Source organism: Methylobacillus methanolivorans, from assembly GCF_044751345.1.
Classification (GTDB): domain Bacteria; phylum Pseudomonadota; class Gammaproteobacteria; order Burkholderiales; family Methylophilaceae; genus Methylobacillus; species Methylobacillus methanolivorans.
In genome coordinates this window covers 285,907-401,249 of the sequence record NZ_JBIWXY010000002.1, presented here as the reverse complement: position 1 = coordinate 401,249, position 115,343 = coordinate 285,907, and the positions used below count along the sequence as shown (strand labels likewise).

The 115,343-nt window shown below is 53.4% G+C and carries 103 protein-coding genes and 1 riboswitch (2 of these 104 only partly in view); of the genes, 52 read left to right on the top strand and 51 right to left on the bottom strand.

Annotation, left to right across the window (positions count from 1 at the left end; all coding sequences use genetic code 11):
* From ACIKP9_RS11430 to ACIKP9_RS11390, 9 genes are all read right to left on the bottom strand, one after another.
* Positions 1-637: the 5' portion of a porin gene (locus tag ACIKP9_RS11430; RefSeq protein ID WP_400882884.1), read on the bottom strand. The gene continues 536 nt to the left of window position 1, outside the view; 637 of the gene's 1,173 nt are visible here — the first part of the coding sequence; the start codon lies at positions 635-637; its stop codon lies off the left edge, out of view.
* Between the two features lie 253 nt (positions 638-890).
* Entirely contained in the window at positions 891-2,009 is a 1,119-nt protein-coding gene (locus ACIKP9_RS11425) for a deoxyguanosinetriphosphate triphosphohydrolase (protein WP_400882881.1), read from the bottom strand.
* A complete protein-coding gene (gene aroB, locus ACIKP9_RS11420) occupies positions 2,006-3,085 on the bottom strand; it encodes a 3-dehydroquinate synthase (protein WP_400882878.1) in 1,080 nt (359 codons plus the stop codon). Before aroB ends, ACIKP9_RS11425 begins: the two co-directional genes overlap by 4 nt.
* Before the next feature lie 3 nt (positions 3,086-3,088).
* Entirely contained in the window at positions 3,089-3,601 is a 513-nt protein-coding gene (gene aroK, locus ACIKP9_RS11415; protein WP_230348626.1) for a shikimate kinase AroK, read from the bottom strand.
* Between the two features lie 63 nt (positions 3,602-3,664).
* Complete coding sequence (pilQ, locus tag ACIKP9_RS11410; protein WP_400883384.1) at positions 3,665-5,839, bottom strand: type IV pilus secretin PilQ; 2,175 nt, start codon at positions 5,837-5,839, stop codon at positions 3,665-3,667.
* Between the two features lie 11 nt (positions 5,840-5,850).
* Positions 5,851-6,372 (bottom strand): pilus assembly protein PilP, encoded by a 522-nt coding sequence (locus tag ACIKP9_RS11405; RefSeq protein WP_400882874.1) that lies wholly within the window; start codon positions 6,370-6,372, stop codon positions 5,851-5,853.
* A gap of 2 nt (positions 6,373-6,374) precedes the next feature.
* On the bottom strand, positions 6,375-7,010 hold the full coding sequence (pilO, locus tag ACIKP9_RS11400) for a type IV pilus inner membrane component PilO (RefSeq protein WP_400882871.1): 636 nt from the start codon (positions 7,008-7,010) through the stop codon (positions 6,375-6,377).
* On the bottom strand, positions 7,007-7,597 hold the full coding sequence (locus tag ACIKP9_RS11395) for a PilN domain-containing protein (protein ID WP_400882868.1): 591 nt from the start codon (positions 7,595-7,597) through the stop codon (positions 7,007-7,009). The genes pilO and ACIKP9_RS11395 overlap by 4 nt, the downstream gene beginning before the upstream one ends.
* Positions 7,597-8,667 (bottom strand): pilus assembly protein PilM, encoded by a 1,071-nt coding sequence (locus ACIKP9_RS11390; protein WP_400882865.1) that lies wholly within the window; start codon positions 8,665-8,667, stop codon positions 7,597-7,599. The genes ACIKP9_RS11395 and ACIKP9_RS11390 overlap by 1 nt, the downstream gene beginning before the upstream one ends.
* A 164-nt stretch (positions 8,668-8,831) precedes the next feature.
* On the opposite strand from ACIKP9_RS11390, the gene ACIKP9_RS11385 reads away from it, so the two are divergent.
* On the top strand, positions 8,832-11,198 hold the full coding sequence (locus ACIKP9_RS11385) for a penicillin-binding protein 1A (protein ID WP_400882862.1): 2,367 nt from the start codon (positions 8,832-8,834) through the stop codon (positions 11,196-11,198).
* A gap of 85 nt (positions 11,199-11,283) precedes the next feature.
* Entirely contained in the window at positions 11,284-11,922 is a 639-nt protein-coding gene (locus ACIKP9_RS11380; protein ID WP_400882859.1) for a hypothetical protein, read from the top strand.
* Positions 11,923-11,942: 20 nt separating this feature from the next.
* Here ACIKP9_RS11380 and hemB read toward each other — a convergent pair whose 3' ends face one another.
* From hemB to rpe, 8 genes are all read right to left on the bottom strand, one after another.
* Positions 11,943-12,950, bottom strand: a complete 1,008-nt coding sequence (hemB, locus tag ACIKP9_RS11375) for a porphobilinogen synthase (RefSeq protein ID WP_400882856.1) — start codon at positions 12,948-12,950, stop codon at positions 11,943-11,945.
* 9 nt (positions 12,951-12,959) lie between these two features.
* On the bottom strand, positions 12,960-13,748 hold the full coding sequence (gene trpC, locus ACIKP9_RS11370) for an indole-3-glycerol phosphate synthase TrpC (RefSeq protein ID WP_400882854.1): 789 nt from the start codon (positions 13,746-13,748) through the stop codon (positions 12,960-12,962).
* A 52-nt stretch (positions 13,749-13,800) separates the two neighbouring features.
* Positions 13,801-14,253 (bottom strand): DUF3465 domain-containing protein, encoded by a 453-nt coding sequence (locus ACIKP9_RS11365; RefSeq protein WP_400882851.1) that lies wholly within the window; start codon positions 14,251-14,253, stop codon positions 13,801-13,803.
* The gene (gene trpD / locus ACIKP9_RS11360; RefSeq protein ID WP_400882849.1) at positions 14,250-15,275 is read right to left on the bottom strand and encodes an anthranilate phosphoribosyltransferase; all 1,026 of its coding nucleotides are present in this window, start codon (positions 15,273-15,275) and stop codon (positions 14,250-14,252) included. Before trpD ends, ACIKP9_RS11365 begins: the two co-directional genes overlap by 4 nt.
* A complete protein-coding gene (locus ACIKP9_RS11355; protein ID WP_400882845.1) occupies positions 15,275-15,841 on the bottom strand; it encodes an anthranilate synthase component II in 567 nt (188 codons plus the stop codon). The genes trpD and ACIKP9_RS11355 overlap by 1 nt, the downstream gene beginning before the upstream one ends.
* Positions 15,842-15,899: 58 nt before the next feature.
* On the bottom strand, positions 15,900-18,500 hold the full coding sequence (locus ACIKP9_RS11350) for a bifunctional diguanylate cyclase/phosphodiesterase (protein ID WP_400882842.1): 2,601 nt from the start codon (positions 18,498-18,500) through the stop codon (positions 15,900-15,902).
* Positions 18,501-18,502: 2 nt separating this feature from the next.
* The gene (gene trpE / locus ACIKP9_RS11345; protein ID WP_400882839.1) at positions 18,503-19,987 is read right to left on the bottom strand and encodes an anthranilate synthase component I; all 1,485 of its coding nucleotides are present in this window, start codon (positions 19,985-19,987) and stop codon (positions 18,503-18,505) included.
* Positions 19,988-20,124: 137 nt separating this feature from the next.
* Complete coding sequence (gene rpe / locus ACIKP9_RS11340; RefSeq protein WP_400882837.1) at positions 20,125-20,823, bottom strand: ribulose-phosphate 3-epimerase; 699 nt, start codon at positions 20,821-20,823, stop codon at positions 20,125-20,127.
* Positions 20,824-21,121: 298 nt separating this feature from the next.
* Between rpe and hemA the strand changes: the two genes are divergently transcribed.
* Genes hemA through prmC form a run of 4 tightly spaced genes read left to right on the top strand, consistent with a single transcriptional unit; the run spans position 21,122 to position 24,788 of the window.
* A complete protein-coding gene (hemA, locus tag ACIKP9_RS11335; RefSeq protein WP_400882834.1) occupies positions 21,122-22,366 on the top strand; it encodes a glutamyl-tRNA reductase in 1,245 nt (414 codons plus the stop codon).
* A 30-nt stretch (positions 22,367-22,396) separates the two neighbouring features.
* Positions 22,397-23,479 (top strand): peptide chain release factor 1, encoded by a 1,083-nt coding sequence (prfA, locus tag ACIKP9_RS11330; protein WP_400882831.1) that lies wholly within the window; start codon positions 22,397-22,399, stop codon positions 23,477-23,479.
* 5 nt (positions 23,480-23,484) lie between these two features.
* Positions 23,485-23,916, top strand: a complete 432-nt coding sequence (locus ACIKP9_RS11325; protein ID WP_400882829.1) for a DUF2127 domain-containing protein — start codon at positions 23,485-23,487, stop codon at positions 23,914-23,916.
* 11 nt (positions 23,917-23,927) lie between these two features.
* Positions 23,928-24,788: a peptide chain release factor N(5)-glutamine methyltransferase gene (gene prmC / locus ACIKP9_RS11320; protein WP_400882826.1), complete on the top strand. Its 861-nt coding sequence runs from the start codon at positions 23,928-23,930 to the stop codon at positions 24,786-24,788.
* On the opposite strand, the gene ACIKP9_RS11315 is transcribed toward prmC, so the two are convergent.
* Both ACIKP9_RS11315 and ACIKP9_RS11310 read right to left on the bottom strand, forming a co-directional pair.
* Positions 24,785-25,702 carry a DMT family transporter gene (locus ACIKP9_RS11315; RefSeq protein ID WP_400882823.1) on the bottom strand — a complete coding sequence of 306 codons (918 nt, stop codon included), beginning with the start codon at positions 25,700-25,702 and terminating at the stop codon, positions 24,785-24,787. The two genes, prmC and ACIKP9_RS11315, sit on opposite strands and share 4 nt — an antisense overlap.
* Positions 25,703-25,917: 215 nt before the next feature.
* Complete coding sequence (locus tag ACIKP9_RS11310) at positions 25,918-26,493, bottom strand: gamma carbonic anhydrase family protein (RefSeq protein ID WP_400882820.1); 576 nt, start codon at positions 26,491-26,493, stop codon at positions 25,918-25,920.
* A gap of 22 nt (positions 26,494-26,515) precedes the next feature.
* Here ACIKP9_RS11310 and metX point away from each other — a divergent pair, with 22 nt between their 5' ends.
* On the top strand, positions 26,516-27,655 hold the full coding sequence (metX, locus tag ACIKP9_RS11305) for a homoserine O-succinyltransferase MetX (RefSeq protein ID WP_400882817.1): 1,140 nt from the start codon (positions 26,516-26,518) through the stop codon (positions 27,653-27,655).
* Positions 27,652-28,278 carry a methionine biosynthesis protein MetW gene (metW, locus tag ACIKP9_RS11300; protein ID WP_400882814.1) on the top strand — a complete coding sequence of 209 codons (627 nt, stop codon included), beginning with the start codon at positions 27,652-27,654 and terminating at the stop codon, positions 28,276-28,278. The genes metX and metW overlap by 4 nt, the downstream gene beginning before the upstream one ends.
* Positions 28,279-28,300: 22 nt before the next feature.
* On the opposite strand, the gene ACIKP9_RS11295 is transcribed toward metW, so the two are convergent.
* The 3 genes from ACIKP9_RS11295 to ACIKP9_RS11285 are packed head-to-tail and all read right to left on the bottom strand — an operon-like array spanning position 28,301 to position 31,001.
* Positions 28,301-28,966 (bottom strand): sulfite exporter TauE/SafE family protein, encoded by a 666-nt coding sequence (locus ACIKP9_RS11295; protein WP_400882812.1) that lies wholly within the window; start codon positions 28,964-28,966, stop codon positions 28,301-28,303.
* Positions 28,959-30,194: an AmpG family muropeptide MFS transporter gene (locus ACIKP9_RS11290; protein ID WP_400882809.1), complete on the bottom strand. Its 1,236-nt coding sequence runs from the start codon at positions 30,192-30,194 to the stop codon at positions 28,959-28,961. The genes ACIKP9_RS11295 and ACIKP9_RS11290 overlap by 8 nt, the downstream gene beginning before the upstream one ends.
* Before the next feature lie 33 nt (positions 30,195-30,227).
* The gene (locus ACIKP9_RS11285) at positions 30,228-31,001 is read right to left on the bottom strand and encodes an exodeoxyribonuclease III (protein WP_400883381.1); all 774 of its coding nucleotides are present in this window, start codon (positions 30,999-31,001) and stop codon (positions 30,228-30,230) included.
* A 24-nt stretch (positions 31,002-31,025) separates the two neighbouring features.
* On the opposite strand from ACIKP9_RS11285, the gene pyrE reads away from it, so the two are divergent.
* From pyrE to ACIKP9_RS11270, 3 genes are all read left to right on the top strand, one after another.
* Positions 31,026-31,667: an orotate phosphoribosyltransferase gene (pyrE, locus tag ACIKP9_RS11280; RefSeq protein ID WP_400882806.1), complete on the top strand. Its 642-nt coding sequence runs from the start codon at positions 31,026-31,028 to the stop codon at positions 31,665-31,667.
* A 23-nt stretch (positions 31,668-31,690) separates the two neighbouring features.
* Positions 31,691-32,200 (top strand): DNA-deoxyinosine glycosylase, encoded by a 510-nt coding sequence (locus ACIKP9_RS11275; RefSeq protein WP_400882803.1) that lies wholly within the window; start codon positions 31,691-31,693, stop codon positions 32,198-32,200.
* Positions 32,201-32,286: 86 nt separating this feature from the next.
* Positions 32,287-32,925 carry a DUF4124 domain-containing protein gene (locus ACIKP9_RS11270; protein WP_400882800.1) on the top strand — a complete coding sequence of 213 codons (639 nt, stop codon included), beginning with the start codon at positions 32,287-32,289 and terminating at the stop codon, positions 32,923-32,925.
* Between the two features lie 12 nt (positions 32,926-32,937).
* Here the strand turns inward: ACIKP9_RS11270 and gatB are convergent, their stop codons facing one another.
* Genes gatB through gatC form a run of 3 tightly spaced genes read right to left on the bottom strand, consistent with a single transcriptional unit; the run spans position 32,938 to position 36,139 of the window.
* The gene (gatB, locus tag ACIKP9_RS11265; protein WP_400882798.1) at positions 32,938-34,374 is read right to left on the bottom strand and encodes an Asp-tRNA(Asn)/Glu-tRNA(Gln) amidotransferase subunit GatB; all 1,437 of its coding nucleotides are present in this window, start codon (positions 34,372-34,374) and stop codon (positions 32,938-32,940) included.
* Positions 34,374-35,843 (bottom strand): Asp-tRNA(Asn)/Glu-tRNA(Gln) amidotransferase subunit GatA, encoded by a 1,470-nt coding sequence (gatA, locus tag ACIKP9_RS11260; RefSeq protein ID WP_400882795.1) that lies wholly within the window; start codon positions 35,841-35,843, stop codon positions 34,374-34,376. Before gatA ends, gatB begins: the two co-directional genes overlap by 1 nt.
* Before the next feature lie 8 nt (positions 35,844-35,851).
* Positions 35,852-36,139: an Asp-tRNA(Asn)/Glu-tRNA(Gln) amidotransferase subunit GatC gene (gene gatC, locus ACIKP9_RS11255; protein WP_400882792.1), complete on the bottom strand. Its 288-nt coding sequence runs from the start codon at positions 36,137-36,139 to the stop codon at positions 35,852-35,854.
* 120 nt (positions 36,140-36,259) lie between these two features.
* On the opposite strand from gatC, the gene ACIKP9_RS11250 reads away from it, so the two are divergent.
* From ACIKP9_RS11250 to ACIKP9_RS11180, 15 genes are all read left to right on the top strand, one after another.
* Positions 36,260-37,303 (top strand): rod shape-determining protein, encoded by a 1,044-nt coding sequence (locus ACIKP9_RS11250; RefSeq protein WP_230342680.1) that lies wholly within the window; start codon positions 36,260-36,262, stop codon positions 37,301-37,303.
* A 118-nt stretch (positions 37,304-37,421) separates the two neighbouring features.
* Positions 37,422-38,354 carry a rod shape-determining protein MreC gene (mreC, locus tag ACIKP9_RS11245; RefSeq protein WP_400882788.1) on the top strand — a complete coding sequence of 311 codons (933 nt, stop codon included), beginning with the start codon at positions 37,422-37,424 and terminating at the stop codon, positions 38,352-38,354.
* The gene (mreD, locus tag ACIKP9_RS11240) at positions 38,341-38,820 is read left to right on the top strand and encodes a rod shape-determining protein MreD (RefSeq protein WP_400882785.1); all 480 of its coding nucleotides are present in this window, start codon (positions 38,341-38,343) and stop codon (positions 38,818-38,820) included. Before mreC ends, mreD begins: the two co-directional genes overlap by 14 nt.
* An 8-nt stretch (positions 38,821-38,828) precedes the next feature.
* Positions 38,829-40,766 (top strand): penicillin-binding protein 2, encoded by a 1,938-nt coding sequence (gene mrdA / locus ACIKP9_RS11235; RefSeq protein WP_230348593.1) that lies wholly within the window; start codon positions 38,829-38,831, stop codon positions 40,764-40,766.
* Positions 40,756-41,850, top strand: a complete 1,095-nt coding sequence (rodA, locus tag ACIKP9_RS11230) for a rod shape-determining protein RodA (protein ID WP_400882782.1) — start codon at positions 40,756-40,758, stop codon at positions 41,848-41,850. The genes mrdA and rodA overlap by 11 nt, the downstream gene beginning before the upstream one ends.
* Positions 41,851-41,895: 45 nt before the next feature.
* The gene (locus ACIKP9_RS11225) at positions 41,896-42,834 is read left to right on the top strand and encodes a septal ring lytic transglycosylase RlpA family protein (protein ID WP_400882780.1); all 939 of its coding nucleotides are present in this window, start codon (positions 41,896-41,898) and stop codon (positions 42,832-42,834) included.
* A gap of 51 nt (positions 42,835-42,885) precedes the next feature.
* Positions 42,886-44,043 carry a D-alanyl-D-alanine carboxypeptidase family protein gene (locus tag ACIKP9_RS11220; RefSeq protein WP_400882777.1) on the top strand — a complete coding sequence of 386 codons (1,158 nt, stop codon included), beginning with the start codon at positions 42,886-42,888 and terminating at the stop codon, positions 44,041-44,043.
* A gap of 11 nt (positions 44,044-44,054) precedes the next feature.
* A complete protein-coding gene (locus ACIKP9_RS11215) occupies positions 44,055-44,921 on the top strand; it encodes a D-amino acid aminotransferase (protein ID WP_400882774.1) in 867 nt (288 codons plus the stop codon).
* A gap of 4 nt (positions 44,922-44,925) precedes the next feature.
* Positions 44,926-45,219, top strand: a complete 294-nt coding sequence (locus ACIKP9_RS11210; RefSeq protein ID WP_400882771.1) for an HP0495 family protein — start codon at positions 44,926-44,928, stop codon at positions 45,217-45,219.
* 51 nt (positions 45,220-45,270) lie between these two features.
* Positions 45,271-45,912, top strand: a complete 642-nt coding sequence (lipB, locus tag ACIKP9_RS11205; RefSeq protein ID WP_400882769.1) for a lipoyl(octanoyl) transferase LipB — start codon at positions 45,271-45,273, stop codon at positions 45,910-45,912.
* A complete protein-coding gene (gene lipA / locus ACIKP9_RS11200) occupies positions 45,909-46,883 on the top strand; it encodes a lipoyl synthase (protein ID WP_400882766.1) in 975 nt (324 codons plus the stop codon). The genes lipB and lipA overlap by 4 nt, the downstream gene beginning before the upstream one ends.
* 12 nt (positions 46,884-46,895) lie before the next feature.
* Positions 46,896-48,209, top strand: coding sequence for a hemolysin family protein (locus tag ACIKP9_RS11195; RefSeq protein ID WP_400882763.1), 1,314 nt, complete (start codon positions 46,896-46,898; stop codon positions 48,207-48,209).
* A complete protein-coding gene (locus ACIKP9_RS11190; protein ID WP_400882760.1) occupies positions 48,199-49,425 on the top strand; it encodes a UbiH/UbiF/VisC/COQ6 family ubiquinone biosynthesis hydroxylase in 1,227 nt (408 codons plus the stop codon). The genes ACIKP9_RS11195 and ACIKP9_RS11190 overlap by 11 nt, the downstream gene beginning before the upstream one ends.
* Before the next feature lie 112 nt (positions 49,426-49,537).
* Complete coding sequence (locus ACIKP9_RS11185; RefSeq protein WP_400882757.1) at positions 49,538-50,194, top strand: pyridoxamine 5'-phosphate oxidase family protein; 657 nt, start codon at positions 49,538-49,540, stop codon at positions 50,192-50,194.
* Positions 50,195-50,221: 27 nt separating this feature from the next.
* A complete protein-coding gene (locus ACIKP9_RS11180; RefSeq protein WP_400882754.1) occupies positions 50,222-50,800 on the top strand; it encodes an NADPH-dependent FMN reductase in 579 nt (192 codons plus the stop codon).
* Here the strand turns inward: ACIKP9_RS11180 and ACIKP9_RS11175 are convergent.
* On the bottom strand, positions 50,797-51,711 hold the full coding sequence (locus ACIKP9_RS11175) for an SdiA-regulated domain-containing protein (RefSeq protein WP_400882751.1): 915 nt from the start codon (positions 51,709-51,711) through the stop codon (positions 50,797-50,799). The two genes, ACIKP9_RS11180 and ACIKP9_RS11175, sit on opposite strands and share 4 nt — an antisense overlap.
* A gap of 160 nt (positions 51,712-51,871) precedes the next feature.
* On the opposite strand from ACIKP9_RS11175, the gene ACIKP9_RS11170 reads away from it, so the two are divergent.
* Positions 51,872-52,333 (top strand): HIT family protein, encoded by a 462-nt coding sequence (locus tag ACIKP9_RS11170; protein ID WP_400882748.1) that lies wholly within the window; start codon positions 51,872-51,874, stop codon positions 52,331-52,333.
* Between the two features lie 32 nt (positions 52,334-52,365).
* On the opposite strand, the gene ACIKP9_RS11165 is transcribed toward ACIKP9_RS11170, so the two are convergent.
* The 6 genes from ACIKP9_RS11165 to ACIKP9_RS11140 form a co-directional block, all read right to left on the bottom strand.
* Entirely contained in the window at positions 52,366-53,316 is a 951-nt protein-coding gene (locus tag ACIKP9_RS11165; RefSeq protein WP_400882745.1) for an energy transducer TonB, read from the bottom strand.
* Complete coding sequence (gene mpl / locus ACIKP9_RS11160) at positions 53,316-54,698, bottom strand: UDP-N-acetylmuramate:L-alanyl-gamma-D-glutamyl-meso-diaminopimelate ligase (RefSeq protein ID WP_400882742.1); 1,383 nt, start codon at positions 54,696-54,698, stop codon at positions 53,316-53,318. Before mpl ends, ACIKP9_RS11165 begins: the two co-directional genes overlap by 1 nt.
* A 58-nt stretch (positions 54,699-54,756) precedes the next feature.
* Positions 54,757-58,545 carry a methionine synthase gene (gene metH / locus ACIKP9_RS11155; protein ID WP_400882739.1) on the bottom strand — a complete coding sequence of 1,263 codons (3,789 nt, stop codon included), beginning with the start codon at positions 58,543-58,545 and terminating at the stop codon, positions 54,757-54,759.
* 143 nt (positions 58,546-58,688) lie between these two features.
* Positions 58,689-59,735 carry a VIT1/CCC1 transporter family protein gene (locus ACIKP9_RS11150; protein WP_400882736.1) on the bottom strand — a complete coding sequence of 349 codons (1,047 nt, stop codon included), beginning with the start codon at positions 59,733-59,735 and terminating at the stop codon, positions 58,689-58,691.
* Between the two features lie 2 nt (positions 59,736-59,737).
* Complete coding sequence (locus ACIKP9_RS11145; RefSeq protein ID WP_400882733.1) at positions 59,738-61,228, bottom strand: YifB family Mg chelatase-like AAA ATPase; 1,491 nt, start codon at positions 61,226-61,228, stop codon at positions 59,738-59,740.
* Between the two features lie 2 nt (positions 61,229-61,230).
* Entirely contained in the window at positions 61,231-61,473 is a 243-nt protein-coding gene (locus ACIKP9_RS11140) for an accessory factor UbiK family protein (protein ID WP_400882730.1), read from the bottom strand.
* Between the two features lie 253 nt (positions 61,474-61,726).
* On the opposite strand from ACIKP9_RS11140, the gene ACIKP9_RS11135 reads away from it, so the two are divergent.
* The 5 genes from ACIKP9_RS11135 to gshB all read left to right on the top strand — a co-directional run bounded on the left by ACIKP9_RS11135 (position 61,727) and on the right by gshB (position 66,949).
* Entirely contained in the window at positions 61,727-62,518 is a 792-nt protein-coding gene (locus ACIKP9_RS11135) for a TorF family putative porin (protein WP_400882728.1), read from the top strand.
* A 67-nt stretch (positions 62,519-62,585) separates the two neighbouring features.
* Positions 62,586-62,924 carry a P-II family nitrogen regulator gene (gene glnK / locus ACIKP9_RS11130; protein ID WP_400882725.1) on the top strand — a complete coding sequence of 113 codons (339 nt, stop codon included), beginning with the start codon at positions 62,586-62,588 and terminating at the stop codon, positions 62,922-62,924.
* Positions 62,925-62,933: 9 nt separating this feature from the next.
* Positions 62,934-64,322 (top strand): ammonium transporter, encoded by a 1,389-nt coding sequence (locus ACIKP9_RS11125; protein ID WP_400882722.1) that lies wholly within the window; start codon positions 62,934-62,936, stop codon positions 64,320-64,322.
* A gap of 385 nt (positions 64,323-64,707) precedes the next feature.
* A complete protein-coding gene (gene gshA, locus ACIKP9_RS11120) occupies positions 64,708-65,991 on the top strand; it encodes a glutamate--cysteine ligase (RefSeq protein WP_400883378.1) in 1,284 nt (427 codons plus the stop codon).
* A 19-nt stretch (positions 65,992-66,010) separates the two neighbouring features.
* Positions 66,011-66,949: a glutathione synthase gene (gshB, locus tag ACIKP9_RS11115; RefSeq protein ID WP_400883375.1), complete on the top strand. Its 939-nt coding sequence runs from the start codon at positions 66,011-66,013 to the stop codon at positions 66,947-66,949.
* Between the two features lie 53 nt (positions 66,950-67,002).
* On the opposite strand, the gene ACIKP9_RS11110 is transcribed toward gshB, so the two are convergent.
* The 6 genes from ACIKP9_RS11110 to ACIKP9_RS11085 all read right to left on the bottom strand — a co-directional run bounded on the left by ACIKP9_RS11110 (position 67,003) and on the right by ACIKP9_RS11085 (position 73,862).
* Positions 67,003-69,750 (bottom strand): pilus assembly protein, encoded by a 2,748-nt coding sequence (locus tag ACIKP9_RS11110; protein ID WP_400882719.1) that lies wholly within the window; start codon positions 69,748-69,750, stop codon positions 67,003-67,005.
* Between the two features lie 1,058 nt (positions 69,751-70,808).
* Entirely contained in the window at positions 70,809-71,426 is a 618-nt protein-coding gene (locus tag ACIKP9_RS11105; protein WP_400882716.1) for a pilus assembly PilX family protein, read from the bottom strand.
* Positions 71,423-72,454, bottom strand: coding sequence for a PilW family protein (locus ACIKP9_RS11100; protein ID WP_400882713.1), 1,032 nt, complete (start codon positions 72,452-72,454; stop codon positions 71,423-71,425). The genes ACIKP9_RS11105 and ACIKP9_RS11100 overlap by 4 nt, the downstream gene beginning before the upstream one ends.
* Positions 72,451-72,903, bottom strand: coding sequence for a type IV pilus modification PilV family protein (locus ACIKP9_RS11095; RefSeq protein WP_400882710.1), 453 nt, complete (start codon positions 72,901-72,903; stop codon positions 72,451-72,453). The genes ACIKP9_RS11100 and ACIKP9_RS11095 overlap by 4 nt, the downstream gene beginning before the upstream one ends.
* Positions 72,894-73,436, bottom strand: coding sequence for a GspH/FimT family pseudopilin (locus ACIKP9_RS11090; protein ID WP_400882707.1), 543 nt, complete (start codon positions 73,434-73,436; stop codon positions 72,894-72,896). Before ACIKP9_RS11090 ends, ACIKP9_RS11095 begins: the two co-directional genes overlap by 10 nt.
* A complete protein-coding gene (locus ACIKP9_RS11085) occupies positions 73,437-73,862 on the bottom strand; it encodes a type IV pilin protein (RefSeq protein WP_400882704.1) in 426 nt (141 codons plus the stop codon).
* A gap of 227 nt (positions 73,863-74,089) precedes the next feature.
* Between ACIKP9_RS11085 and fae the strand changes: the two genes are divergently transcribed.
* Together fae and ACIKP9_RS11075 are read left to right on the top strand one after the other, a co-directional pair.
* On the top strand, positions 74,090-74,641 hold the full coding sequence (gene fae, locus ACIKP9_RS11080; RefSeq protein ID WP_230348564.1) for a formaldehyde-activating enzyme: 552 nt from the start codon (positions 74,090-74,092) through the stop codon (positions 74,639-74,641).
* A 238-nt stretch (positions 74,642-74,879) separates the two neighbouring features.
* Complete coding sequence (locus tag ACIKP9_RS11075) at positions 74,880-76,106, top strand: PepSY-associated TM helix domain-containing protein (protein ID WP_400882701.1); 1,227 nt, start codon at positions 74,880-74,882, stop codon at positions 76,104-76,106.
* On the opposite strand, the gene mutY is transcribed toward ACIKP9_RS11075, so the two are convergent.
* The 5 genes from mutY to ACIKP9_RS11050 form a co-directional block, all read right to left on the bottom strand.
* Entirely contained in the window at positions 76,088-77,188 is a 1,101-nt protein-coding gene (gene mutY, locus ACIKP9_RS11070; protein ID WP_400883372.1) for an A/G-specific adenine glycosylase, read from the bottom strand. The genes ACIKP9_RS11075 and mutY overlap by 19 nt on opposite strands.
* A gap of 1 nt (position 77,189) precedes the next feature.
* A complete protein-coding gene (locus ACIKP9_RS11065) occupies positions 77,190-79,868 on the bottom strand; it encodes an AsmA family protein (RefSeq protein WP_400882699.1) in 2,679 nt (892 codons plus the stop codon).
* An 85-nt stretch (positions 79,869-79,953) separates the two neighbouring features.
* Positions 79,954-80,763, bottom strand: a complete 810-nt coding sequence (locus ACIKP9_RS11060; protein ID WP_400882696.1) for an undecaprenyl-diphosphate phosphatase — start codon at positions 80,761-80,763, stop codon at positions 79,954-79,956.
* Between the two features lie 98 nt (positions 80,764-80,861).
* The gene (locus ACIKP9_RS11055; protein WP_400882693.1) at positions 80,862-81,254 is read right to left on the bottom strand and encodes a YidB family protein; all 393 of its coding nucleotides are present in this window, start codon (positions 81,252-81,254) and stop codon (positions 80,862-80,864) included.
* 28 nt (positions 81,255-81,282) lie between these two features.
* Positions 81,283-82,431: a pseudouridine synthase gene (locus ACIKP9_RS11050; protein ID WP_400882690.1), complete on the bottom strand. Its 1,149-nt coding sequence runs from the start codon at positions 82,429-82,431 to the stop codon at positions 81,283-81,285.
* A gap of 116 nt (positions 82,432-82,547) precedes the next feature.
* Between ACIKP9_RS11050 and ACIKP9_RS11045 the strand changes: the two genes are divergently transcribed.
* Both ACIKP9_RS11045 and ACIKP9_RS11040 read left to right on the top strand, forming a co-directional pair.
* On the top strand, positions 82,548-82,772 hold the full coding sequence (locus ACIKP9_RS11045; RefSeq protein WP_309565780.1) for an AbrB/MazE/SpoVT family DNA-binding domain-containing protein: 225 nt from the start codon (positions 82,548-82,550) through the stop codon (positions 82,770-82,772).
* Positions 82,769-83,164, top strand: a complete 396-nt coding sequence (locus tag ACIKP9_RS11040; RefSeq protein WP_400882687.1) for a type II toxin-antitoxin system death-on-curing family toxin — start codon at positions 82,769-82,771, stop codon at positions 83,162-83,164. The genes ACIKP9_RS11045 and ACIKP9_RS11040 overlap by 4 nt, the downstream gene beginning before the upstream one ends.
* A gap of 55 nt (positions 83,165-83,219) precedes the next feature.
* Here the strand turns inward: ACIKP9_RS11040 and thiC are convergent, their stop codons facing one another.
* The 3 genes from thiC to ACIKP9_RS11025 form a co-directional block, all read right to left on the bottom strand.
* Positions 83,220-85,106, bottom strand: coding sequence for a phosphomethylpyrimidine synthase ThiC (thiC, locus tag ACIKP9_RS11035; protein ID WP_400883369.1), 1,887 nt, complete (start codon positions 85,104-85,106; stop codon positions 83,220-83,222).
* A gap of 68 nt (positions 85,107-85,174) precedes the next feature.
* Positions 85,175-85,285, bottom strand: a riboswitch (TPP riboswitch).
* 27 nt (positions 85,286-85,312) lie between these two features.
* Positions 85,313-85,792, bottom strand: a complete 480-nt coding sequence (locus tag ACIKP9_RS11030; RefSeq protein ID WP_400882685.1) for a hypothetical protein — start codon at positions 85,790-85,792, stop codon at positions 85,313-85,315.
* Positions 85,792-86,802, bottom strand: a complete 1,011-nt coding sequence (locus tag ACIKP9_RS11025; RefSeq protein ID WP_400882682.1) for a hypothetical protein — start codon at positions 86,800-86,802, stop codon at positions 85,792-85,794. The genes ACIKP9_RS11030 and ACIKP9_RS11025 overlap by 1 nt, the downstream gene beginning before the upstream one ends.
* Before the next feature lie 114 nt (positions 86,803-86,916).
* On the opposite strand from ACIKP9_RS11025, the gene ACIKP9_RS11020 reads away from it, so the two are divergent.
* From ACIKP9_RS11020 to ACIKP9_RS10985, 8 genes are all read left to right on the top strand, one after another.
* Complete coding sequence (locus ACIKP9_RS11020) at positions 86,917-88,590, top strand: sensor histidine kinase (RefSeq protein ID WP_400882679.1); 1,674 nt, start codon at positions 86,917-86,919, stop codon at positions 88,588-88,590.
* Positions 88,591-88,596: 6 nt separating this feature from the next.
* Entirely contained in the window at positions 88,597-89,994 is a 1,398-nt protein-coding gene (locus ACIKP9_RS11015) for a sigma-54-dependent transcriptional regulator (protein WP_400882676.1), read from the top strand.
* Between the two features lie 80 nt (positions 89,995-90,074).
* Complete coding sequence (locus tag ACIKP9_RS11010; protein WP_400883366.1) at positions 90,075-90,731, top strand: protein-L-isoaspartate O-methyltransferase family protein; 657 nt, start codon at positions 90,075-90,077, stop codon at positions 90,729-90,731.
* A 226-nt stretch (positions 90,732-90,957) separates the two neighbouring features.
* Entirely contained in the window at positions 90,958-91,602 is a 645-nt protein-coding gene (locus tag ACIKP9_RS11005) for a TetR/AcrR family transcriptional regulator (RefSeq protein WP_400882673.1), read from the top strand.
* Positions 91,603-91,610: 8 nt separating this feature from the next.
* A complete protein-coding gene (locus ACIKP9_RS11000; protein WP_400882670.1) occupies positions 91,611-92,705 on the top strand; it encodes an efflux RND transporter periplasmic adaptor subunit in 1,095 nt (364 codons plus the stop codon).
* The gene (locus ACIKP9_RS10995; RefSeq protein WP_400882667.1) at positions 92,702-95,890 is read left to right on the top strand and encodes an efflux RND transporter permease subunit; all 3,189 of its coding nucleotides are present in this window, start codon (positions 92,702-92,704) and stop codon (positions 95,888-95,890) included. The genes ACIKP9_RS11000 and ACIKP9_RS10995 overlap by 4 nt, the downstream gene beginning before the upstream one ends.
* Before the next feature lie 14 nt (positions 95,891-95,904).
* Positions 95,905-97,281, top strand: coding sequence for a TolC family outer membrane protein (locus ACIKP9_RS10990; RefSeq protein WP_449816004.1), 1,377 nt, complete (start codon positions 95,905-95,907; stop codon positions 97,279-97,281).
* A gap of 10 nt (positions 97,282-97,291) precedes the next feature.
* The gene (locus tag ACIKP9_RS10985) at positions 97,292-97,849 is read left to right on the top strand and encodes an isochorismatase family protein (RefSeq protein WP_400882661.1); all 558 of its coding nucleotides are present in this window, start codon (positions 97,292-97,294) and stop codon (positions 97,847-97,849) included.
* Here ACIKP9_RS10985 and waaA read toward each other — a convergent pair.
* On the bottom strand, positions 97,832-99,112 hold the full coding sequence (waaA, locus tag ACIKP9_RS10980) for a lipid IV(A) 3-deoxy-D-manno-octulosonic acid transferase (protein ID WP_400882658.1): 1,281 nt from the start codon (positions 99,110-99,112) through the stop codon (positions 97,832-97,834). The genes ACIKP9_RS10985 and waaA overlap by 18 nt on opposite strands.
* A gap of 85 nt (positions 99,113-99,197) precedes the next feature.
* Between waaA and ACIKP9_RS10975 the strand changes: the two genes are divergently transcribed.
* From ACIKP9_RS10975 to ACIKP9_RS10950, 6 genes are all read left to right on the top strand, one after another.
* The gene (locus ACIKP9_RS10975; protein WP_400882655.1) at positions 99,198-101,018 is read left to right on the top strand and encodes a sensor histidine kinase; all 1,821 of its coding nucleotides are present in this window, start codon (positions 99,198-99,200) and stop codon (positions 101,016-101,018) included.
* The gene (locus tag ACIKP9_RS10970; protein ID WP_400882652.1) at positions 101,003-101,704 is read left to right on the top strand and encodes a response regulator transcription factor; all 702 of its coding nucleotides are present in this window, start codon (positions 101,003-101,005) and stop codon (positions 101,702-101,704) included. The genes ACIKP9_RS10975 and ACIKP9_RS10970 overlap by 16 nt, the downstream gene beginning before the upstream one ends.
* Before the next feature lie 111 nt (positions 101,705-101,815).
* Positions 101,816-103,504 (top strand): autotransporter family protein, encoded by a 1,689-nt coding sequence (locus tag ACIKP9_RS10965; protein ID WP_400882650.1) that lies wholly within the window; start codon positions 101,816-101,818, stop codon positions 103,502-103,504.
* Positions 103,505-103,836: 332 nt separating this feature from the next.
* A complete protein-coding gene (locus tag ACIKP9_RS10960) occupies positions 103,837-105,993 on the top strand; it encodes an adenosylcobalamin-dependent ribonucleoside-diphosphate reductase (protein WP_400882647.1) in 2,157 nt (718 codons plus the stop codon).
* A 70-nt stretch (positions 105,994-106,063) separates the two neighbouring features.
* Complete coding sequence (locus ACIKP9_RS10955; protein WP_400882644.1) at positions 106,064-106,777, top strand: TSCPD domain-containing protein; 714 nt, start codon at positions 106,064-106,066, stop codon at positions 106,775-106,777.
* A 34-nt stretch (positions 106,778-106,811) separates the two neighbouring features.
* The gene (locus ACIKP9_RS10950) at positions 106,812-107,399 is read left to right on the top strand and encodes a cysteine hydrolase family protein (protein WP_400882641.1); all 588 of its coding nucleotides are present in this window, start codon (positions 106,812-106,814) and stop codon (positions 107,397-107,399) included.
* A gap of 72 nt (positions 107,400-107,471) precedes the next feature.
* On the opposite strand, the gene ACIKP9_RS10945 is transcribed toward ACIKP9_RS10950, so the two are convergent.
* Positions 107,472-108,320 (bottom strand): SDR family oxidoreductase, encoded by an 849-nt coding sequence (locus tag ACIKP9_RS10945; RefSeq protein WP_400882638.1) that lies wholly within the window; start codon positions 108,318-108,320, stop codon positions 107,472-107,474.
* Positions 108,321-108,408: 88 nt separating this feature from the next.
* Between ACIKP9_RS10945 and ACIKP9_RS10940 the strand changes: the two genes are divergently transcribed.
* A complete protein-coding gene (locus ACIKP9_RS10940) occupies positions 108,409-108,843 on the top strand; it encodes a winged helix-turn-helix transcriptional regulator (protein ID WP_400882635.1) in 435 nt (144 codons plus the stop codon).
* Between the two features lie 123 nt (positions 108,844-108,966).
* A complete protein-coding gene (locus ACIKP9_RS10935) occupies positions 108,967-109,293 on the top strand; it encodes a hypothetical protein (protein ID WP_400882632.1) in 327 nt (108 codons plus the stop codon).
* A gap of 17 nt (positions 109,294-109,310) precedes the next feature.
* On the opposite strand, the gene ACIKP9_RS10930 is transcribed toward ACIKP9_RS10935, so the two are convergent.
* The 3 genes in view from ACIKP9_RS10930 to ACIKP9_RS10920 are tightly spaced (at most 14 nt apart) and all read right to left on the bottom strand, a layout consistent with a single transcriptional unit that may run on beyond the window.
* Positions 109,311-111,503: a heavy metal translocating P-type ATPase gene (locus ACIKP9_RS10930; RefSeq protein WP_400882629.1), complete on the bottom strand. Its 2,193-nt coding sequence runs from the start codon at positions 111,501-111,503 to the stop codon at positions 109,311-109,313.
* Entirely contained in the window at positions 111,493-114,675 is a 3,183-nt protein-coding gene (locus ACIKP9_RS10925; protein WP_400882626.1) for a CusA/CzcA family heavy metal efflux RND transporter, read from the bottom strand. The genes ACIKP9_RS10930 and ACIKP9_RS10925 overlap by 11 nt, the downstream gene beginning before the upstream one ends.
* A 14-nt stretch (positions 114,676-114,689) precedes the next feature.
* Positions 114,690-115,343: the 3' portion of an efflux RND transporter periplasmic adaptor subunit gene (locus ACIKP9_RS10920; RefSeq protein WP_400882623.1), read on the bottom strand. The gene runs 576 nt beyond the window's last position; only the last 654 of its 1,230 coding nucleotides appear in the window; the start codon falls outside the window, past its right edge; its stop codon occupies positions 114,690-114,692.

The following is a 115,343-nucleotide window of genomic DNA, read 5'->3' as shown; positions in this document are numbered from 1 at the left end:
CAGTCTTGTCATCCGCAGTCAAAGCAGCAGTATTACGCAGACCTTCACGTGCAGCTACAGCGAAGCTGAAACCGTTCCAGTTAGGAGATGCATATTGAATTTGACCGATCCAGTCAGCGTAAACATAACCGGAACCGATACGGCCCAGTGTGGAGTTACCTGGGTTACCAGCACCGACACCAACACCCAACAATGTCATGTCAGAGAGGATAGCGTCAGAACCAAACAGGCCTAGGTCACGACCAGCCTTGATAGTACCCCAAGAAGCATCACCAAAAGTCAAATAGGATTGACGAATGTTGATGCTGTTGTAATCGCCAGCATCACTTTGACGAACGCCATCGCTGGAGTTTGTACCAGTGAAGAAAGTGAATTGGAAAGCAATATCCAGATCGTTCTGGCGTGTTTTACCACCAATACCGAGAGCAGATGGCAACAGACCAGTTTGTACTTGGTTGCTAGTTGCATTGTTTGCGAACAAACCACCGCTGTAACGAGTGTTTGTGTAGTAAGCGTTAACGTTACCACCGATATCAATCGTCCAGTCACCTGCTGGGATGATGATACCTGCGTTTGCAGCGGAAGCGCCGAAAGCCAATACTGCGCCAGCAACTGCCAGGCCTAGTTTCTTGTTCATGTATATCTCCTAATGCGTTTAGTTATCCCTTGTGCGGTGTATGTTCATCACTACAAGGGTATTGCACTGACTTCTTGTCTAAGAAGTTATGGGCAGTATGCCAAAGGCCTTTCGAGGCCTGCAAGCAATCTTGTGGTTTTTTTACGCGATTGAAGATTTTGTGTTGTTTATATGCAACAGTTTATGACAAACCCAAACTGCCGAAAAATAAATTATTTCTGGTTTAAATACTTAGCAATCAATGCTAAAGCAATTATTCAGCTATGGAGAAGAGGCGCTGATGCTCGCGGATAGCGTAACGGTCTGTCATGCCGGCAATATAGTCGGCGATCACACGTGGTTGCATATCCGGGTTGGAGGGTCGGTAATCGTCAGGCAGCAAGCCTGGATCATTGATGAACGCATTAAATAGCTCAGCGATGATGCGTTTGGCCTTGGAGGTCATTCGATTAACACGATAGTGCCGATAAAGATTGGTACGCAGGAAGCGCTTAAGCTCAAGTTGCTGCTCATCAATCGCCGGGCTAAAGCTGATCAATGGGGGCAGTGTACGCACGTCTTCGATGGTTTTGGGCGCATGCGCAGCAATGTTCTTGCGACTTTGCTCACACAAATCCGTGACCAATATATGAATCATGCGCCTGACGGTTTCGTGAATCAGTCTACGCCCCGTCAATGCCGGATATTGCCCTTGCACCAAGGAGAATTGCTCAGCAAATAAACGCACCTCAGCTAATTGCTCCATGGTAATGAGGCCTGAACGCAGGCCATCATCAACATCATGATTATTGTAGGCGATTTCGTCTGCCAAGTTGGCCACTTGTGCCTCTAGCGATGGCTGTTGCTTGTTGAGGAAGCGTTCGCCGACATCGCCCAGCAAACGGGCATTGGGTAAGGAACAATGCTTAAGAATACCTTCACGCACTTCAAAGGTGAGGTTGAGGCCATCGAATTCGGCATAGCGTAATTCCAAGTGGTCAACGACACGCAAGGATTGGAGATTGTGCTCAAAGCCGCCGAATTCGCGCATGCATTCATTGAGTTGGTCTTGGCCAGCATGGCCAAACGGCGTGTGACCGAGGTCATGCGCCAGGGCAATGGCCTCAATCAGGTCTTCATGCAGGTGTAGATTACGCGCAATGGCACGTCCTATCTGCGCCACTTCCAAGCTATGCGTCAACCGGGTGCGAAACAGGTCGCCTTCATGGTTGATGAACACCTGGGTTTTGTATTCAAGGCGGCGGAAAGCACCAGAATGGATAATGCGGTCACGATCCCGCTGGAAATGGTTGCGTGTAGCAGGAGCAGGCTCGTCATGCACCCGCCCTTTGGTCAGGGCAGGGTTGGAAGCATACGGTGCCAGCTCGGTCATGCAGGAATAGCCAGGGTTGATTGCAAGAGAGTGGCATCATAATCGCTGGTCACCAGCGATTTACCAATGCCCTGTTGCAACACCAGGCGAATCTGGCCATCAACCACTTTTTTATCCAGCCCCATGAGATCTAGGTAACGATCCACACCCAGTGCTGGTGCATCAATGGGCAGCTTGGCTTCGATAAATATCGCCTTAATACGCTCAACTTCCGCATCGTTCAACCAACCCAAGCGATAAGAAAGATCGGCTGCGAGGATGGTGCCCGCAGCGACAGCTTCGCCATGCAGCCATACGCCGTAGCCCATGGCATTTTCGATCGCATGCCCAAAGGTATGGCCTAGATTGAGCAATGCTCGCTCGCCAGATTCGCGCTCATCCGCAGCAACCACTTCTGCCTTATTCTCACATGAGCGGTAAATGGCATAGCTCATGGCTTCGGTATCCAGCGCGAGTAGCTTTTGCATATTCACTTCTTGCCATGCAAAAAATGGCTCGTCACGAATCAAGCCATACTTGATCACTTCTGCCAAGCCAGCCGAGAGCTCACGCGCTGGCAATGTAGACAGCGTATCAATATCAGCCAGCACGACTTGCGGCTGGTAGAACGCGCCTATCATGTTCTTGCCCAACGGGTGGTTGATACCTGTCTTGCCGCCCACAGAGGAATCTACCTGAGACAATAAAGTCGTCGGGACCTGAATAAACGGTACGCCACGTAGATATGTCGCCGCGGCATAGCCAGCCAAATCACCAATAACGCCGCCACCGAGCGCAATGATCGTGGTACTACGTTCACAGCGGTTCTCGAGCAAGGCATCATAGATCAAGTTAAGTGTGGCGGCATTTTTATAGGCTTCGCCATCTGGCAGTACGATGGGAATCACCTTGACGCCCGCATCACGCAAAGGCTGAGCCAGCTTTTCGAGATAAAGTGGGGCCACGGTCGTATTGGTCACAATCGCCACTTGCTTACGCTTCAAATGTGGCAGGATCAACTCAGGCTGCGTCAGCAGGCCACGGCCAATATGGATAGGATAAGAGCGCTCGCCCAAGTCTACGTGTAATGTTTGCATGGCTTATAAAGATAAAAGTTTCTGTTCGATCTGGTGCACGATAGCATTCACCGGCTGACCACCGGTATCTACAATAATGGAGGCAACTTCCCGGTACAAGGGATCACGCTGAGCAAACAACTGCTCAAGCTTCCTGCGGGGGTTATCGCCTTGCAGCAATGGGCGGTTCTTGTCATTGCGTGTACGTTGCCAAAGCTCATGGACATTCGCACGCAAATAAATCACGGTACCATGCTCCATCAGTTGCTTGCGGTTCTCAGGCAACAACACCGCACCACCACCTGTCGCCAGCACAATATCCTGCATCTGGCTCAGTTCTTCAATCACCGCTGCCTCACGCTTGCGAAAGCCGTCTTCTTTTTCCAGCTCGAAAATGACAGGAATACTGACGCCAGTACGCCGCTCGATCTCATGATCGCTATCGTAAAAGGTTTTGTTCAGGTGCTTGGCGATAATGCGGCCTATGGTGGTTTTGCCCGCCCCCATTAAACCTACAAAGAAAATATTTGCTGCCATAAAAAATGCCCGCCATACGCAAGCGAGCATTTTAAGTGAATCTGGCTTAACTGTCAGATATGGCTAACGCAAAGACAAGCTTTCATCCATGACTTTGGGCGTAATAAAGATCAAGAGCTCGGTCTTATCGCTTTGCTTCACGCGTCTCTTGAAGACATTGCCAATAAAAGGCAGGTCTCCAAAGAATGGCACCTTGTCTACATCGTTACGCTCAGTCTGTTCATAAATACCGCCTAGTACCGCTGTTTCACCGTTGGACACCAACACCTGTGTTTGTACGCGCTGAGTGTCGATGGATGGCACATTATTAAAGACTGTACCCACCTTATCTTTCTTAACTTCCAGATCCATGATGATTTTGTCATCAGGCGTAATCTGCGGCGTGACTTCCAGGCTTAACGAGGCATTCTTGAATTGCACCGCAGTGGCGCCGCTGCTGGTCGCTTGCTGGAAAGGGATTTGCGTTCCTTGCTCAATGATGGCTTTTTGCTGGTTGGCCGTCGTAACACGCGGGCTAGACACAATCTTGCCACGCTGGTCAGTTTCCAGCGCAGAGAGTTCTAGATTCAGCAAGAAGCCTGCTGGCAGTCTAAACAAGCTGAAAGCAAAATTACCGAAGGCATTAGCAACGGGCAGATTTACGTTCAGATCCTGTGCACCATCGGCGCTCACACCCACGCCAACAGTGCCGGGGATGGAGGTCGTCGCCAGAGTGGAGGAACCAACGCGATTAGCAATAGTTTCAGTGATGACGCCAGTGGTTGGATCGACTGTCCGCTGCGTAATGGTGTTACCCAAAGTTCCACTCGAACCATAACGAGTATCACCACTCGCCTGCTGCTTTTGTACACCAAAACGTGCGCCCAAGCTGCGACCAAACTTCTCATCTGCAATCACGAGCCGTGACTCAATCATCACTTGTTTCACAGGAATATCTATCTTATTGATGATGGTCTGGATTTCTTCCAGATGCTTGGGGGTATCCTGCACGAAAACAGTGTTGGTACGCGCATCGACCACTGCACTACCACGCTTAGAAAGAATTTTCTGCTTGCTATCGCTGATGATGTTCTTGAAGTTCTCTGCCTTCTGGTAACGTAAGGTAAATACCTCGGTACGCATGGGCTCGAGCTCCTCAATTTGCTGACTGGCTTCCAGCAAGAGTTTTTCTTTGGCAGCCACCTCATCTGATGGTGCTACCCAGATCACATTACCCGTCTTGCGCTGGGTCAAGCCCTTACTCGACATAATAATGTCTAGCGCTTGATCCCAAGGAACATCCTTAAGGCGCAGGGTCAGGTTGCCTGTCACGGTATCGCTGGTCACAATATTCAGGCCAGTGAAATCTGCGATGACCTGTAAAACCGAGCGCACATCAATATTCTGGAAATTAAGTGAGAGCTTCTCGCCGGCGTAGCCGGGCTTGGAGCCTTGCACCAGCTTATTCGGGTCTTCAACCACAGGGCGAATATCAATAATGAAGCGCTTGTCCGCCTGGTAGGCTGACTGCTCCCACAAGCCCTTGGGTTCAATGATCAAGCGGGAATTGTTACCCTGCTTGATCGCATCCACGTACAACACCGGCGTATTGAAATTGATGACATTGAGGCGACGTTGCAGATTCTGCGGTAATTCGGTGTTGTGAAAATCCACCACGACGGTTTTACCCTGCTGGCGAATATCAATGCCGGCGGAAGCGTCAGAGAGATCAACCACAATGCGGCCTTCACCATTCTTGCCACGCATGAAGTCGATATTATTCAGGGTGTGGAATTTCTCACCTGCTTTAGCCTCGGCGAAGCGAGACACGACATTGGTATTGGCAGTCCCTGCCTCGTTTGCCTGCAAAATAATTGTCGTTTCACGACCTTGTGTCGTCGTGTTGTAGGCCACCATTTTGCCAAGATTCAGTACCATACGAGTACGATCTCGTGCTTGTGCGAGGTGCACTCCTTTAAGTACTCCTTGACTGGCTTGCACACTATTCTTGCCCAAACCATTTCCCACCGCAGGAAAGTCCAGCGCAATACGCGAGGGATTATTCAAGGTAAAACCCGCCGGAGGGTTTGCCAATGGCGATGTTGTTTGCACCTGTATGGCAATGCGCCCACCTGACATTGCCACGAAGTCAATCTTCTCAATTTTGTTGGCAAACTCGGCTTGCTGCTCATCGGCAGCCTGTGCCATCGGCATCAGCAGCATGAATGCCAGGCCAGTGGCCCACTTTATAATATTCATCATGTTCACCCTCAATCCTGCAACTCAATACTGGAGATACGCTCTATCCAGTCACCGCTTAACTCATCTTGTATGATTTCCTTGAGCCTTAAACCGCCCTCGGTAATCTCGGTCACCATGCCAAAATTCTGCCCCATATAGCCCCCCACCTTGATTTGCTGCACTAGGTTATCCGGCGTCAGGATCAGGGCATACTTCAACTTCTCCTTCGACAAGGAGCCAACAAACTTTAGACTTTCCAACGGAAAAGCTTCCAAAGGTTCACGTGGTCGATCCATATTAGGCTGCATGCTGCTGCGAGAGCTGACGATCTTGCGCGCCTTGAATGGATCATTAAGGATGCCATCCGCATTATAGGTTGCAGCAGTATAAGGCTTGACCTCAGGCAAGGGATCAATACGTGCGTGCATGTCATTACCAGCGTCACGAATGAAATGATCAAGATCATCACCCTGACCATCGCCACATGCACTCAACAATACGCAAAAGGCCAGCATGGCAGCACGCTTGTATTCCTCATGCCAAGTACTCATGCTCATTTGCGTGCCTCTTTCTTTTCTGCCTGCTTCTTGCTGGCAATTTCATTGGCATCAAGATAGCGGTAAGTACGAGCTACCGCCTCAATCACCAAGCGCCCATCCTTGCTATCCTTGCCTGCCGTATTGATGACGATGTCGTTCAAGGTCACGATTCGAGGCAGCCTGGCAATATCCCCTGCAAACTCGCCAAGGTCATGATAGGCCCCTGTCACCTTGATCGAGATAGGCATTTCAGCGTAAAAATCGGCGATTACTTCCTGCCCAGGCTTGAATAACTCGAACTCAAGACCACGCTCAAGCCCAGCCTGGTTGATATCGGTCAACAAGCCATCCATCTGTGAGCGATCCGGCAGTTGCTTGACTAATGCGCCAAACGTACGCTCGATATCCACCATCTGCTGTTTATAAGCTTCAAGGTTGATCGCTTGGCGTTTCTTGGCGAGAAAAGTGTCACGCAACTCGTTTTCCTTGGCACGCGCCTGCTCCAACTCCTCCATCGCAGGGCTCCAGAAAAACCAGTAGCCAGCAATGATAATGATCACGAGCAACATACCCAGAAGTACGCCTTTGACAGGCCACGGCAAGCTACCGGCATTTTTCAAGTCAATATTGTTGAAATCCTGCAGGTTCACAGCGCACCGCCTTTCTGCGCCCCTGGTAATTCATCATCTGGCGATGGAGGGGCTTTCAACTGCACATTCACAGTGAAGTTGTTCTGCCTGAGCCCATTGACTGTCGCAGACTTGATTTCTACGAGATTTGGTGACTGTAGCCACTCTGAACCAGAAAGATTGCGCACCAGTGTAGCCACGCGCGCATTGGTATCAGCAACACCTTCCAATGTCACCAAATGGCCTTGCTGCTTCAGTGCTTTCAGGTACATGCCTTCTGGCAGCTGTCGGCTGATTTCATCCAGCATCATCACGGACTGGCTACGATTAACCTGCAAGTTTTCGACGATCTGCTTACGATCCAATACATTGCGTATCTGTGTCTTAAGCTCCTTGATTTCAGCAATTTGCTTATCAAGATTGGCACTGGCAGCCTCAAGCCGCGTATTGCGGTTTACCTGCTCATCCAACTTGCTGCTAAGAATCGTGCTACCTAGGAATACAATTGCCACTCCAGCGGCACCGGCAAATGCCAGCATGAGATTAAACTCGCGTTGGCGCTCAGCACGGCGAATCTGACGGTGGGGGAGGAGGTTAATTCTGACCATTAGTCAAACCTCCGCAAGGCCAAGCCGCAGGCAATCATCAGCGCAGGCGCATCTGCAATGACCTGCTGCTGCTTGAGGCGAGGATTGATCGACATATGATTAAAGGGATTGGCAATGAGTGTGTTAGCCTGGGTTTTTTCCTGCACTAGCACTGCCAGACCTGCTATCGCGGCACAGCCACCTGCAAGCAGAATATGATCGACTTTGTTGTATTGGGTTGAGTTAGTGAAGAATTGCAGGCTACGCATGACCTCTTGTGACAGTGATTGCAGGAAAGGCTGCAATACCTCGCTCTCATAACTTTCCGGCAAGCCACCATTACGCTTGGCAATTTCTGCCTCTTCCGCAGAGACACCAAAGCGGCGCTGGATTTCCAGCGTAAGCTGGTTACCACCAAAAGCCTGTTCGCGGCTATGCACAAGTTGCCCATCATGGAAAACATGCACGTGCGTCATGGTACTGCCTACGTCCACCACCATCACAGTCTGCCCTTTACCGGACTTTGGCAATTCAGTCACGGCTAGCGAATAGGCTGCCTCGGTAGCATAAGACTCCACATCCACAATCAGCACCTTGAGTCCTGCACCTTCTGCCGCTGCTACCCTATCCTCGATTTTTTCCTTGCGGGAAGCAGCAATCAGCACTTCGACCTCTTCGGCCCCACTGGGAGCTGGGCCAAGCACCTGGAAATCGATATTGACTTCATCAAGCGGGAACGGGATATATTGGTTAGCTTCGGCCTCGACCTGGAATTCCATGTCTTCTTCGCGCATGCCACCCTGCATGATGACTTTTTTTGTAATGACAGCCGTCGCCGGCAAAGCCAGCGCCACGCGCTTTTCACGCGATGCCAGCAATTTCCATGCGCGCTTGACCGCATCGGCAACCAGATCAAGCCCGACAATATTGCCATCTACGACCGCTTCTTTAGTCATTGAGGCAATCGCGTAGCCCTGCAGGTGATAAGCTCCCTTGCTCCCCTGTGCCAGCTCGACCATCTTGACTGCACTGGAACTAATATCCACGCCTATCAGAGGTGGTGTTCGCTCTGAGAAAAAGTCGAATTTCAAAAGAAATTCCCTTCCAGTACGGTTAGTTATAATCTTACTTCTAATAATTTACTTTAGATGCTAGCAACAAGCACCTGGGAAGTCAAAACAGATTATTTGATTTTAAAAACGCGGTAATGACACTTATAATAACGGCGTCTGTGACCAATACTGAACCCTAATCAATGCTCCCGAAAAAATGGTGGCAGTTCCTGCTCCTCACCGGCGTCATCCTCGGTTTGGTGACAACTGCACTGGTGGCACTCGCTGCCACATTGATCTACCCCGAACTCCCCTCCCTGGAAGCCCTGACGGATTACAAGCCCAAGGTGCCGATGCGCGTCTATTCCGAGGATGGGCACCTGATAGGCGAATTTGGCGAGGAACGCCGAGCCTTCATCGGCATCAATGAAACGCCCAAGACACTGAAGCAAGCCATCCTGGCAGCAGAAGACGAGCGCTTCTACCAGCATGGTGGCATTGACACCCTTGGTATCCTGCGCGCCGCAGTATCCAATGTCACGTCTGGTAGCTTCAAGGAAGGTGCCAGCACCATCACCATGCAGGTGGCACGCAATTTCTTCCTCTCCAGCGAAAAGACTGCTACGCGAAAACTCAGCGAGGCGCTGCTTTCTATCAAGATCGAGCACAACCTGACCAAGGACCAGATTCTCGAGCTTTACATCAACCAAATTTACCTCGGCCATCGCTCCTATGGCTTTGCCGCTGCATCCCAGGTGTATTACGGCAAGCCGCTTGATCAACTCAGCATTGCGGAGGTTGCCATGCTGGCTGGCCTACCCAAGGCACCCTCCCGTTACAACCCGTTTGCCAACCCCAAACGGGCAGAAGCGCGCCAGCACTATGTGCTGCGTCGCATGAAAGATTTGCACTTCATTGATCAGAAGCAGTACGAAGCCGCATTGAAGGAACCGCATCGCTTCCGTCAATCGCGCAAGATGCGCGACTTGTCTGCCGATTATGTAGCAGAGATCGTACGCCAGGCGATGTATGAGCGTTACAAAGACGACATCTATAGTAGCGGTCTCAAAATCTACACCACGATTCGCAAAGATACGCAGGAAGCCGCCAACCGCGCTATCCTGCAAGGCATTATTGATTATGACCGCCGCCACGGCTATCGCGGCCCAGAGAAGACCGTCTCTCCTGGCAACAACGAACAGGGTAGCGGCAATTGGCTAGACAATGCCTTGGATAACCTGGAAACCTTCCAGGGCATGATCCCTGCCGTCGTGACTAAAGTCACGCCCAAGGCTGTCAGCGCCTACTCCAAGGATGGCAACAACATCGAGATCAGCGGAGATGGCCTGGCATTCGTACAAAAGCAATTAGCCGAGAAGGATGCTACCAAGCGTACGATCAAGCCTGGTGCAGTGATCCGCATCATGCGCCAAGGAGACAAATGGCATATTGTGCAATTGCCACAGGCAGAAGCCGCACTCGTGGCGATGGATCCGGAAACAGGTGCCGTCAAGGCATTGGTAGGTGGTTTTGACTTCAATCGCAACAAGTTCAACCATGTAACACAGGCATGGCGCCAGCCCGGCTCCAGCTTCAAGCCTTTTATTTACTCGGCTTCGCTGGAAAAAGGCTTTACCCCGGCCAGCATGATAGAAGACGAACCTATCTCAGTCTCCGCACGCGAAACCGGCAGTGGCTCAGCCTGGGAACCCAAGAACTATGACCGCAAGTATGAAGGCCCGATGCGCATGCGCACCGCGTTGACCAAGTCCAAGAATATGGTTTCCATCCGCATCCTTGAAGGCATAGGCGTCAATTATGCGCAGGACTACATCACCCGCTTTGGCTTTTCACCCAAGGACCATCCACCCTACTTGGCGATGGCGCTGGGTGCTGGCTCGGTCACCGCATGGCAGATGGCTGGCGCTTACTCGGTCTTTGCCAATGGCGGCTATCGCGTCAAGCCCTACATCATCGACAAAGTGGTCGACAGCCGCGGCAAACTACTGGAGCAATCCAAGCCCTTATTGGCTGGCAAAGGTGCAGCACGCGTGATTGATGGTCGCAATGCCTTCATCATGAATTCCATGCTGCAAGATGTGGTGCGCCTAGGCACTGCTACACGCGCACGCAGCCTGGGCCGCTCAGACTTGGCAGGCAAGACTGGCACGACCAATAACCAGATTGATGCCTGGTTTGCCGGCTACAGCCCCAAGCATGTGGCCATTGCCTGGATGGGCTATGACAAGCCCAAATCGCTGGGCAGCCTGGAAACCGGTGGCAAAGCAGCATTGCCGATCTGGATCGACTATATGAGTTCGGCACTGAAAAATGTGCCTGAAGTGACTCCCGAAGTGCCTGCTGGCGTCAGTGCGATCCGCATTGATCCAGCCACGGGTATGCGTGCCAAAGGCGATAGCGATGGCATGATGGAATATTTCTATCATGAGTTCCCACCGCCGGAGCCTGAAGAATCCATCTTCTCGATTATTCCTGGCTTCCCTGGTCATGGCCCAACGCCCACGGAGAAGCAGGACAATACGCCGCCAAGGCCAGACCAACTGTTTTAAGCAGTATTGCACTCATGCAAGTGCTGGCAAACTTCGATATTGCGTGCACTTGCATGAATCACTTGTGTAGAAGGGCGTTTGCACCATGGCAAAAGATAGCGGCAATCGCCAATCCCAGTTGCGCCAGCTGATTGCACAGCTAGCTGCACGTATGATGGCAGAAGAAGGCATTGCGGATTATGCACATGCCAAGCGCAAAGCCGGACGTCAGCTCGGCATCACCGATTCACAATGCATGCCGACTAATAGCGAGATTGAAGAAGAAATTCGTCTCTATCACGATATCTACAATAGTGATGATCAGCCAGAAGCGCTATTACAGCTACGCAAGGATGCTTTATTGGTGATGCAGTTGCTGGAGCGATTCAACCCGCATCTGACTGGTGCAGTACTAGATGGCACAGCGGGGAAATATGCAGAAACCCACATTCACCTGTTTGCCGATAGCTTGAAGGAAGTGGAGATTTTTCTGCTGAATCAGCAGATTCCGTATATCACGGATGAGAAATCCTATCGTATCAGTGAGCGGCGCAGCATGGACCGCAAGAAAGTACCACTGTTCACGCTGGAAGGCCCGCATGGCCTGATCAAGCTCAGTGTCTTTGAGGTTGACGACATGCGCATGGCAACAAAAAGCCCGGTCAATGGCAACAATGCCAGCCGGGCCAATATAGAAGCACTTACCAAGCTAATCGCACAAAGCGAACAGACGCAGGAGCCCTAAGACACCTTATCGAGAGAGCATCACCCTTCCCTTAGCCAGCGTGCAATATCCATGGCGTAATAGGTCAAGATACCATCGGCACCTGCGCGCTTGAATCCCAGCATCGCTTCAAGCACCACCGCCCGCTCATCCAACCAGCCATTTTGCACCGCAGCCTTGAGCATTGCATATTCACCACTCACGTGATAGGCATAGGTCGGCACGCCAAACTCCTGTTTCACGCGACGCACGATATCAAGATAAGGCATGCCTGGCTTTACCATGACCATATCAGCACCTTCTTCCAAATCCAAAGCTACTTCCCGCAAAGCTTCGTCCGAATTGCCTGGATCCATCTGGTAATTGTATTTGTTACCCTTGCCCAGGTTGGCAGACGAGCCTACCGCATCGCGGAATGGCCCGTAAAATGCAGAGGCATACTTAGCCGAATACGCCAGGATACGGGTATGAATATGCCCGGCCTCCTCCAGCGCATCGCGAACCGCGCCGATGCGGCCATCCATCATGTCCGAGGGTGCCACCACATCGGCACCTGCCTCAGCATGACACAGCGCCTGTTTTACCAAGATGGCCACAGTTTCATCATTGAGTACATAGCCGGTGTCATCAATCACGCCATCTTGCCCATGGGTAGTGTAAGGATCGAGTGCGACATCAGTGATGATGCCCAGCTGAGGATAAGCTGCCTTCAGCGCTCGTACGGTACGCGGCACCAAACCATCAGGATTCCACGCCTCATCCGCAGTCAGGCTTTTGTACTGCTGCTCAATGACAGGGAACAGGGCCAATGCCGGGATGCCCAGAGCCACGCACTCCCCTGCTGCTCGCAGCAGGTGATCCAGGCTTTGGCGCTGCACGCCCGGCATGGAAGCAACTGGCTCTATACGATTGTCGCCTTCGAGCACAAACACGGGATAAATCAGGTCATTTGTTGTGAGCACATGCTCGCGCATCAGACGGCGCGAGAAATCATCACGCCGCATGCGGCGTGGACGAATGGCGAGAAATTGACGTGATGATTCAGTCATACAAATTCCTTATGCAAATACCTGGGCCAGCGCCACACCCGGATCAGGCTGGCGCATAAAGGCCTCACCGACAAGGAAAGTGTGCACCGCATGTTCGCGCATCAAGGCCACATCCTGTGACGTGAAGATACCCGACTCGGTGACGATGATTTTTTCAGCTGGAATACGCGCCAACAGCGACAATGTAGTCTCCAGCGTCACATCGAAAGTACGCAGGTTACGATTATTAATACCGAGCAAAGGCGTCTCCAGCTGCAATGCCTGCTCCAACTCCTCGGCATTATGCACTTCCACCAGCACACTCATGCCAAGCTGGTGAGCGATAGCTTCCAGTGCACGCATCTGCGCCAGATCAAGCGCAGCGGCAATCAGCAGGATGCAATCAGCACCCATGGCACGCGCCTCATACACTTGGTAAGGGTCTATCATGAAGTCCTTGCGCAATACGGGAATATCACAGGCCGCACGCGCCGCCTGGAGATATTTCGCACTCCCTTGGAAGAACTGCTCATCAGTCAATACGGAAAGACAGGCAGCACCATGACTAGCGTAACTGGCGGCAATCTCAGCTGGACGAAAATCTTCGCGGATCACGCCTTTTGATGGACTGGCCTTCTTGATTTCCGCGATCACCGCTGCCTGGCCAGCAGCAATCTTGGCCTGGATAGCACCAATAAAAGAGCGAGGAGCTGGCTGGGCCAAGGCGGCCGCCTCAACCTCGGCCAATGGCTTTTGCTGTTGTGCGGCGTGGATTTCCGCACGCTTCACTTCAAGTATCTTATTGAGTATGTCTGACATTGCCTTGCAATCACTTTCGTTAATCGTAACCATCTTTACACCGACTATTTGATTACTGGTACAACCGTCCCTGGTAGCGCAACCATCCATCGGCATGGCGTCCGCGCGGGTCATGGTGGGTCCAGTGTATGACACCACCCTTGGCATTCCATTCGTATACACCATTGAAATTGACCACTTCACCTGTCTGCAAGCCGTCCAGCCGCGGCGCAAGATCGATATTATGCGCCACCAGCACTGTCATGCCGTTTTCCAGCCCCAGGATAAAGCGTTGATGGCGCGAACCATCGTTATCATCAGGCAACACTTTGCGTACGACGCCACTGGATTGCACCGCCACGCCATGCTCACGCTGGCTAAATGCTTGAGCGATACGCTGGTTGGCTGCGACAGGCGTAGATGTCGACGATACATCAGCAACAGGCGAGACAACTTGCGCTGGCTGGCTAAAATGGAAAAATGTGTAGCCGACAGCAATCGCAGCGACCAGCAACAAACGCATCATACGGCTTGGCTCAATGCCTTGAGTTGTTGCAGTTTATGCATTGCCGCACCGGAATCCAGCGAATGTGCTGCCTGTGCAATGCCAGCTGACAAATCAGCCGCCAGACCGGAAACATAGATCGCGGCACCTGCATTCAATAATACGATATCCCGTGCCGGGCCAGACTGGCCTGCGAAAACACCCAGAATAATCTCGCTGGACTCTTGGGCATTTTCCACATGAATGCTGTTGATGTCATGCAAAGCCATGCCAAACTGGGCAGGGTTAAGCGTGTATTCATGTACTTCGCCATGCTTGAGCTCAGCGACATAGGTATCAGCGGAAAAAGAGATTTCATCCATTTCATCTGCGCTATGCACCACCATCACATGCTCGCTGCCCAACTGCTTCAGCGTATGTGCCAACAGGCTCACCAGGTCACGATGAAACACACCCATCACTTGGCGCTTGGCACCGGCAGGGTTAGTCATCGGCCCCAGCAGATTGAACATGGTACGCACACCAAGCTCACGCCGCACCGGCGCTGCATACTTCATCGCGGCATGGTGATTGGGTGCAAACATGAAACCGATACCAGCCTCATTGACACAACGTGCCACTTGCTCGGAGGTGAGACTAATATTGACGCCCAACGCTTCCAGCACGTCAGCAGAACCACTCTTGGAGGAAGCAGCTCGCCCGCCATGTTTGGCGATACGTGCGCCTGCGCCAGCTGCAACAAAGGCCGACGCCGTCGAGACATTGAACGCCTTGTTGGGCGCACCTCCAGTACCACAGGTATCAATCAGGTGGCTGTCATCTGCCACCTGCACCTTGCTGGAAAGCTCGCGCATCACCTGCGCGGCGGCTGCAATCTCCGTCACAGTCTCACCCTTGACGCGCAAACCGGCAAGGAACCCGGCAATCTGTATCGTGGTGAAAGTGCCGCTCATGATCTGCTGCATGACATCCAGCATTTCATCGTGGGTAAAATCGGTATGGTCAATCAGCCTTTGCAAGGCGATCTTGGGGGTGATGCTCATCAATACGCTTTCAGGAAATTATTCAGCAGCTCATGTCCGTACTGGGTGAGGATAGACTCGGGATGGAATTGCACTCCCTCGATCGGGAGTGTCTTGTGGCGCACTCCCATGATTTCGCCGTCTTCTGTCCACGCGGTAATTTCCAGGCAATCAGGTATAGATTCGCGCTCAATGACCAGCGAATGGTAACGCGTTGCGGTATAGGGGTTAGGCAGGCCCTTGAATACGCCAATATCAGCGTGGTGGATGTCAGAAGTCTTGCCATGCATGAGCTGCTTGGCATGCACGATCTTACCGCCGAAGGCTTGGCCTATGCTTTGATGCCCAAGGCAAACACCCAGAATGGGAATCTTGCCAGCGAACTCATGAATCAATGGCACCGATATTCCCGCCTCGTTTGGCGTACAGGGGCCAGGAGAAATCACGATATGTCTGGGGTTAAGCGCAGCCACCCCGGCGAGATCAATTTCATCGTTGCGATACACCTGGACATCCTGGCCAAGCTCACCAAGATATTGCACAAGGTTGTAGGTAAACGAATCATAGTTATCCAGCATTAACAGCATAATCTGCGTCCTTCTTCATTCCGCTTTGGAGCAAGCCCGCTATTTTGGGCGCAATTCATCATAAAAAAAAGTCCTTGTCCTGCAACAGCGCCTCAAAATCCTCTATTCGCAAGGGCTTGGAGAACAAGAACCCCTGGAAATAGCGACAGCCATAGCTTTGCAGCAACGAAAACTGGGCTTCCGTCTCCACCCCTTCAGCAACCACGCGTAATCCCAAGGTGCTACTCATTGCCAGGATCGCCTGCACAATCGCCGCATCGCTGGCATCCTCGGTAATGTCATGGACAAATGAGCGATCAATCTTGACCTGCGTCAGGGGCAAGCGCTTGAGATAAGCCAGGGAAGAATATCCGGTACCGAAATCATCCATGGAAAAACGCACGCCCAACTCGCGCAAGGCGTTCATCTTGGCAATCGCATCCGCAATATTGTCCAGCACTACGCTCTCTGTTAACTCGAGTTTGAGCAAGCTGGAATCTGCACCGGTCGTTTGCAGTATCTTCCTGACCTCATCGACAAAATCGACATGGCGAAACTGCCGTGCACTCACATTCACCGCCAGTTGCAAGCCATCGAAGCCGGGCTTGCCCTCCCAAGCCTTAAGCTGCTGACAGGCGCTATACAGCACCCAATGGCCTATCGAGACAATCAGGCCACTATCTTCAGCAATCGCGACAAACTCTTTGGGGGACAGCAAGCCATGATCAGGATGTTGCCAGCGCAATAACACCTCGGCACCAAAGACCTTGCGCTCTTCATCCACTTGCACCTGGCAAAATAAGCGCAGCTGCTTTTGCACAATCGCCAGTCGTAGCTGCAACTCCATATCCACTCGCCTCTCCAGCGCAGCCTGCATGGCAGGATCGAAAAAGCGCAGCGTATTTCGCCCGGCGGCTTTAGCTTCGTACATGGCAGTGTCCGAACGCTTGAGCAACTCTTCAATACTGACGAAATTACCATTGAACAAAACAATACCGATACTTGAGGAATTGTGATGTTCAAGATCCCCCAACTGATAAGGATGATTAATTGTTTCCAGGATTTTTTGGGCAACCTGCTTCGTTTGCGCTATCGCCTGTTCAAGCCCCATGCTCAGATCTTCCAGCACAATGACAAACTCATCGCCCCCCAGGCGAGCGACGGTATCTTCGTTACGCACACATTGGCGCAAGCGGCGTGCAACCTCGACTAGCAGCAAATCGCCCACATCGTGCCCACGCGAATCATTCAGCGCCTTGAAGTTATCCAGATCAATGAACAACACAGCCCCATGCTTGCCATGCCTGATACTCGCTGCAATTGCCTGGTGCAAACGGTCTAGCAGCAGCCGGCGATTCGGCAAAGTAGTCAACACATCGTAAAAAGCCAGGTTGCGGATTTCAGTTTCGACCTTGCGACGCTCAGTCAGGTCACGGAAAAAACCCGTCAACAATGGTACGCCTTGCTCCTTAAGGGAAGTAATCGTTAACTCCACTGGAAATTCGGTACCATCAGCGCGTAAAGCGCTCAATTCCAACCTGCGCTCCAACATCGTGCTGACTCCGGAAGCCAGATAGCGCTGATGACCTTGCCTGTGGGCATCACGCATCGCCGGAGGAATCAGGGTATCCACCAACATCTTTCCTAATACATCTTCACGACGATAGCCAAACATGGCCTCGGCCGCATGGTTAAACTCCACCAGCCGCCCCTGCTCATCAATGCTGACAATGCCATCCTGCGCATTCTCAATTACAGCTCTGAACTTTGTCTCACTATTGCGCAGCGCTCTCTCCGCCAGCTCGCGTGAAGACTGCAGGGCAACAATCAGCATCCCCGCCATGGATAGCGTACCCATCAAGACCCACAGCGCCCAGACTGGCTGCGATGTGGACTGTGCCAATGCTGGCAAATCACCCACTCGGGTGGATGCCATCGCAACAATGGACAAAACCAATACCACGATAGACGACCCCATGATACCAGTACGCATTGAGATCAAAATCACGAGAGGCACAACCAGAAAGGCAAACAACATGTATTGATCAGCATCATCTGGCGCAAATTTGAAGATCGCCCATTCGATGGCCACCACGATCACTGCCAAGAAGGCAAAGCGGGTGTGCCGCCGCCAGAAACCAAGGAATTCGTTCCAGGTAATATTGAGCAGCAATGGCAATAGCAACAATATTCCCAATACATTGGCAACCCAGCCAAATAACAAGGAAGAAAGCAGCCTGTCGATACCGAGCAATTGCGCTTGGTACAAGATGGCAACTTCCATCACGCTGAGCACCAGCACGCCTACAACTATGCCGAGCATCATGAGAAAAATGTCACGAATCCTGTCCAGCGTATAGTGAAAGCCGCTGATGCGAAGCATCCAAGCCGTCAAGGCATAAGCCATGGTATACGCGATAGGCAGGGCACCAATCAACAGCGTATTGGCAAGATCAAGACCATGGGCATTGAGCACAAGCGCCAGCTGGGCTGCAAAAATAGCAGGCCAGTAGTGCATGCCCCAACGAAGCAAGGCAGCCACAGCCACTCCTGCAGGCAACCAAACCAGATTGGCCTGAAACACGGAGAATGGCAGCACTTTACCCAGCATGCCCAAGGCAAAATACCCGAATGCCAGAATGATGAGCCGAAACAGAATCCGGCTACTAGCTGCTGCCATGCCTACTCCTTGTTATCTAGCCCTGCCTGTACGATCTCCGCTGCGCGCAATACGGCACGCGCCTTGTTTTGGGTTTCTATCCACTCATTTTCAGGCACTGAGTCTGCCACAATGCCTGCACCAGCCTGTGAATACAACATGCCATCCTTGATTACACCAGTGCGGATAGCAATCGCCAGATCCATATCACCATTGAAACCAAGATACCCCACCGCACCGCCGTAAATACCGCGTTTACTTGGCTCAAGTTCATCAATGATTTCCATGGCACGCACCTTGGGCGCCCCACTCAAGGTACCAGCGGGGAAGGTAGCCTTCAGCACATCAATAGCGTGCAAACCCGGCTTGAGCTTGCCTTCGACATTCGACACGATATGCATCACGTGTGAGTAACGCTCAATCACCATCTTGTCAGTCACGGCCACGCTACCCACTTGCGCCACGCGACCCACATCATTACGCCCCAAATCCATCAATTGCACATGCTCCGCAATCTCCTTGGGGTCAGCCAACAACTCTTCTGCCAGCGCAACATCTTCCTCACGCGTCTTGCCGCGTGGGCGTGTGCCAGCGATCGGGCGTGAAGTGACCGTATCCTCTTCCAATCGCACGAGAATTTCGGGTGAAGCCCCCACCACATGATGATCCCCCATATGGTAATAGAACATATAGGGAGAAGGATTAAGGCTACGCAAGGCGCGATAAAGTGACAATGGTGGGGCGGTAAAAGGCTTGGCCATACGTTGTGACAACACCACCTGCATGATGTCGCCATCAAAAATATATTGCTTGGATTTAGCGACAGCTTCCTTGAAGCTGGCTTCGCCAAACTCCGAGGCGGCATCGGTAGCAGGCATCGCAGGCGCTTGCGGAATCGTCACTGGCTGTCGCAAGCGCTGCACCAAGGCATGCAAGCGCTTGATACCCATGGCATAAGCTTCTGCAACAGTGGGGTCTGCATACACAATGAAATAGAGCTTGCCAGAAAGGTTATCGATCACGGCGATCTCTTCCGAGGCCATGAGCAGGATATCAGGCACACCCAGCGCATCCGGCTTGGCAGTGCCAGCCAAACGACGCTCAATGTAGCGGATGGTGTCGTAGCCAAAATATCCAGCCAAGCCACCAGTAAAGCGTGGCAAGCCCTCATGTGGCGGGATGCGGAACCTGGCCTGATAAGCCTGGACGAAATCCAGCGGATTCACATCGTGCACTTCTTCAACCACCTGATCGTGGTCAAGCACCTTGATCGCTTGCCCTCGCACTTCTATGCGCACATGTGCAGGCAAACCGATGATGGAATAGCGGCCAAAACGCTCGCCCCCCTGCACTGACTCAAGCAAATAGGAGTAAGGCTGGTTAGCCAGTTTCAAGTAGAGGGAAAGCGGTGTATCAAGGTCAGCGAAGGTTTCAATGACCAGGGGAATGCGGTTAAAACCCTGGCTTGCCAGGGTGTTGAATTCCTGTTGACTGATGGTTTGCAGCATAAAAACTCCCGAATCCTGATAATGTTGTTGTCATGAGTAGCGCCCATGTATCTTCATGGGTATTGGTAGCAACTGTTCAGCGCCACCATCGCCAACTATTGCGATCACTCAGGATTCGGTTGTTCATCTGCATTTATTTATACTTTAGCCAACTCAGCACGCAACGCGCTGATCACGGTGTTGTAACGGTTAGGATCGGTATCCTTGCCAGCGCCAAACACGGCAGAACCAGCCACGAATGTATCGGCACCCGCACGGGCAATGTCCGCAATGTTGGCAGGGTTCACGCCACCATCGATTTCCAGCCAGATTTCACGGCCAGTTTTCTCAGTGTAGGCATCGATACGAGCACGCGCTTCACGCAGCTTGTCCAGCGTGCCGGGGATGAACTTCTGACCACCAAAGCCTGGGTTCACGGACATCAACAACACCATGTCGACCTTGTCCATGACATAGTCTAGATAGGACAAAGGAGTAGCCGGATTGAACACCAAGCCGGACTTACAGCCGTTATCACGGATCAAGGACAGGCTGCGATCAATGTGATCGGAAGCTTCGGGGTGGAAAGTAATGATATTGGCACCAGCCTTGGCAAAATCAGGAATGATGCGATCAACAGGCTTCACCATCAGGTGCACATCGATAATGGCATCAGTCACAGGGCGAATCGCCTCACAGACCAAAGGGCCGATCGTCAGGTTAGGAACGTAATGGTTATCCATCACGTCGAAGTGAACAATATCAGCGCCGGAAGTGATGACATCGGTGATTTCCTGGCCCAGCTTGGCAAAGTTGGCGGAAAGGATACTAGGGGCAATTCTGAATGGTTTAGCCATGATTTTTAAGGGTGTATAGCGTAAAAAATATTTATTTTAACCGAAAATGATGTCAACGCACCCAGCATTAGCAACGCTTATTGCAAAATCCATACTGCGATCAGGCTTATACTAGGAGTCATGATGGCTTGAAGCGCTGGCGTGGCAAGTGATTGCTGGCAAATATTTGCTTGCTAACGAACAGCTTAGTTCAACACTACCAAATGAGAGTATGATAGCGGCCTGCCGCGCACAATCCCTCTTAGCTTAATTGCTTGAAATTGTTGCTTAAGTTGCCGCGATACAGGAAAATTGCAGGATGCATTTATTTACCGTCGGCGTGAACCACACGACCGCACCCGTTTCCATACGTGAGAACGTCGCTTTCCAGAACGAGCATCTCGGCGGTGCTCTGCGCGACTTGAATTCTTACGGCATCCGCGAAGCGGCGATCCTGTCGACGTGTAACCGCACAGAACTCTACTGCAATACCGACAACCCGCAAAAAGCCCTGGATTGGCTGGCTAACTACCATCAGCTACAACCCAACGCCATTGCCCCCTATATGTACACCCTGCCGCAGGAAGATGCCGTCAAGCACGCCTTCCGCGTTGCCTCTGGGCTGGACTCCATGGTGCTGGGTGAAGCCCAGATATTAGGCCAGATGAAGCAGGCCGTGCGCATTGCCGAAAATGCCGGCACACTCGGCACACTGCTGCACAAGCTGTTCCAACGCACGTTTTCCGTGGCGAAGGAAGTACGCACCAACACCAATATTGGGGCCAACTCAGTTTCCCTGGCAGCGGCCAGCACACGCTTGGCGCAACGCATTTTTGGCGCATTGAACAATCAGCACGTACTCTTCATCGGTGCGGGTGAAATGATAGAACTATGTGCAGAGCATTTTGCCGCACACCGCCCGCTATCAATCACCGTAGCCAACCGCACGCTGGAGCGCGGCCAAGAACTGGCAGCCAGCATCGGTGGCCAAAGCATGTTATTGGCTGACCTGCCGGATCGCTTGGCGGAATTCGATATTGTCATCACTTCCACTGCCAGCCAGTTACCCATCGTCGGCCTGGGCATGGTGGAACGCGCCATCCGCGCGCGCAAGCACAAACCCATATTCATGGTCGACCTAGCAGTGCCACGCGACATCGAGCCAGAAGCCGGTGAACTGGATGACGTGTTCCTCTACACCGTGGACGACTTGGCGCAAGTAGTGCAGGAAGGCATGGAAAACCGTCAGGAGGCTGCTGCAGAAGCCGAAGCCATCATCGACATGCGCGTGGATAATTTCATGCAATGGCTCAAAACCCGCAGCGCCGTGCCGACCATACGCGCCCTGCGCGAGCAGGCAGAGCGGCATCGCCTGAGCGAACTGGAAAAAGCCCGTAAATTATTAGCCCGTGGCGATGACCCAGGCCAAGTACTGGATGCCTTGAGCAATGCACTCACCAACAAGCTATTGCATGGCCCCAGCCATGCACTCAACAATGTCAGCGGCGAAGACCGTGACCAACTGGAAGCCATGCTGCGTCAGCTTTACCAGATCCACAATTAACCCAACCTGTCGTTTTACACAATTAGCGTAATGAAACCTTCAATGATGAAAAAGCTCGCCACCTTGAGCGAGCGCCTGGACGAACTGAATCGCTTGTTATCCAGCGAGGATGCCACCAATGACATCGACAACTATCGCAAGATCACGCGCGAACATGCCGAGATCACGCCTATCGTCGAGCAATTCCGCGCCTATGAACAAGCCGGGAATGACATCAAGGAAGCACAGGTGATGCTCTCAGACCCTGAGATGAAGGAATTCGCCCAGGAAGAAATCGAGGCCAACAAGCAAAAGCTTGAAGACATCGAGAAAGAGCTACAGAAGCTACTGCTGCCCAAAGACCCCAATGATGAACGCAATATCTTCCTGGAAATCCGCGCCGGTACAGGTGGTGATGAATCTGCACTGTTCGCCGGCGACCTGTTCCGCATGTACTCCCGCTATGCTGAAAGGCAACGCTGGAAGGTGGAAATCGTTTCCGCCAGCGAATCTGAAGTAGGCGGTTACAAGGAAATCATCGCCAAGATCGAGGGCTTTGGCGCTTACTCCCGACTCAAGTTTGAATCCGGCGGCCACCGTGTGCAACGCGTGCCAGAAACCGAAACCCAGGGCCGTATCCACACCTCAGCTTGTACCGTCGCGGTATTGCCGGAAGTGGATGAAGTCAGCGACATCACGATCAACCCGGCGGATATTCGTATCGACACCTTCCGCGCCTCGGGTGCGGGCGGGCAGCACATCAACAAAACCGATTCCGCAGTGCGTATCACCCACTTCCCCACCGGCATCGTGGTGGAATGCCAGGATGGGCGCAGCCAGCACTCCAACAAAGCCCAGGCGATGCAAGTGCTTGCAGCACGCATCAAGGCCAAGCAAGTGGACGAACAGCAAAGCAAGATCGCCAGCGAACGCCGCAGCCTGATTGGCTCCGGCGACCGTAGTGAGCGCATACGCACCTACAATTATCCGCAGGGCCGTATCACTGACCACCGCATCAACCTGACGCTGTACAAGATCGACGCCATCACCGAAGGCGACATGGACGAATTGATCGGCACATTGGCCGCAGAACACCAGGCCGACCTGTTGGCGACATTGGGCGAGGATAACTAAGACCAATGAATGCTAGCCTACGCAGCATCGCCCTGCTGGAAGCCAGCAAGGGCGTTTTGGTATTGGGCGCTTCTCTCGCCTTGTTCCGTTATATCAATGCCGATTGGCAGGCTTATGCAGAAGCCCTGATTCGCCATTTGCACCTGAACCCCGCCAATGAAACACCGCGCATCCTGCTGCATTGGGTGGCTAATATCACCGAGCCACGCTTGATGACGCTGGCATTCGGCGCCATGTTCTATGCGGCCATCCGTCTGCTGGAAGCCTATGGCTTATGGCTGGGCCGACATTGGGCCATCATCCTCGGCATGGCCAGCGCAGGTCTGTACCTGCCATTCGAGATACTGGCACTGCTCAAGCACTTTAGTTGGCTTGGATGTGGTGTCTTTGCCACCAACGTGCTGATCGTCATCATCCTCTGGCGCCATCACCGCTAGGCACTCCAGCCATGGCAAAACTCAAGAACCTCATGGCCTGCGCCGCAAACCGCTTGCAGGAAGCTGGCGGGCTGGAGCTTGCGGAAGTGCGCATTGAAATCCGCGCCCTGATGCAACACTGCCTAGGTGACGTCAATCATGCCTGGCTGATTGCGCATGGCGACGATGTGGTGACAGACGAGTTACGCCTGCTCTTCGAAACCCTCCTGGCGCGCCGCATTCAGGGAGAGCCTATCGCCCACATTCTGGGCAGGCGCGAATTCTATGGCCGGGAATTCCTCGTCACCCATGACACGCTCATCCCACGGCCAGATACCGAAATTCTTGTTGAAACCGCACTTGAGCGCATTCCGGCCGACCAATCATGCAACATTCTTGATCTAGGCACAGGCACAGGTGCCATTGGCATTACCCTGGCACTTGAGCGTCCGCTTGCCAATGTCACCGTGCTGGATTACTCAGAAGCCGCGTTAGCCGTGGCAAAAGAAAATGCGCAACAATTATCCGCACACAATGTCACCGCTTTGCATAGCGACTGGTTTAGCAGCGTGCACAACCAGCGCTTCGACATTATCGTCAGCAATCCACCCTATATCGAAACCGCCGACCCACACCTGCAACAAGGCGACTTGCGCTTTGAGCCTATGAGCGCACTGGCCTCAGGGGCTGACGGCCTGGATGACATCCGCAAAATAGTCGCCAACGCGCCAGACTACCTGCGTGCCAAAGGCTGGCTAATCATCGAGCATGGCTATAACCAAGGTAGCGCCGTGCGCTCAATATTCAGCACACACCGTTTTACCGCTATACACACCGTGCAAGACCTTGCCGGGCACGAGCGTGTCACCTTGGGCCAAGTCACAGCGCCTTAAGCTGCACGCTTGCGCAGGCTGATCATCATCACCCCAACCAGCACCAATACCGACCCCAGGAACTGGATCAGCGACAGCTGCTCACCCAGGAACACATAGGCCAGGTAAATCGTTGCCACCGGGCCCAACGCACCTATCATCGAGGTCTGCATCGACCCTATCCGCTTCATGGCTGCTGCCAGGGCAAATGCAGGCAACACGGTGGAAAACAGCGCCATGCCAACCGTCAACCCATAAACACGCCCAGATTGTTGCAGGGCATTCAACGGATGAGTCAGCAGAAACTGTGCTATGCAGGCCAGACAAGCCACTGTCATGGCATAAGCCGTAAAACGCATGGCGCCGATGCGAGCAATCGTATGCCCTGCACCCACTAAGTAAACTGCATAAGCCAGCGCACTCGCAAACACCAGACTGCCACCGAGAAAAAGGCCATCGCCATTCAGGCTGAAATCATGCACGAACACCAAGACAATACCGGCATAGCTCAACAAGAGCGCCACCATCACCGTTTTGCCGATACGCTGGCGGAATACGATGGCACTGATCAGCACCACCATAGTCGGATACAAGAACAGGATAAGGCGCTCTAGCCCGGCACTGATGTATTGCAACCCGAGAAAATCGAGGAAGCTTGCGAGGTAATAACCGATAAAACCCAGGAGCAGAACTGCAACCCAGTCACGGCTTTGCATCGCTGTTGCTTTTTCCTGCCCGACAAACATGGCGACAATAAAAAATGGCACAGAGAAAGCCATGCGCAAAGCCAGCAAGGTCACAGCATCGACCGGCTCCAGATACGCAAGCTTGACGAAAATCGCCTTGGCAGAAAAACCGATCGCAGAAACAAGCGCAAACAACACGCCCAAGGCCTGCTGACGCGAGGAAAAGAATGGTGCAAGAAACGGGGGCATTTGTATGGGGAACCTGTATTCAATACGCTAACAATACAGGCCTTATCACGTGAAGATAGCAAAACGGGACAAGGCCCGTGCTATCTGATGATCAACAACTTACCGCAATGATCCGATACAACGGGTAGTAGCTATTAGCCACCACAGTCGCAGACTCACGATTAGGTTGAAGTTTGTCATCATGAAGAGACTGTAGGCGATGCTACCGCTATTGTCTAGCGTTGACTGTCAGCCGCTACAAGATATTGCTGCTTGAGACGCATGTAGTGTTGAGCGGAATACATGAAATGGGTGATTTCCTTTTCCGTCAGCGCCCTGATTTTCTTTGCAGGGCTACCAAGGTAAAGAAAGCCGCTTTCCAGCACTTTACCTTCTGGCACCAGGCTGCCCGCCCCGAGCAATACGTGCTTTTGCACCACCACCTTATCCATGACGATGCTGCCCATGCCAATCAGACATTCGTCTTCGAGCGTGCAACCATGCAGAATCACCTTATGGCCTACCGTCACGTTAGCCCCCACGATCAAGGGGGAGCCCTCTGGCTCCCAGCTGGACTTATGGCTCACATGAAGAATGGAGCCATCCTGGATATTGCTGCCCTGGCCGATGCGTATATGATTGACGTCGCCACGAATCACGGTACCAGGCCATACCGAGGCATGATCACCGAGCACAACATCACCAATGATCACGGCAGAAGAATGGAGGTAAACTTCCCGCCCGATTTGCGGCGATATTCCTTGGTAAGCAGCAAGCACAGAACCTGCTTGCGGGGTATGATGGTCTGACATAAGCCATAGTATAATCCCATCCATGCAAGATTCTTTCTCCGTCGGCATCGTCGCGCCGCAAACCGCACATTTCCAGCAACCACTTGTCTTGAAAAGTGGCGAAGCGCTGCCCGCCTTCGACATCATCTACGAGACGTATGGCACGCTGAACAGCAGCAAATCCAATGCTGTGCTGATTTGCCACGCGCTGTCGGGCAACCATCATGCCGCCGGCAAACACAAAGAAGACGACAAGCACTCTGGCTGGTGGGACAACCTCATCGGCCCAGGCAAGCCGCTAGATACCAACAAATTCTTCGTCATCGCCCTCAACAACCTGGGCGGCTGCCACGGCAGTACCGGCCCAGCCAGCATCAACCCTGCAACTGGCAAGCCTTGGGGCTCGCAGTTCCCCATGCTCACGGTGGAAGACTGGGTGAAATCGCAAAGACTGCTGGTTGATTATCTTGGCATCAGCCAATTAGCTGCCGTGGTCGGTGGTAGCTTAGGTGGCATGCAGGCGATGCAATGGACGCTGGATTTCCCTGATCGTGTGCGCCATGCGCTGGTGATTGCCTCGGCACCCAATCTCACGGCACAAAACCTGGCGTTCAATGAGGTTGCTCGCCAGGCCATCATGACCGACCCGGAATTCCATAACGGCGACTATTACGAACACGGCGTCATCCCCAACCGCGGGCTGCGCATTGCCCGCATGCTCGGCCATATCACGTATCTATCCGATGATGCCATGGGCGCAAAATTTGGCCGCAAATTGCGTGATGGCAGCCTGAAATACAGCTTCGAAGTGGAGTTCGAGATGGAGTCCTACTTGCGCTATCAGGGCGACAAATTCGCTACCGCCTTTGATGCCAATAGCTATTTGCGCATGACCAAGGCTCTGGATTACTTCGACCCGGCATTTACACATGGCGGCGACCTGAGCGTTGCCCTATCCAAGGCCAAGGCAGACTTTCTCGTCGTCTCATTTACCAGCGACTGGCGCTTCTCACCTGCCCGCTCACGCGAGATCGTCAAGGCGTTGCTGGATAATGAACTCAGCGTCAGCTATGCGGAAGTCACTGCCGCGCATGGTCACGATGCCTTCCTGATGCCTGATCCACATTACCACCAGATACTGCGCGCCTATCTTGCGAAAATTGATACAGGAGCAAGCGCATGAGCATAGAAATTGTAAAAGAAGCAGAAAATCGACACGATTTTGCGTTAATAGCAAAGTGGATACAACCCAAATCCAAGGTGCTGGACCTAGGCTGCGGTAATGGCTCACTGCTGTCATTTTTACGTGAAAAGCTGGAAGTTAAAGGCTATGGCGTAGACAACGATGACAACAATGTGCTGGCCTGCATCAGTCACGGCGTGAATGTGATCCAGATGGACCTGGAAGCCGGATTGGCAGGCTTTGACTCACTCTCGTTCGATTACGTCATCCTGTCTCAGACACTGCAAGCCATGGTCAATACCGAGGGCGTATTGCGCGAGATGCTGCGCGTGGGCAAGCAGGGCATCATTACCTTCCCCAACTTCGGCTACTGGCGTCATCGCATCCAGCTTATGGCCGGGCACATGCCGGTGTCGGACAATATCCCGCACCAGTGGTACAACACGCCCAACCTGCACCTGTGCACCATTGATGACTTCGAGGCACTGTGCGCCAAGATGAATATCCGCATTACTGACCGCATCGTCATCAACGAAGGCGATACCGTGAATTTCATGCCCAATCTCCTAGGCAGCCTGGCGATTTATCGTTTCGAGCAAGCGGCTTGGCCGGTGAGTTACTAAGCACCTCCCAGTGCTTACACGCTCACCCCCACAGACGCCAAAGCCCAACCACTCCAAACAATAGGACGGTCAGGCCACTAACCCGCCTGATCCACAATTGCTGCAACCATGCCTTGAGCCGCACCGCAGCCATCCCCATGGCAAGCAAGGTGGGCAATGTCCCCAGCCCGAACACCAACATCAGCAACCCGCCCTGCACCGGGCTACCAGTCGCCAGGGCAGCAATTAGCACGCTATAGACCAGCCCACATGGTAACCAGCCCCATATCGCGCCCAACATGCCTGCCTGCGCCACTGTGCGCACTGGTAGCCAGCGCTTGCTGAACGGCTGTAGCTGCCGCCATAACACCACACCAATGCGCTCCAATGCGATGACGCCATGCCAGAGATTGGCAAGATAAAGCCCAAGCATGATCAACATGATATTTGCGAGCACATACAGCACCTTGCCGACAGGCAGGAGATGCTGAAGGAAGAAGCTGCTTGCACCAACAGCACCGGCAATCACGCCCGCCAGGCTGTAGCTAGCAATACGCCCCAGGTTATAGGCGAGCAGCAAACGTAACTGCGGGCGGCTACCAGGCATGCTCATACTCACCGCCCCAACGATACCGCCACACATACCTACGCAATGTCCGCCACCCAGCAGACCCACCAGCAAGGCAGCAAACAGGCTAAGCTCAGGCATGAGGTGTCCAGTGCCTAAAGCGACGAATCATCAGCAAGCCCGGAATAGCCAGCACAGTGCACAACAGGAAGAACATGGTCCAGCCCATTTCACCCGCCATCCACCCTGTCGGCGTGGAAAGAATAACGCGCGGCACGCCCATCAGGCTGGATAGCAAAGCATACTGGGTTGCGGTAAAACGCCTATCCGTCATCGCCCCCATGAAGCCAACGAAAGCCGCTGTACCCAGCCCTCCGGTGAAGTTCTCAACGGCAATCACGCCAGTGAGCATGGGGATGTTATGGCCGACTTGGGCCAACAGGACAAAGCCAAAGGTAGACGCCATTTGCAAAAAACCAAACAGCCACAATGAGCGGTACAAGCCGATGCGCAATATCCAGATACCGCCCAGCGTGCCGCCGATCAAGGTTGCCCAGAAGCCGAATAGCTTGGCAATCGCGCCGATCTCGCTCTTGCTGAACCCCAGATCGAGATAGAACGGCACATTGATTGCAGAGGCCAAGGTATCGCCAAGTTTGTAGAGCAGGATGAAGGCCAAGACAGTGATGGCCTCGGGGCGCTTGAAAAACTCGAGGAACGGCTCTATCACGGCTTCGCGCAAGGTGCGCGGGCTGCCTGCGGCCTCGTGCGGCTCGGGGGAGAACAACGTCACCAGGATACACACAGCCATGAACAAGGCCATTAACTGATACATCTTGGGGAAGGTGAGCAGATCGGCCAGGATCAGGCCACCTCCACCAGCAAGCAACATCCCGACACGGTAGCCATTCACAAACATCGCGGAGCCAAAACCCAGCTCCTGGTCGGATAAACTTTCGCGGCGATAGGCGTCAATGACGATATCCTGGGATGCAGAGAAGAAAGTCACCAACAAAGCGGCAAATGCCACACCCCACAAGCTGCTGGCAGGATTACTGACACTCAAGCCCAATAGCGCCAGCACGAGTGCCAGCTGGCTCAAAGCCAGCCAGCCGCGACGGCGGCCCAGCAAGGGCAAGGTATAGCGATCAAAGATCGGCGCCCAAAGAAACTTCAAGGTATACGGTAAACCTATCATCGCCGCCGCGCCTATCATGGCTAGATCAACACCGGACTCCTTGAGCCAGGCCTGCATGGTTGAGCCAGTAAGCAGCAAGGGCAAGCCCGAGGCAAAGCCCATCATCAGCGCCACCAGCATGCGCCCGCTCATCACGGCTTTAAGGGTCGCCCCCCAGCCTGGTTTTATCATTGCGTATCCTGACTTTTCAACATAAGAGCGGCATCATGCCTGGTAATCAACAGTGAGCGGTGCATGGTCGCTGAATCTTGCATCCTTGTATATGCTGGCGCTGACAGCCTTGGCCGCCAAGGCCGGGGTGGCAATTTGGTAATCAATACGCCAACCCACATTCTTGGCCCAGGCCTGGCCACGATTGCTCCACCAGGTATAGCATTCATCCGTCGTTTCTGGATGCAATGTTCGATATACATCAACCCAGCCCACACGACCAAACAGGTCAGTCAGCCAGGCCCGCTCTTCCGGCAGAAAGCCGGAATTCTTGCGGTTGCCGCGCCAGTTCTTGAGATCAGCCTCCTGGTGCGCAATATTCCAGTCGCCACAAATCACCACATCACGCCCATCGCGGATTAACGATTCCAGATGTGGCAAAAAACGCGCCATCACACTGAACTTGAATGCCTGGCGCTCTTCACCGCTGGATCCAGAGGGCAGGTAAAGCGATACCACACTGAGATTGCCATAACGCGCTTCCAGGTAGCGGCCTTCACTATCAATATCCGCAATACCAAGCCCCACGATGACAGCATCGGCCTTGGCCCGCGAGTAGATACCCACACCGCTGTAACCTTTTTTTTCCGCATAATGAAAATAGCCAAAATAGCCTTCGGGCTGTAGCATTTCCGCCGTCATATCGGCCTCCTGCGCCTTCAGCTCCTGCAAGCAGATAATATCCGCCTGCTGCGCCTGCATCCAAGGATACAAGCCTTTGCTGGCCGCAGAGCGGATGCCATTGAGATTCAGGGATATAATACGCAACACTACAACCTTTCTTCATTCGCCATGTCAGATTCAACCCACGATTTTATCCAATTCGCCATCCAAAAGCAGGTTTTACGTTTCGGCGAGTTCACCACCAAGGCTGGTCGCCTCAGCCCTTACTTCTTCAACGCCGGTTTATTTAACGATGGCGAAAGCCTGATGCGCCTGGGCGAATTCTACGCGGCTGCCATCGTACGCTCCGGCGTACAGTTCGATATGCTGTTCGGCCCAGCCTATAAAGGTATCACGCTGGCTGCCAGCATCGTCATTGCACTGGCACGGCAAGGCCGCAACGTGCCTTATGCCTTCAACCGCAAGGAAGCCAAGGATCACGGCGAGGGAGGCACCATCGTAGGCGCACCTTTGCAAGGTCGAGTCTTGATCGTGGATGACGTGATTTCCGCAGGCACCTCAGTGCGCGAATCTGTCAACATCATCTCCGCTAGCGGTGCCACCCCTTGCGGGGTCGCTATCGCACTTGATCGCCAGGAGCGCGGCCTTGGTGCACTTTCTGCTGTGCAGGAGGTCGAGCAACAGCACAATTTGCCCGTCATCAGCATTGCCAACCTGCAAGCGCTGATCCAATACCTTGATGAAAACAGCGAATTAGCTGCCTTCCGTCCCGCGATTGCTGCTTATCGCAACACCTACGGCGTCGAATAACGCAGCCAACAGCCTAGCTGCCCATGCTGGTCCATAGCTTTCCCCCGGCGATTACCACTCATTGCCGGGTCTTGATATTAGGCTCTATGCCAGGACGGCGCTCGCTGGAGATGCAGCAATATTACGCACATCCGCAAAACCTGTTCTGGCCTTTCCTTGAAACCTTATTCAACATTCCAGCAACCAGACCCTATCAAGACAGGCTGGCACTATTGAACCAGCAAGGTGTAGGCCTCTGGGATGTGTTACAAGAATGCTTCCGCAGCGGCAGCCTGGATGGTGACATTGAGGAAACCTCCATCGTCGCCAACGACTTTGCCAGCTTGATTTCACAACTGCCACAGCTAGAGCATATCTTCTTCAATGGTGCAAAAGCTGCACAGTCATTCCGCCGCCATGTGCTGAAACAACAGGCCTTGCCCCCACACCTGCAATACTACAATCTGCCGTCCACCAGCCCTGCCAATGCTGCGATCAAGAGAGAAGACAAGCTCGCACAGTGGCAACAACTCCGCACCGTGATGATGCACTGACAATACCCATGCCTTTATAACGGGTATAATCTATTGCAATATCATGCGATAGTTAGAAAAAATCATAAATCCAAGGGAGAGAAGGCATGATCCGCAGATTGCGACTGCCTGCCAGCATCATTAGCTGCGTGCTATTGGGATTAGCCGCCAATACATGGGCCGCGGCAGAATCCAAGCCACCGAGCGGCAAAATCATGAAGTGGGTAGACGAACAAGGAGTCACCCATTACGGCGATACCTTGCCGCTCCAATATTCAGGCAAGACAAACAGCATCAACGCCCACGGATTACCACAAACCGAGACATCCAACCCCAGTCCCGGTAATAGTGAGTCAGGCAAGGAAAGCGAACAAGCCAAGCGTGACCGCACTTTACTGGCAGTCTACAGCTCAGAACAGGAAATCGACCTCGCCCGCGATCGCAATCTGCAAATGGACCAAGTGATGCTGGAAGGCCTGGAACAGCGCAAGCTCAGCGCATTGAGTCGCGTACAGGACTTAAAGAAAGAAGAGGCAGGTTACCTCAAGCGCAGCAAAGCTGTACCAGAAGAACTGAGAAAAGACCTCAAGTTTGCCACGCAGGACATCGGCAAGATCGACGAACAAATCAGCGAGCGTAAGCAACATATGGACACCATGCGCTTACGTTTTGAAAACGACAAGAAGCGTTTTATTGAATTGAAAACCGGCGTGCCAGCCAGTGAGAACACCAGCCCGGCACGCTAGTTTTCGCCAGGTTTAGCCAGCCAGCTTGCGCTTGAGGATGTCATTCACCTGGGCCGGATTGGCCTTGCCCTTGGAGGCTTTCATGGTTTGGCCCACCAGTGCGTTGAAGGCTTTTTCCTTGCCTGCCTTGAACTCCTCTACCATCGCAGGGTTAGCCGCCAGCACTTCATCGACAATGGCCTCGATCGCACCGCTGTCAGTCACCTGTTTCAGGCCCTTGCTGGCGATGATGTCGTCAGCAGTGCCTTCACCCAGCCACATGGCGTCAAACACTTCCTTGGCGATCTTGCTGGAAATAGTGTTATCCGCAATACGCTTGAGCAAGCCAGCCAGTAACGCTGGCGAAACAGGCGATGAAGCAATCGACTGGTCAGCTTCATTCAGCTTGGCGCTAACGCTGCCCATCACCCAATTGGCCACCAGCTTGGCTTCACCGCCAAAATCAGCCAGCGTCGCAGTGAAGTAATCTGCCACGCCACGGGAGGCAGTCAAGGCTGTCGCATCATACGCTGACAAGCCATAATCACGCTCGAAACGCGCCTTCATGGCCGCGGGCAGCTCAGGCAGGGTAACGCGGATAGCGTCGATATCTGCGGCAGAAATCGCCAGAGGCAACAGGTCGGGATCAGGGAAGTAGCGGTAATCGTTGGCTTCCTCCTTGCTGCGCATAGCGCGAGTTTCACCGGTATCGGGGTTGAACAGCACTGTCGCCTGTTCAATCTTGCCACCATCTTCCAGCGTCTCGATCTGCCAGCGGGTTTCATACTCAATCGCTTGCTGCATAAAGCGGAAGGAGTTGAGGTTCTTGATCTCGCGGCGTGTACCCAGCTTTTCATCACCCTTGCGACGTACCGATACGTTGACGTCACAACGGAAGCTGCCTTCCTGCATATTGCCGTCACAGATATTGATCCATTGCACCAGCTCGTGCAGCTTGCGGGCATAAGCCACCGCTTCGGCAGCTGAACGCATGTCGGGCTCGGTCACGATTTCCAGCAGGGGCGTACCAGCACGGTTGAGATCGATACCAGATTGGCCTGGGCTGGCACCATGCACCGACTTGCCTGCGTCCTCTTCCAAGTGTGCACGCGTGATACGGATGGTTTTCTCTTCTTCACCCACCTGAATAGTCAGCGAGCCCTTGCCCACCACTGGCAGTTCATACTGGCTAATCTGGTAGCCCTTGGGCAAATCGGGGTAAAAGTAATTCTTGCGGGCAAAGACTGAACGTGGCGCAATCTCTGCATCAATCGCCAAACCAAAGCGTATTGCGCATTGCACAGCTTCCTTGTTCAACACTGGCAACACGCCTGGCAAGGCAATATCCACCACATTGGCTTGGGTATTGGGCTCTGCACCAAAGGCAATGCTGCTGCCGGAGAAAATCTTGGACTGAGTGTTGAGCTGGGTATGAGTTTCCAGCCCGATAACGACTTCCCAACTACTCATTATGCAATTCCTTCTGGCATGCGAGTGTGCCAATCTGTGACCTGTTGATAGGCATGCCCGGCATTGAGCATGCGCGCTTCGTCGAAATAATTACCGATGATTTGCAGACCAACGGGTAGCTGCTTGCCATCTGCCGCTGGTGCAAAACCGGCTGGAATGCTCATGCCTGGCAAACCAGCGAGATTGACGGCAATGGTGTAAATATCCTGCAAATACATCGCCACCGGGTCATCAGCCTTTTCGCCAGACTTGAATGCGGTAGAAGGCGCAGTCGGCCCGAGGATGAGGTCACACTGCTCAAATGCCTTGGCAAAATCCTCAGCGATCAGGCGGCGAATCTGTTGTGCCTTGAGATAATAAGCATCGTAATAGCCAGCGCTCAATACATAAGTGCCGATGAGAATACGACGCTTCACTTCAGCGCCAAAACCTTCAGCACGGCTCTTGCAATACATATCCATCAGATCGTCATATTCGGCAGCACGATGGCCGAAGCGCACGCCATCATAGCGTGACAGATTACTCGAAGCCTCTGCAGGAGCCAGCACGTAGTAAACCGGGATGGACAACATAGTATTCGGCAGGCTGATCTCGACAATTTCTGCGCCCAGCTTGCGGTATTCATCCACCGCAGCCTCAATGACTTTCGCCACGCCAGCATCTAGGCCCTCAGCAAAATATTCCTTGGGCAAACCAACACGCAAGCCAGCCAGGGACTGGCCCAAGCCACGGGTGTAATCTTCTTTCTCGCGCTGTAGGCTGGTGGAGTCGCGCTCGTCAAAGCCGGTCATCACATTCATCATGATGGCCATATCTTCGGCAGAATGCGCCATGGGGCCAGCCTGATCCAGGCTGGAGGCAAAGGCGATCATGCCATAGCGCGAAGCCAGGCCATAAGTCGGCTTGAGGCCAGACAAACCACATAGCGAAGCAGGCTGGCGAATTGAGCCACCCGTGTCAGTGCCAGTGGCGGCTGCACATAAGCGTGCCGCTACCGCTGCGGCACTACCGCCCGAGCTTCCACCCGGCACGCGGTTGCGATCCCAAGGGTTTTGCACTTTGCCGTAATAGGAAGTTTCGTTGGAGGAGCCCATCGCGAACTCATCCATATTGGTCTTGCCCAGGTTGACGGCACCAGCCGCATTGAAGCGCTCGATGATGCCTGCATCGTAGGGAGCGATGAAGTTTTCCAGCATTTTGGAACCACAGGTGGTCCTCCAACCCTGGGCACAAAAAATATCTTTTTGCGCAATGGGGATACCGGTTAACAGGCCAATGTCGCCCTGGGCGATACGCTGGTCAGCGGCCTTGGCTTGAGCCAGGCTCAACTCGGGATTCACGGTGATATAGGCATTGATATCCGGGTTCAGGCGGGCAATGCGATTGAGGTATTCCTGCGTCAACTCGACACTGGAAATCTCCTTGCTGGCCAACTTTTCAGCCAGGTGCTTCAAACTTTGATTGATCATGACAAGGCTTATTCGATGACTTTAGGAACGAGGTAGAGGCCATGCTCGACGGCGGGAGCGATGGATTGCAGCAAGTCGCGCTGGTTGCTTTCGGTAACGACATCTGCACGCAGACGCTGGGTCACATCCTGGGAGTGCGACATCGGGGCAATACCAGTGGTATCCACTGCCTGCATTTCCTCGATCAGACCAAGAATACCGGAAAGCTTGACCAGGGTCGCCTCGGCCTCTTCCTCGCTGACGGCGATTCGCGCCAAGTGCGCAATCCGTTTGACGTCATGTGTATTGAGTGACATTTATCCAATCCAAATCTTAAATTTCTAGGAGATATCAGGTATTATACCTTGATTTTACGCACATCTTCAGCCGCAACATAAGGCCTGCACGGCCTGCGGCAGCTCGTCAGGATACAAATAATGTTCGGTCTTTTAAACAGTTACTTTTCTAACGATCTCGCCATTGACCTTGGCACTGCAAACACCCTGATTTACGTCCGTGGCAAGGGTATCGTCCTGGACGAGCCATCCGTGGTGGCGATTCGCCAGGAAGGCGGTCCAACCGGCAAGAAAACCCTGCTGGCGGTCGGCCTGGAAGCCAAGCGTATGCTGGGCCGCGCGCCTGCCAACATCACGGCCATCCGCCCGATGAAGGATGGCGTGATTGCCGATTTCACCATCACCGAGCAGATGCTCAAGTATTTCATCCGCAAGATTCACGAATCTCGCCTGTTCAGCCCCAACCCCCGTATTATCATCTGTGTTCCCGTCGGCTCTACCCAAGTGGAACGCCGTGCGATCAAGGAATCTGCCGAAATGGCAGGTGCACGCCAGGTCTACCTGATTGAGGAACCAATGGCTGCGGCAATCGGCGCCAATATGCCAGTTGCAGAAGCGACAGGTTCCATGGTGGTCGATATTGGCGGCGGCACGACAGAAGTCGGCGTGATTTCACTGGGCGGTATTGTGTATGCCAAGTCCGAGCGCGTTGGTGGCGACAAATTCGACCAGGCCATCATTGATTACATCCGTCGTAACTACGGCATGCAGATTTCCGAGCCTACTGCAGAATTGATCAAGAAGCAGATCGGCTCCGCGTTCCCTGGCTCCGAAGTACTGGAGCTTGAAGTCACCGGTCGTAACCTGGCTGAAGGCCTGCCACGCAAGTTCACCATTTCCAGCAACGAAATCCTGGAAGCACTGACCGAACCACTCAATGCCATTGTCGGTGCCGTGAAATCGGCGCTAGAACAAACTCCACCAGAACTGGGTGCTGACATCGCGGAAAAAGGCATGGTACTCACTGGCGGCGGCGCACTGTTGCGTGACCTTGACCGCTTGCTGCTGGAGGAAACCGGTCTGCCAGTCATCGTTGCCGAAGATCCATTGAGCTGTGTCGCCCGCGGCTGTGGTCGTGCACTGGAAGAAATGGACAAGCTGGGCAATGTGTTTGCCTACGAGTAAATTACGTTATCATGATCAAACTCAGGCCATGTAACGATGGCCTGTTTTTTATCATCCGGAGTCATGCTGGCTCCAGAGTACCCTTAGCTCACTAGACGATAACCACCCACAATCTCTCATGTCACGCGCCTTAGAACACCAACACCATACTGGCTTCTTTGTTCGCGGCCCCAGCCCTACAGCACGCCTGTTCTTTTTCTCCGTGCTTTCCCTGGTATTGATCGCCACAGATGCCAGACTGAATTACCTGGTGGAAGTACGCCAAGGTTTCATCGCCCTGTTGCACCCACTACAGATTATCGCCAATGCCCCGCTCAACGTCACCCGAGATATTGGGGAATACCTGCACAAGCAAACCACGCTGACTGAAGAAAATCATGCTCTGCGCCAACAAGCACTGGAGCACGCGGCAGAGCTGCAGCGTTTCAAGGCACTATCCACGGAAAACGAGCGCCTGCGCAGCCTGTTGGGCGCGGCCCAACTTTCGAGCCAGCCAGCACGCTTAGTCGAGATATTGCACATGGGGCGTGACCCGTTCAGCCACAAGATTATTGTCAACCTTGGCTCACGCCAGAACATCACGCCCGGCCAGGCAGCCATTGACGAGAACGGAGTAGTAGGGCAAGTGACGCGTGTCTATCCGTTCAGCAGCGAAGTCACGTTGATCACCGATAAAGAGCTTTCCATCCCGGTACAAGTGGAGCGCAACGGCCTACGTGCCATTGCTTTTGGACAGGGGCGTAGCACTACGGTTGAGCTGCCTTCCCTGCCCGCGAATGTCGACATTCGCGTCGGCGACAAACTCGTCACCTCTGGGATTGACGGCATTTATCCACATGGCCTGGCGGTTGCAGAGGTCATTCAAGTGGATACCGATGCCGACTCGCCATTTGCCCATATCATCGGCAAACCAATCGCGGGAATCGAACATCACAGGCAACTCCTGCTCGTCAGCATCCCGCAAGTTGACCGACCTGCCGATAGTAATACGGTCAAGGCCACCCGCACCCCCAAGAAAACAATACCGCCCCAACGTCATGACAACCACTAGCTTCAAACCTGTATATCTGTCGTTGCTGCTGGCATTGATACTGCAAATCCTGCCTTGGTCGGGTGATTTGCTCATGGTGCGTCCCGAGTTTCTCTTGGTGATCGTGCTGTATTGGACACTAAGAGCGCCACACCTGTGCAATATCGGGACTGCCTGGTTCGCTGGTTTGCTGATGGACCTGATTTCTGGCGGCTTGTTTGGGCAATTCGCTCTTGCTTACGCCATTACGTCTTATTTCGCAGTAACGTATCAACGTCGCTTGGCGTTGTTCAACATCTGGCAACAGGCAGGGTATGTCTTTTTGCTACTGCTATTCACTCAGCTCACCACCTTGGTATTGAAGCTATTCGCGGGCGGTGAATTACCAGGCTGGCAATACTTCCTGCCCAGCATTAGCGGCATCCTGCTCTGGCAATTCGTCATTTTCTCGCGCCTGCGTATTGATAGCCGCTCCAATCAGGCCTGATCCTGCCCATGAGATCCCGTCGTTCCGAACTCAAGAATTACCAAAAAGAACAGCACGATTTCCGCGCTAGGCTGGCCGCTGGCGCCTTGCTGGTGCTCACCTGCTTCGGCATCTTGATCAGCCGCTTCGTCTACTTGCAATATGCCAAGTACGATCATTACCAGACCATGGCAGAAAACAACCGCATCTCACTGGTGCCGATTGTCCCTAACCGCGGCCTGATCCTGGATCGGAATGGCGTCGTCCTGGCACAGAATTCCTTTGTCTACACCTTGGAAATCACGCCTGCGAAAGTCGCCAACAATGTCGAGGACACCATAGACGACCTTGCCAAGTTAATTGAAGTCAGCGCCAATGACCGCAAGCGCTTCAAGAAACTTCGTGCCCAGACACATAGCTTTGAAAGTGTGCCCATCCGCACCCACCTCAACGAAGATGAGGCTGCCAAAATCGCGGTCAACCGCTTCCGCTTGCCTGGGGTAGAGATTCGCTCGCGCCTGTTCCGCCAATACCCACAAGAAAAATCCGGCTCCCATATCATCGGCTACATAGGCCGCATCAATGATCGCGACCTGGAAAACCTCAAGGAATCAGGCGACCTCTCGAATTACAAAGGCTCTGACCATATTGGTAAAAGCGGCCTGGAACAATTCTACGAATCACAACTGCACGGCATCACGGGCTTTCAGCAGGTGGAAATCGACGCTGGCGGACATGCGGTACGCGTGCTATCCAGCACACCGCCGATTCCGGGCAACAACCTGATTTTATCCATCGACAGCAAACTGCAACGCATCGCAGAAGAAGCTTTTGGCGATTACCGTGGCGCACTGGTTGCGATTCAGCCAAACACGGGCGAAGTGCTGGCCTATGTGAGTCAACCGGGCTACGACCCCAATCTATTTGTTGACGGTATCGACAGCGAAAGCTGGAAAGAGCTCAATGAATCACTGGATAAGCCGCTGATCAACCGTCCGTTGCGCGGGGTTTACCCTCCTGGCTCGACCTTCAAACCGTTTGTTGCCATGGCAGGGCTGGAAAACGGTAAGCGCACACCCCCTTTCAGCATCAGCGACCCCGGTTTTTTCATGCTGCCCGGCAATACGCACCGTTATCGCGACTGGAAACCCAGTGGCCACGGCACTGTGGATATGCGCAAGGCAATTGCTGTTTCCTGCGATACCTTCTTCTACGGCTTGGCGATGGAGCTGGGCATAGAGAGACTCACCTCCTTCGTCAGCCACTTTGGCTTTGGTAAGCCATCTGGTATTGACATCAAGGGAGAGATGGGCGGCCTGCTACCAACACCAGAATGGAAAGCTCGCCGCTTCAAGCAGAAGTGGTTTCCGGGTGAAACCGTCATTGTAGGGATTGGCCAAGGCTATACGTTGGTCACCCCCATGCAGCTGGCGCAAGCAACGGCCATCCTCGCCAACAACGGCAAGGCAATGAAGCCACACTTGGTATCAGCCATTCAGGAAAGCAAGGGCGGTCACGTCCACTCCATTGCGTCTGAGGTGGTGGATCAGGTCAACCTGAACCCAAGAAATATCGAGATCGTTAAGCTAGGCATGATGGACGTGACATTGCCAGGAGGCACGGCCGCCCGGCTAGGTGCAGACAGTCCATATCTCATGGCATCCAAGACCGGGACCGCCCAGGTCGTCGGCATCAAGCAAAACGAAAAATACAATGAAAGCAAGATGGCAGAACGCCACCTCGACCATGCCCTGTTTATCACCTATGCGCCAGCGGAAGACCCTAAGATTGCCATTGCCGTCATCGTGGAAAATGGCCGCCATGGCGGCTCCACAGCGGGGCCGATTGCCAGGCGCGTGATGGATTACTATTTGCTGGGCAAGGAACCGCCATCAGCAAAACCAGCCGTAGAAGATGCCAGTGTGGGCGCACCTGTCACGCCAGAGGGTCACAGCCATGATGAATAAACTACTCAACCGCCTGGTGAAGCATATCGATGGCTTTCTCATGAGTTGCCTGATTATCACCATCGTAGTGGCATTGTGCGTACTTTACAGCGCATCCGGCCAAAGCATGGGCAAAATCAGTAACCAGCTGATCAATATCACGGTCGCCCTCAGCCTGATGTGGATTGCAGCAAATATACCGCCGCAAATCCTCGAACGCATTGCGCTCCCAGCCTATGCGCTAGGGGTATTGCTCTTGATCAGCGTGGCGCTGTTTGGTGAAATCAGCCATGGTGCCCGGCGCTGGCTACATATCGGCGTCGCCAAGATCCAGCCTTCGGAACTCATGAAAATTGCCGTGCCTCTGTTATTGGCCTGGTACTTTGCCCGGCGAGAATCTGCAGCAACGTTCAAGGATCATGCCATCGGTGCCGTACTGCTTGCCATCCCGGTTGGCCTGATCATGAAGCAGCCTGACCTAGGCACCTCGCTGATGATCGCAGCCTCGGGCTTTTATGTGCTGTTTCTCGCTGGCCTGAGCTGGCGCCTGTTGATAGGCGCTGCTGCCAGCGTGGCCATCATGGCCCCCATACTCTGGACCATGCTGCATGATTACCAGCGACGACGCATCGAAATCCTGTTTGACCCTTATCAAGACCCGCTAGGAGCGGGTTACCACACCATCCAGGCCAGTATTGCGCTAGGCTCTGGTGGGCTCGCTGGCAAAGGCTGGCTCAATGGCACGCAGTCACAGCTGGATTTCCTACCAGAGCGCACCACAGACTTTATTTTTGCCGTGTTTGGTGAGGAATTCGGCCTACTAGGCAATGTGCTGCTGATTTTACTATTCACCATCATCATCGGGCGTGGCCTCGTGATCGCTGCGCAAGCGCAAGGCACTTTCAGCCGCCTGTTGGCTGGCAGCATCACGCTGACCTTCTTCACCTATGTATTTGTTAACATTGGCATGGTCAGCGGTATATTGCCCGTAGTTGGTGTACCCTTGCCACTCATCAGTTATGGCGGCACCTCGCTGGTCACCCTGTTGGTTGGCTTTGGCATACTCATGAGCATCCATACGCACAAAAAGCTTGTTACCTCGTAGTCAAGAAAGGAGCGAAGCAGGCAGTTCCCAGGCCTGTATGACCCAATGAAGCTGATACGCAACCTGATTCCTGGCATGATTGCCCTCACCCTGGTGGCCTGTGGTGGAGGTACCAGTGTCAAACCAGACGCAGGCAAACCTGCAACCACGACGCAAAAACCCACCCCAAAAAAAGGCGGCTACTATCTGGATGATGGCCCTGGCGACAATCCACCCGCCAATATCGACAGCATCCCCGATGCAGTACCACGGGCAGAAACGCCCTTGCCACGTGCCAATCGCCCCTATAGCGCACTAGGTCGCCGCTATACTCCACTGACTGACCATACGCCTTACAAGCAGCGTGGTGTTGCCTCATGGTACGGCAAGCGTTATCACGGACAGAAAACCTCCAGTGGCGAAGTGTATGACATGTATGCCATGACCGGCGCACATACCATCCTGCCATTGCCCAGCTACGTTCGCGTCACTAACCCGGAAAATGGCCGCTCTGTGATCGTGCGCATTAATGATCGCGGGCCTTTCCATGATGACAGGTTGATTGATCTTTCCTATGCTGCTGCCTATAAGCTACGTCTGATTGAAAAAGGCAGTGGCATCGTTGATGTAGAAGCCCTCGATGAAAATGGCAAGCCCATTAGAGGCAGCAGCGTCAGTGCGGCACCAGCTCCTGCCGTCCCAGCCCCAGCAGAATCAAACAGCAATGGTAGCCTGACGAATGCCATGAACGAGCCTGTGACCAACCAGATCATCACAGGTGCTTATGTGCAGGTAGGTGCCTTTTCGGTCAAGGCTAACGGGGATAAGCTGGTCGAGTCCTTGCAGCAAAACAAGCTTGCCGAGAATGTCCAGGTAGAGAATTGGTATAATGCTGGAACTTATCGCGTGCGTCTTGGGCCATATAGCAGCCGTCAGCAGGCCGAAGCTGCTGCGGCAAAAATCAAGCAAACGCTTAATACCAACGCTATTGTGGTATATCAATAAGTTGCGCTACCCCCCGACTTGAACCCTAGATTAATGAGTTAAAGAAATTCTATGTCCTATCTTTCCCTCCACAAGCCAGTGATCGTGATCGCTGCAGTGACTGCATTTGCAAGCCATGCCTTTTGGGCACAGGCCGCAGATATTCCCCAACCTCCAGCGCTAGCCGTCAAGTCTTACCAGCTGTATGACTTCAATAGCGAGCGTGTGATTGCACAGCAGGATGGTGCTTCACGCGTCGAGCCAGCATCGCTCACCAAGATCATGACTGCCTACCTGGCATTCAAGGCACTGAAGAATGGGCACTTGACCCTGACGCAGACTTTGCCGGTGAGCGTCAAGGCATGGAAGGTGGAAGGCTCCAAGATGTTCATCGAACCCAACAAGCCGGTCACGGTCGATGAGTTGCTGCACGGCATGATCATCCAGTCTGGCAACGATGCATCCATCACCCTGGCAGAAGGCATTGCTGGCTCAGAGGAAGGCTTTGCCGAACTCATGAACAAGGAAGCCGCCCGCTTAGGCATGCGCGACAGCCATTACATGAACGCCACTGGCCTGCCTGACCCTCAGCATTACACAACAGCGCACGATCTCGCCCTGCTGGCAGCAGCACTGATCCGTGATTTCCCTGATCAGTACCAGCGTCTCTATTCGGTCAAGGAATATACCTACAACAAGATCAGCCAGCCCAACCGTAACCGCCTGCTGTGGCTAGACCCTTATGTGGATGGCATGAAGACTGGCCATACCAAGAGTGCCGGCTACTGCCTGGTCACCTCGGCCAAGCGTGGTGATACCCGCATGATCTCAGTTGTACTCGGCGCTCCCTCCGACTCCGCACGTGCTACCGAAAGCCAGAAGCTGCTTAACTACGGCTTCCAGTTCTACGAATCCAAGCTGGTGTACAAGCGTGGTGCTGAAGTCAGCACACTCAAGGTATGGAAGGGCGCTGAAAACAACCTGGTCGCCACCGTTGCCAAGAATGTCTCCATCACCCTGCCAAAGGGCGAGTATGCCCGCGTCAAAGCCAAGGTTGTCAGCCAGCAACCCCTGGTGGCACCGGTGAGCGCAGGCCAGCAAGTCGGCACCATCCAGTTCATCCTGGATGACAAGGTGATTGCCGAGCACAAGCTGGTGGCTGCCAAGAACGTAGAAGTCGCTGGTATCTTTGGCCGCCTGCTGGATACGATCAAGCTCTGGTTTGAATAATCGCCACACGCATGAGTGACACCGTCTATTTAAACGGCTCATTCCTGCCACTGGAACAAGCCACGATCCCGGTACTGGATCGTGGCTTTATCTTTGGCGACGGGGTGTATGAAGTCATTCCAGTGTACTCGGCACAGCCGTTCCGTCTGGATGAACACCTTGGCAGGCTGGCACTCAGCCTAGAGGCCATTCGCATCCATAACCCGCTTGATATGGAAGCTTGGCGCAATGTCGTCATCAAACTCATTAACGCCAATCGGCATTTGGATGACCAATCACTCTACATTCAAGTCACGCGCGGCGTAGCACCGCGCGACCAGGCATTTCCAAATCCGGAAGTCGCCCCCACTGTTTTGCTCATGAGCATGCCACTGGTAACACCATCACCTGCACTCATCGAGTCTGGTGTTAGCGCCATCACGGCACTTGATATTCGCTGGCAGCGCTGCAATATAAAAGCCATCTCCCTGCTTGCCAATGTATTGTTGCGGCAGGAAGCCGTGGATCACGATGTGGCAGAAACCCTGATGCTGCGCGATGGCTACCTGACTGAAGGCAGTAGCAGTAACATCTTTGTCGTCAAGGATGGCGTATTGCTGGCACCACCCAAGAACCAGCACATGCTCCCGGGTATCACCTATGACGTCGTGTTGGAGTTGGCACAAGCGCACGACCTACCCCACAGGATAGCCCCAGTCAGCGAGGCACAATTGCGATCAGCTGATGAAATCTGGCTCACCTCCTCCACGAAAGAGGTGCTGGCCGTGGTGATGCTGGATGGCGTAGCAGTGAATGATGGCAAGCCCGGCCCGATATTCAAGCGCATGTATGCGCTATATCAGGCATTCAAGAACCAAGTAATGAGGCCTAAAAGGTAAACATATGGCACATGACCCAAGCAATCAAGCACCCAGCGATCAGGAAACCCTGATCGAGTTCCCTTGCGACTTTCCCATCAAGGTGATGGGCGAGGCTCATGAGGAATTTGCCAACCTGATCCTGCATGTCATCCAGGAGCACCTGCCCGAATTTGACGCAACTCGCATCGAGATGCGTGCCAGCACTGGCGGCAAATATGTCAGCCTGACTTGTACCGTACTCGTACAGTCCAAGCCTCAGCTGGATGACATTTATCGCTCCCTCACCTCGCACCCCAAGGTCAAATACGTTCTGTGATCGCTTTTGTGATTCCCAGCACAGCGCCATCTTGCCTTGCCGTTTGACCACATGCATCAACCACTGATTATCCGCACCTTGGGACGCACCGACTATATGGCGACATGGCAAGCCATGCAGGCCTATACCCTGTCACGCACCCTGGATAGCGCGGATGAACTCTGGCTCACCGAGCATGCCCCGGTGTATACGCTGGGACTGAATCGCAAGGCGGTGCGCCCACCTAGCCGCGACGACATCCCCTTGATTGAAGTGGACAGGGGCGGCAAGATCACCTATCACGGGCCTGGCCAAGTCGTCATCTACCTATTGATCGACCTTAAGCGCCGCGCCATCAGCGTGCGCTCACTGGTCAGCGCCATGGAAAATGCCATCATCGACCTGCTGGCGGAGTATCAAATCCAGGCCGAAGCTCAAGCAGATGCGCCCGGGGTCTATGTGCAAGGTGCCAAGATTGCCTCTCTCGGCCTGCGCCTGAAGAACCAGCGCAGCTATCATGGCCTGGCGCTCAATATTGACATGGACCTGGCACCCTTTCTCGCGATTGACCCTTGTGGCTATCAAGGCCTGCAAGTCACCCAGGCAAAAGACTTGGGGCTGACCCTTAGCCCAAACATTGCGGCACAAAAGCTGCTTGAGAATTTGACACGGCAGTTAGGCTATACTGACTGCTTGCACGAGACGACTTTATGACAGAAACCACGGAACGCATCGCCCCGCCCCGCAAGGTGGCAGGCACCAAGGAAACCAGCGCCGAGAAAATGGCGCGCATCCCGATCAAGATCATTCCTATGCCCGCCATGCGCAAGCCGGAATGGATACGCATGAAAGTGCCGGATAGCGCACGCTTCCGCGAAATCAAGCAGGTGCTGCGCGATAACAACCTGCACACCGTCTGTGAAGAGGCCTCCTGCCCCAACATTGGTGAATGTTTCAGTGGCGGCACCGCCACCTTCATGATCTTGGGCGATATTTGCACGCGCCGTTGCCCATTTTGCGATGTGTCACACGGCAAGCCGCTGCCGCCAGATGTCAATGAGCCAGAGAATCTGGGGCGTACCATCGCCCAGATGCGCCTCAAGTATGTGGTCATCACCAGCGTGGATCGTGACGACCTGCGTGATGGTGGTGCACAGCATTTTGTCGACTGCATTGCCTCAGTGCGTACCCACTCACCTGAGATCAAGGTAGAAATCCTGGTGCCTGATTTCCGTGGCCGCCTGGATCGTGCCATCAATATCCTCAAGGCAGCACCGCCTGACGTGATGAACCACAACCTGGAAACCGTACCACGCCTGTACAAGGAGGCACGCCCCGGCTCCGATTACCAGAATTCTCTCGATTTGCTCAAAGAGTTTGGCGAGCTGCATCCCGATGTGCCAACAAAATCTGGCCTAATGCTTGGTTTGGGCGAAACTGACGAAGAGATCCTGGCCGTCATGCGTGACCTGCGGGCACACAACGTCACGATGCTGACGCTAGGGCAGTACCTGCAACCCAGCGCCCATCATTTGCCCGTCAAGCGCTTTGTCACACCACAACGCTTTGCCGAGTTCGAGCAACAAGCCCTGGCCATGGGCTTCACCCACGCCGCTTGCGGCCCGATGGTGCGCTCCTCCTATCACGCCGACAACCAGGCACAACAAGCAGGAGTCAGTTTCTAAACTTCCAACATCATGGAAAGCAATTTATTACTTATCCTGCTCGCCTTCTTCCTGGTCCTGCTCAACGGCTTCTTCGTCGCAGCCGAGTTCGGGCTGGTCAAACTCAGGCAAACCCGCGTCAAGGCGATTGCCAAGACCCACGGCTGGCGTGGCCGCATCCTCGCCAAGGTGCATAGCCAGCTAGATGCTTACCTCTCAGCCTGCCAGCTCGGCATCACCCTTGCCTCGCTAGGCCTAGGTTGGGTAGGTGAGCCAGCTTTCGCCCAGTTGCTGGAGCCATTCCTGTTCAGTGTTGGCGTCACCGCCCCAGAGCTCGTGCATGGCATCTCCTTTGTGGTCGCATTTTTCACCATCTCTTACCTGCATATCGTACTGGGTGAGCTTGCCCCCAAATCCATGGCTATCCGGCAGTCAGAGGTAATCGGCCTCTGGACCGCGGCACCTTTGTACGCCTTCTACTGGTTGATGTACCCCGCTATCTGGCTTCTCAATGCCAGCTCGAACTGGATACTACGCAAGTTTGGCCTGAGCACCGGGCATGCTAGCGACGCGCACTATTCAGCAGATGAGTTGAAGCTGATCTTGCGCAGTAGCCGCGCTTCTGAGGAGCTCACCAAGGACGAGTGGAACATCCTCGCCCACACCCTGGATTTCAGCGACCTGGAAGTCGCCGACCTCATGCGCCCGTTCAACGAGGCCATTTCGCTGTTTGCCAAGAACAGTTTCGAGGAGAATCTGCATATCATCTCCCAGCACCGCTACAGCCGCTATCCCTTTGTAGAGCTGGATGGCAAGGTCAAGGGCGTCATCCACCTCAAGAGCCTGTTCCTCGCCAAGTTTGAAGCAGATGACTTGCAAGACCTGAGCAGCTTTGTGCACCCAGCGCCGTTTGTCGCCCCGGATTTACCAGCGATTGAGCTGTTCCGCCGCTTCCGCGAAGGCAAGGCCAGCCACTTCGCCATTGTTGGGCGCAAAGGGCAGGAGCCACAAGGCTTCATCACCCTCGACAATATGCTGGGCGCATTGGTCGGCGAGATTCGCGATGAATTCCGTCAGAGCCAGAACGACTGGACAAAACTTGATGACGGCACCCTGATCGGCAAAGGTAGCCTGCCTATCTTCACGCTGGAACGGGCGCTGGGTATCGAGATTGATAACGATGACGAAGTGGACTCCGTTGGCGGGCTGATACTCGCCAAACTCGGCTATATCCCAAAAGAAGGCGAAAGTATCGCCTTTGAGCAATTCGATATTGTGGTCAAGAAAATGAACGGGCCACGCATCATTCTGGTACGCATACACCCCAAGCAAAAGCATGATGACTGAGACTACCGCGGTTGACCTGTTTATTGTTGGTGGCGGCATGGTCGGCAGCGCCCTGGCTGCCAGGCTTGCACCAAGCGGCATGCGTATCGCCGTGCTGGAAAGCTACGCCCCGGCGCCCTTTGATGCCACCAGCGCCCCCGATTTGCGCGTTTCAGCCCTGAGCCCGGCCTCCATTACTTTTCTTGAGCAAGTTGAGGCTTGGTCGAACATAGCAGCCATGCGTACTACGCCTTTCCAGCGCATGCAAGTGTGGGAAAACCACCAAGCCCAGGGCACCTTGTTTGATGCGGCAGAAGTTGATGCACCGTATCTCGGTCATATTGTCGAAAACAGGCTGGTACAGCTTGCCTGTCTGGAGACGTTATCGCGATACGACAACATCACGCTGCTATGCCCGGATGAGATCAGCCAGATTCATTACCAGCCCACAGGCAGCCGTATTTACCTGAAAAGTGGCCAGGTGTTCCAGGCCACGCTATTGATTGGTGCTGATGGTGCCAATTCAGCCGTCCGCAAGGCCGCCGGTATCGCACTGGATAGCCAGCAATACCCCATGCATGCCCTGGTTGCGACCGTCAGCATCCAAGGTGGAGCGCGCGACATTACCTGGCAGCGCTTCACGCCTGATGGCCCACAATCGCTACTCCCCCTGCCCGGCGACTATGCTTCACTGATCTGGTATCACCGCCCGAGTGAAGTACGCCGCCTGCTGGCACTGCAAGATGAGGCATTACTTGATGCGTTCCGTCAGCAGTTTCCTGCGGCATTACCCGAGATTACCGGCTTAATACATCGTGGCAGCTTTGCCCTCACGCGCAGCCATGCGCAGCAGTACGCACGTGAAGGCGTCGTGCTGATCGGCGATGCAGCCCACACCATTCATCCGTTGGCAGGGCAAGGCGTGAATCTTGGGTTCCAGGATGCTGCCGTGCTCAGCGAGATTTTGTTGCAGACCTGGCAAGAAGGTAGCGACATTGCTGCATTGGCCCGCCTGCAAGTTTACGAACGCCAGCGCAAGCTTGCCAACCATGTCATGCAACGTGCAATGGACGCTTTCAGCTACGGCTTCAGCAATGAGATTGCCCCTTTGCGCTTGCTACGCAATCTCGGCCTCAGGCTTGCCAACCATCCTGGCCTCGTCAAACGGGAAGTCATCCGATATGCCTTGGGCCTGACTCCATCAAGCCCCCTCAAGCACCTCGTCCAGCGATCCTGATCCATTCAGGGGTTGCTCGTACACCCTGGATCATCCTGTGTTGACGCAGGCCTCAATTTATCTCTACCATGCATCTATACAGATCTGTAAACAATGCGCATGGAGAAGATGAATGAGTGAAATCTACGGAGAGCAGCATAGGCAATGGCAGGAACATTTCGATGGTGTTGACATGGCAGACCGGGTACGCGATCTCATCGTGCTGCCGACCATTCCACCAGAGCATGCTGGTTTCATTAGCAGTCGTGATTTTTTCTTTCTTTCCACCGTCGATCACCGTGGATTCCCAACTTGCTCTTACAAAGGCGGACAGCCTGGGTTTGTGAAGATCGTCGATGACACCACCTTGGCCTTTCCTAGCCTGGATGGCAATAGCATGTATCTTTCCATGGGCAACCTCTCGCTCAACCCAAAGATAGGGATGCTGTTCATTGATTTCGAGACCCCGCACCGGGTGCGTGTGCATGGCACCGCAAGCATAGACCCTGCCGACCCATTATTAGCTGAATTCCAGGAAGCAGAACTGGTGGTCAGGGTAAAAATTGAGGAAATCTTCATCAATTGCCCGCGCTATATCCACAAACATCAGCGTATCGCCGCATCGCCTTATGTGCCGCAGGCCAACTGTGAAACACCGATGCCACAATGGAAGCGCCTGGATATTGTACAAGACGTGCTGCCAACGCCAGATCACGCCAAGGTAGCAGCCATGGGGGGTACCATCACCATGGATGAATATGGGGAACTCGTGATGAAAGGCAATGCCTGAGAAAGATCACTTAACAAGGAGACAGGTATGACAAAGTTACTAGGGATTTCCGGCAGCCTGCGTCAACATTCACTCAATACGGCACTGCTGAAAGCAGGCCAAGCTTTGCTACCGGATGGTGTCACGCTGGAAATCGCCACACTGCATGGCATACCACTCTACGATGGTGATCTGGAGGAAAAATCAGGTATTCCCGAAGCCGTCACGGCATTGAAGCAAAAAATCCTGGCGAGTGATGGCATTATCCTGGCTTCGCCCGAATACAATGCTGGCATTCCTGGCGTTTTCAAGAACGCGATAGATTGGGTTTCACGCCCGCCAGCAGAAAGCGCTGCCATTTTCCAGCGCCCTTTTGCCGTTATTGGTGCCTCACCATCCGGGTTTGGCACGATCTTGGGGCAACATGCCTGGCTAGGCGTATTACGACAGCTTGGTGCTGACTATTGGTCTGGCGGTAGATTGCTGATCTCGCGTGCCCACGAATCGTTCGACGACCAAGGCAAGCTCATTAATCAACGCAATCAGGATGAATTCGCCAAGTTCCTGCAAGGCTTTGCAAAGTTCCTGCAAGGCTTTGCAAAGTTCGCCTCCCGTCCTAAACCCTAGATTTGTTTGCCCGGGCCCGGCTTGAAGACATAAAACAGGTTGGGCTCGCTAATGACATAAATACGCTTATCCGGCCCGATCGCCAGCCCTTCCGCTTGTGGCACGCTACGGTGCAAGCCTTGGAACCCACGCCAGAGCGAAAGTGTATCCAGCAACCTGCCTTCGGCATCGTATTCAGCCACCATGCGCGAATCATCACTGAGCAACAATACATGCCCACTATCGGGCTCATACGTCACGGCAGATAAATCCCGCAAGCCACAGGAAGCCGTTTCACTCAGTTTCTCGATATGAATCGCAACGGGCTGGCCCGGCAATGCATCAACAAACCCGTGTATAGCGATCACGCGCTTGGGAGAACGCTCTTTTGCCACCAGCAAGCGCTGGCGCTCCTTATCCCAGGCGATGCCTTCAAAACCCTTATTGTCATTGGCATACATGGCCAGCGTCAGTGAAGGGGCATGGCTGACATCCACTTCATGCACACCCTCTGCTATCTCCGCCAGCACTACGCTATGCTTGGCCTCGTTGAGCAAGGCAAAGCGATGACCGCTGATGTGGGCAATGCCCTCCATATCATCAATTCCTGTCACCTTGATGGTGCGCAAGACCTCGCCTGTCAGTGACAACTCAACGATCAGGGGCTTTTGGTTGGAAACAGTAAAGAGGGTATGGGTTTCGTGGTTATAGCTCAGGTCTGATAGGTCAGAACCCACCCCGGGGATTTGCACCGCTTCATGCTCCACCACATAATGATTGAGGCGCAAAGCATCATGTGGCTTGGTTTTCTGTGCATGCCAAACATGCCACGCAATCGCCTCCCACCTTAAGGCATAAGCGACTGCCAGCAATGCAGCCATGATCAATATCAATAGCAAGCCTAAACGCTTGCGCGGGAGAAATCGGGCCATCCTGCTTTATAATCCTTGAAAATCCTTACAGCAAACACGCTGCAAGCTAAAGAAATCGAATCCTGCAAGACTTTGTGCCGCAGCACAAAGTTCCGCAACGTATGGATGACGATCAGTGAGCATTTAATCAATCTGCCATTCCATTAGGCTAACACGCATCATGACCAGAACCCTGTCGTTCCATAAACACTGCGAACTATGTACCACTGCCGGAGGCATCATCCTCTGGCAAGATGCGCTTTGCAGAGTCGTACAGATTGATGATCACGACTACCCTGGCTTTTGCCGCATCATCCTCAACCGCCACGTCAAGGAAGTCACTGATCTCAAGCGTGCTGACCGCGAGCACCTCATGCTGGTGGTGTTTGCAGTGGAAGAAGCCGTGCGTGAAGTGATGCGCCCAGACAAGATCAACCTCGCCAGTCTCGGCAACATGACGCCGCATGTGCATTGGCATGTTATTCCCCGCTTCAAGCGTGATCGCCACTTCCCCAACCCCATCTGGGGAGAAAGCAAGCGCGAAAGCCTGCCCCAGGCACTAGACGCCAGCAGTACGGAAGCCCTGAAAAGAGCGATTGCAGCTAGGCTTGATCAAGGTGAACGAGTATTCATGGGCATCTAGCCACGTATAACAAACACTCAGCTACCACATTGTTACTGCGTCGCTAGGCTGTCTTCCTTGGTAAAGGTCCAGGTGCGGGTAATGCCAATGATGTCGTATTCCTTGCGAATATCTTCCGGAAACGCGGCGTAAGGAGCAGCCAACTCCACGATACGCTTGGCGGCATCGTCCAGCACCTTGTGGCCGGAGCTACGCGTGATCTGTATATTTTCTATTGAGCCATCAGCACGAATATCTACCGATAATTGCAGCTTGCCATAGAGCTTTTGCTCCTTGGCGATCTCAGGGTAATTCAGGTTGCCAATTTTCTCCACCTTTTGCCGCCAGGCTTCGACATAGGTCGCAAAGCGATACTCCTGGGTACGCCCCCCCAGCTCCTTACGTTTGGGGCGCTTTTGATACTCGTCCTGCTGCTTGGCTATCTGGGCTTCCAGCCGGGCAATATCCATGCTGCTTGCCACCAAGTCACGTGCATTGAAATTTCTAGGTGCATCTTGTTGTCGCCCCTGATCAGGCGTAGCAGTTGCGGCACTCTGTGCAGGTGCTGATTCCAGCTTTTTCTGCTGGTTGATCTGGCTCATCAATTCCTGTGCCTGGCGCTCCAGCTCCGCCACTTTGTCTTGCTGGGTCTGTTGTTGCTTTTCCTGCCCAGGGCGCGAAGCAGAGGCGGCTTCCACAGCCTCGGCAGGCGCAAGCTCCGTCTTCTTTTTCTTCGGTGGCGGCAAAGCAGTCTTCATCTGCCGATCAAGATCAGTATTGCCTCCCCTATCCAGATTGGCCTGCGCCAGGGCATCTGCCTTCTTTGGTTTGGATTCAGTCTTGGCATTCACCAAGACGACTTCCAGTGGTGGAATCTTATCTTTGAAAAACTTGAGGTCGGGCGCCTCGAAATTGACTGAAAGAATAACAATGACGTGAACAATCGCTGAGAGCAGCAGTGCCCAGCCAAGGATTCCCAACTCTTTCAAGCCATGCAGGCGCACTAGGCCAGCCTCTCCAGCAGGCTCTGGTGGATGCCACCAAAACCGCCATTGCTCATCACCAGGATATGGTCGCCCGGCTGTGCCTCGGCAGCAATCGCCTCGATCAGCACCGCCATGCTGTCAAATGCTGCGGCCTTATGCTGGATGGGCTGCAAGGCAGCTGCCGCATCCCAACCCAAATGCTCGCTGTAGCAAAACACCAGGTCTGCATCAACCAGGCTGGCTGGCAATGCATCCTTCATCACGCCCAGCTTCATGGTGTTGGAGCGCGGCTCTAGCACGGCAAGAATGCGCGCCTTGCCGACTTTATCGCGCAAGCCTGCGACCGTGGTGGCAATCGCCGTAGGGTGATGGGCAAAATCATCATAGACGGTGATGCCATTCACCACACCGCGCACTTCCATGCGGCGCTTGACGTTCTTGAACTCAGTCAGAGCAGCGATACCTGTTTCAATGGCCACGCCGGCATGACGTGCCGCTGCCAGAGCAGCCAGGGCATTCATGCGATTGTGCTCGCCTAGCAACTGCCACTCAACACGTCCCCTGGCCTTGCCCTGAAAACGTACCGTAAAGCCACCCTCGGTATCGACCTCCAGCGCCTGCCAATCGGTACCGAAATACTCCACTGGCGTCCAGCACCCGCGCTTGATCACGCGCTTAAGACTATCTTCCTTGCCATTCGCCACGACTAGCCCACTGCTAGGCACGGTACGCACCAAGTGGTGGAATTGTGTCTCGATGGCATACAGATCAGCGAAGATATCCGCATGATCAAATTCCAGGTTATTGAGGATCGCCGTACGTGGGCGGTAATGTACAAACTTGGAGCGCTTATCGAAAAATGCCGTGTCGTATTCATCGGCCTCAATCACGAAAAACGGCGAGATGCTCTTCTCATCCTGTCGCGGCACGCCAGGAAGGCGCGCAGATACGCCGAAATTCTCCGGCACACCACCAATCAGGAAACCCGGGGCCAAGCCCGCATATTCCAATATCCACGCCAGCATGGAGGTAGTGGTAGTCTTGCCATGCGTCCCTGCCACAGCGAGCACCCACTTAGCCTGACCGCCTTGCTGAGCATAGAGGATATTCTCTGCCAGCCACTGCGGCCCAGAAATATAAGGCAAGCCACGATTGAGGATTTCCTCCATCAAGGGGTTGCCGCGTGCCACCACATTACCAACGACATAGATATCGGGATTGAGCGACACCTGCTCAGGGCCAAAGCCCTCGATCAGCTCTATGCCTTGAGCCTCAAGCTGCGTGCTCATGGGAGGATAAACATTCGCATCGCAGCCGGTGACGCGATGTCCGGCGGCCTTGGCCAGCACTGCAATACCGCCCATGAAGGTGCCACAAATACCGAGAATATGGATATGCATAACGCTCAATAAACTTTCAAATCAGGGTTGATTGTAGCAAAGCCGCTGCCTCAGATGCTCAGGACAGGTTCGGTGCCAGCCAGCGCTCCAGGTATTCCTTTGGCAAGCCGCGACGATTCGCCATATCCAGCAATTGGTCTTCGCCTATCTTGTCCACGCTGAAATACTTGGACTCAGGGTGGGCAAAATAAAAGCCCGACACCGCCGCCCCAGGCATCATGGCAAACGAATCAGTCAGCTGAATACTCACCTCTTCACATTGCATGACGTTGAACATATCCGGTTTGACGGTATGGTCGGGACAAGCCGGATAACCAGGCGCAGGGCGAATGCCACGATATTGCTCCTTGATCAGGGCCTCGTTGCTCAGCGCCTCATCAGGCACGTAGCCCCACAAATCCTTACGCACACGTTCATGCAGATATTCCGCAAACGCCTCTGCCAAGCGATCTGCCAACGATTTGAGCATGATGCTGCTGTAGTCATCATGGGCCGCCTCAAAACGCTGCTCGTATTTCTCTATGCCTAATCCACCAGTGACGGCAAACATGCCGATGTAATCGGCAATGCCACTATCCTTGGGGGCGATAAAGTCAGACAGGCATTGATTGGGGCGTTGCTCACCATTCACCACGGGCTTCTGCGTTTGTTGCCGCATGCCGTAGTAAGTAAACGCTACCTGGCTACGGCTATCATCGGTGTAAATCTCAATATCGTCGTCATTTACAGTATTCGCTGGCAACAAGGCTACCACGCCGCTGGCAGTGAGCCAGCGCCCATCAATAATCTTCTTCAGCATCGCCTGCCCTTCGGCAAACAGCTTGCTGGCAGCCTCGCCAACGACCTCATCCTTGAGGATAGCGGGATATGGCCCAGCCAAGTCCCATGTCTGGAAGAACGGGCCCCAATCGATATATTGCGCAATCGTCGCCAGATCAATGTTCTTGAAGACGCGACGGCCAATGAACTTGGGCTTGATCGGTGTATTCGCACCATCAAAGCTGAGCTTGGCCTTGTTGGCACGCGCATCAGCAATCGTCAGCAACGGTGTGCCTTTTTTGTTGGCATGCTGGATACGCACCCGCTCGTAATCCTGCTCCAGATCGGCGATATAGCTGTCGCGTTGTTCTGGCGTGAGCAGGGATTGCATCACCGAGACCGAACGCGAGGCGTCCGGCACGTAGATCACCGGGCCATCATAGTGCGGTGCGATCTTGACTGCGGTATGCGCACGCGATGTAGTCGCACCACCAATCAACAACGGCATCTTGAGGCCATGGAAATAAGGGTCACGTTGCATCTCACGCGCCACATGCGCCATCTCCTCAAGAGAAGGCGTAATCAGGCCGGAAAGGCCGATGATATCTGCCCCGGTGGCCTTGGCCTGCTCCAGGATCTCTGAGCACGGCACCATCACGCCCATATTCACCACCTCGAAGTTGTTGCATTGCAACACCACCGAGACAATATTCTTGCCGATGTCGTGCACATCGCCCTTGACCGTGGCAATCACCATCTTGCCCTTGGGTTTGGCCACAATGCCGGTGCGCTCCTCTTCTGCGCGCTTTTCTTCCTCGATGAAAGGCACCAGGTGCGCTACAGCCTGCTTCATGACGCGGGCCGATTTCACCACCTGCGGCAGGAACATCTTACCCTGGCCGAATAAGTCACCGACCACATTCATGCCATCCATCAATGGGCCTTCAATCACGTGGATTGGGCGACCACCGTTATTCATGACTTTTTGCCGGGCTTCTTCGGTATCCGCCACGATAAATTCGGTAATACCATGCACCATGGCATGTGCCAAGCGCTTTTCCACGGTGACGGGATTTTCTGGCGTGCCGCGCCAATCCAGGGTAGCTTCCTGTTTTTTACCACCTGCCGCCAGGGTGGCGGCGAATTCGATCATGCGCTCGGTCGCATCTTCACGACGATTGAGCACCACATCCTCAACCCGTTCGCGTAGCTCGGGGTTCAAGTCGTCATAAACGCCTATCATGCCGGCATTGACGATGCCCATGGTCATACCCGCCTTGATGGCATGGTAAAGGAAGACCGTGTGGATAGCCTCTCGCGCTGCCTCATTGCCGCGGAAGCTGAAACTCACATTGGAAACACCACCGGAAATCCGCGCGTAGGGCAGGTTTTCCTTGATCCAGCGTGTGGCATTGATAAAGTCCACGGCGTAGTTATTGTGCTCTTCGATACCCGTCGCCACGGCAAAGATATTCGGGTCGAAGATAATGTCTTCAGGCGGGAAATCCAGCTTGTCCACCAGCAAGTCATAGGCGCGCTTGCAAATCTCCACCTTGCGCTCAAAGGTATCAGCCTGTCCGACTTCGTCAAAAGCCATGACAATCACCGCAGCACCATAGCGGCGGCATAGTGTGGCCTGGCGCAGGAACTCTTCCTCGCCTTCCTTCATGGAAATCGAGTTCACGATGGATTTACCCTGCACACACTTGAGGCCAGCCTCGATCACTGCCCACTTGGAGGAGTCGATCATGATGGGTACGCGGGCAATATCTGGCTCGGAAGCCACCAGGTTAAGGAAGTGCGTCATGGCGTGTATGGCATCCAGCATGCCTTCATCCATATTGATGTCGATTACCTGCGCGCCGTTCTCAACCTGCTGGCGCGCCACCACTAATGCCTCTTCGTATTGCTCGTTGAGGATCATGCGCGCAAAGGCCTTGGAGCCAGTGACGTTGGTACGCTCGCCGACGTTCACATAGAGCGAATCTTCATCAATCGTGAATGGCTCCAACCCTGCCAGTCGGGTCGCCACAGGAATCTCTGGAATACGACGCGGTGCAATCGTCTTGACCGTCTCTGCAATCGCCGCGATATGCGGCGGCGTGGTGCCGCAACAGCCACCAGCAATATTGACGAAGCCGCTCTCGGCAAACTCCTTGAGTAAGGCCGAAGTATCAGCAGGCTTTTCATCAAAGCCAGTATCCGACATGGGATTAGGTAAACCCGCATTCGGGTAAATACAAACAAAGGTCTCGGCGATTTTGCTCAGCTCTTCCGCATATGGCCGCATCAGCGCAGCACCCAGGGCACAGTTCAGGCCTATGGTCAGTGGGCGCGCATGGCGCACCGAGTTCCAGAATGCAGGCACGGTCTGGCCTGACAGGATACGTCCCGAGGCATCCGTCACTGTGCCAGAAATCATGATGGGCAAACGCTTGCCGGTTTCCTCGAAATACTGGTCGATCGCAAACAGCGCCGCCTTGCAGTTCAAGGTATCAAAAATGGTCTCGACCATCAGGATATCTGCACCGCCATCAACCAGGCCGCGGGTCTGTTCATGATAAGCCGCCACCAGCTGGTCAAAGGTCACGTTGCGCGCGGCTGGGTCGTTCACGTCAGGGGAGATGGATGCGGTCTTGGGCGTCGGGCCCAGCGCGCCTGCCACAAAACGTGGCTTATCAGGCGTGGAATAATTATCGCAAGCTGCACGTGCCAGCTTGGCAGCCTCGACGTTCATTTCATAAGCCAAGTGGGCCATGAAATAGTCTTCCTGCGCCACGCTGGTCGCCCCGAAGGTATTGGTCTCGATAATGTCGGCACCAGCTGCCAGGTATTGCTCATGAATTTCCTGGATGATGCGCGGCTGGGTAAAGGTCAACAGTTCGTTATTGCCTTTGACGAACAGCTCCCGCTCGCCCGCTGGCGCGGCAAAATCGGCAAAGCGGCCACCAGGCCCGCCACGGTAATCCTCTTCCGTCAGCTTGTATTGCTGGATCATGGTCCCCATCGCACCATCCAGAATCATGATGCGCTTGGCGAGGATTTCCCTGAGCAAGACCTCGGTGGGGGACATTTCGTAATGTTTCATGCAAAACCTTAAATGCTGGCGGACTGACACCTGCCAGGTGATTGAATATTCAGCGCGTGATTATAAAACAGCTGGGGCATCCCGCATAACACAGCGATGATTTCAATGCGGATTCTTGGCCTTAGTTAGCAGGCTAAGGCAGGCTAGGCAAGCAAGCCAGTACCCAACAGGCTGCCTATCCAATAGGTCAAGCCACCAGCAGCAGCCCCTATCAGCAACATACGCGCACCACCATAGAGCATATTGCGGCCACTGAACAAGGCCAAGGTGGCACCCACAATAAACAGCGCCGCTCCCGTCAGGCCCAACGCCAGCTCCAACGCATGCGTGGGGAGATGCAACAACCATGGCAGCAAGGGAATCGTACCGCCGAGCAGAAACGACACAAACGACGAGATCGCTGCCGCCCATGGCGACCCGAGTTCATCAGGGTTCAAGCCCAGCTCTTCGCGCGTCAGGACATCCAAGCCCAACTCTGGGTCAGCTACCAAGCGATTGGCCAACTGCTGTGCTTCCGTTGCCTCCAGGCCTCGCGCCTGGTAAATCAGGGCCAGCTCAGCAGCTTCTTGTTCTGGGTATAGCGCCAACTCCTCACGCTCCAGGGCAATCTGGTGCTCAAACAGTTCGCGCTGCGAACGCATGGATACATACTCACCCGCCGCCATAGAAAACGCACCGGCCAACAGCCCTGCCACCCCGGATAGCAAAATGACCGAAGCGCTGCTTGATGCGCCTGCCACCCCTAATACCAGGCAGGCGATAGACACCAGCCCATCATTCACCCCAAATACGGCAGCGCGCAAACCGCCATTGTTGCCCGCCAGCTTATGTCGCCCGCCCACTTCATTCACCTGGGTCGGCATGGCATGGCTAGGCAGATCCATGCGCTTTGCACCATAGGCCGACAAACCACGCACCTTGCTGGCCGCCAATACCGGGCGAATACGCCTGGGCCCGAGGCCATGTGCCAACCAGACGATCATCCGGGTACGCATATCGGGCCGATAAGCAGCAACCGTATGCCCGGCCTCTGCCAGCTTCGCCTCCCACACTTGGGCTTGTTGCATAGCAGCGGCTTCCAACCCCTCAAACATCTGCGCCAACGCTGGATCAGGCTCACACTTTGACAGCGCGTTGTATAAATAAGCCGAGCGCTGCTCTTCGCGCCACCCCTGCAAGAAATCTGTCATTTCTATAATCCCAGCCTGCGATACTGCACCGCTTCGGCAATATGTGCACTTTGTATGCCATCGCTCGCAGCGAGGTCGGCAATGGTACGCGCCACCTTGAGAATGCGGTGATAAGCACGTGCAGAGAGATCAAGCCTTGCCATCGCCTGCTTCAGCAATGCACTGCCGGCAGCGTCCGGCTGACAATACTCATCCACCTGAAGACTGGTCAACAAGTGGTTGCTCACCCCTTGCCTATCCAGTTGCCGCTGCCTTGCCACCTCCACACGCGCCTTGATCGTGGCGCTGGCTTCCCCTGTTGCCGCATGCAGCAATTCGTCCTCACTCAAGGCGGGCACCTGGATATGGAGATCAATGCGATCCAGCAGTGGACCGGATAAACGCTGGCGATAGCGAGCGATCTGATCCGGCGTGCATCGACACTTGCCGTTAGGATGGCCGCAATAACCGCATGGGCAAGGATTCATCGCGGCAATCAACTGGAAACGGGCTGGAAACTCTGCCTGCCGCGCCGCGCGCGAAACCGTGATATGCCCTGACTCCAGCGGCTCTCGCAAGACCTCAAGCACCTTGCGATCAAACTCAGCCAACTCGTCCAGGAACAACACGCCGTGATGGGCCAGCGAAATCTCGCCCGGCTTGGGAATCGCACCACCGCCAACCAAGGCGACACCTGACGCTGTGTGGTGAGGCGCGCGATAAGGGCGCTTTCCCCAATCCCTGGCATGAAAGCCCTTACTCAGCGATTGGATGGCAGCAGACTCCAAAGCCTCTGCTTCCGTCATTGCAGGCAAAATGCCAGAGAAACGCGAAGCCAGCATGGATTTACCGGTACCGGGCGGGCCAGACATCAGCACGCTATGCCCGCCTGCGGCGGCAATTTCCAGCGCACGCTTGGCCTGAAGCTGACCTTTCACCTCGGCAAAATCTGCAACTGCGATTACTGTTGACACACCAGCCACGGACTGTGGCAACAATTGTTCACGGCCTGCCAGATGCGCACATACTTGCAGCAGGCTATTGGCAGGCAAGACGGTGGCACCCTGCACTAGCGCTGCTTCCATCGCACTCTCTTGAGGCAGGATAAACGTGCGGCCACTCTCTCTCGCTTTATACGCCATGGCCAATGCACCACGGATAGTACGCAACTCACCTGTCAACGCCAGCTCACCAGCCACTTCATACTGATCAAGCCCTTGAGCAGGAATTTGGCCGGATGCGGCGAGAATGCCTAATGCAATCGGCAAATCATAACGTCCGCTTTCCTTGGGAAGGTCGGCAGGTGCCAAGTTGACGGTGATGCGACGTGCGGGAAATTCAAACTGGGCGGTTTGCAACGCAGCCCGCACCCTGTCCTTGCTTTCCTTCACCTCTGCTTCGGGTAAACCGACGATGGCAAAGCTCGGCAAGCCATTGGCGAGATGCACTTCTACCGCAACCTCTGGTGCCTCCATGCCAGCCAAGGCACGGCTATACAACACCGCAAGCGCCATGGTCAGGAAGGCTGTCCTAGCTTGATTTCAATATCGGCTAATTGCTTTTCCAAATCAGCAAGTTGAGCGCGTGTTTTACGTAGCACTTCTGCCTGGATATCAAACTCTTCCCGCGTCACAAGCTCCAGTTTAGTGAATGCGCCCTGTAATAGTGCATGCACATTGTGCTCGATGCCTTCAGCTGGCAAAGAAGAGTATATTTCCTTGATTTTATTTGACAATTCTTCAAAAAACTGAGCATTCATGACTTAAAAATCTCCCAAAACATCCGCAGTTTAGCAGCTTTTTCTTAGCAAAAATCCAGATTAAACATAACAAACTCAATCACTTACAGATAAAAGTCAAGCTCCGCACCATTCCAGATCGTCAAAAATCCAAAAAAATACATCATAAGTTATTGTTTTATATAAATGTTGTTTTTATGGCACAGGTGTTGCTTATTACCCAACGCAGAGTTTTCGTTGTCGTTTTATTTTTCAAACCTTGAAAGGGTACATTATGCGTAATTCGCTTCTACTTGCCGCCATCGTTGGCACCTTTGCAGCACCTGCCGCCGTTATGGCCGAAGAAGCTGCTGAGGCGACCTCCCCTCACACCATTACATACAACATTGGCCTCACAAGCAACTACATCTTCCGTGGTACCAGCCAATCTGGTGACCGCCCAGCCGTACAAGGTGGTGTAGACTATTCCCACTCCAGTGGCTTCTATGTAGGTACCTGGGCTTCCAGCATCAGCTGGCTGGCTGATACCGGCGCCGATGGTGCAGGTGGTGACCGCGCTTACAACAGTTCCAGCATGGAATGGGATCTGTATGGTGGTTACACTGCTGAAATCGGTGAATCTGGCGTAACTTATGACGTGGGTGTATTGCAATATATCTACCCAGGTCGCAGAAACAGTGCACCTGACACATTTAATGCAGACACCACTGAAATCTACGGCGGTCTATCCTATAAGTGGGTTTCTGCAAAGTACTCCTGGTCTCCAAGCAAGTCTGCTTTCGGCTTTAGAGGCCGTGGCGCAAGCTATATCGACCTGACATTGGAAGTTCCATTTGGCGAATCTGGCTATAGCGCGATTGCCCACGTGGGTCGTCAAGAGTTCGGCAATGGCCCTAACGAATACGACTACACTGACTGGAAACTGGGCTTGAGCAAGGCTTGGGATAACGGTATCGTAGTTGGTGGTTACTATACTGACACCGATGCTGACCGTAGCGCGTTTACCTATGGCCCTGTGTTCTCCGGTAAGGAAAACTGGACTTTGTTCGTGCAAAAGACTTTCTAAAAAGACAGTCATGTTAGAAGGCAAGGCAGATTGCCTTGCCTTTCTGCTTTTATAAGAGGAGATAACCATGAAATTTGTATCCGCCATCATCAAGCCATTCAAGCTTGACGAAGTGCGTGAAGCTCTTTCCTCCATTGGAGTGCAAGGCATCACTGTCACTGAAGTCAAAGGCTTTGGTCGCCAGAAAGGCCACACTGAGCTTTACCGTGGTGCAGAATATGTTGTCGACTTTTTGCCCAAGGTCAAACTGGAAGTTGCAATTGCCGATGAGTTACTTGACCAAGTCGTCGAAGTGATCGAAAAATCTGCTACCACTGGCAAAATCGGTGATGGCAAAATCTTCGTCTTCGACCTGGAACAAGTTTATCGCATTCGTACTGGCGAAACTGGCGCCGACGCGCTTTAAGGGGTTAATATGAAAAAAATTCTTTCCATGATTGCACTGGTTGGCGCACTGGGTTTTTCCGGTTTTGCGCTGGCTGAAGAAGAGGCTGTCATCGTTGATGAAGCCGTTGCCACCGAAGTTGCACCTGCCGCTGCTGCAGAAGTTGTAGAAAAAGCGACAGAAGCAGCACTTACCCTCAGCGCAGGCGATACTGCCTGGACGATCGTTGCCACGGTACTAGTATTGGCGATGATTATTCCCGGAGTTGCCTTGTTCTATGGCGGCTTGGTGCGTACCAAGAATATGGTGTCTGTCCTGACACAGGTTTTTGTCACCACTGCACTCATGTCAGTGATCTGGGTCGTATATGGCTATAGCCTGGCCTTTACCGACGGCGGCAGCCTGAACGCCTATATCGGCGGCTTCAGCAAAACTCTGCTCGCTGGCATTACACCAGATACCTTGCTGGATGGCGGCACTATTCCCGAATATGTCTTCGTCACATTCCAATTGACCTTTGCAGCTATTACCCCTGCACTGATTGTTGGTGGTTTTGCAGAGCGCATGAAATTTTCTGCAGTGCTTACATTCCTTGCATTGTGGGTCACATTCGTCTACATCCCTATTGCCCACATGGTATGGGGCGGCGGCTTCCTCGGCGAGCTAGGCGCAGCTGACTTTGCTGGCGGCACCGTGGTTCACATGAATGCAGGTATTGCAGCACTGGTCGGTGCGATTGTAGTTGGCAAGCGCCTGGGCTATGGCAAGGAAGCCATGCCTCCGCACAGCATCACATTGACCATGATCGGTGCCTCCATGCTGTGGGTAGGCTGGTTCGGCTTCAACGTCGGTAGTGAGTTGGCCGCCGACGGTACTGCCGGCCTGGCGCTCATCAACACTCAAGCTGCCACTGGCGCTGCTGTCCTGGGCTGGTTGTTTGCTGAATGGCTGTTCAAGGGTAAACCATCCCTGCTGGGTGCTGTTTCCGGTGCTGTTGCAGGCTTGGTTGCCATCACTCCTGCTTGCGGCTTCCTCGGTCCTGTTGGCTCCATCATCCTCGGCTTTGTTGCCAGCGTGATTGCCTTCTGGGCAGTGACTAGCCTCAAGGTTAAACTGGGCTACGATGACTCCCTGGATGTATTTGGCATCCACGGTGTCGCTGGCTTGATCGGTGCAATCGGCACTGGCATCCTCATGAGCACTGATTTCGGTGGCGTAGGCTACGAAGAAGGCGTGACCATGGGCAGCCAGCTCTACGCACAAGCAGTTGCGATTGGCGTGACGATTGTATGGGGCGGCCTCGGTAGCTACATCCTGTTCAAGATCGTTGACCTCTTCATCGGCCTGCGTGCCACTGAAGAAGCTGAACGTGAAGGCTTGGATACTGCTGAGCACGGTGAACGCGCGTATCACTACTAAAATCCTCATCGCGGGATAAACAAACGGGCGCTTAAAGCGCCCGTTTTTCTTTGATACCAGCGGTTCAACCATCACGGCCTACACTGCTCAACACCTTCATGCACCCAATCGGGGCAATCCTGCACCACTTGATCACAACATTCATCGACAACCCTGCAAAACCAGCCTGATTTGGCCCTGAAAAACTGGCACAGCACTTGCTTATGTATTAGCAAGCGTAATGTGATCTTTACGTCGCAAGACCTAGAACATTTTACTGCCTAGTTTTATGCATTATCTCCTCCTCCTCAGGGCGCTTATAGCGCCCTTTTTTTTCGCCTCTGCACAGCTTTAGGCTAAAATCTCCGCCTATTCTCTTGGCTTATCAGGTGCACCCCTTACCATGATGGTTCCACACCTTACAACGGCCCTTACCGGCCCCTTACTTGAACTGGAAAAACGGCTGCTCGACAACATGCCGCGCATTGAGCACTGGTTCCGCAGCCAATGGCAAGAACATGGTGCCCCGTTCTATGCTTCAGTAGATTTACGTAACGCAGGCTTTAAGCTCGCGCCAGTTGATACTAATCTGTTTCCAGGAGGCTTCAACAACCTCAACCCAGACTTCTTGCCGCTCGGGATTCAAGCGGCAATGGTGGCTGTAGAAAAAATTTGCCCTGATGCTCGCCGACTACTAGTGATTCCAGAGAATCACACGCGCAACACTTTTTATCTGCGTAATGTATATGCCCTTACCCACATCTTGCGCCAAGCAGGGCTGGAAGTGCGCATAGGCAGCATTTCACCCGAGATTACAGAACCTACATTCCTGGAAACGCATGATGGGCACAGCATCCTGCTAGAGCCAGTACAGCGCAAGGGCAATCGCCTGGTGCTGGATAACTTCGACAGCTGCGCCATCCTGCTCAATAATGACCTGTCAGGTGGTGTACCTGAAATACTGCAAGGGCTGGAGCAATCATTAATCCCACCATTGCACGCAGGATGGGCCACGCGCCGTAAATCGCATCATTTCAGTGCCTATAACCACATCGTGGAAGAATTTGCTTCCCTGATCGAGATAGACCCTTGGCTACTCAACCCTTATTTCGACACCTGTGACGGCCTGGATTTTCATGCGCGTGTTGGCGAAGATCAACTGGCAGACAAAGTAGAAGCCCTGCTGGCGAAAATCCGTGAGAAATATGCAGAATATGGCGTGAAGCAGGAGCCATTTGTCATCGTCAAGGCCGATGCTGGCACCTATGGTATGGGCATCATGACCGTGAAGAGTCCTGACGATGTGCGTGACCTCAATCGCAAACAACGCAACAAAATGTCCGTGGTGAAGGAAGGTCTCAAGGTCAGCGAAGTCATCCTGCAAGAAGGCGTTTATACCTTCGAGCACCTCAACGAAGCCGTTGCCGAGCCGGTGATCTACATGATGGATCACTTCGTGGTGGGTGGTTTTTACCGTGTGCATACTTCACGTGGCGCTGACGAAAACCTCAATGCCCCTGGCATGCACTTTGAGCCGCTCGCCTTTGCCACACCCTGCTCCACGCCAGATTGTGCAGGCGCACCAGATGCACCACCCAACCGCTTTTACGCTTACGGCGTGGTCGCGAGGCTGGCACTGCTTGCCGCCTCCATCGAACTGGAAGAAACTGACCCGGACAACCTCGACTAGAGCTATTAACACTTCAATGATGCGCATCGCTTTTATTCTCGACCCGCTGGACAGCCTCAAGCCCTACAAGGACACTAGCCTGACCATCATGCGCGAAGCCGCATCACGCGGGCACTCGCTATATGTTGCCATGCAACACGACATCCTGCTGCGTCACAACGAAGCTAGGCTGAGGTGTCACCCTTTCAAGTTTGCAGAGGGTGCAACATGGTATTCACTGGGCAGCATGGCAGAAGAAGCACCGCAAGCCTTTGATGCCATCCTCATGCGCAAGGATCCACCGTTCGACAATGAATATCTCTACAGCACCTACTTGCTAGAGCAGGCGGCAAAACAAGGAGCTCGCGTTTATAACAACCCTGCTGCCATTCGCGATTGGAATGAAAAGCTCGCGGTACTCAACTTCCCGCAGTTTGCACCTACTTTCCTGGTCAGCAGCGAACAAGCAGTGATTCGAGAATTTCTGGCTGAGCATGAAGATATCGTCGTCAAGCCACTGGATGGCATGGGTGGCAGCGGCGTATTCCGCCTCAAACAGGGTGACCCCAATCTCGGTGTCATCCTTGAAACCATCACGCAACATGGCAAGCAGACCATCATGGCGCAACGCTACCTGCCTGCGATTACACAAGGTGACAAACGCATTATCGTCCTTGATGGCGAGCCTCTGCCTTACGCGCTGGCCCGCATCCCGCAAAATGGCGAAACTCGTGGCAACCTTGCCGCTGGCGGTAAGGGAGTTGCCCAACCACTGACTGATCGTGATTACGAGATCGCCAATACCGTCGGCAAGGTGCTGAAGGAAAAAGGCTTATTCTTGGTCGGCCTGGACGTGATCGGCGAACATCTCACCGAAATCAACGTCACCAGCCCTACGGGCATGGTCGAGATTGCCGCACAAACGGATTGCAATCCAGCCAGCATCCTGCTCGACAGGCTGGAAGCCGCCGCACAATAAAAAAGCCAGGGTGCACACCCTGGCTTTGGTAAAGTATTTCCCTTGAGGGAATGCTACTTGGTCAGTTCACGCCAGCCAGTGCGCCGGGATACACTATCAGAAGCAGCAGTATCAATGCCTATCGTGGTCTTGCGGCCTTGTGCATCGGTAATGATGGCTTTCAACTGCCCATTGGGCAGGCGCACAATCACCATCCCCACCGTCAACCCTGTAGCCAGTTTCTGGCCAAAATGCGTTGCGCCTGGCACCATCAGTCCTGTACGGTAATCAAACTGGTAAACCCGCGTCGTCCCGCCTAGCGAGCAACCATCGGAATTGACATTATCAATCTGCGGGGTGTTGCTGTTGATAGTCAATGTGCCCAGCGCCAATTGAGGATCAAGATTAACGCGCTCGCGCGTCTCAGGCAGATCAACATACCAGCCACCACCTGCCCAATCCAGCGCACTGCCATCAATCGAGGAAGTCGTATCGCCATGCGTGATGACTCGGGCTGTCAGCGCACGTCCGGTGTAACTCACGCCATTATCGCGAATGGCATATACCGACTGCACCTGGCTGTTGGTAACATCGCTTAGCCCCAAGTAGCGACCAGTGGCCACGAAAATGACTGGCTCTGTCACCTTGGGCACCTTGCCAATTTCAGGCTTGGTGGTAATCGGCTGGCCGAGACCTGCCGGATCAGTCAGCCTAGCCATGAGACTAATCGTAGGGATGGATACTTCTAGATTAACTTTCCACAAGTTGCCTTGGAGATCACCACCGTACAATGCCACCGAAGCGGCATTGATATCGGCGTTACCGTTAATCCCAGAACTACTAGCCAGCTTCGCAAAGCCACTCGGCGTCTCAGCCGTACCCTCACCTGTACCTAGCTTGTGAATCAATGCCCCAGTAATCGCATCCACCACGAACAGGTACCCTTGGCCATTGCCGGGCGAGACATTGTTATAACCCGAAGTGAATATCACCACCCAACGGCCTGCATTGGCGCTACCTTCCGGCAGCTTGGTAATGATAGGGTTACCATAAGTAAACCCCAGGTCTGCATCCGCATGACTGCAATAAGCCTCGCTATGGCAGAACTCCCACAATGCTTTGGGGTTATCTTCATTGGTTACATCCAATGCATAATATCCACGCCCACCTGCATTCAAGCCCCCGACCAGAATAGTGCGCCAGGCAGAAGTTGAGGCATCATAAACATCCATCACCTGTGGCGAACCATCCACGAGGAACTGGTGATTCGCACCGTAGTTCTTGTCAGCCAGCTTATACATATTAGGCATGACAGAGTGGGGCACATAGGCCCAGCTTTCTGCACCACTGGTCGTGTTGAATGCGTGCAACATGCCGTCGTTACCGCCTACATACAGCATGCCATGCCGATCCGCCTGTGCAGTCTTGAACGCTTGGTAATTAGGGGTGACGCTATCAATAAAGTTGAATCGCGGTTGCTTCACGTAGGCAGGCGCAGAGTTGACGATATCGCCAAGCAAATGCGTGCGCAGACGGTAGGCTTTCTCAGTTTGGGCAAGCTCACCACTATTGATAGATTGACCACGCAGGTAATTCAGCAGGTTCTCGCCTGAATTTGCAATCTCCTTGGTGGCAGCAGTGAACCCATTGCACTGTGATAGCAACTCGCACTTGTTATTAAAGTAAGCTTTTTCCTCAACACTCAAGTTATCCCATGCAAATGGCTCAATCATCTGCGAGCTGGGATCAATCTTGAAGATACTACGGCCGCTGCCATTCAACTGTGCCTGCGCACTCCACACATGGGCCTCACTGACCGTGCCATCGGCCGGGTTGATGGTCTGCGCCTGCACGTCGCCATCCCAATGCACACTGCGATAAGTCGAGCTGAAAATATAGTTATCAGTTTGGGTAATATTCGGGCTACTGGTTGCTGAAGCCGCCGCTGCACCTGTTCTATCAGATACGCCAGCCAAGGCGCTACGCAAACCGGAAATCAACTCCTTGGGCTGCTTGGCACTGAAATACAAACCACGACCATTGACAGCGGCATGCCAGAGATCGTCCAACGCACTGGGAGAATCTGCCACTGGCTTAGGCCAATCCAGGAACCCTTGTTTAATCTCGGCAAAATCTCCTTCACTAGCCACTTCATAATCGGATCGATAATCCAACTCTCCATCTAGCCCCAGCCCCAACGTAAAAGTGTTCATATGTTGTGCGGCATATTTATCTTTACTCGTTGTTGGAACCTTATTTTCCATATCCTCACGCAAGTCGGTTTTATAGTAGTACATAGCAACATCAGCAAGCGTATCTGTCGCTCCAGCAACCGCACCATCATATGCACCATCTGCCCGCCTGGAATATCCACCATCAACATTGTCTTGATTTTTTATATTTGCCCCTCCACCAATATCAACTCCAACCCCTCCATTCCAATAGCCATCAGTAGTTAATATTGCAAAATTCTGCTGACAAGCAAACTGCACAGGATCATCCTTCATCCCGGCATTAATACCATCCGTCTTGCCTGCATAATGACGGCCAACACGAGACAGAGCGGGCCGTAAAGGGGTACCAGTTCCAGTGTTACCGGTGACTGAAGATGAATAGAACTTTTTGTACCATGCCTCCTTATGAGCTGGTTCAAAATCTGCAATTTTGAGATACTTTTCTTCCCTTACTGGATTACCAGTATTAATCGTGACGAATCCAACTCGGTAACTATTATCAATCGTCGAAAATGCAGCACCTGCAGCAGTTTTCATTGTCATCATGCGTGTACGGTAATAAGCATACCAGTTGGAGAAATTGGTCATTTCCTCGGTATAACTACAACTAGTTCCAGAACAATCAATACGATCTAATGACTTGGTATATGTGTTAGTTGAAACAATATCAACACGTTTGAAATTGCCGTAACGAGCATATAAGTGGCCACTATCAAGTTTTGCCTGACATTTATTTACTCCTCCACTTTGCCCACTGACTGCCTGAGAGGTAGAAGAGTCGTCTGCAAAATCACTGGTACTACAAAACCTGACATACGCAGGCACAGGGTGCGTTGTCGTTGGGCTGGCACTTAACGTGCACTCATTCAAGTTACTTTTCGTGCAATATTCCTTGGGAATAATCAAAAAATAATGAGGATTGCTCGTTTGTTTGACGACTGCGCGAGTGTAGCTACCAAATGGCCAGTCATAATCTCCCGCTTGATTATCAAACCCACTATTTGGTGTTGTGGTACGTTGATCAATCCCATTTCTCTTGCAATCATTATTGGAATTCGTGGTGCAATAGTATCGTTCTGGATAGGCAGTAACTAAATTAGCAATACCAGAGTTTTGTTGGCATGTATCACTAATCGAGTGACCATTCACCCTTACTGATTTCCATCCATTTGTATTTCCACTCGTCATGGATGGCAAATATTGAGAAGCGTCACAGGGGTTGACTGGCGGGGTGTAACTTACATTGGGATTGTAATAAATCGCATTAAAATAATGGCTATACACAGGAGGATCACCACCATCTGTAATTTTATCATTTCCTGATGTTGTGGCTCCCCCACACCTACCGTTACCATCATTAGTTCTCCCACTTGCCCCCCCGCGACATTTATAATTATGTTGCGACCAGCCAACATAATCCGGCATAAAATTAAAATTCATGCTCCCCGAATCATCCAGCACAAACATCACATTAGGCCGCACCACAGTACCCGAAGCAGTGGAAAGCGGGTTGCTGGAAATATCGGTCACTGCAGCTTGCGCACTCAGTGCATACCCAACCAACGAGCTGATCAGCAGCAGGGTTTTCCACCAGAATCTTGTGTGATGTTGTTGCATTATTGTTCTCCCTGTAAGACTGGGGGTGTTTATACCGGCACCATGACGGTTGCCTGGACGATGCTGATAGTGTTACGAGGGCCAAGCACGCGGGCGGTGATGCGGTAGTAGATGGATGGGTTGGATTGATAGACAGCCGCGCCGATTTGCAAGCTGCTACCCAATGTAGCGTTAGTCACCGGGGCTTTGGATAAGGAGGTAGAGCAAGAGTTGGCCTGGCCTGTGCCGTCTTCACCGTTATAGGCTCCTGTCGTCCGGCATAGCCTGTGAATCAGGTATTGCACCCGATTGCCGGCAGCGTCGGCACCCAGGTCTACCGCGTTACTCCAGATGCTGTTGCCATACCAGTCAGGCTCGGTACTCAAGGTATTAGCGATATAGCCATGAGCGGTGTCACTATCGGCCAGCGCATTACGGTTGTTATCCAGCCAGACCAATGCAGCCTGTAAACCACGGTCTGCGGACATGGTGGCAGATTGCTTGAAAGCAAGGTTACCGGCGATGACGTTGCCGGAGTCAACAGCGCGCCATAATGCCAAGCCAGCCAGTGTCATGGCGATCAGCACAATCAACGCCACCATCAGCACCACACCGTGCTGGCGCGATGCGGTGGCAAGCGCAGGCATCATCAACTTTTGCTTCATCATGTTGGCGGTTTCCACAAGATATTACGTATTACCACGGTGGTCTCAAACACACGGTAACGGTATTGTTGCCAATTTTCCTGCGTGGAAACATTGCCGAAAGTGCCGCCCACCCAGCGGGGCAATTCAGTGGTGACATTGCTTGCCTCGCGTTTGCTGCTGCGGCTCACTAAGCCAATCCGTATGGCAATCACTTTTTCCCATTCATCCCAGGTCACCACGCCATTGCCATCCAAGTCAGGCGAGGTACGATACTCATCAACGGTGTTTTCCGTGTCACCGTCGAGATTGAGGCCATAATCGGCTTGCAGATCAATCACGCCATCGGCGATCAACTCTGCCTCCCCACTCAATGCAGAGAGTACTTGTAAGCCACCATCGACAATAGAATAGCGATTGCTCACTGGTGTCCTGCCCATGTTGTACAGTTGGGCACCGCTATTAAATATCTGGTTGCCCTGATAGCGCCCTGAGGCGGCATGGGTGATATTGTTCTGATACGGGTTGCCAGGGGTTGCGGTAATCTGCACCAAGTCGCAATCCTGCCCTGGGGCGGCCACGACCAGCACATCGTTGACATTGAAGCCAAAACGGTTAGAAACCACATAATCGGCAGTTGCCGCAGCCATCGTCTGCATCAATGCAGTAGGGCTGGTGACCATGCTGGCATTGCTATAAGTAAGCTGGATAACATCAGGCGCAGTATCAAGGCCCTGGGTAATCACCGCCGGGGTCAACAGGAAATCAATTGCATATCCCGTGCTGCCATCTGTGCCCAGAACACGACACCCCAGGTTTTGCGATACGTTCATGCCATAGCCCGATTGGCGTATGTCACGTTCAATCGCCAGCAGCGCCAGGGCGCCATTCTGCTGAGCAGTGCCACCGCTGTTGGTGGTGCGGTTGTTATCTTGCGAAACGGACAACACTTGGGCGATCACCAGCATGCCGATCAGGCCTATGGTCATGCCCACCATGACTTCCACCAGGCTAAACCCGGCATGGGGTTTCAATAGGGTATTCATCTTCATGGCGTTTGATTCGTATTGATATAAGCCACTGTAGTGTGACTATGTGCCTCGGTTTCAGCAGGCGGTTGCCAGAAGACAGTGACCGTGGCGGTAAAACCGGCAGTCGCATCCCCTGCAATCACCACCGTAGGCGCCTTGTTTTCAGCTCCGGGCAAACGGTTTTTTACATCCGCGAGCCAGTCTGCCAACTCAGGCGAGCTGCCACCGGGCAAGCCATACGTCGAGATTTTTGTTGGCCCTGCTGTCCAGATACTCGCCACCAGGCGGTTGGCCAGATAACTCGCTTCCAGCCGATATTGCGCATCGGAGACGGTTTTCATGGAGGCAGCCTGCAAGCCGATAATTGCCAATATGCCCATGGAGAAAATCAGGATGGCGATCAAGCCCTCCAGCAGGATAGCTCCCTCCTGGCTAGCGCGTCGTGGCGTGGAAAGATAGCTTAAGCGCATACGCGAGGATCTCCCACTGTTGATATATTGGGGTCACAAAAATGCACACTCCCTCCCCTGATCAATATCCTCAACCCATTGGCATTGGCTTCAGTGGCCGCAATGTCGATCTGGCGCATCACATTACTGCCATCATTGTTGAAGGTGACACGGCCCAGCCCATTGAATGTCACAGTAGTTGCGCCTGCGGGCACAACATCCACCGCCACACTGACAGCACCTTCGGTAGCAGCCTTGTTCTGGATCACTTCCGGGCAATCATCCACGCCATCACTGTCAGCATCGGCAACCACGACCTGACAACCTATGGTCCAAGTGGCATTGCCGCTCAAGGTGAACACAACATTTGCATTGCGTCGAATCGCCTCGGCACGCGCTAGCTGCAAGCCAGTATTCAAACCTTCTGCTGCTGCACGTACCTGAAAATTAAGCAGCATCTCGCGGAAACTTGGCACGGCAACAGCCAGCAAGATTGCCAGCACAGACAACGTCACCACCAATTCCACCAGCGTGAAACCTTGCTGCCTATTCACTTAACAACCCCCTCCGTGCTTGGTGACCCAGCAATTCGCAGGCACGCTGGTATCAGGGAAAGCCGTAGTTCGGCGGGCATTGTCCTGATTAACCGTAAACTCATAACCACTCATCCCTTGCCCGGCAACACCCGTAGCGGTGATGAGGAAGGTTTGGTTGCCATTAGGCGTGCTGCACGCATAAGTGAAATACTGAATCGCAGGGCTGCTTGGCATGACGACATCCTCACAGCTATAGCGGCGTTTGTCCTGATAGTTGCGCTCCATACGATTGCGGATATCAGACAGTTGTGAAATAGCCTCCGCCACCTTGGCACGCGCCACATAGCGCGAATATGCTGGCACCGCGATGGATGCCAAAATAGCAATGATCGCAACGACGATCATCAGCTCGATCAATGTAAAACCACGCTGCCCAGATTTCATCGAAAGTCCTCTTTTCCCAGCATGCATCATGCCGTGCATGCACAACATATCCCAATTCTTCCGACAAACGGAAGTGCTGCACCGACAAGCGGTATAACGATCCACACTTGGTTGCCATTTAGCTGTTGCATCAACAGATGGCAAAACTGCCGAAGTTTGCCCCACCCCTGCCGCTTGGGTAAAATACAGCGTTTCGTTTATTTACCTCTTCCCTTAAGGATATCCAGATGTCAAAAATCGTGTTCAAGGCTGGTGAAGCCACTATTTTCAGCGAAGGCAAAGACGTTACCGCCGCGATGCCAGAAATCCTCATCGGTGCCGTTGACGGCCCAGTTGGGCAAGCATTTGCCAACATGATGGCACAAAGCAAGGGTCACTCCGCCATGTTCGCCGTGCGCGACATCAACCAACTGGTGCGTCCTGCGACCATGATGGTGCCTAAGGTTACCCTGAAGGATTCCATCAACATCGAACTGTTCGGTGGTGTAGTGCAAGCAGCAACTGCTGACGCGATCCTGGACTGTGTGATCGAAGGCATCATCCCCAAGGATCAGGTCAACGACCTGTGCATCGTCAGCCTGGTATGGATTGATCCAGGCTGTGGCCCACTGGCCAAGGAAGGCAAGCTGGACAAGGCCGACATGTACAAGAACAACTACGAAGCGACCAAGCTGGCAATCAAGCGCGCACTGAACGACGAGCCAAGCATTGATGAACTCATCGCCAACCGCCACAAAATCAAGCACTGCATGTGGGAAGAAAGCTGGGGCGAAATTTAAGCTTCATTGCTGTCACCCAAAGCCCGCCTTGGCGGGCTTTTTTATTGCAATGTTGCACTAATCAACCTAGATCAAGACAACACTACTCATCATCATTCATTGGTCGTAAGCTCAAGCCAAACCTTGCCTGTCCACTTGCCTGGTACTGACCACAACATCAACTGATAACCAGTATTGTTTTATAATAAAAATCATTATTTATTATAGATCACCATGGCACCCGCCATCATTTCATCCAATGCGTAAATATCTTGTTACCCTGCATCGCTGGTTTGGCTTGACCATGGCCGTATTTCTTTTCATCGCTGGGCTTACTGGTGCAGTGATCTCCTGGGATCACGAACTGGATGAATGGCTCAATCCGGCCTTGTTCCATGCTAATAACAAAGGGATCGCGCAAGCACCGCTTACACTTGCCAATAAGCTGGAGCAAGAGCAACCAGGTTGGATGGTCAATTATGTACCGCTCACCATAGAACCTGGCCATACTCTAGGCATGAGCGTAAGTGCCAGGCCAGACCCTGCCACTGGGAAAGCCAGCAAGCTTGATTTCAACCAGATAGCCCTCAATCCTGTCACAGGGGAAATTCAGGGACAGCGCGAATGGGGCGCAGTATCTCTGTCGCGTGAGAACCTGCTGCCCTTCCTCTACAAACTGCATTACAGCATGCATATCCCCGACGCATGGGGATTGGAACTAGGCATACTGTTCATGGGGATCATCGCCATCATCTGGGTGTTCGATAACCTCATCGCGCTGTGGATTTCCTTCCCGAATTACAAGTCCTGGCGCAAATCATTTGCCTTCCGCTGGCAACAGGGCGGTTACAAGCTAAATTTCGACCTGCATCGCTCGGGAGGTGTCTGGGTTTGGTTATTGCTGCTTATGTTGGCAATCACATCGGTCTCCATGAACCTTAACTTCCAGGTCATGCGCCCGGTAGTGGAAGTCTTCTCCACCTTGAGCCCCAGCCCATTTGCATCGCGTGCCCCACAACCCGAGGATACGCCATTGGCCCCTGGCATCACGCGAGAAAAAATTCTCGATATTGCTCGTGCAGAAGCACAAAGACGTGGCTGGAATGCACCGGCAGGAGCGGTGTTTTACTCCCCGGAATTCGGGCTTTATGGCGTAGGCTTTTTCGAAGCTGGCAACGATCATGGAGATGGCGGCCTGGGCAACCCCTGGCTGTATTTCGATGGCAAGGATGGTAGTCCCGCCGGAGAGAATATTCCCGGTACCGGCAGTGCTGGCGATATTTTCATGCAAGCGCAGTTCCCGCTGCATTCGGGACGCATCATCGGCTTACCGGGACGCATCCTGGTGTCGCTGATGGGTGCAGTGGTTGCGATGCTGAGCATCACCGGTATTGTGATCTGGCTACGCAAACGCCAATCGCGCCGCGTGGATCAAAAGGTCAGGAATAGCTCCAGGGTCAACCCGCTTCAAACCAATGCGAGTTGATGCTGACCAGTAGCTAAAGCACCACCCTGACGCTCAGCCAGGGTTTGCAATATCTTACGCACGGGAGCAGGCAGCCCGGTATTGATAGCGTCGTTGAGCCGCATCCACTGCCACGCTGGCTCCTGGGCTTGCAAGGGCAATGCTGGCACTTCCATCGTCCTAGCCAAGATATGCAACTTGAAGTGGGTAAAGACATGGGTAAGCTGGGTCAGCGCTTCAGGCGCATTCCCTTGAAAACCCAATGCTTTCAAGCCCCAGGCTTGAGCATCCTCAGCCAGATCCAGCTCGGGCAGACTCCACAAGCCGCCCCAGATACCGCTATCAGGCCGCTTTTGCAGCAAGACACGATGATTGTGCATCATCACTAGCATCTGTACGGATTTCTCCGGAATGGCTTTTTTCGGCTTGGAAGCAGGCAATTCATTGACACGATCAGCCAACAAGGCAGCACAATCTTCCTGCAATGGGCAAGTAGCACAGCGTGGGCGGCTACGCACGCAAACCGTCGCGCCAAGGTCCATCAAAGCTTGAGCATAAGTACCCATTTCCGCCTGAGGCTGCATGGTTTCAGCAATCTGCCATAGCTGCTTTTCAACCTTGGGCAGGCCAGGCCAGCCCTCAATCAGGAAATAACGCGCAAAAACGCGTTTGACGTTGCCATCCATGATGGGCTGCGGCAAACCAAAAGCAAACGAGGAAATCGCAGCCGCCGTGGAACGGCCTATGCCCGGCAATGCCTGGATTGCCTCGAAATCGCGCGGGAATTCACCCGCATGCGAATTCATCACTTGCTGTGCCGCCTTGTGCAAATTGCGTGCGCGTGAGTAGTAACCCAGGCCACTCCAGTATTGCATCACATCATCCTGGCTTGCAGCAGCCAAGCTAGGAATGCTGGGAAAACGCTGCATGAATTTCTGGTAATAGCCGATCACGGCTGCCACTTGCGTCTGCTGCAACATGATCTCGGAAACCCAGATGGCATATGGATCGTGCGTATTCTGCCACGGCAGATCATGGCGCCCATGCTGCTTCTGCCAGGCAATCAGCCTGTCAGCAATGGGAAGGTAATGCGACAGGGTCATTTCAGCGGCCAAACAGATTTTGCAGTTTCTGCTTCACTTTGTCTTCGGGCTTGGACGCAGGTGTTTCGTTGTTGGCAGCATCGTCCTTGCTCTTGTCGCTTTGCTTGTTCAGCAATGACTTCAGGGCTTCTTCCCTATTACCATCCAGCAGGTTCTTCACTGCCTCGCCCTTGGCACCACCAGCCCCTTCCAGCAGCTTGTTCTTGGCAATTGCTGTCGCTAACCCGGCGAAATCGATGGCATAAGCAGGTTTGTTGAACGTACCTGTCAGCTTGATCGGCACGGTCAGGCCATTGAGCTGCTGCAAATCTGCCCCGCCTTGCCCCTTGAGTGAAGCAACCACAGTAGGCTTGGCAAGGTAATCCAGTGTTTCATTGGCAATATCGACACTGCCATTGCCTGCAATACGGAATAACGGCGCCTTCATATCCAGGTCGTCGTTATGTGCAACGCCATTCTTGATATTAAAGCTGGCAGACATTTCGCTGAAATCGGTCTGCTTATTCTTATCTCCAGCCACACTGGTCGTGCCTTTGAGTGCATTGAGTTTATCCTTGGCACCGCGTAGTGTCCCGGCAATATCAATCCCCTTGACCGCACCATCCTTGAGATTGAGCGCAGTCTTTCCATTCAGGCCTTTCTTGAGCGCATTGACAGTATCGCCGCTGGTCGTGAGATCAAGGTTCAGGTTGCCCTTACCATGCAGCATGTCATTGTTGATGGCATCAGTCAGCAAAGGGCCGATCGCGATGTTTTTCATCTCCTGCTTGATGGCGATATTCGGCGTGCTACGGGCGTCCACCGTCAGGGCGCCATTCATGGAGCCCTCGTAAAGACTAGCGGAAAAAGGGGCAAGTTCGGCCACCCCCGAGTCCGCCTTTAGTTTGATGCGCACATTCGTGCTTTTCACATTCGCCACCTTGAGCGCGCCGATACGCAATTCGCCATCCGCATTCAATTGCCGCAATGCACTGAGGTCTATCGTGGCATCTTCCTGAGGCTTGCTGGCTGGAGCAGGCTTCGTCGGCTTGGCTTCGGAATCGGTGATATAGCGATCCGCATCCAGTTTGTCGATATCAACATCGAAATGGTAGATTGGCCGCTCGAAACGACTGATACCAAACTTGCCATTGATCGTGGTTTCGTCGAGCTTCACGTTGAACGGGCTGACAGTGAGCGCCTTGCCGTCGGCCTTGATCCCAAGCTTGAGGCCAGCCAGGTGGAATTTCTCATACACAATGTTGCCGATATTCACATTGCCTTGTAGCAGCAAATCCTTCAATGCAGAAAGATCAGGCGCCGCTTCATTTGCTTTGGGCTTACTGGCGGTTTGCTGCGCTGGTTTGGCAGTGGCTGCACCATTGCCCAGCAGCTTGTTCAAGTCCAGCTTGTCACCGTTGAGGTTAAAGCGGATATCAGGCTTGGCAAATCCAGCCACGGCCACATCGCCCTTGAGTTTGGTATCCTCGACATTCAGGCTGAAATCGCTATTGACCTTTTCCTGCTTGATGTCAGCCAGCAGCTTGAAGGCAAACTCGCCTTGGGCAGCACCTTTCGGCAAAGCCTTATCCTTGATGTCTATCTTGCCTGCCAGCTTGGGCAGCTCGAACACCAAGTCTTGCAAGTTACCCTTGAAGGGCGATGAAAACTTGCTTTCCACGCTGCGGTCGGTTTGCTTGAGGCTGAATTCGCCATTGATACCGCTGCTTTGAAGCTCTCTTGGCGAGCCCTTAATATCTGCCAATACCAGCTGGGCCTTGATGCTATCGCCCGCTTTCTCCTGGCTAAAGGCCAGCTCGGCCTTGTCGCCGGATACCTCATCCTGCCGCACCACCAGCTTGGGCGCAGCGAAATCCGCCACCAGCTTGGCATCGGCAAGCTGGCCGGAAAAAGCAAGTTTGAGCCCGCTAACGAGAAACTCCATGTTGTCAGGGCGCGCATCCACATCGCCTGTCAGCCGGATATCCGCATCCTGCACATCAGCAATATTGCCCTTGACCACGGCATCCAGTTTTTGTGCAGCAAAATGCCTGTTCTCGACATCGGCCATGAAGTTGCCTTGCAACTTCACCTTGGCTGCCACCTTGGGTGCACTGGCGCTCACTTCAAAATCGCTGGCAAGGTCGAATGGCGTAGCCAGGGCCACGCGTCCGGTCTTGAGGTTGAACTGCTTGACCGCATAGGTGCTGCCCGCGGCTTCGTCATGAAAGCTCACCGCAGAATTGCTGACGTTAATGCTGGAAATATCAAAATTGATTTCCTGCGATGGCTCGTCCTTATCCTCACTCAGCAGGTCGTCAAAATTGGTGCTGCCATCCTGGTAACGCACGATATTGGCTCGCGCACCATCCACGTAAACAGCGTCTACCACCAGCTCCTTCTTCAACAAGGGGATCAAGGCCACAGACACCTTGAGGCCATCCACAGAGGCAAATTCCTTATCACTGTTATGCTCGGAAAGGGAAATCTTGCCTAGATCAGCTCCCAGCTTGGGCCAGAAAGCGAGCTTGATGTCGCCTTCAATATTGAGCGTGCGCTGCTTCTTGTCCTTCACCAGTTGCACGATCATAGGTTTGTAGTCGTTCGGGTTGAAGGTGGCAGCAAAAATCGCCACGATGATGACCAACACCAGAACGATTCCGCCGAGGCCAAACAAGGAGTACTTAAGGATTTTATTCATTAACCTATCCTGTTTTGATTGAGCGAGAAGAAAACGAGTGTATCACTGCCAGTGCCAGACCGGCAGTGATACACGATGCGAGTGATTACCAGTAGTAAGCCAGTACGATGATGCCAAGAATAATACGATAGTAGGCAAAGCCCTTAAAATCGTGGTTGGCGACGTAGCGGATCAAGGTCTTGATTGCCACCAGCGCAGCGAGGAATGCGGTGATAAAGCCGACGGCAAACATCGCCACGTCTTCCACCACAAACAGGCTGAAGTTCTTGTACACATCGTAAAAAGTTGCCGCAAGCATCACCGGGATAGCAAGGAAAAACGAAAACTCGGTTGCCGTCTTGCGGTTAAGGCCGAAGATCATGCCTCCCAGAATAGTGGCACCGGAACGGGACACGCCAGGCATGATCGCCAGTGATTGCGCACACCCCACCTTGAGCGCCTGCCAAGCTGTAATCTCGTTGAGATTCGATGCCTTGGCGGCAGGCGCCTTGTCATGCGCATAGAGATTCTCTACCAGCAGGATGACGAAACCTCCCACGATCAATGCACATGCCACGGTAATAGAAGAGAACAAGTGCTCCTTGATGAAACCATGCAGCAACAAACCGAGAATGGCCGCGGGCAAGAATGCCACAAACAAGTTAAGGATGAATCGCTGTGATGTGTTGGTGTGCAAGGTAGTGGCCACCGAGGTCAGGCGGTTGCGGTACTCCCAGCAGACGGCCAGAATCGCGCCCAACTGGATGACGATCTCGAACACCTTGCCCTTGTCGTCATTGAAATCGAGCAAGTCACCAATAATGATCAGGTGGCCAGTGCTACTAATGGGGAGAAATTCAGTGGCACCTTCGATAATGCCGAGGATAAACGCCTTGAGTAATAGTATTAAATCCATGTCATGCCATCTTTGTTGTTGATATGAGCGGCATCATGCAGCATGCCTGTGAACCTGCAATGAACCACCCCCCGACGATTCAGCAGGAATGATCTATGTTACTTAAGCAAGGAGAATGCCCGCGCCATTAACTCAGCCTGGCTACCTGGCAACTTGCCATCCGGGCTTAATTTATCAATCGCTTGCGGCAGATACTCTGCCAGCTTGCGACCAAAATCATCGGTAGGCAGGGAAAACTGCGCTGCCATTGACTTGATCAATTCCGTGCCAAACACCTGCACTACCTGTTGCAGGCTCAATGGCAGGTTGCTGCCAGAGCCTAGCCACGACTCGACCTCGGCACCCAGTCCATTGGCCCGCAGCTTATCAAGCACGCCCTGCGGCCCGCCCGATTTATTCATCAGCTCAAGGCCGGCCTGTATCATCGGGTTGCCACTGTTGCCAGCCACCTTATTCATCACCGATCCGGCAATACTGTCAAATAATCCCATTCACACTTCCTTCAATAACGATAGCTAGCTAGAAGCGCTCGCCGGGGCGTAAATAACGCCAGGTTCCTACAGGCAATTTACCGAGCACGACACTGCCAATACGCACGCGCTTGAGTCCGACCACGGTGAGGCCCACCAGTTCACACATCCGGCGAATCTGGCGCTTGCGCCCTTCACGCAGGACAAAGCGCAACTGGTCCTCATTTTGCCATGACACTTTCGCAGGCTTGAGTTTGACGCCATCAAGACTGAGACCGAAATTGAGTTTTTTCAGCCCATCTTCGCTGAGCGTACCCGTCACACGCACCAAGTATTCCTTCTCAGTGGTAGAATCTTCGCCGATCAATTGACGTGCCACGCGACCATCCTGAGTCAGCACTAACAAACCTGTAGAATCAATATCCAGGCGGCCTGCCGGCGCCAAGCCACGCAAATGCCCACGCTTGAATACAATCTGGGTCGGATCCTCATCCCAATGATTCTCTGGGTTCACCAGCACAACCGCTGGCTCATAGCCATCTTCCGCCTGACCGGACACATAGCCGACTGGCTTGTGCAGCAAGATAGTCACAATCTCGGACTGATGTTTCTGCGCCTCTTTGCTGACCTTGATCTCCGCATCAGGCGCTACACGCGTGCCCAACACATCCACCACTTCGCCATTGACCGTCACCCAGCCATTGGCGATGAAATCATCGGCCTCGCGGCGCGAGCATAGCCCAAGCTCAGCCATACGCTTGGAAAGTCGGGGTAACTCAGGCTGGCTAGGCGCAGGCTTGGGAGAGAACTTGGGATTGGTATTTCTATCTTGATTGAATGTTCCTTGCTCAAAACCATCCCTGGCCTTGCCACCACGCCGCGGCGTATCACGGTCAGCAAATTGGCGCGGGCGCTCTTCCTTCTTGGCGTATGGCTTTTTGTTGGCGGCCACAGCCTGATGAGACTCTCGCTTGGCCGCAGGTTTGGCAGCACCAGGCTTCGCTGGGGCGGGCCTTGGTTTACGCTCGGCTTGCACAGCAGGTGCTGGCTTTGCCTCTGCAATCTCCACACGCGGCGCTTTCACATATTCTGGTGCCGATGTACGTGAACGCTTGGCCGGGTCGGCTCTGCGTACTGGCGACTTGCCTGGAGTTTTAGATGGCGCTGCTGCACCGGGTTTTAATTTAAGCGTGGTCATGGCGGAATTTTAGCATAGCAGCCACCTCTATTCGGGCTTATGCCTCAAGGCATTTGGAGCACATGATAATACTCATGTATTATAACCAAAGTTATAACATCCATAAGGCAAACGTCATGTCTACACTTAAACTGACCCAAATCGGTAACTCGCTGGGCGTGATCCTGCCCAAGGAATTGTTGGGCAAGTTCAAACTGGAAAAAGGCGATGAGTTATTCGTCACTGAAACACCTGATGGATTCAGCATTACGCCGCACAACGAAGAGTTCGAGCAGCAAATGGAACTCGCACGCAAAATTATGAAGGAAAACCGCGCCGTACTGCGTGAGCTGGCAAAATGAGCCAGCATCACTGGATATGGATTCCCCTACCCATCATTATTGCCGTGCATGACGAACAATTGGCTGAGCACGGCGGATTAAGGGGGATCCGTGATCAGAGCTTGCTAGAATCTGCATTGGCTCGCCCAGAGCAGTTAGCCGCCTACAGTACTCCAGATGCAGCCGCACTTGCAGCAGCCTATGGCTATGGTATCGCTCAAAACCATCCTTTTGCCGACGGCAACAAGCGTAGTGCATTTGTGGCAACATTACTGTTCTTGCGTTTGAATGGCCGCAATCTCGCAGCAAACGATGCGGACAAAGTACTTGTTATGCTGGATGTCGCTGCTGGCAATATCAGTGAGGATGCTTTTGCAGACTGGATAAGACGTCACAGCAATGTACCAACATAAAAACGGTCAGTGTCACTGGCCGTTTTTATGTATCGGGCAATGTCATCCCGCCCCATCAAACCTTCTGGTAAACCTCGCTACCGCGCTTGACGAACTCAATCGCCTTTTCCTGCATACCTTTGCTTAGCGCAGCCTGTTCATCCACGCCGAGCTTATCAGCGTAATCGCGCACATCCTGCGTAATTTTCATGGAGCAGAAGTGCGGGCCGCACATGGAACAGAAGTGTGCCTGCTTGGCGCCCTCCTGTGGCAGGGTTTCATCGTGGAATTCCTTGGCTTTTTCCGGATCCAGGCCGAGATTGAACTGGTCTTCCCAGCGGAACTCGAAACGCGCCTTGGACAGGGCGTTGTCACGAATCTGCGCACCGGGGTGGCCCTTGGCCAAATCGGCAGCATGTGCAGCAATCTTGTAGGTAATAATGCCAACACGCACATCTTCTTTATCCGGCAGGCCCAAATGCTCCTTGGGCGTCACGTAGCACAGCATGGCACAACCGTACCAGCCTATCATCGCAGCACCAATGCCAGAGGTAATGTGGTCGTAGCCGGGTGCAATATCGGTAGTCAATGGACCTAGCGTGTAAAACGGTGCTTCGCCGCAGTGCTCTAGCTGCAAATCCATGTTTTCCTTGATCAGGTGCATGGGCACGTGGCCTGGGCCCTCGATCATGCATTGCACATCATGTTTCCAGGCAATCTGGGTCAGCTCTCCCAGGGTCCTCAACTCGGCAAACTGGGCTTCATCGTTGGCATCGTAGATAGAGCCTGGGCGCAGTCCGTCGCCCAGGCTGAACGACACATCGTACTGCTTCATGATCTGGCAGATATCCTCAAAATGCTCATAGAGGAAGCTTTCCTTGTGGTGAGCCAGGCACCACTTGGCCATGATGGAACCACCACGCGACACGATGCCGGTCATGCGCTTGGCTGTCATGGGGATATAGGCAAGGCGTACCCCGGCGTGGATGGTGAAATAGTCCACACCCTGCTCGGCTTGCTCGATCAACGTGTCTCGGAAGATTTCCCAGGTCAGGTCTTCGGCCTTGCCGTTGACCTTTTCCAAGGCCTGGTAAATAGGCACGGTGCCAATGGGTACTGGACTATTGCGGATGATCCACTCGCGGGTTTCATGAATGTTTTTACCGGTGGAAAGATCCATCACAGTATCGCCACCCCAACGCGTACCCCAGACCATTTTCTCCACTTCTTCCGAGATGGAAGAGCCAAGCGCGGAATTGCCGATGTTGGCATTGATCTTCACCAGGAAATTGCGGCCGATAATCATAGGCTCGATTTCAGGATGGTTGATGTTGGCAGGGATAATCGCGCGGCCACGGGCCACCTCATCGCGCACGAACTCTGGCGTGATCACCTGCGGAATGCTGGCACCAAAGTGCTGTCCAGCATGCTGGGTTTGCAGCAGCTCGCTCATGTTTTCACGGCGCTGGTTTTCGCGGATGGCAATAAACTCCATCTCGGGAGTAATCATGCCCTGCCGCGCATAGTGCATTTGGCTTACATTCTTGCCGTGTTTTGCACGCAACGGTTTGCGCGTCAGGTTGAAGCGCATATCAGCCAGCTTGGGGTCTTCCTTGCGCAGCTTGCCAAAATCTGACGTTGGGCCATCCAGCTGCTCGGTGTCAGTACGCTCGTCAATCCAGCCAGCCCTTAGTGCCGGTAAGCCATTGCGGATGTCGATGTTAACAGCAGGGTCGGTATAGGGGCCGGACGTATCGTAGACAACAACCGGCGGATTCTTTTCTGCGCCAAAAGCGGACGGAGTGTCAGAAAGCGAGATTTCACGGAAAGGTACGCGAATATCGGGGCGCGAGCCTTCGACATAGATTTTGCGGGAATTGGCAAAGGATTGTTTGGTGCCTGCATCAATCTCAGCGGTTTCATTGAGAAACTTGGCATGCAGGTCTTTGTCGGTAGCATTCATCATTGGCTCCAAAAATAGCGGGAAGCGTTTTTGGAATACCAATAGGGAAAAGAATAGAGCTTGCCCCATCAAACCAAACTGCGCTTCCCTACGGTGGGATTATCCACGTCAGGTTCAAAGGGTAATTCTCACTGCCATCGTATTCTTACAAATACAAAAGCAGACCCCTAGCGATTGGCGCAATGTACGTTAAAACCCTGATTTGATCAAGACGATGATGGGCAACTCAATATGGGAGGAAGATGGCTCAGGCTACCGTCAGACAACAACCAGGCCACAGGCTTGATGCGGTTATCCACCTTACATGCATCAATATAGCCTATTGAGCCTGGTGTTTCTGCGACGTAACGCAGCATAGCCTCCTGTGTGCGGACGACATGTGGAGGCGAGGTACCGTGAAAATACAGCGCGTTCCAGTACTCCACCTGATCTTCTGGAACACTATCGAGAATGAGCTGCGAGAAGCGCTGGCGTAAGGCACTCTCCGGCCCCAGGTTAACAGGCTCTATGCGCTTGCCATTGCCCCAGTAGAGCTTCTTGCGCCAGAACACCAACGCCAGCTCTGCCTTGCTGAAGGCATGCAGGTTCTGCTCCTTGGGTACGATCACGGCAATCGTTGCCACTTCTGCCGCCATTGCAACAGGCAACAACAAGTGCAACCCCAGGAAAAGAAATAGCCAGCGCATCAGAACAGGATCGCAAACGAAGCCATGAAACCCTTGGGAGACTCAAGACGCTCTTGATCCCCCCCGACATATTCAAGCTTGAGAATTCTTGATGGCACAGGCCGCCAGGCCGCCCCCACGACCCAGCGCTCGCTAGAGCCTTCCGCGGGCCGATTGAAATTTTCGACACGGCCAATCGCAAACCAGTGATCCTGCAACGGAGCAACCACTTGCAGATAGGCACCACTGCCACCATCGTGCCCGTTGGTATAGAAGCGTTGCAGCGTTTCGCCGCTGAATTCCCAGCCCTTGTGTTGCACCATGAAATCCAGCCCAACCATTCGATATCGCGTGGCACTGTAACGCAGGTCCTCCGCCGTCTCCAGCAACGACAAACCCCAATTGAATTTACCCGTGATCTCGAAACGCATGCCCTTGCTATCTTTGTAGGGAATGCTGTCATCACGGTCACGATGCCGCTCCTGCACGGCTTCCATGAAGAATTTGTATTCAAAAGCCTTGTCAGAAAAAGGCGCAGCGCCATACACCATGAAACCATTGACCGCTTCAGGAAACAAACGACTGGTCACCAACGGGCGTGATGATGTCCAGACCAGCGGCGCTGCATGCACCACGTTCCAGCGCCCAGTTGGCGTCAGGAAGCGGCCACTACGTAAATTGAGCTTTTCAGAGAGGTTGTAATCGAGGTAAAAACGCTCGACATCAAAATAGGAATCTCGCCCGGTCGTGCCTTCGCCGCTATACCAAGTCAGTGGTTTTTCCACCTCAAGTTCGGAGAAAAAGCGCAGGCGACCACCATTATCCCAGGTGACAAACAAACTCACTTCATTCAAGCGGGCATCGGCCTTGCCACCAGGATGCAGATTGATACCGGCACTGGAATAGCCGCCCAGTTTGAATCCATCGAGAAATCCAGGGCCGGTATCGGCCTCATCTGCGGCGGCTGCAATCTTGCAGATACTCAGGCTCAAGGCTACACTGGCTACAAGAAGCAAGTGCATAATGCGCATGTTTTTCTCCGGACAAACCACCTGTGATTCCAATCAGGCCTACACCCTTAACAGATCGCCAGAGCATGAGCTTCTGGATTTCCCCCAATAGCGCGCATTCTCGCACTGAATGATATGTGGCGAAAAGCGCTATCTATCCGGCATTTATTGCTGTTCGCCTTCCTGTTGGCGGTGCTGCTACCTGCCATCTTGATCACTGGCCTGGCTTTCTACGAAGCCAGGAGCGCACTCAAGAGCGCGATCCAGAACGGCATGCAGACGCAGACCACCGCAACAGCCCTAGAAATCGACCGCATGATGTTCGAGCGTTTGCAAAACGTCAGTTCCTGGAGCGAGCTAGATGTCATGCAAGATGCACGTATCAGCGATATCGACAAGCGCCTGTCGTCCTTCCTCACCGAGCTCAAGGATAGCTACTCGGATATTTACACCGAGCTTTACGTGGTGAATCGTCAAGACATGATCATCGCAGCCAGCAACCCGGCACGCCTGGGGACATTTGCGCCCAGGCTCAAGCCCTGGTTACACACCCTCATCCAGCACAAGATCATCAAGCTCGGCCAGCTTGAAGGCCATCGTTTACCCATTTATACCGACATTAACGACGACTTCAACGATGACAAGCTCTTAGGCACCATTGTTGTAGTATTCAACTGGCAGCAAATTGAACAAATCCTGCAAAGCGGCATATCAGGCCGTAGCGCCGCAGCCTTATTTGCACAAGACAAGCTGATTGCAGCGACAGATCGCTGGGCTAAAACGCAGAACAACAGGCGCCTGGTCGCCAATGCCACCGCTAGTGGTTACGAAGGTTATCGGGGGTTTAACTGGCAGGTCAGCATTGCACAGAACCGTTCGCAAGCACTTACCCCAGTTCGGCAGATGGCTTATATCTTTGCTGGCCTGCTACTTATCACAGTGCTACTGGCCACTGTGATTGCCATACCGGTAGCACGTGCCATTACCCGCCCTGTCGCACGCCTGACAGAGTTTGCCACCCGCTTTCTGCGCAATCCAGATGCCTCACTACCTCCCGCGGGCGGCCCGGAGGAAATTGCAGAAATGTCTCGTGCCTTTGCCAAAATGATGGAGGATCTTGATCACTCCAAGCAAAGCCTGACCAGGGCGGCAAAACTTGCGGTTGCCGGAGAGATGGCAGCAGCCATGAGCCATGAGGTGCGCACACCGCTAGGCATCTTGCGTTCATCCGCGCAGCTATTACAGCGTGATGCTAGCCTTGCCCCTGAAAGCCAGGAAATTTGCGGTTTTATCATCAAAGAAACCGAGCGGCTCAATAAGTTGGTCAACACTTTGGTCGACTCCGCCAAGCCGCGCCACCCTGAGCTGTCAGCATCCAACATCACTGAACTGGTGACAATGTGCGCTGGAATGATGCGCAGCCAGGCTGCAAAGAAAAATATCGAGATTGTGCTGCAGCCAAGTTCGAACATTATCTGTGAGTGTGATGATGAGCAAATGACCCAAGTCATGCTTAACCTACTGCTCAATGCCATACAAATCCTGCCCCCCAACGGCAAGATCACGATTCATTTGGAGGAATCGCAAACGCAGGTTGTCATTGCAGTTTCTGATAATGGCCCCGGGGTGACAGCTGAACACCGGGAACAGATTTTCGATCCCTTCTTCTCACAACGAAATGGCGGCATCGGCCTGGGGCTGGCGATTGTGCGCCAAATCATCCTGGCTCATCATGGCAGCATCCATGTTGAACCCAATGATCATCAAGGCGCGACTTTCGTCATCCAGCTTCCGCGCAATGGAGTGTAAACCCGCATGACTAAACTCAAGAACATCCTCGCTCTGGACGATGAACCCAGTATGCGCCGCCTGCTGGAAATCAGCCTCAAACAAGCAGGCTATCAGCCGGTGCTGGCAGAAAACGGGCGCGAAGCGCTTGATATCTTGCGCCAAGGCGGCATAGATTTAGTGATCAGCGACTTGCACATGCCAGTGATGGACGGCCTGAAACTGCTGGCCACCATGCAGCAGGAAGGTATTGATGTCCCCTCCATTATCGTCACGGCACAAGGGGAAATTTCTACCGCAATAGAAGCCATGAAGCTAGGCGCATCTGATTACATCCTGCGCCCTTTCGACCTCAGCACGCTGGAAATCGCCATTGAGCGCGCGCTCTCATTAAGCCGGTTAAAACTGGAAAATCGCTATTTACGGGCTGAAGCCAGCCAAGATACCCAACTGATCGGTCAAAGCCCGGCTATGCAAAAATTACAGCAGGCCATCAGGCAAGTCGCACCAGAAAAAGCCACCACGCTGATTGCTGGCGAGACCGGCACAGGCAAGGAGCTAGTCGCTCAAGCAATCCACCAGCTTTCACCCCGCAAGGATGCCCTGTTTGTTGCCGTCAACTGTGCGGCCATTCCCGGTGATATGTTGGAATCTGAGCTATTTGGCCACGAACGCGGTGCGTTCACCGGCGCAGTGAAAAACCGTATCGGCAAATTCGAGATGGCCGATGGCGGCACATTATTTCTTGATGAAGTCACGGAAATGCCTATCGGGCTACAAGCCAAGCTGCTACGCGCATTGCAACAAGGAGTGATTGAGCGCCTGGGCAGCAATCGCAGCCTCCCGGTGGATATTCGCGTGGTAGCGGCAACCAACCGCGACCCATTGCAGGCCATTGCCGATGGCAAATTGCGCGAGGACCTGTATTACCGTCTCAACGTATTCCGCATTGATTTGCCGCCATTGCGGGAACGCAAGAGCGACATCCCCGCACTGGCCACCCATTTTCTCAAGCCACGTGGACTCAGCCTGGACGACGCAGCAGCACAAACGCTGCAAACCTATACATGGCCAGGCAATATCCGCGAACTACAGAACATCCTGGAGCGAGCTGCCATCATCTGCGGCGGAGATACCATCAGCACGGAGCACCTGCCCACAGACATCACACAACACGCCACGCTAGCGACCACTACCACCGCTGTTCCAGAGGCAATGACATTGGCCACCCAGGCGAATATGTCATTACCCATCGCAACGGAAACCCTGGAAAAGGACATGATCCGCACTGCCCTGCAACAAACTAAGGGCAACAAAAGCAAGGCAGCACGCCTGCTGGACATTAGTGAACGCTCACTCTGGTATAAGCTCAGCCGCTACAAGCTGGAAGACAATAACGACCAAGAAAGCCCGCTGCCAGACTAAGCGGCAAACTCCCTAGAGCTTGAAACTCTGCCGTGGCAGGCTATAATCGGCAGACCGACAGCCACGCGATGGATAATGTGATGCACCATGATGTAGAACAAGCCCGCTTCAACATGATAGAGCAGCAAATCCGCCCTTGGGAGGTGCTGGATGGCACAGTGCTCGACCTCTTGGGACAAGTACCTCGCGAGGCTTTCGTGCCGGTCCAATATCGTGGGCTTGCATTTGCCGACATCGAAATCCCACTCGGTTTTGACCAAACCATGCTCTCTCCCAAACTTGAGGGCCGCATCCTGCAAGCCTTGGAAATTCAACCAAGTGACAAGGTATTGGAAATTGGCACGGGAAGCGGCTATTTCACCGCCTTGCTGGCTTCGCTGGCAGGCGAAGTACACAGCGTGGAAATCAACGCAGAACTCAGCCATCAAGCCCAGGCACGACTGACAGAACAAAACATCCACAATGTCACTTTGCATGTTGGCGATGGTGCACAAGGCTGGCCTGCACAAGGCCCATATGATGTGATTGTGTTTACCGGCTCGCTCGCACTACCGCCACAAGTGACAGAACAACTCAATATTGGTGGGCGTTTATTTGCTGTCATAGGCGAACCTCCCGTGATGGAAGCGATTATTTCGCGCCGTATCAGCGCTGATAGCCTGCGTCAGGATGTGATCTTCGAGACTTCGCTCGCACAACTGGAAAACGCCCCTCAGCCTGAGAAATTCAGCTTCTAAATACTGCTATTCCTGCCTTAAAGGCAGGCAAGCATATTCACGATCAAACGGGAGTCATCGCTCCCGTTTTCTTGAGATTCATCCCTCCGCCCTACAAGACCATCGTTAGCATGATCAGGTCTGATGTATTCACTTTGCGTTAACGCGGCTACGCAAATATCAAAGATTGACACTGTTAAGTTAACAGTGTTTAATCATCTCCATTGATCACTTCTGCCGTGAGTACATGCCCCCAAGAGTCAAGACCCCGCAAGAACGCGACCAGCTCAGGAAGCTGATCCTTGATGCTGCGCGTCAATTATTCGTGGAGCGTGGTATCGAAGCCGTTTCAATGCGCGAGATTGCCAAGCGGGTGAACTATTCCCCCACGACCATCTACCTGCACTTTGTCGACAAAAACGACTTGTTGCAAACCTTGTGCGACCACGACTCCTTGGTATTAGCCCATGACTTGCACCTCATCACGACCAATCCCAACCCAGACGGTATCCAGCAATTGCGGGCGCTATGTCTGGCGTATTCACGCTATGCACTGACCTACCCCAACCATTACCGCTTCATGTTCATGATGCCCAAGCCTAATCAAACCCAGGAAAACTCCAGGCTACATCACGGCAATATTGAGCAGGATGCATATGCACTGCTACGCGCTACGGTTCAACAAGCCTTTGAACAAGCAGCATTCCGCCCAGAACTCGACAATATTGACCTGATCGCCCAGACCCTCTGGGCTGGGATTCATGGCGTATGCGCACTGGAAATCACCATGGCATGTGATGAATGGATAACATGGCAACCAATAGAACAACGTATTGCACTAATGCAAGACAACATGATCAGGGGCCTGATCAAATCTCAACCTACGTACTAGATAAACCTATGTTGCCACGACTCGCTTACAAAACATCCAGGCCCTGGCTCATGACCCTGGCCTTGCTTGCCCTTACAGCCTGCCAGAAACCCGCCCCTGAGACGCCACCTCCACGCCCAGCGCTGGTGATGCAGCTTGGCAATGCGCATGGCATAGACGATGGGCAATGGCTGACCGGCGAAATACGTCCGCGCTACGAATCAGCACAAGGCTTCCGCATTGCAGGCAAGATCATCCAGCGTCATGTAGAAATCGGGGATCATGTTCGCAAAGGCCAGGTACTGGCCCGGCTGGATGCCGAAGACAACCAGCTTTCACTAGCCTCGGCGCAAGCAGCCCTGCGTGCGGCAGAAGCACAACTCGCACTGGCACAGGCGGATAGCAAGCGTCAGCGCCAGCTGTTCGAGCAGCGCTTTATCTCGGCTGCCGCACTGGACTCGGTAGAGACTCGCCTGCAATCCACCAGCGCCCAGGTGCAGCAGGCGCAAGCCCAAGTCAAAGTTGCCAGCAATCAGGCGCAATACACATCCTTGCTCGCAGAACGTAATGGCGTTGTCACCATGATTGACGCGGAGCCAGGCCAAGTGGTCAATGCCGGGCAAGTCATCGCCAGGGTCGCGGTACCAGGGGAGCTGGAGGTACAAATCCCTATTCCCGAATCGCGCATGCATAGCCTACATGCTGGTGACCCTGCCAGCATTCGCCTTTGGTCAAACCGCGATCAATCCTATCAGGGACGCATCAGGGAAATCGCCCCGGCTGCAGACCCTGCGACCCGCACCTTCCGTGCCCAGGTCACACTGCTGCAACCCGATGACAAAGTGCAAATCGGCATGACAGCTGGCGTCAGGCTGGATGATCAGCAGCCAGGGTTCATGCTGCCCAGCACAGCGGTTTCACAGCAGCATGCCCAGCCGCAAGTCTGGATCGTGGATGCCAACCATCAAGTCCACCCTACTCCAGTCAGCATAGGCAACTATAGCGAGCAGGGCGTCAGCATCACCTCTGGGCTCAAGGGTGATGAAACCATCGTGGTCACAGGCGTACATACGTTGACCCAAGGGCAAGTCATCACTCCAGTCAATACCGAGGTGAATCAATGAGCGAACAGCGCCAGCGATTCAACCTATCCAACTGGGCGCTACACCACCGCAGCCTGGTGCTCTACTTCATGCTGGTACTCACTATCGCGGGCATGTTGTCCTACACCAAGCTTGGGCAATCGGAGGATCCACCTTTTACCTTCAAGGTGATGGTCATCCACACCATCTGGCCGGGTGCCAGTGCCCATGAAGTGGAACTACAGGTTACTGACAAGCTAGAAAAGAAACTACAGGAGCTCCCTTACCTGGATATCCTGCGTAGCTACTCCCGCCCAGGTGAATCGCTGATTTTCATCCATGCTGAAGACTCGACGCCACCAGCCAGTGTGCCCGACCTTTGGTACCAGGCCCGCAAGAAAGTCAGCGACATTCGCAATACGCTGCCTGAAGGCATTCAGGCCCCCACCTTCAATGACGAATTTGGCGATGTATATGGCAATTTGTATGCCTTGCATGGCGATGGTTATAACTATGCTGAACTGAAAAAGCAGGCTGAGGCAATCCGTGCCGAACTGCTCAAGATCAAGGACGTCGCCAAGGTTGAGTTTTTTGGCGAACAATCACAACGTATCTATATTGAACTCTCCAACGCAAAGCTGGCCACACTGGGCATCAGCCCTAGCGCCCTGCTGGAAACACTACAACAGCAGAATCAGGTAAATAGCGCCGGTGCCTACGACAGCGGACCGGAACATATTCGCTTTGCCGTGAGCGGACGTTTTGACCGTCTCGACAATCTGCGTGCCCTGAAACTACGCGCCAATGGTAACGAATTTCACCTGGGTGATATCGCCAAGATCTATCGCGGATTCGAGGACCCACCTTCCTCACGCATCCGCTACATGGGCAAGGAGACCTTGCTGATCGGCGTTGCCATGCGCCATGGCGGCGATATCATTCAACTGGGAAAGTCGCTGGATGCCACCACTGGCCTGATTCGTAGCCAACTACCCGTTGGGCTCAGCCTGGATACTGTTTCTTCGCAGCCTAGGGCCGTCATCCACTCGGTGAATGATTTTGTACACTCGCTCGCCGAGGCACTCATCATCGTGCTGGGTGTCAGCCTACTGTCTCTTGGGCTACGCACCGGTATCGTCGTCACCATCGTGATTCCGGTCGTGCTTGCCGTCACTTTTCTGTTCATGGAGATATTTGGCGTCGGCCTGCACAAGATTTCGCTCGGCGCATTGATCCTCGCACTGGGGCTGCTGGTCGACGATGCCATCATTGCCGTGGAAATGATGGCATCCAAAATGGAGCAAGGCTGGGAACGCATGAAGGCCGCCTCATTTGCCTTCACTTCAACCGCCATTCCCATGCTCTCCGGCACCTTGGTCACCGTCGCAGGCTTCTTGCCAATCGCCACCGCGGCCTCTGCCACTGGCGAGTACACCCGCTCCATCTTCCAGGTATCGGCAATTGCATTGCTCGCCTCCTGGGTGGCCGCCGTGATCTTTGTACCCTATCTCGGCTACTACCTGTTGCCTGATTATCGGCAACAAGCGAACCAGCCGCCATCACGCCTTGCACGCTGGCTGCAACGTGCTGCGCCCAAGTTAAGCCAGCGCATGCAAGCACGCAGGGCACAACACCTGCAGCATATGGCTGCTGGTGAACATGCCAACATTTATGATTCCCGCTTCTACCAACGCTTACGTACACTCATCACCCAATGCGTACGCCACCGCTGGATCGTCATTGTGATTACCGCTGGCTTGTTCATTGCCTCACTGATTGGCTTTGGCTCGGTGCAGCAACAATTCTTCCCGGATTCCACCCGCCCAGAACTCATCGTCGACTTGCGCCTCGCCGAAGGCTCCTCCTATACCGCCACGGATGGCGAAGTCAAGAAACTGGAGCAATGGCTGCAACAACAATCCGGCATCGAGAATTATGTCGCCTACATCGGCAACGGCAGCCCTCGCTTTTACCTGCCACTGGATCAACAACTAGCGCAGCGCAGCTTTGCTCAATTCGTTATCCTGACTGAAGGCAATGGCACTCGTGATGCCTTGCGCAACAAACTTACTCACCTGTTCGAAACCGATTTCCCTGCGCTCAGAGCCTCAGTATTGCGCCTGGAGAACGGGCCGCCGGTTGGTTTCCCTGTGCAGTTCCGTGTCTCAGGCCCTGACATAGACAATATTCGCGACATCAGCCATCAGGTGGCCGACATCATGCGCCGCAACGCTTATCTCACCAACGTGCAGCTGGATTGGGAGGAACCGGGCAAAGTCATGAAGATTGAAGTAGATCAATCCAAGGCCAGGTTGCTAGGTGTGAGCTCGGCCGATATTGCCAACGTGGTCAATGCTGCGATGCGCGGGCTGTATGTCACCGAGTTCCGTGATGGCATAGAGCGCATCGACCTCGTCTTGCGTGGCGACAGTATGGAACGCACACATCTGTCGCACTTGCCAGAACTCATGGTGCCCACCTCCAGTGGCACCAGCGTACCACTCTCGCAACTGGCCAGCATCACCCCCGACTTTGAAGATGCAGTCATCTGGCGCCGCAACCGCACACCGACCATCACCGTACGCGCCAACCTGATTGGTGACTTGCAGGCTCCCGTGGTATCAGCGCAGGTTGAAAAGCAGCTCACTAGCATTCGGCAGAAGCTCCCATTGGGTTATCACCTCGAAACCGGTGGCGCCGTGGAAGAATCTGCCAAAGGTGGCCAATCCGTTGCTGCTGGCCTGCCGCTGTTCATTTTTGCCGTGCTGACCATCCTCATGCTGCAATTGCAAAGTTTCTCACGCACCGTGCTCGTCGTCCTCACTGCCCCACTCGGCTTGATCGGCGTCACGATTGCCTTGTTGCTGTTTAACAAGCCTTTCGGCTTTGTCGCCATGTTGGGCACCATTGCCCTATCGGGCATGATCATGCGCAACTCAGTAATCCTGGTCGACCAGATCGAGCAGGACAAGCGTGACGGCAAGCCGGAATGGGAAGCGATTGTCGAATCGGCAGTACGGCGCTTTCGCCCCATCATGCTGACTGCAGCGGCCGCCATCCTGGCCATGATACCGCTCACCCGCAATACCTTCTTCGGCCCCATGGCAGTCGCGATTATGGGGGGATTGGCCGTGGCAACGGTGCTGACGATATTGTCACTGCCCGCACTATATGCAGCCTGGTATCGGGTTAGAATGCCGGACAATCAACCCAGGACCGGGCTTTAACAGACTTTCCAGAGATGACCACCATGAGAGTTGCGCACATCCACTTCATCATCGTTACGCTGGTTAGCTTGATGTCATATCAAGCACAAGCTGCCGATGGGCAAAACCTGCTTGATATTTACAACATCGCCGTGAGCAATGACCCGACACTGGCTGCGGCACGTAGCGGTAACCTGGCGATGCAAGAGAAAATCGAGCAAGGCAAGGCGCTATATCGCCCCAATGTTAATTTCTCAACCGATGCCAGCCGCTCTGAAACCGACATTCGTTATCTCGGCAACAACGCTATTTTCCGCAATGCGGGGCGTGAGTCTTTTGATACTTTTGGTTTTGGCGTCAACTTTACACAGCCCATCTTGCGCAAGGAAAATTGGGTACAGATGAAACAAGCTGAAACCCAGGTTTCCCAAGCCGACAAGCAATTAATGCAATCCCAGCAAGACTTGATGCTACGTAGCGCACAGGCCTATTTCGATGTCTTGCTCGCCCAAGACCAGATCGACCTGATCAACAGCCAGAAAGCGGCGATTTCCAAGCAACTCGAACAGGCCAAAGCCAATTTTGAGGTAGGCACCGCAACGATTACCGATGTCAATGAAGCCCAAGCGAGGTTTGACTTGCTCAGGGCGCAGGAAATCACGGTACTGAATGATTACGAAGTGCGTAAGCGTGCCGTACAAGCCATCATCGGCCGCCTGCCCTCGCGTTTTGCCACGGTGCGCCAAGACTTGCAGACGCGGCCTCCTGCACCCATGGACATGGAACAATGGGTGGGCCTGGCGACAGACAATAATTTAGCCATCAGCATTCAGCAAGAAGCTCTGCGCCTTGCCACACAAGAGGTCGAGCGCATGAGTGCGGGGCATTGGCCTACGCTTGATATGGTCGGCAGCTATACAGATACCCGCGCCAGCGGCAGCCCGAATGGCTTTGGTAGCGATTTGCAAAACGCGACCATAGGCCTCAGGTTGAATATCCCGCTGTATCAGGGTGGCGCCATCAGCTCACGCGTGCGTGAAGCGATTGCCAATCAGCAAAAGGCGCAAGACGAAGTAGAAGCCGCGCGCAGGAAATCAGAACTAGATACGCGCCAGGCCTACCTCAACCTCACGGGCAGCGTTGCCCAGGTGCAGGCTTACGAGCAAGCGCTCAACTCCAGCCAGAGCCAGCTTGACTCCACCAACCTCGGCTACGAAGTCGGCGTACGCAATAGCGTCGATGTCTTGAATGCCCAGCAGCAATTATTCAGCGCCAAGCGTGATCTACTGCAGTCGCGCTATAACTACCTCATGAACGTGCTGAAACTCAGGTATGCGGTCGGGCTACTGAACGAGGCTGACCTCTCCGAAGTTAATGAGCGCCTGGTGTTGACCAGCCAAAGTGCGCACTAAAGCTGCCATCATGCCAGCCACTGATTTAGCCAGCCGCCCCTTGAGCCAACTCGTCATGATTGATGTGCAGGAGAAACTTGCCACTGCCATGGCTGAGGATCAATTGGCAACATTGGTACGCAATAGCGACATTCTGCTGCGAGCAGCACAATTGCTGGACGTGCCCGTGATGTATACCGAGCAATATCCCCAGGGCCTGGGGCAGACCTTGGACACTTTGCGCGAGAAGCTATCCAACGCAACTCGTATCGAGAAAACCGCGTTTTCCTGCTTTGCGGTGCCGGCATTCCGCGAACAATTGCAGGCTGACAAGTCACAGATTGTGCTGGCAGGCATGGAAGCCCATATCTGCGTGTTGCAAACCGCATTGCAGCTGCAACAAGCTGGCTATCAGGTCATCATCGCGGAGGATGCCGTGCTGTCACGCAGCCCGGCCAATAAGGCTAACGCGCTGGCTAGGCTACGTCAGGCCGGTATCATCATCAGCAATACGGAATCGATCGTGTTTGAATGGTTAGGTAATGCCGAAGGTGCGGCCTTCAAGGCAATTTCAAGACTGGTGAGGTAGGTAACACGCCACCATATCGGCGATGCGCTGCGTCGCGCCACCAGCACTGGTGCTGAACTCCAACGCCTTCCAACTCATGGCCTGCCGCAGCTCCGGGTCACCGAAGATACGCTGCAAGGCCTTGGCAAGATCCGCTACATCCTGCACACGCCACGCCGCCTTGGCTGCAATCGCCATCTCCGTAGCTGCAGCAAAATTGAAGGTGTGCGGACCGATCAATACAGGCTTGCTCATCGCCGTTGCCTCAATGAGGTTCTGGCCGCCCAAAGGCTGCAAACTGCCACCGATAAAGGCGACATCACAAGCAGCGTAATAAGCAAACATTTCACCCATGCTGTCACCTAACACCACTTGCACATTCGCCGCCACAGTCTCGGAAAGCCGCGAGCGGCGCACGAAATGAATGCCACGGCGCGTTAGCAAATTAGCCACCTCATCAAAGCGTTGCGGATGGCGCGGCACGATCACCGTCAGCAATTGCGGCAATTGCGCTGCAGTAATCGCATCAAGGATCATGGCCTCCTCGCCATCGCGCGTGCTAGCCGCCAGAAACACTGGGCGTTGGCGACCAAAATATCCGCGCAACGCTTCCCCCTGCTCCACAGCCGCAACTGGCGGCGTGACATCAAACTTGAGGTTACCCATTACCTCCACCGGCAACTCAGCACCATACGGTTTCACCAGCGATTGCAATCGCTCGGCATCCTGACTGGTCTGCGCCGCAATCGCCGTCAATTGCTGCAAGCCATGGCGCACCACGCTGCCAAGGCGGGCATAGCCTTGGGCAGATTTGGCAGAAAGCCGCGCATTCACCAACAAAATAGGCATGCCGCGCGCCTTGCAGCCTGCAATCAGGTTGAACCACAGTTCAGTTTCCATGAGCATGCCCAATTGTGGCTGGAAATGGTTCAGGAAGCGTGACACGGCACCAGGCGTGTCATATGGCAGATAACACCGCAAGACGCTATCGCCAAATAACTGCTTCCCGGCTTCGCGACCAGTCGGTGTCGCATGCGTCATCAGGATTTGATATTGCGGATAGCGTTGCTGTAATTGCTTGATCAACGGCGCCGCACCGCGGGTTTCCCCCACCGAGACGCAATGTATCCAGATCATCGGCTTGGTCACTGACGTGCTGAAAAAGCCAAAACGCTCCGCCCAATGCTGTCGATACTCGGGTTGGCGCAAACCACGCCATAGCAGCTTGAAAGGCACAAAGGGGATCAGGAGATAAATCAGCAGGGTATAAATTAAGCGCGGCATTGGGCAATTTTCGCATGAATACAGGGCATAATCACGCATCCTTGTGCTTGTGTTGACTGAATTCGTGATTTCAAGAATTTTTTTCTTGTTGCTATGCTGGGCCTGTGTAGGCAGTGCTTATGCCAATGACCTGATCGTCAAGCGTGAAGTGTTCAGCGACATACAAGGTCAACTAAATATTGAGACCGTTCAGCATCAGCCTTTTAAGCCCATCAATAACTTGCTAATCGCGGGTTACACCCCTGCCACGCAATGGATGCGGATTACCATCCGCCCAACATCCAAAGCGTACATAGAACTGCGGATACGCCCTACCTACCTTGACGAAATCACGCTGTACTCCCCAGACCCTCAGCGACCAGGCCAGTGGCTGGAAAAGGTCACAGGGGATCGTTATGCCTATCAGGGGAGGGATCGCCATAATGCCATTACCCATGGTTTCGTGATTGCTGGTCACAACGTCCCCACGGTCTATTACCTGAAACTAAGGACCACCAGTACATCCCTGATGCATGTAGAAGCCTTGCCGGATGATGAGGCCAGCCTCAAGGAAATGCGCCAGCACATCATCGTGGTACTCTACCTCGCCATCATGTTATGGCTAGGTTTCTGGTCCGCCAATGATTTCATCAGTAAACCGCAGCTATTGACCGGCCTATTCACTTTTTATCAGTTAGCCCACATTCTCTATGCCCTGGCGATACTCGGTTACTTGGCGCCCTGGACACCTATAGATCAACTAGCGCTCAACGACACCCTCACCAGTATTGCCATCCTGACGATCGTATTCATCAGCATTTTGTTTCATTACGTGTTGCTTTCACAATACAAGCCCAATCGATGGGGAATGAGGATACTGCTATGCTTGGCAGCCCTTTTTCCCGTGTTGTTATGTGGCTTAGTGACTGGTTTTACCCAGGAAGCACTGAAATACAATGCCTATCTCGTCGTCCTCTCCACGGCACTCTTATTCCCCCTGGCACTCAGCGCTAGCGCTGAAGAAAAAGATATTGCTCCAAGCAGGAAAACATTGCGAATCATCTATGGACTGCATAGTCTATCCCTGATCGTTTCCATCCTTCCCGTGATGGGCTGGTCGCCTGCGGCAGAATGGAACTTGAATGCTATCTTGGGGCATAGTGTCATTTCCGCTTTCCTGATGTACATCATCCTTCAGCAACGCTCTTCAGCAAGCTTACGGGAAAGCAATAATGCCAAACTTTCCTTGCGACTAGCTAACCAGGAATTGGCATTAGAGCGCCAGAAACGAGATGAAATGGGCTATTTCATGGCTATGATCACGCATGAGCTGAAAACACCACTGTCGGTGATCAGGCTATCGTTGGATGCCCTGTCCATTACAGGACAACCCAAACGTCATATTGAGCAAAGTATCAGCGATATCAGCAACATGATTGACCGCTGTGCACAGATCAGCAAAATCGAAGAAAAAAATATCAAGATCAATTACGAAGCTTGTGATCTTGCAGGCATCTTGCAATCCCTAGTGACTGAATATGATTGCATAGAGCGCGTAGAGTTATCTATTCACATCATGACGCCATTGCGCTGTGATCACCTCATGCTCAGGCTGATCTTACGCAACCTGCTTGAAAATGCACTCAAATATTCACCAGCCAACAGCGCCATCTCAATTCGTATCAATGCCCAAACCGAGAATGATGGCAGGAGCGGGATTGCCATCTCTGTTGAAAACAGTGTGGATAGCACACCTGACCTCATACGCATTTTTGACAAATATTATCGCGAGGCCCAATCAAGCAAACATACAGGTTTTGGCCTCGGCCTTTATCTATCCAGGGCCGTCGCGCTATCATTAAACGGTTCACTCAACGCCAGCCTTTATCACCACCGCATCAGATTCACTTTATGGCTACCCAGTTAAATATCGTCGTCGTGGAAGATCACGATGCCTTGAGAGACGTCACGGTAACAGCCCTTGCCAGCAAAGGACATCATGTCACCGGGCTGGAATCAGCAGAGGCACTGTACGAACATGCAGACCTCCAATGCATAGACCTCATGATCATTGATATCAACCTACCTGGAGAGAATGGGCTCACCCTGACCCATCGCATCCGGCAGATTCACCCCAATGTAGGCATCATCATCGTCAGTGCCAACAACCTTGCTGAGCACAAAATGCAGGGGTATGACCAAGGTGCCGACATCTACCTGACTAAACCGGCTGCACTTGAAGAACTCAATAGTGCCATCAATGCGCTGTCCAGAAGAGTCAAGCCGCGACAAGAGCAGAACCCTGCATGCCTAACGCTACACCCCCGCACACGCCAGCTTATCCTTCACCAGACCAGCATCTCACTCAACGCGCAAGAAGCCGCTGTGGTACTCGCGCTGCTACGTGCACCTGGCCAGCGTCTGGAAACCTGGCAACTGCTGGAAATCGCCGGTCGCGAACATCCCGATTACAGTAAAGCATCACTCGAAGTCCTCATTGTGCGTCTCAGGAAAAAACTCATGCAAGTAAACATGCAAGCCGACCTGAACCCCATCCAGGCTATCCGCAGCTATGGCTATCAACTCTGCACCAACATCACCATCGCCGATTAACCCTGCAATACAAGCTGTAGGTTTCAGTAGGTTTTCTCACTCTCCCCTTTGCTAGCATCCACCGTGCTCAATGCACCTAATTAGTCATGCTTTTGTTCTCTCGGGGGGATCATGAAACCAAATACATTCAATACCAATACAAGAAATAGAGCATCCGTCAGATGTCTCAAAACAAAACTCACGATTGCAACCATTCTCAGTGCAATGTTCTCACAGCATTTATATGCTCATACAGCGTCTATCGGCTATGAAAATGCAGGAGCAAATGCCGTTACATTCTGGTATGGATCTTGGCATCAAAACGTCACGTTTACAGAGGGCAGTTTAGAAGTCACTGGCTCAAATGGGTATTCATCAACTGTCGCCTTCTCACTACTTGTCACAAATAAACCCGCCGGACTCATTGATGGCGTAACAAATTTCTTCTCTGATGGAACACAGCTAGTAGGCACACCAACACGAAGTATTTACACGTGGCAAGGTTCAACATTTAGTAATCTTTCTCCGGGTACATATACATTCAGATATATCCCGATTGCTAACCCTACTCAAGATTGGGAACCTATGGATTTAATTATCCTGTCAAGTTCCGTCGTTCTTGATGCGTCTTTGCTTGGAGGTGGATTGTTCACGCCAAACTCAACCACGCATAGCTCAGGCGCTGCTACAGTACTTGATAGCCTCGTAGGGGGTACAAATGTCGCGATGAGTAATGCACTCGCTGACCTGGTATTAATGTCCAAAGATCAACAAACAACGGCACTGAGCAAGATCGCTCCAAATACCAGTCAAGCATCCAGCTTTGCTGCCTCCCAAACTATTTCGGGCAATCTTGATACGGTACAAATGCGTCTTGACTCACTTCGCATTGATGGCTTTCAAACATCACTTGCGGAAGACCTCAAGGCAGGAAAAGTAAAACTCGCTGCCAACGGTGACCTGTCTACCATCTTTAACAGCACACTGAAAAAACATGGTTTTTGGACCAAGGTGTTTGGCGGGAGGGGCAATCAGGATATGTGCTCTGGCTTTGCAGGCTATAACATGAGCACTACAGGCATGGCATTTGGCGCTGATACATTGCTAGACAACAATTGGTTGGTAGGTAGCGCATTCACCTACGCAAAAACTAATGTCAATATGAGCGACTTTCGTGATGGAGACCATAGTGACATCAAGACTTACCAATTAACTGCTTATGCTGCAAAAGATTTTGGTCAATGGTATCTCGAAAGCATGCTGGCTTATGCCCGTCAGAACTATGATAGCTCCAGAAATACGGCCATCAGTGGAATTGCAAAAGGTAGCTATGATGGTGATCAAGTTGCTGCCCGTGTAAACGTCGGTTTTCCATTAGCATTTGGTGGAAGATCAACAATCACACCGATCGTGGGCTTGGAGTGGATCAACCTCCAGCAAAACGGTTATACGGAAAAAGGGGGCGGTCCTCTCTCAATGAAATATCAGGATGAGTCCGCTGATCGTATTCGCAGTTTACTGGCAGTCAGATTCTCTAGCGATGTCGAACTATCCAATGGAATTCGTATGCTTCCTGCTGTACAGATTGGATGGCGTCACGATTTCAAGAATGATGGTTTGAATGCCACTACCAACTTCATCGGTGGAGGCGCTGCATTTAAAACAGAAGGTCAGGAAATTGCCAGAAACACCTACAACATGAGCGGGGCCTTGCGCTTCCAAAAGACTGAAGACTTCTCGATCTCCTTACAACTAGATGGAGAGCGCACGACTGGTTACAGTGCCGTCACTGGACAAATTGTTGGTCATTGGAAGTTCTAGAATCCAGACTCACTTCTTGCATAGTCTTAATACCATCACCCGGCATCGCCGGGTTTTTTATTGGTTTTTTCCACCTCGGCATTCAATTCATATCTACCGTAGTCAGTCAATCCTTACCATCTACACAACCTAAGTACACGACATGACATAACTCACTGGGTCACTACACCCCAAAATCGCGCACGTGCACCAAAAAATACCCTTGACCATCACTACAAAATGAAATAATTTTTCATTTCATCACTAGATATTGTGGTTTAAAACAAAACAGCAACACCAAGCCTGCGTATTCGGAAATGGCGTCCAGCCACTAATAACAGAGAGGAAAACCCATGCTCAAGGCCGTGAAATCTGCCCAACCTGTGGTTCAGAAAGCCGATGTATCCGTTGTGCCCATACAATCCGTATCGTTGGATATCTGGGACAAAAAGTATCGCCTGAAAACCAAGCAAGGTAGTTTCATCGACCAAGACATGGACGACACCTACAAGCGCGTGGCGCGCGCATTGGCTGATGTAGAGACTGAAGAAAAACGTGGCTTGTGGTTTGAAAAATTCCTCTGGGCCTTGCGCCGTGGCGCGATCCCCGCCGGGCGCATTACTTCAAATGCTGGTGCGCAGGAGCACAAGCCCGCCACCAGCACCATCAACTGCACCGTCTCCGGTATTGTCGAGGACAGCATGGACGGCATCCTGGAGAAAGTGCACGAAGCCGGCCTGACCTTGAAGGCCGGTTGCGGCATTGGCTATGAATTCTCCACCCTGCGCCCCAAGGGCGCATTCGTCGCTGGCGCTGGCGCTTACACCAGCGGCCCGCTCTCGTTCATGGATATCTACGATAAGATGTGTTTCACCGTCTCGTCCGCAGGTGGCCGACGCGGCGCGCAGATGGCGACCTTCGACATTTCGCATCCCGACGTGACCGACTTCATCAAGGCCAAGCGTGAGGCAGGACGCCTGCGCCAGTTCAACCTTTCCACCTTGATCACCAAGGATTTCATGGAAGCAGTAAAGGCCGACGCGGAATGGAAGCTCGCCTTCCCCGTCACGGCGAAGGAAGCCGAGCAGGACGGCCTTGATGTACACAATGAAGAAACCGTGGTCTGGCGCGAATGGCCGCTCAAGGACAAGTACCTCACGCGCGAATCTGACGGCAAGGTGGCCTGCCGCGTCTACAAGACCATCAAGGCGCAGCGCCTGTGGGACGTGATCATGTCCTCCACCTACGATTTTGCTGAGCCTGGATTCATCCTGATTGATCGCGTCAACGAGATGAACAATAACTGGTACTGCGAAAACATCCGTGCCACCAACCCCTGCGGCGAGCAGCCCCTGCCACCTTATGGTGCCTGCCTGCTCGGCTCGATTAACCTGACCAAATTCGTGCGTGAGCCATTCACTGACAGCGCCTATTTTGACTGGGACGAATACCGCGAAGTCGTCGCCATCTTCACCCGCATGCTGGACAACGTCGTCGAAATCAACGGCCTGCCGTTGCAGCAGCAGCGCGACGAAATCACCCGCAAGCGCCGCCACGGCATGGGCTACCTGGGGCTGGGCTCCACGCTCACCATGCTCAGGATGAAATACGGCGAGGCCGATTCACTGCAGTTCACCGAGGAAGTCACCAAGGTCATGGCCGAGGTCGGCTGGGAAGTCGGCGTGGAACTCGCCGAGGAAAAAGGCGCCGCGCCTATCATGGAAGAAGAGTTCGAGATCACCGCCGATCTGTTGTCCAAGCGTCCGGAAATGGCGAAAGATGGCATCAAGCTCGGCGACAAGATCAAGGGCAAGGTGCTCATGGGCCTTTACAGCCGCTATATGCAGCAATTCCCGGAAACACTGCGCAAGCAGATCGCCAAGACCGGCTCGCGCTTCAGCCACCACAGCTCGATCGCGCCGACCGGCACCATTTCGCTCAGCTTGGCCAACAACGCCAGCAACGGCATCGAGCCGTCCTTCGCGCACCACTACAGCCGCAACGTCATTCGCGAAGGCAAGAAATCCAAGGAAAAGGTAGACGTGTTCTCCTACGAACTGCTCGCCTACCGCGAATTAATCAACCCGGACGCGATGCCATTCTCCGACAAGGAAGAAGAGCAATTGCCGGCTTACTTCCTTGACTCATCCACCATCGCGGCAAAAGCCCATGTGGACATCCAAGCCGCAGCGCAGAAATGGATAGACAGCTCCATTTCCAAGACCATCAACGTGCCGACCGATTACGACTTCAACGACTTCAAGGACATCTACCTCTACGCCTACGAAAAGGGCCTCAAGGGCTGCACCACCTTCCGCTTCAATCCCGAAGCCTTCCAGGGCGTGCTGGTGACAGAGAAGGATCTCGAGAATACCACCTACAAGTTCACCCTGGACGACGGCAGCGTGATCGAGGCCAAGGGCAACGAGGAAATCGAGTACGACGGCGAAATCCACACCGCCGCCAATCTCTACGATGCCCTCAAGGAAGGCTATTACGGCAAGTTCTAACACACATCGCAGGCAACCGGATAAGAGTCCGCTTGCCTGTCCCAGTGACGCACGCGCACAGGAGACGAACATGGCAATCAAGATAGAAAAGAAAATCACCGGTTACAACGTCATTACCGAAGAAGACAAACTCAAGGCAGAACAAGCCGCCGCCGAGCAAAAAGCGCACGAACAGAAGCTCGCCGAAATCGTCCAACTGGGTGAGCCATTGAGCCGCCCAGACATGCTGGTCGGCAACACCTACAAAATCAAGACCCCAGTGACCGAGCATGCACTCTACATCACCATCAACGACGTGATCATGAACGAAGGCACGCCGCAGGAGCACCGCCGCCCGTTCGAGATATTCATCAACTCCAAGAACATGGAGCACTTCCAGTGGATCGTCGCACTCACACGCGTCATGTCAGCCACCTTTCGCAAGGGTGGTGACATCACTTTCCTGGTCGAGGAGCTCAAGAGCGTATTCGAGCCCAGCGGCGGCTACTTCAAGAAAGGCGGCAAATATATTCCCAGCCTGGTCGCCGAGATTGGTGAAGTGCTGGAACAGCATCTCTACCAGATCGGTATGCTGAAGAAATCCGGCCCTGACGAACACCAGCAGAAACTCATCAACGAAAAGCGCGCCGAATATATGGAAAAACACGCTAAACCAGGCGCTGAAACCAATGCCGAAGGCTTCCCACCCGGCGCGCAACTTTGCAACAAGTGCCAAACTAAGGCTGCCATCATTATGGACGGATGCCTAACGTGTCTAAATTGTGGAGAGAGCAAATGTGGATGAATAATCAATACGTTAGGTCATAAAAGAGATAAAAATGACGACAACATTACGTGACTTAGTTGGGTTAGGCCAAACACCGGGGAAACTGGCAGATGCAGCCTTGATTCTGATTGATTGCCAAAATACTTACCGTGAAGGAATCATGGCACTAGAGGGGGTTGAACCAGCATTGCAAGAGGCGAAACTGTTGCTTGAGAAAGCGCGCACGCTCAAGGTACCGGTGATCCATATTCAGCATGATGCCGGGGAAGGCACACCTTATGACATTCGCGCCCATATTGGGCAGATTGCCGATGTTGTCGCACCGATCGCTGGCGAAGACGTGATTACCAAGCATTACCCTAATTCATTTGTTGGAACAAACCTGGATGATGTCTTAAAAGCTCATGGCATCAAGAATATTGTCCTGGCCGGGTTTATGACGCATATGTGCGTAAACTCCACGGCCCATGGTGGATTCAATCTGGGGTATGCGCCTACGGTAGTGGCCAGTGCGACTGCAACCCGCGCTTTGCCTGGCGCTGACGGCAAGATTATTCCTGCCTCACAGATACATGCAGCGGCGCTAGCTGCCACGCGCGATCTTTATGCGGCTATCGCCAACACTATCGATGAAGTCTGATATGCGCGTGTGATCGCGACCACTCCCGGACGGCATGGTTAATGCCATCCCGGGAGATTTCTACTGTCGAATTTAGACTGCTACCTCAAGCTGCTTGTCTATATTGGTCGTCGGGCGACCAATCAACTCGCTCAGTTGATGACTATCATCAAATAGGCCACCCTTGGCAGCACCCGTATCAGATTCAGCAAGCAAAGTTGCCAAGCCTTCAGGCAAGCCTGCATCCAGCAATACCTTACGATATTCAGCTTCTGGCAAATTCTGATAACTCACATTCTTGCCAGATACCCTGGCAATCGCTGCCGCCAACTCGGCTAACGAATATGCGGTGTCGCCAGCCAGTTCATAGACCTTGCCTGCCTGATTTTCCAGCGTCAGTACAGCCGCAGCCGCTTCGGCATAATCGACTCTTGCAGCCGATGCAATGCGTCCATCACCGGCACTACCCAGTAGCACGCCGTATTGCAGGGCAGTAGGCACACTCGCCAGATAATTCTCTGAATACCAGCCATTACGCAACAGCACAGCAGGAATACCAGACTCGGCAATCAATTGTTCGGTTTCCAGATGTTCTTTCGCTAAAGGTAATGGCGAACGATCTGCGTGCAGCAGACTGGTGTAGGTCAGCAAGCCAACGCCAGCAGCCTTGGCAGCTTCAATCACGGCACGATGTTGAGGTAAGCGCCGCCCCACTTCGCTAGCTGAAATGAGTAATAATTTATCGGCTCCGGCAAATGCTTTCAGCAGTGTTTCCGGCTGGTCATAATCTGCATGACGAATCTGAATGCCCTGTGCTGCCAGGCTTGCTGCTTTCTCTGGGTTCCTGACCGCGGCCACAATCTCACTTGCGGGTAAGGATTTCAGTAAATGCTGAATCACCAGCTGGCCCAATTGGCCTGTTGCACCTGTCACGACGATCATATCCAAGCTCCAGAAGTGTATTTACGAAGCCACAGAATAAAACTTATACTAACTAAATGTAAGTACGCACCAAAAGGTAAGTATAGAAATGGAAACCAACAACCCCACTATTCAAGCCCCCACCGGAGACACGCTCGGTCAGCATTTCTGGGGCAATGTATTTTCTGATCAATGCCCTTCTCGCGACATTCTCAACCATGTAACCAGCCGCTGGGGCACCCTGTTATTGGTTGCACTGCTTGATGGTACTTTCCGGTTTAGCGAATTAAGGCGCAAGATCAATGGTGTGAGTGAGAAGATGCTCGCCCAGACATTGCAAACCCTTGAGCAGGATGGATTCGTTGAGCGTATTGACTACCAGCGTGTGCCACCGCATGTGGAATATCGCCTCACCCCACTGGGGCAAACAGTAGGTCAAAAAATTGCATCACTGGTGCAGTGGATTGAGCAGAACATGCCTGCAATTCAAAGCGCAAAGTCCAAAACCAGCACTTCAAAAGCCATCAGTCACAAGCAAAAATAGCCTATAAATGAGTACCACCAGCTGAATCTGATCCGCAATTCAGCCAGCATTCTGCAACTGTGATTACCTGATCATTTACTGGATAATACTGATCACGACTCAAGTGCAATGAAAGAATACGCCATGCCAATCCTGAATATCCGCGCCGTCAACAAACGTGACCAGCTCATCACGCTGGATAGCGGGAATGTCTTGAGCATGACGGTTGAGCAGATATTCCGCGTGAATTTCTATATGGATGAGCAGATTGTCGGCTACCTGATTTTTGAATCGCTATCATCATTGAACAACCTTGAAATCAGCCCGATTTATAAGGTGCGCGAGGAGTCGTTTGCGCACCCGGCACTCACTGCCGATGCTGGCGCATTACGTGAAGCGGGCCTTGCCCTTTACCAGTCATACACCAATGGCAAGATCCTGATGAACAAAACCAACCCAGTCACTCATTAAATCTACCTCCCGCTTATTCAATACCTGAGTAAGCGCAGGCCATTGGCCACCACTAGCAGGCTGGCGCCTACATCAGCCAGCACGGCCATCCACATTGAGCCATAACCCAGGATGGTCAATCCCAGGAATAAGGCCTTGATGCCCAGTGCTAGCGAGATATTCTGTACTAACAGCTTGTGTGTCGCACGCGATAATCCAATAAACAACGGGATCTTGCGCAGGTCATCGTCCATGAGGGCAACATCGGCAGTCTCAATAGCCGTGTCAGTTCCCATTGCGCCCATGGCAAACCCAATATCCGCCCGAGCCAACGCAGGTGCATCATTGATGCCATCACCGACCATGCCAACCTTGCCTTGCTGGGCGTAGTGTTCAATGGCACGGAGCTTGTCTTCCGGCAATTGATTGCCACGCGCTTCATTAATATTGACCTGTGTCGCAATCGCAGCTGCCGTGTGTGCATTGTCACCAGTCAGCATCACGGTTTTCACCTTCAATTGATGCAAAGCCTCAATCGCTGCACGGCTGCTATCTTTCAAAGTGTCAGCCACCGCATACAGCATCAGCACCTGAGCAGAATTAGCCAGCATGATCACGGTTTTACCTTGCTTTTCGAGCGCATTGATCTGCGCCTCCAGGCCTGGAGAACATACGCCGCTCTCATGCATCAACCTGTGGTTGCCCAACTGATAAGTAACACCATTGACTGTGCCACTCACGCCTCGTCCCAGAATTGCAGCAAACTCGTTAACAGGGAGATGACTTACCGCCGTGCGGGCGATGGCCTGGGAGACCGGATGATCTGACCTGGCAGCCAGGCTAACGGCAATCAGGTTGGCATCTATGCCATCCAAAGCAAGCAAGGAGACGGTATCAGTCAAGGCCGGCTTACCATGAGTAATGGTGCCGGTCTTGTCCAAAGCCAGCCAGCTCAGCTTGTGGCCTTCTTCCAGATAGACGCCACCCTTGATCAAGATGCCGTGCCGGGCGGCTGCAGTCAGGCCACTGACAATGGTGACAGGCGTCGAAATCACCAAGGCACAAGGACAGGCAATCACCAACAAGACCAAGGCACGATAAACCCACTCGTACCAGCCACCTCCCAACACCAGTGGCGGAATGACTGCCACAGCGATGGAAAGCATCAATACAGCCGGGGTGTATATCCTGGCGAAACGATCGACGAGCCGCTGGGTTGGTGAGCGTGCACCCTGCGCATCCTCCACCACACGTATGATACGAGCCAATGTGGATTGAGCCGCTGCTGCACTCACCTTGAACTCGAATGATCCAGATTGATTGATCGTGCCCGCATACACCTGATCACCGACTGACTTATCTACGGGGAGGCTTTCTCCGGTAATAGGGCCTTGGTCGACTGTGGATTGCCCTGCCACAATCTCGCCATCCAGCGCGATACGCTCGCCTGGCTTGACCCGCACCACTTCGCCTATCTGCACCTGTCTGACCGGGATTTCCAGCCAACTACCATCTTGCTGCCTAACTGTCGCCAGCTCAGGCACCAGTTGTACCAGGCTACGGATGGCATTACGTGCGCGATCCAGTGATTTTGCTTCCAGCCATTCTGCCAGCGTGAACAACACCATAACCATCGCAGCTTCCGGCCATTGTCGTAATATCAATGCGCCAGTGACTGCAATGCTCATCAGTGCATTGATATTGAGGCTTCCCTGGCGCACTGATATCCAGCCTTTGCGATAGGTCCCCAAGCCACAAATCATCACTGCCAGTAACGCCAGCCCTGCAGCGATGTATTCCGGCCCACTCATCCATTCCGCAATCTCGGCCCCAATGGCAGCGATCCCTGCCAGCACCAGCAAGCGTAATGACTTCTGCGGGGCAGTCACCTGTGCAGCCTGTGGCTCAGCTTGATCCACAAATAGCTGCGCTTTCATGCCCAGTTCCTCAATGGTCTGCATGATCAATGGCAAGGATTCGGCCTCATGTGTCACGGTGAGGATGCGTTGAATCAAGTTGAAATCCAGCGCGGAGACCTCACTCTTGTGAGCAAATGCCTTGCGGATTAACCCTTCCTCAGTCGGGCAATCCATCTGCTCGATATAGAGCTTGCTAGTGATATGAGCAGGAACCAACAATGGGGAATTGCCGTTAGCCTCCTCTCCCTGCCCACAGGTTTTCTCTTGAGCATGCCCGCAAGCGCATCCACGTTCGGCGGCATTATTTTTCATGAATACTCCTTGCTGGTTCTTCACTCACGTTTTTTGCTCCACTCATCTGGCTCCTGCGATATGCCCACTGATAAAACATCGGCAACACCAGCAAAGTAAGGGCCGTTGAAGACAGGATACCCCCAATCACCACCGTCGCCAGTGGTCGCTGTACCTCTGCTCCTGTTCCAGTCGCAATTGCCATGGGGACAAAGCCAAGCGAAGCCACCAGCGCAGTCATCAGCACCGGGCGTAAGCGAGTCAATGCGCCCTCCTGCACCGCTACCGCCAAAGGCTTGCCTTGCTCACGCAATTGACGGATGAACGAGACCATCACCAGGCCATTGAGCACTGCCACGCCCGAAAGCGCAATAAAACCCACCCCGGCGGAGATCGATAAAGGAATATCCCTCAACCATAGTGCCACGATGCCGCCGGTGAGCGCGAATGGAATGCCAGTGAACACCAGCAAGCCATCCTTGAGATTGTTGAACATCATGAACAACAAGGTAAGCACCAGGAACAACGCCAATGGCACAACGACTTGTAAACGCTTGCGTGCAGATTGCAAGTTCTCGAACTGGCCACCCCATGTGGTCCAATAGCCACTTGGCACCTTGATCTGGCGATTGATAGCCTCTTCAGCAGCATCAATAAATGACCCAAGGTCGCGCCCGCGCACATTGGCGCTCACGACCACACGGCGCTTGCCATTTTCGCGACTGATCTGGTTAGGCCCTTGCACAACCTCCACCGTGGCCACTTCGCCCAGCGGAATATAGCTGGCTTGCACCTGCCCAACACTTTTAGGCAGGGGAATAGGCAATTGCTTCAATGCGGCAAGATCACTACGCACACTCTCTGCCAGGCGCACCACAATGTCAAAGCGCCTATCACCCTGAAACAAAATGCCTGCGTTGCGACCACCTATCGCCACACCCACGGCATCTTGCACATCGGCCACATTAAGGCCATAGCGCGCGGTCTTGTCGCGATTGATATTGACGTTGAGGATAGGCAAACCAGTCGTCTGCTCAACCTTCACCTCAGCAGCACCCGGGATGGATTGCAGAACGGCAGCAATCTGGTTGCCAGTGGCGTTCAACACCTCCATGTCGTCACCAAACACCTTGACCGCCACATCACTGCGCACCCCGGAAATCAATTCATTGAAGCGTAACTGGATAGGCTGCGAGAACTCGTAGTTATTGCCTGCAAGCTTTGCTGTAACCTCTTGGATGTCAGCAAGCAACTGCTCACGGCTCTTGCGCGGCTTGGGCCATTGCGCAGTGGGCTTGAGCATGATGTAGCCATCGGAGATATTCGGCGGCATGGGGTCAGAAGCAATTTCTGCCGTGCCAGTGCGCGCGAATATGCGCTCGATCTCGGGGAATTGGGCTTTGAGCGTACGTTCGATTTCCTGCTGCATGGCAACCGACTGACTCAAGCTGGTGCTGGGAATGCGCAAGGCCTGGATGGCAACATCACCCTCGTTCAGGCTGGGGACGAATTCGCTGCCCATGCGGCTGGCCATCAACATGGTCAGCGATAACATGGCAAGGATGAAAGTCATCACCACCGCCTGGTTGCCCATGACCCAGTGCAGTAATCCGGCATAGTGCCGCTTGGCGGCTGCCATCAGCGCATTCTCTTTTTCAGCCACGCGACCGCTAACAAACATCGCCACCGCAGCCGGGACAAAGGTCAGCGAAAGTATCATCGCCCCAATGAGCGCCATCACCACGGTGTAAGCCATGGGGTGGAACATCTTGCCCTCCACGCCAGTGAGCGCAAAGATCGGCAGGTACACCATCATGATGATGAGCTGGCCGAAAATCAGTGGGCGACGCGCTTCCTGCGCTGCCGCAAACACTTCGGCAAAGCGCTCTTCACGACTGAGCAAGCGGCCTTTCTGCTGCTGGGCATGCGCCAGGCAGCGGATGCAGTTTTCCACGATCACCACCGCACCGTCGATGATGATGCCAAAATCCAGCGCACCCAGGCTCATGAGGTTGGCGCTCACTTTATTGCTGACCATACCAGTGAAGGTAAACAACATCGCCAGAGGGATGACCATGGCTGTGATCAGGGCCGCCCGAATATTGCCAAGGAAGAGGAAAAGCACTGCGATCACCAGCGCCGCCCCCTCCAGCAGGTTGTTCTTGACGGTATGAATGGCCTTGTCCACCAGCACGGTACGGTCATACACCGGGATCGCCACCACCCCCTGCGGCAAGGTCTTGTTGATGGCTTCCAAGCGCTTGGCTACTGCCTGCGCCACGGCCCGACTGTTCTCGCCGATCAGCATGAATACCGTACCCAGCACTACTTCCCGGCCATTCTCGGTAGCAGCACCAGTACGCAATTCACGGCCTACGCCCACCTCGCCAATATCCCGGATGCGGATTGGCACCCCGCCCACATTGCTGACAATCATGTTCTCGATGTCGGCAATCGATCCCACCTGTCCGGGCGCACGTACCAGGTATTGCTCGCCGTTCTTCTCGATATAGCCAGCGCCGGTATTCTGGTTATTGCGCTCCAGCGCAACGATCACGTCTTGTAGGCTCAAACCATAGGCCGACAGCCGCGCAGGCACCGGGGCGATCTGGTATTCCTTGGCAAAGCCACCGATGGAGTTGATTTCTGTCACCCCTGGCACAGTGCGCAGTTGCGGCTTGATGATCCAATCCTGGATTTCCCGCAGGTCAGTCGGCGTATAGGGCTGGCCGTCAGGCTTGATGGCACCTTCTTCTGCCTCAACCGTCCACAGGTAGATCTCGCCCAAGCCAGTGGAAATCGGCCCTAGTTCCGGCTTCACGCCTGAAGGCAAGGTATCCTTGGCTTGTTGCAAGCGCTCATTGACCAACTGCCGGGCAAAATAGATATCGGTGCCATCTTCAAAAATAACGGTGACCTGCGACAAACCATAGCGTGATAGCGAACGTACCTGCTTGAGCCTGGGCAAACCTGCCATGGATGTCTCAATGGGGTAAGTCGCGCGTTGCTCGGTTTCCAGCGGTGAATATCCCGGTGCACTGGTATTGATCTGCACCTGGACATTGGTAAGATCCGGCACCGCATCAATCGGCAACTGCTGATAGTTGTAGACACCCAATAGTGCCATTGCCAGCACGGCAAGCAGCACCAGCCAGCGCTGGGCGATGACAGTGCGTAATATGCGTTCAAACATGCTGTTTCTCCCGCTCAATGCGTATGCTCAGCGGCAGATTTTCCCAGCTCGGATTTGAGCGTGAAACTGCCTTTGGTCACATAAGCGGCCCCGGCCTGCAAGCCCTCAACGATCTCGACCATCTTGCCGTCGCTACGCCCGGTTTTCACTGGCATAGCCCTGAACCCTTCCGCGGTCTGTACAAAGACAACTTCGCGGTCTTCCACGGTCTGCAATGCTTCGGTGGTGACCGCCATCGGCACATTCGCTTCGCCCGCCACGATCTCGACATTGACGAACAAGCCGGGACGCCAAGCCAGGTCAGGATTAGGCAGGGTGACGCGCGCGGTTGCGGTGCGTGTCTGCTCACCAAGCAGGGAGCCCACATAGGACACCACCCCGCTGGATTGCGACTCGAATGCGCTTGCCTTCACGGTCACGGATGACCCCACCTTCACCGTGCCCAAGTCCTTGGCTGATACCACGATCTCAGCCCATACCGAGGAAAGATCAGCCAGCGTCATCACATTGGCATTCGCCTGCACAGATTCCCCCAGCGAGAGGTGACGCTCGACGATCATGCCATCAAACGGGGCACGCAGCTCATAGCGGTTCAAGCCGCCCTTGGCCGATGTACCTGCACCCAGGGCATGCAGCTTTTGCGTCGTGTTCTGCGCGGCAATCTCGGC

Bases quoted from the DNA above. Each gene is read 5' to 3' on its own strand.
- ACIKP9_RS11425 (WP_400882881.1), bottom strand. From the start codon at position 2,009: ATGACCGAGCTGGCACCGTATGCTTCCAACCCTGCCCTGACCAAAGGG.
- aroB (WP_400882878.1), bottom strand. From the start codon at position 3,085: ATGCAAACATTACACGTAGACTTGGGCGAGCGCTCTTATCCTATCCAT.
- aroK (WP_230348626.1), bottom strand. From the start codon at position 3,601: ATGGCAGCAAATATTTTCTTTGTAGGTTTAATGGGGGCGGGCAAAACC.
- pilQ (WP_400883384.1), bottom strand. From the start codon at position 5,839: ATGAATATTATAAAGTGGGCCACTGGCCTGGCATTCATGCTGCTGATG.
- ACIKP9_RS11405 (WP_400882874.1), bottom strand. From the start codon at position 6,372: ATGAGTACTTGGCATGAGGAATACAAGCGTGCTGCCATGCTGGCCTTT.
- ACIKP9_RS11395 (WP_400882868.1), bottom strand. From the start codon at position 7,597: ATGGTCAGAATTAACCTCCTCCCCCACCGTCAGATTCGCCGTGCTGAG.
- ACIKP9_RS11385 (WP_400882862.1), top strand. From the start codon at position 8,832: ATGCTCCCGAAAAAATGGTGGCAGTTCCTGCTCCTCACCGGCGTCATC.
- ACIKP9_RS11380 (WP_400882859.1), top strand. From the start codon at position 11,284: ATGGCAAAAGATAGCGGCAATCGCCAATCCCAGTTGCGCCAGCTGATT.
- hemB (WP_400882856.1), bottom strand. From the start codon at position 12,950: ATGACTGAATCATCACGTCAATTTCTCGCCATTCGTCCACGCCGCATG.
- trpC (WP_400882854.1), bottom strand. From the start codon at position 13,748: ATGTCAGACATACTCAATAAGATACTTGAAGTGAAGCGTGCGGAAATC.
- ACIKP9_RS11365 (WP_400882851.1), bottom strand. From the start codon at position 14,253: ATGATGCGTTTGTTGCTGGTCGCTGCGATTGCTGTCGGCTACACATTT.
- trpD (WP_400882849.1), bottom strand. From the start codon at position 15,275: ATGAGCATCACCCCCAAGATCGCCTTGCAAAGGCTGATTGACCATACC.
- ACIKP9_RS11355 (WP_400882845.1), bottom strand. From the start codon at position 15,841: ATGCTGTTAATGCTGGATAACTATGATTCGTTTACCTACAACCTTGTG.
- ACIKP9_RS11350 (WP_400882842.1), bottom strand. From the start codon at position 18,500: ATGGCAGCAGCTAGTAGCCGGATTCTGTTTCGGCTCATCATTCTGGCA.
- trpE (WP_400882839.1), bottom strand. From the start codon at position 19,987: ATGCTGCAAACCATCAGTCAACAGGAATTCAACACCCTGGCAAGCCAG.
- rpe (WP_400882837.1), bottom strand. From the start codon at position 20,823: ATGGCTAAACCATTCAGAATTGCCCCTAGTATCCTTTCCGCCAACTTT.
- hemA (WP_400882834.1), top strand. From the start codon at position 21,122: ATGCATTTATTTACCGTCGGCGTGAACCACACGACCGCACCCGTTTCC.
- prfA (WP_400882831.1), top strand. From the start codon at position 22,397: ATGAAACCTTCAATGATGAAAAAGCTCGCCACCTTGAGCGAGCGCCTG.
- ACIKP9_RS11325 (WP_400882829.1), top strand. From the start codon at position 23,485: ATGAATGCTAGCCTACGCAGCATCGCCCTGCTGGAAGCCAGCAAGGGC.
- prmC (WP_400882826.1), top strand. From the start codon at position 23,928: ATGGCAAAACTCAAGAACCTCATGGCCTGCGCCGCAAACCGCTTGCAG.
- ACIKP9_RS11315 (WP_400882823.1), bottom strand. From the start codon at position 25,702: ATGCCCCCGTTTCTTGCACCATTCTTTTCCTCGCGTCAGCAGGCCTTG.
- ACIKP9_RS11310 (WP_400882820.1), bottom strand. From the start codon at position 26,493: ATGTCAGACCATCATACCCCGCAAGCAGGTTCTGTGCTTGCTGCTTAC.
- metX (WP_400882817.1), top strand. From the start codon at position 26,516: ATGCAAGATTCTTTCTCCGTCGGCATCGTCGCGCCGCAAACCGCACAT.
- metW (WP_400882814.1), top strand. From the start codon at position 27,652: ATGAGCATAGAAATTGTAAAAGAAGCAGAAAATCGACACGATTTTGCG.
- ACIKP9_RS11295 (WP_400882812.1), bottom strand. From the start codon at position 28,966: ATGCCTGAGCTTAGCCTGTTTGCTGCCTTGCTGGTGGGTCTGCTGGGT.
- ACIKP9_RS11290 (WP_400882809.1), bottom strand. From the start codon at position 30,194: ATGATAAAACCAGGCTGGGGGGCGACCCTTAAAGCCGTGATGAGCGGG.
- pyrE (WP_400882806.1), top strand. From the start codon at position 31,026: ATGTCAGATTCAACCCACGATTTTATCCAATTCGCCATCCAAAAGCAG.
- ACIKP9_RS11275 (WP_400882803.1), top strand. From the start codon at position 31,691: ATGCTGGTCCATAGCTTTCCCCCGGCGATTACCACTCATTGCCGGGTC.
- ACIKP9_RS11270 (WP_400882800.1), top strand. From the start codon at position 32,287: ATGATCCGCAGATTGCGACTGCCTGCCAGCATCATTAGCTGCGTGCTA.
- gatB (WP_400882798.1), bottom strand. From the start codon at position 34,374: ATGAGTAGTTGGGAAGTCGTTATCGGGCTGGAAACTCATACCCAGCTC.
- gatA (WP_400882795.1), bottom strand. From the start codon at position 35,843: ATGATCAATCAAAGTTTGAAGCACCTGGCTGAAAAGTTGGCCAGCAAG.
- gatC (WP_400882792.1), bottom strand. From the start codon at position 36,139: ATGTCACTCAATACACATGACGTCAAACGGATTGCGCACTTGGCGCGA.
- ACIKP9_RS11250 (WP_230342680.1), top strand. From the start codon at position 36,260: ATGTTCGGTCTTTTAAACAGTTACTTTTCTAACGATCTCGCCATTGAC.
- mreC (WP_400882788.1), top strand. From the start codon at position 37,422: ATGTCACGCGCCTTAGAACACCAACACCATACTGGCTTCTTTGTTCGC.
- mreD (WP_400882785.1), top strand. From the start codon at position 38,341: ATGACAACCACTAGCTTCAAACCTGTATATCTGTCGTTGCTGCTGGCA.
- mrdA (WP_230348593.1), top strand. From the start codon at position 38,829: ATGAGATCCCGTCGTTCCGAACTCAAGAATTACCAAAAAGAACAGCAC.
- rodA (WP_400882782.1), top strand. From the start codon at position 40,756: ATGATGAATAAACTACTCAACCGCCTGGTGAAGCATATCGATGGCTTT.
- ACIKP9_RS11225 (WP_400882780.1), top strand. From the start codon at position 41,896: ATGAAGCTGATACGCAACCTGATTCCTGGCATGATTGCCCTCACCCTG.
- ACIKP9_RS11220 (WP_400882777.1), top strand. From the start codon at position 42,886: ATGTCCTATCTTTCCCTCCACAAGCCAGTGATCGTGATCGCTGCAGTG.
- ACIKP9_RS11215 (WP_400882774.1), top strand. From the start codon at position 44,055: ATGAGTGACACCGTCTATTTAAACGGCTCATTCCTGCCACTGGAACAA.
- ACIKP9_RS11210 (WP_400882771.1), top strand. From the start codon at position 44,926: ATGGCACATGACCCAAGCAATCAAGCACCCAGCGATCAGGAAACCCTG.
- lipB (WP_400882769.1), top strand. From the start codon at position 45,271: ATGCATCAACCACTGATTATCCGCACCTTGGGACGCACCGACTATATG.
- lipA (WP_400882766.1), top strand. From the start codon at position 45,909: ATGACAGAAACCACGGAACGCATCGCCCCGCCCCGCAAGGTGGCAGGC.
- ACIKP9_RS11195 (WP_400882763.1), top strand. From the start codon at position 46,896: ATGGAAAGCAATTTATTACTTATCCTGCTCGCCTTCTTCCTGGTCCTG.
- ACIKP9_RS11190 (WP_400882760.1), top strand. From the start codon at position 48,199: ATGATGACTGAGACTACCGCGGTTGACCTGTTTATTGTTGGTGGCGGC.
- ACIKP9_RS11185 (WP_400882757.1), top strand. From the start codon at position 49,538: ATGAGTGAAATCTACGGAGAGCAGCATAGGCAATGGCAGGAACATTTC.
- ACIKP9_RS11180 (WP_400882754.1), top strand. From the start codon at position 50,222: ATGACAAAGTTACTAGGGATTTCCGGCAGCCTGCGTCAACATTCACTC.
- ACIKP9_RS11175 (WP_400882751.1), bottom strand. From the start codon at position 51,711: ATGGCCCGATTTCTCCCGCGCAAGCGTTTAGGCTTGCTATTGATATTG.
- ACIKP9_RS11170 (WP_400882748.1), top strand. From the start codon at position 51,872: ATGACCAGAACCCTGTCGTTCCATAAACACTGCGAACTATGTACCACT.
- mpl (WP_400882742.1), bottom strand. From the start codon at position 54,698: ATGCATATCCATATTCTCGGTATTTGTGGCACCTTCATGGGCGGTATT.
- metH (WP_400882739.1), bottom strand. From the start codon at position 58,545: ATGAAACATTACGAAATGTCCCCCACCGAGGTCTTGCTCAGGGAAATC.
- ACIKP9_RS11150 (WP_400882736.1), bottom strand. From the start codon at position 59,735: ATGACAGATTTCTTGCAGGGGTGGCGCGAAGAGCAGCGCTCGGCTTAT.
- ACIKP9_RS11145 (WP_400882733.1), bottom strand. From the start codon at position 61,228: ATGGCGCTTGCGGTGTTGTATAGCCGTGCCTTGGCTGGCATGGAGGCA.
- ACIKP9_RS11140 (WP_400882730.1), bottom strand. From the start codon at position 61,473: ATGAATGCTCAGTTTTTTGAAGAATTGTCAAATAAAATCAAGGAAATA.
- ACIKP9_RS11135 (WP_400882728.1), top strand. From the start codon at position 61,727: ATGCGTAATTCGCTTCTACTTGCCGCCATCGTTGGCACCTTTGCAGCA.
- glnK (WP_400882725.1), top strand. From the start codon at position 62,586: ATGAAATTTGTATCCGCCATCATCAAGCCATTCAAGCTTGACGAAGTG.
- ACIKP9_RS11125 (WP_400882722.1), top strand. From the start codon at position 62,934: ATGAAAAAAATTCTTTCCATGATTGCACTGGTTGGCGCACTGGGTTTT.
- gshA (WP_400883378.1), top strand. From the start codon at position 64,708: ATGGTTCCACACCTTACAACGGCCCTTACCGGCCCCTTACTTGAACTG.
- gshB (WP_400883375.1), top strand. From the start codon at position 66,011: ATGCGCATCGCTTTTATTCTCGACCCGCTGGACAGCCTCAAGCCCTAC.
- ACIKP9_RS11110 (WP_400882719.1), bottom strand. From the start codon at position 69,750: ATGACCAATTTCTCCAACTGGTATGCTTATTACCGTACACGCATGATG.
- ACIKP9_RS11105 (WP_400882716.1), bottom strand. From the start codon at position 71,426: ATGATGAAGCAAAAGTTGATGATGCCTGCGCTTGCCACCGCATCGCGC.
- ACIKP9_RS11100 (WP_400882713.1), bottom strand. From the start codon at position 72,454: ATGAAGATGAATACCCTATTGAAACCCCATGCCGGGTTTAGCCTGGTG.
- ACIKP9_RS11095 (WP_400882710.1), bottom strand. From the start codon at position 72,903: ATGCGCTTAAGCTATCTTTCCACGCCACGACGCGCTAGCCAGGAGGGA.
- ACIKP9_RS11085 (WP_400882704.1), bottom strand. From the start codon at position 73,862: ATGAAATCTGGGCAGCGTGGTTTTACATTGATCGAGCTGATGATCGTC.
- fae (WP_230348564.1), top strand. From the start codon at position 74,090: ATGTCAAAAATCGTGTTCAAGGCTGGTGAAGCCACTATTTTCAGCGAA.
- ACIKP9_RS11075 (WP_400882701.1), top strand. From the start codon at position 74,880: ATGCGTAAATATCTTGTTACCCTGCATCGCTGGTTTGGCTTGACCATG.
- mutY (WP_400883372.1), bottom strand. From the start codon at position 77,188: ATGACCCTGTCGCATTACCTTCCCATTGCTGACAGGCTGATTGCCTGG.
- ACIKP9_RS11065 (WP_400882699.1), bottom strand. From the start codon at position 79,868: ATGAATAAAATCCTTAAGTACTCCTTGTTTGGCCTCGGCGGAATCGTT.
- ACIKP9_RS11060 (WP_400882696.1), bottom strand. From the start codon at position 80,763: ATGGATTTAATACTATTACTCAAGGCGTTTATCCTCGGCATTATCGAA.
- ACIKP9_RS11055 (WP_400882693.1), bottom strand. From the start codon at position 81,254: ATGGGATTATTTGACAGTATTGCCGGATCGGTGATGAATAAGGTGGCT.
- ACIKP9_RS11050 (WP_400882690.1), bottom strand. From the start codon at position 82,431: ATGACCACGCTTAAATTAAAACCCGGTGCAGCAGCGCCATCTAAAACT.
- ACIKP9_RS11045 (WP_309565780.1), top strand. From the start codon at position 82,548: ATGTCTACACTTAAACTGACCCAAATCGGTAACTCGCTGGGCGTGATC.
- ACIKP9_RS11040 (WP_400882687.1), top strand. From the start codon at position 82,769: ATGAGCCAGCATCACTGGATATGGATTCCCCTACCCATCATTATTGCC.
- thiC (WP_400883369.1), bottom strand. From the start codon at position 85,106: ATGAATGCTACCGACAAAGACCTGCATGCCAAGTTTCTCAATGAAACC.
- ACIKP9_RS11030 (WP_400882685.1), bottom strand. From the start codon at position 85,792: ATGCGCTGGCTATTTCTTTTCCTGGGGTTGCACTTGTTGTTGCCTGTT.
- ACIKP9_RS11025 (WP_400882682.1), bottom strand. From the start codon at position 86,802: ATGCGCATTATGCACTTGCTTCTTGTAGCCAGTGTAGCCTTGAGCCTG.
- ACIKP9_RS11020 (WP_400882679.1), top strand. From the start codon at position 86,917: ATGTGGCGAAAAGCGCTATCTATCCGGCATTTATTGCTGTTCGCCTTC.
- ACIKP9_RS11015 (WP_400882676.1), top strand. From the start codon at position 88,597: ATGACTAAACTCAAGAACATCCTCGCTCTGGACGATGAACCCAGTATG.
- ACIKP9_RS11010 (WP_400883366.1), top strand. From the start codon at position 90,075: ATGCACCATGATGTAGAACAAGCCCGCTTCAACATGATAGAGCAGCAA.
- ACIKP9_RS11005 (WP_400882673.1), top strand. From the start codon at position 90,958: ATGCCCCCAAGAGTCAAGACCCCGCAAGAACGCGACCAGCTCAGGAAG.
- ACIKP9_RS11000 (WP_400882670.1), top strand. From the start codon at position 91,611: ATGTTGCCACGACTCGCTTACAAAACATCCAGGCCCTGGCTCATGACC.
- ACIKP9_RS10995 (WP_400882667.1), top strand. From the start codon at position 92,702: ATGAGCGAACAGCGCCAGCGATTCAACCTATCCAACTGGGCGCTACAC.
- ACIKP9_RS10990 (WP_449816004.1), top strand. From the start codon at position 95,905: ATGACCACCATGAGAGTTGCGCACATCCACTTCATCATCGTTACGCTG.
- ACIKP9_RS10985 (WP_400882661.1), top strand. From the start codon at position 97,292: ATGCCAGCCACTGATTTAGCCAGCCGCCCCTTGAGCCAACTCGTCATG.
- waaA (WP_400882658.1), bottom strand. From the start codon at position 99,112: ATGCCGCGCTTAATTTATACCCTGCTGATTTATCTCCTGATCCCCTTT.
- ACIKP9_RS10970 (WP_400882652.1), top strand. From the start codon at position 101,003: ATGGCTACCCAGTTAAATATCGTCGTCGTGGAAGATCACGATGCCTTG.
- ACIKP9_RS10965 (WP_400882650.1), top strand. From the start codon at position 101,816: ATGAAACCAAATACATTCAATACCAATACAAGAAATAGAGCATCCGTC.
- ACIKP9_RS10960 (WP_400882647.1), top strand. From the start codon at position 103,837: ATGCTCAAGGCCGTGAAATCTGCCCAACCTGTGGTTCAGAAAGCCGAT.
- ACIKP9_RS10955 (WP_400882644.1), top strand. From the start codon at position 106,064: ATGGCAATCAAGATAGAAAAGAAAATCACCGGTTACAACGTCATTACC.
- ACIKP9_RS10950 (WP_400882641.1), top strand. From the start codon at position 106,812: ATGACGACAACATTACGTGACTTAGTTGGGTTAGGCCAAACACCGGGG.
- ACIKP9_RS10945 (WP_400882638.1), bottom strand. From the start codon at position 108,320: ATGATCGTCGTGACAGGTGCAACAGGCCAATTGGGCCAGCTGGTGATT.
- ACIKP9_RS10940 (WP_400882635.1), top strand. From the start codon at position 108,409: ATGGAAACCAACAACCCCACTATTCAAGCCCCCACCGGAGACACGCTC.
- ACIKP9_RS10935 (WP_400882632.1), top strand. From the start codon at position 108,967: ATGCCAATCCTGAATATCCGCGCCGTCAACAAACGTGACCAGCTCATC.
- ACIKP9_RS10930 (WP_400882629.1), bottom strand. From the start codon at position 111,503: ATGAAAAATAATGCCGCCGAACGTGGATGCGCTTGCGGGCATGCTCAA.
- ACIKP9_RS10925 (WP_400882626.1), bottom strand. From the start codon at position 114,675: ATGTTTGAACGCATATTACGCACTGTCATCGCCCAGCGCTGGCTGGTG.